This window comes from Gordonia sp. JH63 (assembly GCF_009856645.1).
GTDB lineage: Bacteria > Actinomycetota > Actinomycetes > Mycobacteriales > Mycobacteriaceae > Gordonia > Gordonia hongkongensis.
Window position 1 is genome coordinate 2,296,353 of sequence record NZ_CP047235.1, and the last position, 115,343, is coordinate 2,411,695.

Genomic DNA, 115,343 nt, shown 5'->3' on the forward strand with positions numbered 1-115,343 from the left:
GTACCGGCCGTCCCGGGGACTACCGCCGATCGGGTCCGGGCTCGAACCGGGTCGCGGCGTCGGGGGTCGGCTGCGCGACACGCTGATGCGCGCCGCCACCGCGTCGTCGATCCGCCAGGGCGTGCGGCAGCGGGACGCTGCCCGGCGGACGATCGGGCTGGGTGACGTCGACGCGGAACCGGCGGCGCGACTCATCGCCACCCTTCCCGGCCTCGAGGTCCCGCGCCCCGACTGGCCGACCGACGCGCATCTCGTCGGACCCCTGGTGTGGGAGCCCACCGACGATCACTTCACCGTGCCTCCCGGCGATCACCCCCTCGTCGTCGTCGCCCCGTCGACCGCGCAGACCGGCGCCGCCGACATGCTCGGCGAGGCTCTCGAAGCGCTGTCGCCCGACACACTGGGCCGGACCGTGCGGGTGGTGGTCTCGGGGCTCCGAGACCCCGACGGGGCTGATCTCGCCCGCTTCCGCGGGGAACTGATCACGGCGGGGCCGGGCCGGCAGGACGAGGTGCTCGCGCACGCCGACCTGCTGATCTGTGGCTCCGGGCACGGGATCCTCGCGAAGGCGATGCTCGCGACGGTGCCGGTCGTCGCGGTACCCGGTGGGGGTGACCAGTGGGAGCTCGCCGCCCGGATCCGACGAGCCGGCGCGGGGCAGGCGGTGCGTCCGGTCACCGCGGACGCGGTTGCCGACGCCGTGCGGGCCGTCCTGGACGATCCGGCACATGCACGCGCGGCGGGTGCGATCGGGGAGTCGGTGACCGACGTCGTCGACCCGGTGGCGGTCGCGCATCGCGTTCTGGCGGCGTCACCTAGGCTGGACCCGTGCGTCTGACCGAGTTCACCGAGTTGATGACCACCGAATTCGGTGTGCCGTCGGCGGATTCGATCCTGTCCGATCACATCCTGATCGAGGTCGGCGGACGCACGGGTGCCCAGGCGATCGACGACGGGGTCGACCCGCGCGACGTCTGGATCGCGATCTGTCGCGACTTCGACGTACCGCGCCATCGCTGGTGACACGCCACCGCGTGTCACACTTGCCATCGAACAGGTGTTCGTCCATCCTGGTGCCCAGAGGTGAAATCAGACGGAACCACACGGGCCGAGTCTGCGTCTGAAGAGTTGTCGGACCCACCGGCTACTTTCATCACATGAACGCCCGGACCGCACAGACCGCCCGCCGGAAATCCGGCTCACAACCGAGGAGAACTCCCATGGCACCTGCGCCCCAAGACCGCGAGAAGGCTCTCGACCTCGCCCTCGCGCAGATCGACAAGAACTTCGGCAAGGGTTCGGTGATGCGGCTCGGCGAGGAGACCCGTCAGCCGATCGAGATCATCCCCACCGGGTCCATCGCGCTCGACGTCGCCCTCGGTATCGGCGGACTGCCCCGCGGCCGCGTCGTGGAGATCTACGGTCCGGAGTCCTCGGGTAAGACGACCGTCGCCCTGCACGCCGTCGCCAACGCCCAGGCGCAGGGCGGCATCGCCGCGTTCATCGACGCCGAGCACGCACTCGATCCCGACTACGCCGCCAAACTCGGCGTCGACACCGACGCGCTGCTGGTGTCCCAGCCCGACACCGGTGAGCAGGCGCTCGAGATCGCGGACATGCTGATCCGATCGGGCGCGCTCGACATCCTGGTCATCGACTCGGTGGCCGCGCTGGTCCCCAAGGCCGAGATCGAGGGCGAGATGGGCGACAGCCACGTCGGTCTGCAGGCCCGCCTGATGAGCCAGGCCCTGCGGAAGATGACCTCCGCGCTGAACCAGTCGAAGACCACCGCGATCTTCATCAACCAGCTACGCGAGAAGATCGGCGTCATGTTCGGTTCGCCCGAGACCACCACGGGCGGAAAGGCGCTGAAGTTCTACTCGTCGGTGCGCCTCGACGTCCGCCGGATCGAGACCCTCAAGGACGGGACCGACGCGGTCGGTAACCGCACACGCGTCAAGGTCGTCAAGAACAAGGTCGCACCGCCGTTCAAGCAGGCCGAGTTCGACATCCTCTACGGCCAGGGCATCAGCAAGGAGGGCTCGCTGATCGACATGGGTGTCGCGGAGGGCTTCATCCGCAAGTCCGGTTCGTGGTTCACCTACGAGGGCGATCAACTCGGCCAGGGCAAGGAGAACGCGCGCAAGTTCCTGCTCGAGAACGTCGACATCCGCGACGAGATCGAGAAGAAGATCAAAGAGAAGCTGGGCATCGGCGCAACCGTCGACGCCGACGACATCGCCCCCGCCCCAGTCGAATTCTGACATCGAAGGCGAGTTCAGGTAGACCGTGAGCGAGGCAACGGACCCCGGGCAGACGCGCACACGGCGGGACAACGACCCCGACCGTAAGGGACCCAGCGCATGGGACTCGGCGCTCCGACTGCTCGGGGTCCGTGCGCGTTCACGCCAGGAGATGCGAGAGCGATTGACGCGCAAGGGTTTCGAACCCGAGGCGGTCGACGACGTGATGGCGCGCCTGGAGCAACACAACCTCCTCGACGACGAGGAGTTCGCCTCCGATTGGGTACGATCCCGCCACCTCAACTCCGGTAAGGGGCGCGTCGCGTTACGACACGAGCTCCGCACCAAGGGGATCGACGAGTCGATCATCGCCGAGGCCCTCGCCGACATCGACCCCGACGACGAACGTGAGATCGCGTCGGGTCTGGTCGTGCGCAAACTCACGCCCTCGGTCGTCGACCGGATAGCCGAGGATCGCGCCGAACGCGACAAGGCGATGCGACGTCTCGTCGGAATGCTGGTGCGGCGCGGCTATTCCCAATCCCTGGCGTTCGACGTCGTGGGGGAGGCGCTCAGCGAGCTGCGTAGCGGCTGAGCGCCCCCACACGACGATCGTGCGGGTGTCACCTGCCGGTCGGCAGGTTCTCCGACGCAGCGAGTTCGGTCTCTTCCGGATCCGCGGGCGGTGCGGACGACCGGCGCCCCTGCCGGAGCCGGCGTTCGAGGCTGGTGGCGAAGGTCGAGAGCCCGAAGTTGATCAGGATCATGATGATGGCCACGACGATCAGTGCCGGGATGTAGTTGCCGTAGCGCGACGCCGAGAGCAGGCCGCTGCGGACCACCTCGGAGTAACCGATGATGTAGCCCAGCGCACTGTCCTTCAGCGCCACGACCATCTGCGAGATCAGTGCGGGCATCATCGCCGTGATCGCCTGTGGCAGAAGGATGATGCGCATCATCTGGCTCTTGCGCAGACCCAGGGCCATCGACGCCTCGGTTTGTCCCTTGGGCAGTGAGTTGATACCGGATCGCAGGATCTCGGCCATGACCGACCCGTTGTACAGGGTGAGTCCGGTGACCACCGCCGCGAACGCCAGGAAGGACGACGGGAAGACCCCGTAGATCGCGAACAGGAACCAGGTGAACACCATCAGGATCAGCACCGGGATGGCGCGGAACACCTCGACGAACAGGCCCGCGATGGTGCGTACCCACAGGTGATCGGAGAGTCGGCCGATACCGAGGACCGCACCGAGCAACAACGACAGCACGATCGAGACCGCCGCGGCCGCGAGGGTCCGCCACAGGCCCGGCAGGATGTAGCCGGTCCAAGTGCTCCACGTGACGAACGGCGACCACTTCTCGGCGGTGAACTGTTCGTTGGCGGCGAGGACGGCGATCACGTAGATCGCGATCGCGGCCAGGACCGCGATGAACGCGATCGCCAGCAAGCGGTTCCGGGTGCGGGCGCGTGGTCCCGGGGCGTCGTAGAGGACGGTCGAGTCAGCGCTCATCGTTTCACCGCCAGTCGCTTGGCGAGGTAGCCGAAGACGGCACCCTCGCTGAGTGTGATGATCATGAATCCCGCCGCGATGACGCCGAAGATGACGAACAGCTGGTCGGAGTAGGTCTCGATCTCGGTCTTCATCAGAGCCGCCGCCTCGGCGACGCCGATCACCGAGGCGACCGTCGTGTTCTTGGTGAGCGCGATCAGGACGCTGCCCAGCGGACCGATCACCGACCGGATCGCCTGTGGCAGCACGATGACCCCGAAGACCTGCGTGAACGAGAGGCCGAGGGAGCGAGCGGCTTCGGCCTGCCCGAGCGGGACCGTGTTGAAGCCGGAGCGCAGCGTCTCACAGACGAACGTCGAGGTGTACAGCACGAAGGCGAGGACGGCGAGCCAGAAGTTGTTCGACTCGATCGTCGGCGCGAAGGTCAGGCCCAGGTTCTGGTACAGGCCGATCGCACAGAACAGCACCACGAGTGTCAGCGGCGTGTTGCGGACGATGTTCACGTAGACCTCGGCGAAGCCGCGCATCACCGGCACGGGGGAGACCCGCATGGCCGCGAGGATCGTGCCCCACACCAGCGAGCCGATCGCCGAGTAGAAGGTCAGCTGGATGGTCACCCAGAAGGCGGGCCACAGCTCTGGACCCATGCTCTCCCACAGAGAGACGTCATTCATCGGTAGCTCCGTCGCTCACTGCAGCCCGGGCGGGCACGGTGTGGAGGGCGAGTCGAGGAAGTCGAGGTCGCCGGGATCGGGCAGGTAGGGGAACTTCGAGTCCGGACGGTCGGCGCGGGCGATGATCTCGTCCACGTAGGGATTGCCGAGTGCCTCGCGCAGCGCGGCGTTCCAGGCCGACTCGCCGTCGACGGAAGGCGCGAGCATCGCGTCGAGTGCCGTGTTGACGGCGTTCTGCGACGCCGTGTCGTCCAGAGCCAGCCCCACGCCGTAGCGCTCGGTGGAGAACGGACTGCCCGCGGTCTTCAGGGCATCCTTCACGCAGGCGTCCTTGAGGTAGGTCATCTCGACGAGCTTGAACTCGCCCTCCCAGAAGTTGGAGTAGCCGGCGAGGATCGCCTCGTCGGTGGTCACCGCGTCGACCTTGTCGCGACGCAGCGCCTCGACACAGGCCGAGTAGGAGTCGTACTCCTGCAACTGGACCGCGGGCAGCTGTGCCTTGACGTTCTGCGCCGGTGTCGAGCCGGTCACCGAGCAGAGCTTCTTGCCCTTGTCGAGGTCGGCGAGTTCGTCGATCGTGTTGTCGTCGGCGCGCACCATCAGACCCTGGTACGTGACGAGATAGGGACCGCCGAAGGACACCTTCTTCGAGCGCGCCGCGTTGATCGAGTACGTGGCCGCGATCAGGTCGACCTCACCGTTGTCGATCATCGCCTCGCGGCGCGCCGAGGGGGTCTCGCGCCAGGTGACCTCGGGATGGGGGACACCGAGGTCGTCGGCGATGTGGTTGACGACATAGCGCGACACCGAGGCGTCGAATCCCTCGACGTTGCCGTCCGGCTCGTAGAGGCCGAGACCGGGCTGGTCGAACTTGACGCCCAGCACGACCGATCCCTCGCGGATGGAGTCGAGCAGGTTGCGCGGTTCGGTGCTGCCGCAGGCGGACAACACGGTGGCGAGCAGGGCGCCGACCGCGAGGACCAGGCCCGCGGTCCGCATCGGGCGGGTGGTTCGCTGTGTCATGTCAGTGCCCCAGGATCTTGCCGAGGAAGTCCCGGGCGCGATCGGTCGACGGGTTGCTGAAGAACGTCTCCGGATCGGAGTCCTCGATGATCGCCCCGTCGGACATGAAGATGATGCGGTCGGCGGCCTTGCGCGCGAAGCCCATCTCGTGGGTGACGACCACCATCGTCATGCCCTCTTTCGCGAGGGACACCATCACGTCGAGCACCTCGTTGACCATCTCCGGGTCGAGGGCCGAGGTCGGTTCGTCGAACAACATGATCTTCGGGTTCATCGCCAGCGACCGGGCGATGGCCACGCGCTGCTGCTGGCCGCCGGAGAGTTGGGCGGGGTACTTGTCCTTCTGGCTGGCGATGCCGACGCGCTCGAGCAGTTCGAGGGCGCGCTTGCCGGCCTCGTCCTTGCTCTTCTTGCGCACCTTGATCGGCGCGAGCGTGACATTCTCGAGGATCGTCTTGTGCGAGAACAGGTTGAAGGACTGGAAGACCATTCCGACGTCGGCGCGGAGCCGGGCGAGGTCCTTGCCCTCGGCGGGCAGCACCTGACCCTCGACCAGGATCTCGCCGCCGTCGATCGGCTCGAGGCGATTGATCGTGCGGCAGAGGGTGGACTTGCCCGAGCCCGACGGTCCGAGGACCACCACGACCTGACCGGCGGGGACCTCGAGATCGATGTCCTTGAGGACGTGCAACGACCCGAAGTGTTTCTGCACCCCGCGCATCGCGATCATCGGCTGGGACCCTGGGTCCGCGGACTTACTCGGCGAAACGGTCATTGGGGCACCCTATCGGCCGACGTGGAACAGGGTGTCCTGTGGGAGTCGATTTGCGTGCGCCCCGTACCCTCGTAGGGGTGAGTATCGAGTTGTCGGATCGGCCTGAGCAGGCAGCACCCGCCGCGCGCAGTTATCAGGTCCGTACCTACGGCTGCCAGATGAACGTCCACGATTCCGAGCGCATCGCCGGTCTGCTCGAGGACGCCGGGTACGTGCGCGCGGGTGAGGACGACCCCGCCGATCTCGTCGTCTTCAACACCTGCGCGATCCGGGAGAACGCCGACAACAAGCTGTACGGCAACCTGTCGCACCTCGCCCCGGTCAAATCCGACCGGCCCGGCATGCAGATCGCCGTCGGCGGCTGCCTCGCGCAGAAGGACAAGGACACGGTGCTGTCCCGGGCCCCGTGGGTCGACGTCGTCTTCGGCACACACAACATCGGGTCGCTGCCCGCGTTGCTCGATCGAGCCCGCCACAACGACGCCGCCCAGGTGGAGATCCTCGACGCGCTCGAGCGGTTCCCGTCGACCCTGCCGGCCAAGCGCGACTCCGCCTACTCGGGCTGGGTGTCGGTGTCGGTGGGGTGCAACAACACCTGCACGTTCTGCATCGTGCCGTCGCTGCGCGGCAAGGAGGTCGACCGCCGGCCGGGCGAGGTGCTCGCCGAGGTACAGGCCCTCGTCGACCAGGGTGTCGTCGAGGTGACGCTGCTGGGCCAGAACGTGAACGCCTACGGGATGTCCTTCGCCGATCCCGATCAGCCCCGCAACCGGGGCGCCTTCGCCGAACTGCTGCGCGCCTGCGGTGACATCGAGGGGCTCGAACGCGTCCGGTTCACCTCACCGCACCCCGCCGAGTTCACCGACGACGTGATCGAGGCGATGGCCCAGACGCCGAATGTGTGTCCGCAACTGCACATGCCGCTGCAGTCGGGGTCCGATCGCATCCTGCGCGCGATGCGCCGCAGCTACCGGCAGACCAAGTTCCTGGGCATCCTCGACAAGGTCCGCGAGGCCATGCCGCATGCGGCGATCACCACCGACATCATCGTCGGCTTCCCCGGCGAGACCGAGGAGGACTTCCAGGCCACCCTGGACGTCGTCGAGCGCGCCCGCTTCTCGAGCGCGTTCACCTTCCAGTACTCGCCCCGCCCCGGCACGCCCGCCGCGACGATGGCCGATCAGGTGCCGCCCGAGGTCGTGGCCGATCGCTACCGGCGTCTCATCGCGCTGCAGGAGCGGATCTGCCTGGCCGAGAACGAGGCGCTGGTCGGGACCGAGGTGGAGTTGCTCGTGGTCGCCGACGAGGGGCGCAAGTCGGCGAAGACCCAGCGCATGACCGGCCGCGCCCGGGACGGCCGCCTGGTGCACTTCGCGCCCGGAACGGCGTCGGGGATCCGCCCGGGTGACGTCGTGCACACGCAGCTCACCGCAGCGGCACCACACCATCTGATCGCCGATTCCGGCGTTCTCGCGCACCGCCGCACCCGCGCCGGCGACGCACACGAACAGAGCCGTACCCCCACCACCGCGCCCGTCGGCGTCGGGCTCGGGCTGCCGGGGTTCGGTGCCCCCGCCGCCGTCCCGGCCGACGCCGGCTGCGGCAGTGGCTGCGGCAGCTGACCACCATCACGAAGTGAGGCGATGACCATGTCCGAGAATTCGGCGTCCGACAACGAGGCGTCCGGCAGCTCTGGGTCCGAGAAGGCCGCGTTCGAGCAGTACGAGAACGACCTGCGCAAGGCGGAACGGCGGGTGGCCGGCGAGATCGACCCGGGTGCGCGCGCGGTCGTCGTCGCCGTGGCAGTCGTCCTCGCCATGGTGTCGATGGTGTTGCCGCACACGGGATCCGTCACCGGGCTCGAGGTCCTCACCTTCACGCCCGAGGCGGCCGCCGAGCGCGTCACGATCGTGTCGAGGATCTTCGTCTACCTGGTGACGATCTTCGGCATCGTCGTCTCCATGCTCGCGCTGCTCACCCGCCGGTGGTTCCTGGCGTGGATCGCGCTGTGCGGGTGCGCCATCGCGTGCGTCGCCGGGATGCTGGCGTGGTGGTCGCGGAACACGCCGGGCGTCGGTGGCGTCGAGCCGCCGTCGGGCGTCGGCATCGGCCTCGTGCTGGGCTGGATCGCGGTCTTCGTGCTCACGTTCCACTGGTCCCGCGTCGTGTGGGCGCGGAGCTCTTACCAGCTCGCGCTCGAGGACGAGCGGCGCCGGCAGGCCGCCGAGCAGGAGGCCTACGCCGCAGCGCTGTACCGCAAGAACCCGCACGAGGACTGATCCGGCCGGCCCCGACCGGACTCAGCGGTCGGTGACGGCACTCTCCGCGGCGGCGGCCCACTCGCGCCACTGCGCAGCCTGATCGCGCAACTTCGCGGCGTCGCGGTCCTTTCCGCGTTCGGCCGCCTTGCGTGCCTGGTCCTCGAGTTGCGCTGCGCGATCGGCGAATTGCGCCGCCCGCGCCAGTGCCTCGGGATCGGTCCGTTGCCACTGAGCGTCCTCGGCGTCGCGGATGCGCTTCTCCAGGGCCCGCGCGCGGGCCTCCAGGCTGTGCATCTGATCGCGCGGGACCTTGCCCAGTTCGTCCCACTGATCGCGGAACGACCGGAACTCGCGGCGGGCCGCGTCGAGATCGGCGGCCGGGTCGATGGCCTTCTCGGCGGCATCGAGCAGGGCGACCTTGGCGGTCGCGTTCGCGGAGAATTCCGCGTCGCGTTCCGACGACGCCGCGTTGCGGGCGCCGAAGAAGACGTCCTGTGCGGCCTTGAACCGCTGCCAGAGGGCCTCGTCGGTGTCCCGCGGGGCGCGGCCGGCCGCCTTCCACTCACCGAGCAGTTCCCGGAACTTGGCCGACGTCGGACCCCAGTCGGTGGAGCCGGACAGCTCCTCGGCGCGGGCGATGAGTGCTTCCTTGCGTTCCTTCGCACCGGCGCGCTCGCGGTCGAGTTCGGCGAAGTGCGCACCTCGCCGGCGATTGAAGGCGTCGCGCGCTTTGGCGTACCGCTTCCACAGCGCGTCGTCGGTCTTGCGGTCGACGCCCTTGATGGACTTCCACTCGTCCAGGATCTCGCGCAGCCGGTCGCCCGCGCTCTTCCAGTTGGTCGCGTCGGCGCCGATCTGCTCGGCCTCGGCGGCGAGGACCTCCTTGCGCGCGATGGCCTCCGACCGGGTCTTCTCGCGCTCGGCGCGGATGGTCTCGGCGACCTCGTCGGCGCTGCCGACGATGGCCTCGAGGCGGCGCTGCAGCGCGGCGACGTCACCGATCACATGCGCGTTGGGCAACTCGTCGAGCAGGTGCTTGGCGGCTTGCTGGGCCTTACGCGGGTCTCCCGAGCGGGCGGTGAGCCGTTCCTCGAGGATCTCGACCTCGGTGGCGAGGTCGTCGAACCGGCGTCCGAAGTGCGCAAGCCCCTCCTCGACCGTGCCGGCCTGCCACGAACCGATCTCGCGTTCGCCCTCGTCGGTCTTGAGCCACACGACACCCGACTCGTCGATACGACCGAAGCGGTGCGGATCGCCGGTGACGAGATGCGTGACGACCGGTTCGGACGCGATGCCGGGGCGGGGTCCGGGCTTGGGTCGGGGTCCCGGCTTGGGTCCCGGCTTCGGTGTGTCCTGCCCGGCAGGTGCCTGCTGGGGTTCGGAAGCCGATTCGGTCGGGTTGCTCATGTGCACGTGTCCTGCCGCTCAGTGGTGCCGCGCGTCACGGCTGCCGGTCGCTGGAGTCGGTTCTCGCCGGGCATCCTACGCCCGCGATCGCCGACAAGTACCGTTCCATTCAAGCAGTTCAGGCCCGTCGATGTGGCGTCCATGCCGAGTTGGTGGGTCGCGGCGCGGGGTAACCGGCGCCGGGAGCGGAGCGAGCGGGCCGAATGTCACCGGCGCCGGGAGCGGAGCGAGCGGGCCGAATGTCACCGGCGCCGGGAGCGGAGCGAGCGGGCCTCGTGTTGTCGACTAGCGTCGTGGTGTGCTTGCGGCCGTCGTCTTCGTTCCGAGTGCCCCGCTGCTCGTCCCTGAGTTGGCCGGACCGGCCGCCTTCGACACCGAGCCGGTGCGGCGGGCAGCTCTCGACGCGGTCGCGGGCGCGCTCGGCGTCGACCGCTGGGTGGCGGTCGGAACCGCCGACGGGTCGACCGCTGGCCTCGTGGGCGAGCCCCTGCGCGGCACCTTCGCGCGCTTCGGCGTGGACGTCCCGGTCACGATCGACTCCGCGATCACCGATGTCGTGACCACCGATGTCGCCGCCACCGATGTCGCGGTCACCGACCCGCTGCCCCGGATGAGTCTGTCGGCGCTGATCGCCGGGTGGATCGCCGAGCGGATGTCGCTGGGTCCGCTGAGCGTGTGCAGCGTCGGTTCCGCCACGCCGCCCGCGGAGTGCGTCGCGGTGGGTACCCGGCTGGCCGCCCGTCTCGACGAGGGCTCGGACGCCGTCGGGGTCCTGGTGGTGGGCGACGGGTCGACGGCGCTGACCGACAAGGCCCCCGGCGGGGGGCGTCGGGAATCGGCGGTGGCGCTGAACGACGCGATCGTGGCTGCGCTCGGATCGGCGGACACGGACACGCTGATGGCACTCGACCCTGCGAAGTGCGATGCCGAGGGCGTCGGCGGCCGGGTCGCGTGGCAGGTGGCGGCCGGTCTCGTCGGCGACCGGTCGGTCCGGGCGGTACCCGACTTCGCCGACGCGCCCTTCGGCGTGGGTTACGTGGTCGCGACCTGGACCGTCGACGACGGTGAGCACGTCCGATGACCGCGCCGCCCACCCCGATCGCTGTTGTCGGACCCACTGCCGGCGGCAAGTCCGATCTGGCCCTCGACCTCGCCGAACGGCTCGGCGGCGAGATCGTCAACATCGACGCCATGCAGCAGTACCGCGGCATGGACGTCGGGACGGCCAAGCTCCCGCCCGACAAACGCCGCGGCATCCCGCACCATCAGCTCGACGTGCTCGACGTGACCGAGGTGGCGACGGTCGCGCGCTATCAGCAGGCCGCGCGGGCCGACGTCGACCGGTTGCGCGCCGCGGGTCGGGTCCCGGTGATCGTCGGGGGATCGATGATGTACGTCCAGGGACTCCTCGACGACTGGCAGTTCCCGGCCACCGACCCGCAGGTACGCCGGCGTTACGAGGATCTGCTCGACGAGCGCGGAGTGGACGAGATGCACCGGCTGCTCGCGGAGGTCGACCCGGCCGCGGCGTCGACCATCCTGGCCACCGACGGTCGCCGTATCGTGCGGGCGCTGGAGGTGGTCGAGCTGACCGGTGCGCCCTTCGCCGCGTCGCAGCCCACCATCGGCGAACCGCGCTGGGGCACGATCATCCTCGCCCTCGACCGGGACACCGAGGAACTCGACGATCGGATCCGCCGTCGGACGAGAGCGATGTTCGGGCAGGGCCTCGTCGAGGAGGTGGAGGACCTCTGTTCCCGCGGCCTGCGAGAGGGACGCACCGCGTCGCAGGCGATCGGTTACAAACAGGTCCTCGCGGCGCTCGACGGCGAGCACGACCTCGCGCAGGCCGAGGAGCTGACCTTCATCGGCACCCGGCGTTATGTCCGTCGGCAGCGCTCGTGGTTCCGTCGCGATCACCGGGCGCAGTGGCTCGACGCCGCCGCACCCGATCTGCTCGACCGAGCGCTGCGCATCGTCGACGCGCCTTCCCCGTAGGCTGTGATCCGTGACTTCCGCCCCGCAGAGCAGTGCGAGCGACGGCCTGCACTTCGTCAAGGGTCATGGCACCCAGAACGACTTCGTGGTCCTCGCCGACCCCGACGCCGAGATCGCGCTCGACGCCGCGACGGTCGCGGCGCTGTGCGACCGGCAACGGGGGATCGGCGCCGACGGATTGCTGCGCGTCGCCCGCTCGGGCGCCCTCGTCGCGACCGGTGTCCTCGACGCCCTGCCGGACGGGGTGTCGGCCGACGACTGGTTCATGGACTACCGCAACGGCGACGGTTCGGTCGCGGAGATGTGCGGCAACGGGGTACGCGTCTTCGCCCACTACGTCCGGGCGTCGGGACTCGTCGACACCGACACGTTCTCCGTCGGTTCCCGTGCGGGTGCCCGCGGCGTCACCATCCACTCCTTCGACGCCGTGCACGCCGAGGTCACGGTGGAGATGGGTCCGGCGCGGCTCGACGGGTCGTCGGTGGTCCGCATCGGTGACGACATCTACCCCGGCGCGATGGTCGACGTGGGCAACCCCCACCTGGCGTGCGTCGTCGCGGACATGACCGCGGCCGACCTCGACGCGGTCGACTTCTCCGCCGGCGTGATCATCGAGGCCGCCGACTTCCCGCACGGCGCGAACGTCGAGCTGCTGACCCCACCCGCGGAAGGGCCCGACGGCAGCCTGACCGCGCGGATGCGGGTGTTCGAACGGGGCGTCGGGGAGACGCGCAGCTGCGGAACCGGCCTGGTCGCGGCAACGCGCGCCGCTCTCGACGCCCGCGGCGCGGACACCGGCGAGCTGCGCATCGGCATCCCCGGCGGTGAGGTCACCGTGACGATCCGTCCCGATGGCTCGACCCTGCGCGGGCCGTCGATGCTGGTCGCCGACGGGGTGCTGCGGCCCGGCTGGGAGCGCTGAGCTCGATATTCGCGTGCTCGGTCCTGGACGGTCGTGAGACCATGGTTCCCGTATGACCGAATCAGAAGCACAGATCATGTCCGCGGCCGATCTCGGGATCCGCGACACCGCGGATCCCACCACCGGCGAACTCCAACTGTCCGAGCGCGCCTCGCTACAGCGCATCGCGGGACTCTCCACCGAACTCACCGACGTCACCGAGGTCGAGTACCGGCAGCTACGACTCGAACGCGTGGTCCTGGTCGGCGTGTGGACCGAGGGCAGCGCGGCTGCCGCGAAGGCCAACATGACCGAGCTGGCTGCCCTCGCCGAGACGGCCGGTTCACAGATCCTGGACGCGGTGATCCAGCGTCGCTCCAAACCCGATCCCGCCACCTACATTGGCAGTGGCAAAGCCGAGGAATTGCGCGAGATCGTCCTCGCGACCGGCGCCGACACCGTCGTCTGCGACGGTGAGCTCACCCCCGCCCAGCTCAATGCGCTGGAGAAGGTGGTGAAGGTGAAGGTCATCGACCGCACCGCGCTGATCCTCGACATCTTCGCCCAGCACGCGACCTCTCGCGAGGGCAAGGCGCAGGTCTCCCTCGCGCAGATGGAGTACATGCTCCCGCGTCTGCGCGGCTGGGGTGAATCGATGTCCCGGCAGGCCGGTGGCCGGGCGGGCAGCAACGGCGGTGTGGGCCTGCGCGGTCCCGGTGAGACCAAGATCGAGACCGACCGTCGCCGCATTCGGGAGCGGATGGCCAAGCTGCGGCGCGAGATCCGTGGCATGAAGAAGGCGCGGAACACCAAACGTGCTGCGCGCAAGAGCGGTTCGATCCCGACGATCACCGTCGCCGGCTACACCAACGCGGGCAAGTCCAGCCTGGTCAACGCGATGACCGGCGCCGGTGTCCTCGTGCAGGACGCGTTGTTCGCGACCCTGGATCCCACCACCAGGCGGGCGACGCTCGACGACGGCCGCGCGGTCGTCTTCACCGATACGGTCGGGTTCGTCCGGCATCTGCCGACCCAGCTCGTCGAGGCGTTCCGCTCGACGCTCGAGGAGGTCGTCGACGCCGATCTGCTGCTGCACGTCGTGGACGGTGCGGACGCCTTCCCGATGGAACAGATCTCGGCCGTCCGTCAGGTCATCAACGAGATCGTCACCGAAGAGGGCGTCACCGCGCCGCCGGAGTTGTTGGTCATCAACAAGATCGACGCCATCGACGGCAACCGCCTCACCGAGTTGCGTGGCGCGCTCGGTCCGGATGCGGTGTTCATCTCCGCCCGAACCGGTGAGGGACTGCCCGAACTCTTCGGGCGGGTGCGCGAGTTCGTCGGTCGCGAGGACGTCGAGATGACCATCGAGGTGCCGTTCGACCGGGGTGATGTCGTGTCTCGCGTCCACAGCGAGGGCGAGGTCATCTCGTCGGAGCACACCGAGACCGGTACCACGATGAAGGTCCGCGTCCCGGCCGCTTTCGCGGGCGAGATCGCGGACCTCCGGATCTGAGCGCTTCGCCGGCGGTACGGACCCAGTCGGCTGGACCGACCTAGTCGGCGTCGAGATCCTTCTCGACGAGACCGACGATGGTGTCGAGCGCGGCCTGGTCGTCGGCCGTCACGACCACGCGGGTGCCCTTCTCGGCCCCGAGCGTCATGATCATCAGCGCCGATCCCGCGTCCACCGGGTCACCGCCCTCGAGGCCCAGCGTCACCGGGCTGCCGGTCTCGGCGACCGCCTCGGCGATGATCGTGGCGGGGCGGGCGTGCAGTCCGACTGCGGAGCCGACGGTGGCGGTGGTGCTGGGCATGGGAACTCCTTCGAGTGTTGTCGTGTGTTCTGCGGTGGTTATCGGGCGATTCGGTGCCGGGGAGCGCCCCGGATGTCAGGTGGTCGTGTGATCGGGTGTCAGACGGCGACCGCCTCGAGTTCGTCGAAGGCGACGGCGTCGCGACTGCGGTGCACCTGCTTGGCCGCGACCACCAGGACGGCGGACAGCACCGTACCGGCGACCAGCGCGACGAGGAACAGGACCCAGTTGTTCATGGCGAAGAAGACGAAGATGCCGCCGTGCGGGGCGCGCAGTTCGACACCGAAGGCCATGATCAGCGCACCGCTCAGGGCACCACCGGCCATCATCGACGGGATGACCCGGAAGGGGTCGACCGCGGCGAACGGGATGGCACCTTCGGAGATGAACGACGCGCCGAGGAGCCATGCGGCCTTGCCGTTCTCGCGCTCCGGTTCGGTGAACAGGCCCGGTCGGACGACAGTGGCGAGAGCCAGGGCGAGCGGGGGCACCATGCCGGCACACATGACCGCCGCCATGATCTGGAACTGCGCGGGTCCGGCAGTCGCCGCGTCGGCGATCCCGGCGGTGGCGAACAGGTACGCGCTCTTGTTGACCGGTCCGCCGAGGTCGAAGCACATCATCAGGCCGAGCACGATGCCGAGGGCGATGGCCGATCCGCCGGACATGCTCTCGAGGCCGCTGTTCATCTGCTCGGTCAGCCAGGCGAGCGGTTTGCCGAGGACCATGTAGAGCAGTCCGCCGACGATCATGCTGCCGAACAGCGGGATGACCACGACCGGCATGAGACCACGAGCCCACTGGGGCACCGGGGTCCGCGCGATCCACAGGCACACCACGCCGGCGATGAGACCGCCGATCAGTGCGCCGATGAAGCTGGCGCCCACGGCGAGCGAGACGATGCCGGCGACGAAACCGGGTGCGATACCGGGGCGGTCGGCGATCGCGAAGGAGATGTAGCCCGCGAGGACCGGTACCGCCAGGCCCATCACGCCCGAGCCGATCGCGAAGCTCACCGCGCCCAGGTACTGCAACAACCCGCCCGCCGGCAGATCCCAGAGGCTGTTGTTCAGGGCGATGAACGCGCCGTCGCTGAGGGTGCCGCCGTCGTCGAGGTTCGTGTTGGCGACCTCGTAGCCGGCGAGCAGGAAGCCGAGCGCGATGAGCAGTCCGCCCGCCGCGACGAACGGGATCATGTAGCTCACACCGGTCATGAGTGCCTGGCGTGTACGGCCGGCGAGACCGATGCCCGACTTCGACGAGTCGGCCGCGTCCGCGTCCGCGCCGTCGCCGGTGACGCGCGCCGCGTTCGGGTCGCGCCCCGCCGCGACCGCCTCGGCGATCATGGCGTCGGGCTCGTTGATGGCGCGCTTCACCCCGGATGCGATGACGGGTTTGCCGCGGAACCGGTTGCGGTCCTTGACCCCGACGTCGGTGGCGAAGATGACGGCGTCGGCCGACGCGATCACATCCGGATCGAAGGCCGTGGTCGCCGAGGACCCCTGGGTCTCCACCGCGAACTCGACGCCGGCCCGCTCGGCGGCGTACTTCAGGGCGTCGGCCGCCATGTAGGTGTGGGCGATGCCGGTCGGGCATGCGGTGATCGCGACGATGCGCGGCGTGGCCGGTCCCGGGTCCGGGGTCCGGTCCGAGTCCGGGCGGGCCGGCGCACCTTCGGGTTCCGTGGTCGACGTCGCTGGTGCTGCCGCGGCGGCCGGGGCAGTGGTCGACGGGGCAGGGGTCGACGGGGTGGCGGTCGGCGCGGTGGCGGGGGCCGGGGGTGCGGGGTCGATGGCCTCGTTGACCAATTCGATGACCCGCTCCTCGTTCTCGGCCGCGCGGAGCGAGGCCACGAAGTCGGGCCGGACGAGTGAGCGGGCCAGCGAGCTGAGGAGCTTCATGTGCGCACTGGCACCCCCCTCGGGCGCGGCGATGAGGAAGACCAGGTCGGCCGGCCCGTCCGGTGCGCCGAAGTCGACCTTGCGGGACAGCCGCGCCATGGCGAGACTGGCCGCGGTCACCGACGCGGTACGGGCGTGCGGGATGGCGATGCCGCCGGGAAGTCCGGTGGCGGACTTGGCTTCTCGGTCCAGTGCGGCCCGCGCGAGGTCGGCGGGATCGGTGGTCCGGCCGGCCGCGGCGAGGGCGTCGGCGAGCGTGGTGATGACGGCGGCGGGATCGCCGCCGGCGTCGACGTCGAGACTCACCGTCTGCGCGGTGATGATCTGCTCGGTCATGGGATGTCCTTCGGTGGAAAGAGTGGGGTCGGTGCTGGGTGGGTCGATGGTGGATGGAGTCGGTGCTGGATGGGTGCGGTGTTGGATGGATGTGGAGACTCGCCGGGACGGTGCCGTCAGGTCATGCGCGCGGCTCCCGACAGTTCGGTCACCCGCACGCCGGGGAGGTCGAGGTGGTCGGGCGTGGGGGCCTGGGTGCCGGCGAGCGATGCGGCCGCCGCGCCGTACGCCACGGCCGACCGGAGGCAGTCGGCGGGCGCGGCCCCGGTGCTCTGCGCGATGAGGTAGCCGGCCAGTGACGAGTCGCCGGCGCCGACGGTGCTGCGCGGGACGATCGGCGGCGGGGTCGCCGACCACACGCCGGATGCGGTGACCAACACGGCCCCGACGGCGCCGAGGGTGGCGAGGACGTTGCCCCCGATCTGTTCGGCGATGGTCGCAGCGGCGTCGATGACCGGTCCGAGATCGTTGCGCGCGAGTGCTTCTCGGAGCTGTCCGGGGTCGGCGCCGGTCAGTTCGGCGAGCTCGTCCTCGTTGGGCTTGATCAGGTCGACGCGACCGGTGACGCTGGCACGGAGGGGAGCGCCCGAGGTGTCCACCGCGACCCGGCAGCCGGCGAGGACGAGGTCGTCGGCGATCGAGCGGTACCAGTCGTCGGGGACGCCGGGAGGCAGCGACCCGCAGAGGGTGACCCACTGCGCGGAGCCGGCGTGCTCACGGATCAGCCCGACGAGCGCCTCGCGGTCCGGGCCCGTCAAGGTGACGCCCGGTGCGTTGATCTTGGTGGTCGTCCCGTCGGATTCGGCGATGGTGATGTTGGACCGGACCTCGCCGTCGACCGGCACGGCGTCGTAGGGGAGTGCGAGGTCGTCGAGTGCGGCCCGCAGCGGGTCGCCCGGCCGCGCCGGGAGCAGTGCGCGGGTGGCCAGGCCCGCGGCCGCGACGACCCGGGCCACGTTGACGCCCTTGCCGCCCGGCTCGGTGCGGACCACGCCGGCGCGCTGCACCTCGCCGCGGGCGAGCGGTGCGCCGAGTTCGAGGGTGCGGTCGAGACTCGGGTTGGCGGTGACGGTGACGATCATGCGATCACGACCTCGACGCCACGCGCGGACAGGGCCGCCGAATAGGCCGGGTCGATCCCGGAGTCGGTGATGAGGACGTCGACGTCGTCGAGTCCGGCGAAGGAGGTGAGGTCCTCGCGGTCCATCTTCGAGCTGTCGGCAAGGACCACGACCCGTTGCGCGGCTGCGACCATCGCCGCCTTGACCGCGGCCTCGTCGGGGTCGGGTGTCGACAACCCGTGGGCCTCGCTCAGGCCGTTCGTCCCGATGAAGGCGGTGGTCACGCGCAGTCGGCGAAGCGCGTCCACGGTGTCGACGCCCACGGTCGCCTGGGTGAGACCGCGTACGCGTCCGCCGAGGGCATGGAGACCGTCGGGATGGGTTCCCGCGAGCAGGCCGGCGATGGGCAGGCTGTTGGTGAACAGGGTGAGCCTCCGATCGGGAGCGGTCGCCTCGGCCGCGCGGTAGGTGGTGGTGCCGGCGTCGAAGAGCACCGAGCCGCCGTCGGGCGGCAGGAACCGGATGGCCGCCCGGCCGATCGCGGTCTTCTGCTCGATCTGGCTCGACTCCCGTTCGTCGATCCCGAGCTCGCCGAGGGTGCGCATGATCTCGGCGCGCACGGCGCCGCCGTGGACCCGCTGGAGATGTCCGGCGCGTTCCAGTACCGCGAGATCGCGTCGGACGGTCTCGCTGGTGACGTCGAATTTCTCGGCGAGCGCGGCCACGGATGCCCGCCCCGCGAGTCGCACCTCGTCGACGATCGCCTGTTGTCTCTCCTCGGCGTACACACCGCTCCGATCTCCGGTTTCGACCAACCCGCTTGTTGAGGCGTGTGGGATTGGATGTTGTAGTAATTGTGTTTACGCCTGTTTGTGTTGACAAGTCAAGCACTTTTTGTAACGGTGGTCACATCGGTAGTCGAGTGAGAGGCAAGACGATGGCGCAGATCCTGACGGGAACCCCGGTGGTCGGCGGGTTGGCCCACGGTCCCGCGCTGTGGCCGGGCGAGCGACCCGACCACTCGCCGGAGAAGCTCGGCGTCGGTGTGGAGATCGCCGAGGAACGGCGCGCCGACGAGGTCACGCGCTTCGCCACCGCGGCCGGCGCCGTCGCCGCGCGGCTGCGCACGCGCGCGTCGCAGAACACCGGGGTGACGGCCGAGGTGCTCGCCGCGACGGCGGGCCTGGCCGAGGACCGCGGCTGGATCGGTGCCGCGACCGCGCTCATCGGCAAGGGCGCCCCCGCCGAGGCCGCTGCCGTCGCGGCCACCGAACAGTTCGCGGCGGTGTTCACCAAGCTCGGCGGACTGATGGCCGAGCGGGTCACCGATCTCAACGACGTGCGCGACCGGGTCCTCGCCGAACTGCTCGGCCTACCCGAACCTGGTGTGCCCACTCCGGAGGTGCCGTCGGTCCTGCTCGCCGACGACCTCGCGCCCGCCGACACCGCGGGCCTCGACCCCACGAGCACCATCGCCCTCGTCACCCGCCTCGGCGGACCGACCAGCCACACCGCGATCATCGCGCGCCAGCTGGGGATCCCGTGCGTGGTGGCGGTGGCCGACCTGGACGAGATCGAGCCCGGCACAACCGTTCTCGTCGACGGCAGCACCGGGCGGATCGAGGTGGAGCCCGATGCGGAGGCGGCCCGGGCTCGCGTCGACGAGGATCGGCGGCATGCCGCACTCGTCGCCGGCTGGACCGGTCCGGGGCAGACCGCCGACGGGGTGGCCGTGGCGGTGCTCGCCAACGTCGCCGACGGATCGTCGGCACGCGCCGCGGCCGGGTACCCCGTCGAGGGCGTCGGGCTCTTCCGCACCGAACTCGCGTTCCTCGAGCGTGCCGACGAACCGTCGGTGGACGAGCAGGCCGCGATCTACCGGGAGGTGCTCGATGCGTTCGACGGGCAGAAGGTGGTCATCCGCACCCTCGACGCCGGGTCCGACAAACCGCTCCGGTTCGTGACCCATCCCGACGAATCGAACCCAGCGCTCGGCGTGCGGGGCGATCGGATCGCGCTGGCGCACCCCGAGATCCGCGCGCATCAGCTCGACGCGATCGCGCAGGCCGCGTCGGGGTCGGCCGTCGCGCCGTGGGTCATGGCGCCGATGATCGCCTCGCCGGCGGAGGCGCGCACCTTCGCCGCCGAGGTCCGCGGCCGTGGTCTGGTCGCCGGGGTGATGATCGAGGTGCCCGCGGCGGCGATCCTGGCCGAAGCCGTCCTCGCCGAGGTGGACTTCGTATCCATCGGCACCAACGATCTGACCCAGTACACGATGGCGGCCGACCGGATGTCGGCCGATCTCGCCGGACTGACCGACCCGTGGCAACCGGCCGTGTTGAGCCTCATCGCGGGTGTCGCGGCAGCGGGTGCACGTCAGGGAAAGCCGGTCGGGGTGTGCGGCGAGGCCGCCGCCGATCCGAACCTCGCCTGCGTGCTCGTCGGTCTCGGGGTCACCTCGCTGTCCAGCGCGCCGGCTGCTGCCGCGGCCGTGGGGGCCCGGCTCGGCGAGGTGTCCGCACCGGACTGCCGGGCCGCCGCCGAGGCTGCCCTGGCCACCTCGGACCCCGCCGCGGCGCGCGAGGCTGCCGCGGCGGTGCTCGACGGTTCGGTCGGTGGAGAGGTCAGACTCGCCGCATCACGGTGACGACCTTGCCGAGGATGACGGCATCGTTGCCCGGGATCGGATCGAACAGTTCGTTGTGCGGCATGAGCCAGACGTTGGGGCCCTGACGCTTGAAGGTCTTCACGGTGGCCTCGCCGTCGATCATGGCCGCGACGATGTCGCCGTTGTCGGCGACGTTCTGCTGCCGGACCACGACCCAGTCGCCGTCGCAGATCGCGGCGTCGATCATCGACTCGCCGACGACGCGCAACAGGAAGAGAGATCCCTCGCCGACCAGCTCACGGGGCAGCGGGAAGACGTCCTCGACGGCCTCCTCGGCCAGGATCGGACCGCCGGCCGCGATTCGGCCGAGAACCGGCACGAAGGTCGGCTCGGGCAGCTGACCGGCCGACGGGGTGTCCGGCGACGGGGTGTCACTCGGGGCGATGTTGACCGCACGGGGACGGTTCGCGTCGCGCTTGAGCAGCCCCTTGCGTTCCAGCGTCCGCAACTGATGGGCCACCGACGACGTCGAGGCCAGGCCGACCTCGTCGCCGATCTCCCGGATGCTCGGCGGATAACCGCGCTCGCGCACCGAGCGGCGGATCACCTCCAGGACCCCGGCCTGTCGCGGGGTGAGTGAGGCCTCGGCGGCGGCGGCGTCGAACGGGGCCTCGTCGTCGGCGCCCCGCGCTCGGCCGCGCCTATCGCCGGTGTCACTCATGTTCGGTTCCTCTCGTCTTCGGAACGTGCTGGTAGATGGCTTGCGCCGGGTCCGAGCCTAGCGGAGTGCGACCGGCACCTCAAACATTTGTTCGATGTGTCGCGAGACTTTGTCGGGACGTCGTGCTACAAATTCGAACATCAGTGCATCGAACATCTGATCGATGTTCGAACACCGACCGCCACACCCCGCACGATCCAGACACCAGAACACCGGAGGGCACCATGCGCACCGCCACTCTCGTCGCTCCCGTCCGCACCGACCGTCCCGACGCTGTCCGGCCCCCCACCGACCGCGCCGATCGGGTCCGGACGCGCGCCCCGCTGTCCGACGGCGGCCGCCCGATAGACAACCGGCCGGCCGGCACCCGACCGCGGGGTGCGTCGCCGGTGACCCCGCGGGTGGGCGGTACCCACTGTGGTTCTTCGGTCGGGGTGCGCGGGCGTGGCCCGGTCGGACCCGACGCGGCGGTGTTCCGTCGCCGCCGCCGCACCGCGGTCGCGCTCCTCGCCGGCGTCGGGCTGGCGTTCGTCGTGTGGGTGTTCGGTGTCGTGGGCCAGAACTACTCGGACTCGCTGACCCCGTCCGCCGTGAGTGCCGAGGTCGTCCACGTGCGCTCGGGGGACTCGCTCAGCTCGATCGCCGGCCGGGTGGCACCCGAGATGCCGCGCGAGGTCGTGATCGACGAGATCGTCGCGATGAACGATCTGGGGTCGAGCGCGCTGCAGGTGGGCCAGCCCCTGCTCACCCCCCGGTACCGCTGAGGCCGGGCGGTATCCTCGATGTCACAGGGGCCGGCCGACAAGCGGCGGGGCGCACGCTTCGGGTGCGTTCCAGCGTCCCGCGACCTGCGTGAGGACACGATGCGCTGCCCCTTCTGCAAGAACGACGACACCAAGGTCATCGACTCGCGTGTCGCAGATGAAGGGCAGGCCATCCGCCGCCGTCGCTCCTGTGTGGAGTGCGGTCGCCGGTTCTCGACCGTGGAGAGCGCCGTGCTCGCGGTGGTCAAACGCAACGGCGTGACCGAACCATTCAGCCGGGAGAAGGTCATGCGCGGCGTGCGGCGAGCCTGTCAGGGCCGCCACGTCGCCGAGGACGCGCTCGCGCAACTCGCCCAGCAGGTCGAGGACACGGTGCGCGCCAGTGGATCGGCCGAGATCCCCAGCAACGAGGTCGGACTCGCCATCCTGGGTCCGCTCCGCGATCTCGACGAGGTGGCGTATCTGCGCTTCGCCTCGGTGTACCGGTCGTTCGACTCGGTGGAGGACTTCCAGCGCGAGATCGACGACCTGAAGGCGGCATCGGGATCCGGGAGCGCGCTCGCCGAACCCGTGTCAGCCGAGTCGGTCCAGAGCTCGTAGGACCCGTTTCTCCGACACCGGGAACGCGGTGCCGAGACGCTGGGCGAACAGCCCCACGCGCAACTCCTCGACGAGCCACTGCGCTTCGTCGTCGACCACCGCCCGCCGGTGCTCGGGTACCTGTTCGATGCGCTGGGCCCACCGTTCGACGACGCGATCGACGGCGGCCACCCCGGCCTGGTCGCGTGCTGCGGACGCGGGTAGTGCCTCCAGACGTGCTTGCGCGCCGTCGAGATAGCGCGGCAGATTCTCCAGGTGGCGTCGCGCGGTGGCCGCCACGAATCCGTCGAACACGAGGTGGGCGACCTGTTCGGCGACGTCGTCGGCAGCCAGCGAACCGGCGTGCCGGTCGATCGCCGCCCGCAGCGGGGACATCCGTTCGAGGGCTGCGACGGCCAGCGAGAAGTAGTCCGGTGCGGCCGCGGCGACCCGTGGCCGGATCCGTTCGAGCAGCGCCGAGAAGGACTGTGGTGAGCGAACCGCGGCGAGCTCTGCGTCGTCGATGTCGGCGACCGTGTCCCGAATGGCCCGTCGGGTGCAGTCGGCGAGCAGTGCCTCGGTGGTCGAGTACGGGCTCTGGCTCAGGGCGAGTCGTTCGACCGGACTCAGCGAGCCGGCGATCCGCTTGTGCAGCGGAGGTATCGCGAGGTCGAGGAGGGCGACGATCCCGCGTCGCAGGAGGCGGTCTCGTGTCTCCGGGCTAGCCGCATCGACGACGACGACGCCCCGCGCGTGGCCCTTCGCGTCGGAGACCACGTCGATCGTCGGGTACCGGGTCAGCCGCTGCCCCGCGACATCGACCGTGGTCTGCTCGGCGAGCGAACCGATCCCGTCGGCGGTCCAGGTCCGATACAGGGTGCGCGACACCGTCTTCGGCGCCGCGGGCGTTCCGGTCTGCTGAAGTTCGGGCAACGAGTCGGCGCGGGAGACGATCCGTCCGGAGTCGTCGGCCACCGCGAAATGCATGCGCAGGTGCGGCGGTACCCGGTCGGTGTCGAAATCGGCTGCGGTCACCCGCATCCCGGTGATCGCCGAGAGCTCGCGCGCCAGCCCGGTGGCCAGCGGCTCTTTGCGCGGGGTGAGCCGGCCGAGCGCGAGTTCGGCGAACCGCTGCGCGGGTGACATGCTCTTGCGCAACTGTTTCGGTAGCGACTTGACCAGTGCGGTGGCCAGTTCGGCGCGCATGCCCGGGACCGACCAGTCGAAGCCGGCCGGTCGGACGTGGGGGAGCAGTGCCTGCGGGATCACGACGGTGACGCCGTCGTCGGGTGCGCCCGGTTCGAACCGGTAGCGCAGTTCGAGTCGGGTGTCGCCCTGCTGCCAGGCGCCGGGATAGTCCGTCGGCGCGACGTCGGTGCCTCCCGTGACGTCCTCGGGGCGCAGATCCAGCAGATCCGGTTCGACCCGGCGGGTCTTCTTCCACCAGGTGTCGAAGTGCCGGGCGGAGGTGACCTCGGCCGGTAGCCGCTGGTCGTAGAACTCGAAGAGCTGGTCCTCGGTGATCACCAGACCCCGGGTGCGCGTGCGGTTCTCGACGTCCGAGGCGGCCTCGAGAAGCTTGCGATTGCGGTCGAAGAAGGCGTGCTGCGTCCGCCAATCGCCCTCGACGAGAGCGTGCCGGATGAACAGCTCCCGCGAGACCACCGGGTCGATGGGGCCGTAGTCGACGCGCCGGCGGGCGACGAGCGGGACCCCGTACAGGGTCACGCGTTCGTAGGCCATCGCCGCTCCGCGTTTCGCCGACCAGTGCGGCTCGCTGTGGGTGCGCTTCACCAGATCCCCGGCGAGTTTCTCGGCCCACAGCGGATCGATCCCGGCGACGGTGTGGGCGAACAGGCGCGACGTCTCGAGGACCTCGGCCGCCATGATGAAGGCGGGCGGCTTCTTGGCGAGCGGAGAGGCGGGGAAGATCATCAGCGTGGTGTTGCGCGCACCGGTGAACTCGCGGCCCTCGGTGTTGCGGGCGGCGATGTTGCTGAGCAACCCGGACAGGATGGATCGGTGGACGGCGTCGGCGTCGAGTTCGGTGGGCGCGACCGACCAGTCGAGGTCCTTGACGATCTCGGTCAGCTGTCGATGGAGGTCCTGCCACTCCCGGATGCGCAGGAAGTGGAGGTACTCGCGCTCACACATGCGCCGAAAGCGGCTGCCGGACAACTCCTTGCGCTGTTCGCCAAGGTATCGCCACAGCTCCACGTAGGACAGGAAGTCCGACTGCGGGACGACGAAGCGCCGGTGCTGGGCGTCGGCGGCCTCACGGTGCTCGGCCGGCCGTTCCCGTGGATCGGGGAGCGACATCGCGGCGGCGATCACGAGAAGGTGGTCGAGACAACCCAGTTCGTGTCCGGCGATGAGCATCCGGGCGACCCGGGGATCGACCGGGATCCGCGACATCGACCGGCCGATCGGGGTCAGTCGCGGGGGCCCGCCCTCGCGCGGGACGGTGATGGCGCCGAGTTCGGTGAGAACACCCATACCGTCGCGGATCGCGCGGTCGTCGGGCGGCTGGACGAACGGGAACTCGGCGATCTCACCCAGTTTCAGCGAGGTCATCTGGAGGATGACCGCCGCGAGGTTGGTGCGCAGGATCTCCGGGTCGGTGAAGGCCGGCCGGGAGTCGAAGTCGTTCTCGCTGTAGAGACGGATGCAGACGCCCGGGGCGACACGACCGCATCGACCGGCCCGCTGCCGGGCACTGGCCTGTGAGACCGGTTCGATGGGAAGACGATTGACCTTGGTCCTGGTCGAGTACCGACTGATACGGGCGGTGCCGGTGTCGATGACGTAGCGGATGCCGGGCACGGTCACCGACGTTTCGGCGACGTTGGTCGCCAGCACGATCCGGCGTCCGTCGGAGGGGGAGAACACCTTCTGCTGCTCGGCGATCGACAGTCGCGCATAGAGCGGCACGATCTCGGCACCGGGACCCTTGCTGCCGCCGGTTCGTCGACGGAGCGCCTCGGCGGTCTCTCGGATGTCCCGTTCGGTGGGCAGGAACACGAGGATGTCGCCGCGGCCACCGGCCCACAGTTCGTCGACGGCGGCGTCGATGCCCTGGATCTGGTCGAGGTCGGCATGTTCGCCGCCGCCGGCGTCGTCCCCGTCGTCGGGTCGTTCCTGCAGGCTCAGCGGTCGGTACCGGATCTCGACCGGATAGGTGCGTCCGGATACCTCGATGACCGGGACCGAGGTCTTCGGCGTGCTGAAATGCCGTGCGAAGCGCGCCGGTTCGATCGTCGCCGAGGTGATGATCACCTTCAGATCGGGGCGTCGGGGCAGCAGGCGGCGCAGATAGCCGAGGATGAAATCGATGTTGAGGCTGCGCTCGTGGGCCTCGTCGATGATGAGGGTGTCGTAGCGGCGCAGCATGGGGTCGGTGGCGATCTCGCGGAGCAGGATGCCGTCGGTCATGACCCGGACGAGGGTGTCGGCGCCCGACCGGTCGTTGAACCGGACGGAGTAGCCCACCGCGTCGCCGAGTTCGGTGTCGGTCTCGTCGGCGATGCGCTTGGCGACCGAGCTCGCGGCGATGCGCCGGGGCTGGGTGTGCCCGATCGACCCGCGGATGCCACGCCCGAGTTCGAGGCAGATCTTGGGGAGCTGGGTGGTCTTGCCCGAGCCGGTCTCGCCCGCGACGACCACGACCTGGTGGTTGCGGATCGCCTCGGCGATCTCGTCGCGTGCGGCGGAGACCGGTAGTTCGTCGGGGAAGCGCAAAATCGGCACGGTCGCGCGCCGCCGGTCGAGACGGGCGCGTGCCTTGTCGACATCGGCGACCAACTGTCGCCGCTTCGCGGCATCCGGGCGCGCGGCGAGCCGATCGATGCGACGACGCAACCGGTCGGCGTCGACGAGGCCCACGTCGTCGAGTGCGCGGAGCAGATCCGAGCGGGGGATGTCCGATGCAGCGGTGTCCGGTGGAGACGGGAACGGGTCAGGTGACGAGGACGGGGCCGACATGATCACTCCAGGATATGGGGAAGCGCCGAGGCCGGTTCACCCCAGTGGCCGCGTGGGCCGCGTGGACCGGCATCATGGGGCCATGGCTGATGGTTCGAGCACTGGTACTGGATCGTTGTGGCACGGTTTCGCCGACATGGGTGCGGTGACCGCGAGCGGGCCGTTCGTCGTGACCAGGGGAGAGGGTGCGCGGATCTTCGACCGCGACGGCAACTCCTACCTGGATGCGACCGCCGGACTGTGGTTCACCAACGTCGGGCACGGCCGCACCGAGATCGCCGACGCCGTCGCGCGTCAGCTCGGCACCCTCGCGCACTACTCCAACTTCGGTGACTTCGCGAGCGACGTCACCCTGCAGCTCGCCGAGGAGCTCGGCGCCATCGCGCCGGTACCCGGATCGAAGATCTTCTTCACCTCCGGCGGCAGCGACTCGATCGACACCGCGGTCAAACTCGCCCGCCGCTACTGGGTGGAGCAGGGCCGCGAATCCAAGCGGGTCGTCGTCAGCCGCACCAAGGCCTATCACGGGATGCATGCCGCGGGTACCTCGCTGGCGGGCATCCCGCTCAACCACGACGGCTACGGCGAACTCATGCACGACGTCCAGAACGTCGAATGGGACGACGCGAAGAGCCTGCTCGGTCTCATCGAGCGCGTGGGCGCCGACAACATCGCCGCGTTCTTCTGCGAGCCCATCATCGGGGCGGGCGGCATCTATCTCCCGCCGGAGGGCTACCTCGCCGAGGTGCGGGACATCTGCCGCGACCACGACATCCTCTTCGTCGTCGACGAGGTCGTCACCGGCTTCGGCCGCATCGGCGGCGAATCCTGGTTCGCCTCCGCACGATTCGGCCTCGAACCGGACATGATCACCACTGCCAAGGGGCTCACCTCGGGGTATGTCCCGATGGGCGCGGTGTTCATCGCACCGCGGATCGCCGAGCCGTTCTTCGCCGGTGGCGTCTGGTGGCGGCACGGGTACACCTACGGCGGCCACGCGGGCGCGGCGGCGGCGGCGCTGACCAACCTCGAGATCATCCGCCGCGAGAACCTCCTCGCCGACGCGACACGGCTCGAGGGCGACCTCGCCGCCGCGCTGTCGCCGCTCGCCGACCTCGACACGGTCGCCGAGGTCCGGACCGGACTCGGCGCGGTCACCGCGGTACAGCTGGCCGACCCAGCGACGGCGCCGGCCGCGGTGGTCAAGCTGCGCGAACACGGGGTGAGCACCCGGGCCGCAGGTCAAGGGGCGCTGCAGATCTCGCCCGCGTTCGTGATGACGACCGCCGAGGTCGGCGAACTCGCCGACCGGATGCGCGCGGCGCTGAGCTGACCCTGGGGCGCCCGTTCGTGCTGCTCCCTGAGGAGCGCCTGGAGCTTGCGGAGGGCGCGTCTCGTTCTGCTCCCTGAGGAGCGCATGGAGCTTGCGGAGGGCGCGTCACGAAGGGGCCCGGCTGCGTAGCGCAGCCGGGCCCCGTCGTCGTCTCACATGCGACGGATCAGGCGTTGGCGAGCACCTCGGTGGTCGCGATCGCCTGGGCGACACCGCTGACGATCGACGCGACCTTGAGCGCCTCGAGGATCGCCTCACGGTCGACGCCGGCCTCGCGCAGGGTGTTCTCGTGCGCGGCGACGCAATGACCGCAGCCGTTGATCGAGGACACCGCGAACGACCACAGCTCGAAGACGGCCTTGTCGACGCCGGGGTTGCCGATGATGTTCATCCGCAGGCCCGGACGCAGGTCGTCGTACTTGCCGTCGAGGAAGCCGCGACCCCGGTAGAACACGTTGTTCATCCCCATGATCGACGCGGCCCCGAGCGCGGCGTTGTAGGCCTCGGCGGACAGCGTGTCGGCGGCCTCGTCGGCGATCTCGCTGAGCACCTTGGCGTTTCGCGTGGCGGCAGCGGTCGACAGCAGGGTTCCCCAGAGCTGCTCCTCGGTCAGCGCGGTGGTGCGGCTGATCGAACCGAGGTTGAGCTTGAGGTCCTTGGCGTACTCGGGAAGTGCTTCCTTCAGGTTGTCGATGCTCATCTGTTCTCCTCTCAGACGCCGGCCGTCATGAGCTCGCCGGCGTCGATCGTCGGGTCACCCTTCTTCCAGTTGCAGGCGCACAGTTCGTCGGACTGCAGAGCGTCGAGGACGCGCAGGACCTCGTCGACATTGCGGCCCACGGAGCCCGCGGTGACCGACACGAACTGGATCTCGTTGTTCGGGTCGATGATGAAGGTGGCGCGGTCGGCGACGCCGTCGGCATTGAGAACGCCTGCGGCGGTGGCGAGTTCGCGCTTGAGGTCGCTCAGCATCGGGAACGGGAGGGTCTTGAGGTCCTCGTGCTGTGCGCGCCACTGGAAGTGGACGAACTCGTTGTCCACCGAGGCGCCGAGCACCTGGGTGTCGCGGTCGGCGAACTCGTCGTTCAGCTTGCCGAACGCGGCGATCTCGGTCGGGCACACGAAGGTGAAGTCCTTCGGCCAGAAGAACACGACGCGCCACTGACCGGGGTGATCGTCGGACGACACGGTGGTGAAGTAGTCGTCGGGCTGCTGGGCATTGACCTTGCTGAGATCGCCACCGATGACGGCGGTGAGGTTGTAGGCAGGGAACTGGTCACCGATGGTGAGCAGGGCCATGTATCGCTCCTTCAGCTGGTGAATGTACGGAATCTGCGCGCGAATGAGTTTCGCGACGTACGAGTACCATCGTGCCGGATTCCGGTCGAAAACGAAACGTGATGACTAGCACTATACTGATAAGCATGTCCGATAGAACTTATCAGCCGACCGTGGCCGGGTTGCGTGCCTTCGTCGCACTCGCGCATAGACGCCACTTCGGCACTGCGGCAGCCGATCTCGGTGTCAGTCAGCCATCGCTGTCGCAGGCGTTGTCGGCGTTGGAGTCCGGTCTCGGTGTGACCCTCGTCGAACGCACCACGCGGCGTGTCCTGTTGACCGCCGAGGGTGACGAACTCCTCCCGCGAGCGATCGCGGTGACCGAGGCCATGGACGAGTTCACCTCGGCGGCCGCCGGAACGGGCCGACCGCTCAGCGGGCCGCTGCGGCTGGGGGTCATCCCGACGGTGGCGCCCTACGTCCTGCCGACGCTGCTGCGCGGACTCGGGCAACGGCTCCCGGACCTCGTACCCCGGGTGGTGGAGGAACAGACCGCCCGCCTCATCGAACAACTGCGCACCGGCACGCTCGACGTCGCGCTGCTCGCTCTCCCCGTCGACATGCCCGGCATCGTCGAAGTTCCCATCTACCGTGAGGATTTCGTTCTCGCACTCCCGTCCGGTCATGCGCTGGCCGGACGCCGCCGCGTCGATCCCACCGCGCTCGCCGACCTGCCGCTCCTCCTCCTCGACGAGGGGCACTGTCTGCGCGATCAGGCGCTCGAGGTGTGCCGGCTCGCGGGCGTGCGGCCCGATCTGGGTCAGACCCGGGCCGCCTCGCTGACCACCGCGGTGCACTGTGTCGTCGGCGGACTCGGCGTGACGCTCATCCCGCAGACGGCGGTGGCCTCCGAGACGGCGTCGGGTGATCTGGCCACCGCGACCTTCGCGGCCCCGCGGCCGGGGCGGCGGATCGGCCTGGTCTTCCGGGCGTCCGCGCGCCACGACGAGGCCTACCGCGAACTGGGCTCTCTCATCGGCGATCTCGTCGGCGCGACCGGTGCCGTGACCGCGCTCTAGACCGTGCCGCCGGCCATCTCGGCCGCGGCCGCCTGTGCGGCGAGAGCCTCCCACTCGTCGACGAGACTCGAGTCGACCTCACGGACCATGGTGCCCAGCTCCTCGACGATCCGCTCGATCTCGGGGGTCACGACGCTCGTCGGAACACCCTGCCGGAGAACGCGATAGCAGTCCGACAGATAGCGCAGCAGCACGCCCTCGCTGCGCGCCAGCCCGTACGCGGAGATCAGCTCGGTGAAGGTCATGGCCTTCTCCAGCATCTCGCGGAGCACCGACTTCGGCGCCGGCGGGAACGACGACACCCACGGGTGCCCGCGACGATAGATGTCGAACGCGGCGTAGATCTCCTCGGCCAGCGGCTGCGGCCAGGTGATCTCCTCCAGGCGCGACATCCGCTCCTCGTACTCGATGCCGTCGGCCTTCATCTCCGCGATCGCGGCGTCGCGCGCGACCTTGCGCTGGGCCAGCAGCAGCGGTCGCGGGTTCTCCAGGGTCGATTCGAGGATGGAGACCACATCGAGTGCGTGAGTGGACGACTCGGGGTCGAGGATCTCGAACGTCGCCAGCGCGAAGGCGGACAGCGGGTTGGTCAACGCGAAGTTCTCCGGCATGTCCACGCTCAGGGCGATGTGCCGGCCGGTGTCGTCGGGTTCGGCGAGTTGCACGACGATGCCCGCGTCCCGGAGCCCCCGGTAGAGCTCGATCGTGTGCTTGATGGTGCGCAGCTGGCGGTCGCGCGGTTCGTGATTGTCCTCGAGAAGGTGGCGGACCGCGGCGAAACAGTCGCCCGGTCGGCCGAGTACCTCGAGGAGCATGGCCGTCGTCATCTGGAAGTGGCTGCGCAGGGGCTCGTCGGGCGCATCGACGAGCTGGAGGAAGGTCTTCTCCCCCCACGAGACGAAACCCTCGGGTGGCTTCTTGCGCACCAGCTTTCGGAGCTTCTTGGGATCGTCGCCGGCCTTGGCCACCGCACGGGCGTTCTCCACGTCGTGGTCGGGAGCCTGCGCGACGACATAGCCGATCGTGTCGAAACCGGCCCGCCCGGCCCGGCCGGCGATCTGATGGAACTCGCGGGCCCGCAGCCGCCGGACCCGCCGTCCGTCGTATTTGCTCAGGGCCGCGAACAGGACCGTGCGGATCGGCACGTTGATGCCGACGCCGAGGGTGTCGGTGCCGGCGATCACCTTCAACAGCCCTTGCTGCGCAAGACGTTCGACCAGCCGGCGGTAACGGGGAAGCATCCCGGCGTGGTGGACGCCGATACCGGCGCGCAGCAGTTTGGACAGTGTGTTGCCGAAGCCGGTGGAGAACCGGAAGTCACCGATCGCCTCGGCGATCGCCGCCTTCTCCGCTTTGTCGCAGATCCGGACGCTGAGCAGCGCCTGCGCGCGCTCCACCGCGGCGGCCTGGGTGAAGTGCACCACGTAGATGGGCGCCCGTCCCCGGCCGACGAGCTCCTCGATCGTCTCGTGGATCGGGGTCATCGCGTAGGCGTGGTCCAGGGGGACCGGACGCTCGGCGCCGGTGATCTCGACCGTCTCGCGTCCGGTGCGCCGGGTCAGGTCGTCGACGAAGAACGACACGTCGCCGAGCGTCGCCGACATCAGCAAGAACTGCGTCGACGGCAATTCGATGAGCGGGACCTGCCAGGCCCAGCCGCGGTCGGGTTCGCCGTAGTAGTGGAACTCGTCGGCGACGAGGGTGCCGATGTCGCTCGCACCGCCGGCGGCGAGGGCGAGGTTGGCGACGATCTCGGCGGTCGCACACACGATGGGCGCGTCGGCGTTGACCGCGGCGTCGCCGGTCAGCAGTCCGACCTGGTCGGCGCCGAACATGGCGCACAGCTCGAAGAACTTCTCGCTGACGAGCGCCTTGATGGGTGCGGTGTAGAACGCACGCTCGCCGCGGCAGCGCGCGAAGTACAGCGCGCCCGCCGCGACGAGTGATTTGCCCGAGCCGGTCGGCGTCGCCAGGATCACGTGGCTGCCGGCGAGGAGCTCGAGAAGCGACTCCTCCTGATGCGGGTAGAGGTCGAGGCCGCGTCCCGTCCACCACTCGGTGTACCGCTCGAGTGCGGTGTCCTCGTCGTCGGTGGGGACCAGGACGTGCGGCGCGGGTATCGGTGCGGTGTCCGGGATCAGATCGGTGATCGCGGACCCTCGTCCCCGGGGCCGGCCTCACCGTCGCCGGTCTGCTCGGCCAGGAACCGTTCGAGTTCGGCGCCGAGTTCGTCACCGCTGGGCAGCGATTCCTCGGCGGCGAGCAGCGACGAGCGTTCCTGCGCGGCCTGGGTGAACGTGTCGTACTGGGTCTCCAGCGCCGCCACCACGGACTCGATCTCCGAGTTGCCCTCGACCTCGTTGTCCACCTGTGCGCGTACCTTCTCGGCGGCGCTGTCGAGAGCGGCGAGGGGGAGGTCGAGACCGGCGAGCTCGGCGACCGCCGCCAGCAGGCGTGCGGACGCCGCCGGGTAGTTGGTCTGCGCGAGATAGTGCGGGACATGTACCGACAGGCCCGACGCCCGGTAGTCGTGTTCCCCCATCCGCAACTCGAGGAGCATCGACGCGCTGGCGGGCAGCTTCATCGCCGAGCCCCACCGGGGCAGGTCACCGAGGGCGTCGGGATCACTGCCGTGCGCCGTGATCGACGGCGGTCGGGTGTGCGGCACGGCCATCGGGATCGCGTTGAGGCCGATGACATCGGTGACGCCGAGTCCGTCGCTCAGGCGTCGGACCGCGTCGACGAACTGCTCCCACCGGAGGTCGGGTTCGGAACCGGCGAGCAGGAGAAAACCCTTGCCCGAGTTGTCGCGGATCGCGTGCAGCGCCAGCGTCGGCATCTCGACGTCGGTGAAGGTCTCGCCGCTGAACGAGATGGTCGGCCGGCGTGACCGGTAATCCATCAGCTCGTCGGAGGAGAAGGTCGCGACCAACTCGGACTCGAGGCTGTCGCGGAGGTGCGTCGCGGCCAGCGCGACCGCGTGCCCGGCGTCGGCGAAGCCCTCGAGCGCGTGGATCAGTACCGGACCCGTGCCGTCGGGCCGGGTCACCTGCGGAGCGGGAAAGGCGAGTTCATACAGCGCGTCGTTGCGCGCGGGCTGCTCGTCCACGTCGTCCCTCCTTCTGCTGGCAGCTGTCCCGGAAGAGACAGCTGAACGTCCATTGTCTCGCACCGCACCCGGCGATGGCCACTCGCCTCGGTGCAACCACCGCGACACACCGGTGATTCCCCCCGTTGGTGTTCCTGTTTTGTTGTTCCCCAGGGGTGTGTCCTCGACACCTGGCGAAGACGCCGGTGGCACAGTAGACCGTTGTGATCGAGCCGCATGCGCCCCGACTGCGCCTGTCCCTGCCCGGCCGCCTCGTTCCCGGCACGGTGGCCGGTCTCGTCGCCGCGGCGCTCGTGCTGTCCGCCTGCTCCGTCGGCGGTCAGCCGGAGCCGTCGAGTCCGGACCTGTCCGCGCGATCGGTCGAGGCCGCGGACTTCCCGGACGGCGCCGCGAGTCCCATCCCGACGTCGGCGGTCGCGAACGCCCTGGCCGACGTGACCGGGGCGCCGATGCCCGGACAGGCGGGCACCGAGGTGTCGCCGCCGGAGTGTGCACCCGCGTCCGTCCCCGCGGACGGAGCGGTCGCGTTCCTGGGTCCCGGCCCGGGGGAGCGGGCCACCCTCACCTCGGTCGTGGCCGGTGTCGAGACGCCGCTCGACGACGTGGTCGAGTTGGCCGAGCGCTGCCCCGAGACCACCACGACCACGTTCGGGGCGTCCTCGACGATCACCACCGAGGTGCTGCCCCCGCCGCCGGCGCCGGACGGGGTCGACACCGCGACGCTCCGCCGCACGATCGTGACCGGCGGCGGTGTCCCGTCCACCACGAGCGCTCTCACGCTGCTCGGCGAGCGGGACGGCGTCCGGGTGTACACCGAATACCGTTGGCCCGCAGCAGGTCCCGTACCTCCCGAAGCGTCCGCCGCGCTCGACACGCTGTTCGGAAAGGCGCTCGCGGCCGCGTTCGGCTGACCAGTACCGCCCTGTGGATGACCTCTCCTGGTTGTCCACAGCGTGTGTCGACCGCCGTTCGAGCGGCTCGGCCACGGGTGACGCTGTCGCCATGCAGATCCTCGAACCGCCACCGCATGGCCCCCACGACCCGACGACGCTGCTCACCTCGATCCCCGCTCGACTGGGGTTCGTCCCCGAGCGGTCGATCATCGCGATCGCCGTCGCCGGCGACCGCACGGTGAACGCGACCATGCGGCACGACCTCGCCCTCGCGCCCGACGGCAGCCCCACGCGCGAACTGGTCGTCGTCCTCGCCGGACTTGGTGAGATCACGTCCACCTACGGCATCGAGGAGATCCTGGTCGTGATCGCCGATGACCGCTACCCGGCGGACGACCGTCGTTATCGGCGGATCCTCGCAATGAGCGACCGGTACTTCGGCGATGTCGGTGGTGTGGCCGCCGGGTTCGTGGTGCCGGGCTTCGATGCCGGCGTGCACTGGTCGACCATCTGGTGTCCGGAGGACCGAGCCTGGTCGGTCGACGTGTCCGCGGGGTCGGCCGGACAACTCGACGATCCGCACACGAGTCCGACCGCGGTCGCGGAGGCGGTGCGTTCGGGACGGCGGATTCTCGCCCGGCGCTCGGAGATGCGGACGATGCTCGAACCGCTCGACGGCGAATGCGGTCCGGGACGTCCGCTGCCGGACTGTCGGGCATGCCGGGGCATCGACCTGGATCAGAGCGATCTCGACTTGTTCGATCCCGACGAGGAGGACGTCGAGGCCTCGACGCGCGCACTCGACCTGGTCATCAGCGCGATGATCGAAACGGAACAACCACTGGATTGTGGCGAATTGGACCGACTGGAACAGGCGATCCTGCGCCCCGACGTCCGCGACGCCGCGCTCGCCCTGTCGGTCACCGAACTCCGGGGAGCCGCCGAACACCTCTGGCGAGAACTCACCCGGCGGCTGACCGGACGCGGACGGTCCACCGCCGCAACACTTCTCGCGCATCTGCACTACATCGGCGGGGATGGCGCCTACACCGGTGTCGCCCTCGACGTCGCGCTTGCGGGCACGGACACCGACCACCTGGCCACGCTGCTCGACACCGCCCTGCGGGCCGGTGTCCGCCCGGCCAGGCTGTGGGGCACCATCGAGAAGTCCTACGACGCCGCGAAACGCCTCGGCGTCGTCATCCCGGCGGCGACACTGCGTACCGCCGGGTGACCACTGCAGACCTTGCTGTGTCAGACCTTTGCTGTGTCAGACCTTTTCGACGACCTTCTCGACGAACAGCGAGTGCGCCATGTCGGACGAAAGTTCGAGGCCGTCGTGACCGGGTGTGTCGATCGTGATCGTGCCGGCCGTGTTCGACACCGTCACACGGGCGTTGGGAACCACGCCCGCCTCGCGCAGCGCGCCGATCAGTTCGGTGTCGGACTGGGCGTGTTCGGACAGGCGACGCACGATGACCGGCACCGTCTCACCCGGCGGGAGGTCGGCGAGGCGGGTGGCGCCGTCGTCGGAGCTCGGCACCTCCACGCCCAGCAACTCCAGTCCCGGGATGGGGTTTCCGTAGGGCGAGGTCGTCGGGTATTCGAGGACCGCGAGCAGGCGGCGTTCGACGTTCTCACTCATCACGTGCTCCCAGCGGCAGGCCTCCTCGTGGACCTGATCCCAGGGCATTCCGATGACGTCGACCAGAAGGCGTTCGGCGAGGCGATGCTTGCGCATCACCGCGACGGCGAGCGTGCGTCCGCGGTCGGTCAGTTCGAGGTGTCGGTCCCCGGCGACCCGGAGGAGGCCGTCGCGCTCCATGCGGGCAACGGTCTGCGACACGGTGGGACCGGACTGGTCCAGACGCTCGGCGATCCGCGCCCGCAGCGGCACGATGCCCTCTTCTTCGAGATCGTAGATCGTTCGCAAGTACATCTCGGTGGTGTCAACCAGGTCGTTCACTGTGCGCAATCCCTTTCGTCCCCGCCAAGATTACCCTCTTCGGGAGTGGTGACCGCGATCTCACCGCGACCGGGGAGTCCCGGGGCGGCGGTACGTGGCGCGCACTCGTGTCCGACGCGACATCCGTGGCCGCTGCGCGATGTGTACCACTAGCCTGAGGTCGTGATCAACACTACGAGCGCCCGATGACGACGGCCGTCATCTGGAGCGAGGACTTCCTGTCCTACCGATGGGCCCACACGCACCCGATGAACCCGGTCCGACTCGCCCTCACGATGAAGCTCGCGCAGAGCCTCGGAGTCCTCGACGACGTCGAGACGATCCCGCCGCAGGCCATCGACGACGACGCCCTGACCGTCGTCCACAGCCGCGACTACATCGACGCGGTCCGTGCGGTCGGTTCGGGGACGGCGTCGCTGTCGGGGCCGTTGCTCGAGCGGTTGTTCGGCCTCGGCGACGCCGACAACCCGGTCTTCACCGGGATGCACGAGGCCGCGCGCCTGCTCGTCGGCGGCACGCTGGCCGCGGCGCAGACGGTCGTCTCCGGGGCGGCGACGAGAGCGGTCAACATCGGCGGCGGCATGCATCATGCGATGCGCTCGCGCGCCGCCGGATTCTGCATCTACAACGACTGCGCCATCGCGATCAGATATCTGCTCGACCACGGTTTCGACCGCATCGCCTACATCGACGTCGACGCCCACCACGGCGACGGCGTCCAGGTCGAGTTCTCCGCCGACCCGCGGGTGATGACGGTCTCGCTGCACCAGCACCCGGCGACCCTGTGGCCCGGCACCGGATGGCCGACCGAGGTCGGGGACGGCGACGCGGCGGGAAGCGCGGTCAACCTGGCCCTCATGCCCAACACCGAGGACCGGTTGTGGCTGCGCGCCTTCCACGCCGTGGTGCCGTCGCTGATCGCCGAGTTCCGGCCGCAGATCATCGTCAGCCAGTGCGGTGCCGACAGCCACCGCGCCGATCCGCTGACCGACCTCTCGCTGACCGTCGACGGACAGCGGGCGGCGATGATCGCCATGCGCGACCTCGCCGACAAGTACTGCGAGGGCCGCTGGATCGCGGTCGGCGGCGGTGGCTACGGCGTCGTCAACGTGGTGCCGCGCAGCTGGACGCATCTGCTGGGCGTCGCCCTCGGTCGCGAGGTCGATGTATCGTCGGTCATCGACGAATCCTGGTGTGCCACAGCCGAACAGATCTCCGAGCAGGTGCACTCCGACTATGCCGCCCCGCCCGTTCGGGTCATGGGCGACGGGGGCATCGTCGACTACCAGCCGTGGGCCGGCGACGCCGGCCAGGAACCACCCGACGGTGTCGCGGCCAACGCCCAACGCCAGACCGACCGCGCGATCCTCGCCACCCGACGCGCGGTCTACCCGCTTCACGGTCTCGACCCGGAGGACCCCCGTGACTGACGACACCTCGACCGCCGACGCCACCGCGCCCGCAGGCACTCCCGCCATGGCCGATCAGCCGGAACCGCGTAGCCCGTGGGATTATCCGCGGCACTGGATCGCAGATGTGCTGGCCTCCGATGGCGGCGTCGTGCACCTGCGACCGATCGTGCCCGACGACGCCGACCGCATCGTGGCCTTCCACTCCAAGCTCTCCGAGCGCACCCGGTACATGCGGTACTTCGGTCCGACTCCGACCCTGCCGCCGCGCGAGGTGGCCCGGATGACGACCGTCGACCACCAGCAGCGTGTCGCGATCGTCGCCGAACTCGGGGGCGAGATCATCGCGGTCGGCATCTACGAGGGTCTCGGCTTCGACGGCAAACCCGAATCGGCCGAGGTGGCGTTCGTCGTCGCCGATGAACACCAGGGCCGCGGCCTCGGACCCATCCTGCTCGAACACCTGGCCGGTGCGGCGGCGGAGAACGGTTTCACCCGTTTCGAGGCCGAGGTCCTCAGCGAGAACCCGAACATGGTCGCGGTGTTCCGCGACGCGGGGTATCAACTCGCACGGAGCTTCGACGGCTCGACCGTGCACGTTGAGTTCCTCATCGACCCCACCGAGGCGCTGCTGTCGGTGCGCAACGCCCGTGAACGCGCGTCGGAGGCCCGCAGCGTCGCCAATCTGCTGCGACCCGCCTCGGTCGCGGTGATCGGCGCCTCGACCGACCCGAACAAGGTCGGAAACGCCCTGTTGGCCAACATCATCGCCGGGGGATTCACCGGGCCGGTGTTCCCGGTCAACGGCCCCGCCCGGGTCGAGGAGGAGCCCGAGCCGGGACGGCCCGGTGTCGGCCGCGAACCGACGCCGGCGCGTCGTCGCACCCGGGAACGACCGCCGTCGGTGCGGGGGATCCGGGCCTACGAGACCGTCCGCGACATCCCCGACCCCGTCGACCTCGCGGTGGTCGCGGTGCCGGCCGCGCGCGTCGACGACGTGCTCGACGACTGCCTGGTCAAGGGTGTGCGCACGCTCGTCGTGGTGTCGTCGGGCTTCGGCGAGTCCGGCGAGGAGGAGGGCCTCGAGAACGAGCGCCGCCTGGTCGCCCAGGTCCGCGAGCACGGGATGCGACTGGTCGGGCCGAACGCGCTGGGCGTGGCGAACAACGACCCCGCGGTCGCGCTCAACGCGACCCTGGCGCCCCGCATCCCGGCCGCCGGCCGGGTCGGGTTCTTCTGTCAGTCGGGCGCGCTGGGCATCGCGATCCTCGACACCGCGGCCCGTCGCCAGATCGGCCTGTCGACGTTCGCCTCTGCCGGCAACCGCGCGGACGTGTCCGGCAACGACCTCCTGCAGTACTGGGACACCGACGCCACCACCGACGTCATCCTGCTCTACCTGGAGAGCTTCGGTAACCCGCGCAAGTTCTCCCGGATCTCGCGGCGGGTCTCACGCTCGAAGCCGATCATCGCGGTAAAATCCGGCCGGGGTGCGATGACGCCGGTCCGGGCGGCGCGCTCGGCGGCCACCCTCGACGACCAGATCGCCCGCATGATGCTCGAACAGGCCGGCGTCATCCAGGTGGACACGATCCCCGAGTTGTTCGACTGCGCGGCCGTGTTCGCCTATCAGCCGCTGCCGCGCGGCCCGCGCGTCCGCATCATCGGCAATTCGTCGGTGCTGGGCAGCCTGGCGGCGGACACCGCGCGCAACGGCGGCCTCGAGGTCGTCGACACCGTCGATCTCGGTGCCGGCGCCTCGGAGGAGGAGTTCGAGTCGACGGTCTCGGCGGCCATGGCCGACCCGGGCGTGGACGGGATCATCGTCGTGTTCGTGCCGCCGGTCGCGGTCGGCGCCGACTGGCACGCCCGGGCGCTCATGGCGGCGGCCAACACCCCCGACGCCGACGCCGACAAGCCGATCGTCACGACCTTCCTAGCCGTCGACGGCATCCCGCCGGGGTTGACTCGGCCCGGCCCGAACGGCATGCCGACCAAGGGGTCGATTCCGTCGTACGGCTCGCCCGAGCGCGCGGCCGCCTCACTGGCGAGGGCGTGGCAGTACGCCCGGTGGCGCCTGCGGCCGGAATCGGTGGTCCACCGTCCCGACGGCACCGATCCCGAGGCCGCGCGGATGTTCGTGCGCGAGGCGATGGTCGGCGACGGTGCGACCGGTCGTCCCGCCGAGCGGTTGCTGGGGCATGTGGAGTCGGCGAAGCTGTTGCGCTGGTACGGGATCGACGTGGTCCCGTTCCGCGAGGTGGCCACGATGCACGAGGCATCCGCGGCGGCCCGTGAACTCGGGCTGCCGGTGGCGGTGAAGGCGACGTCGGACAAGTGGCGCGGTCGTCTCGACCGCGAGGGCGCGCGCCTGGACCTACCCGACGCGACGACGGTGGTGACGGCGTTCGCCGAACTGACCGAACTCACCGGCGACCGCGTGCTGCACGTGCAGAAGATGGCGCCGAAGGGCGTCGGTACGGTCATCCGGGTGCGCGACGATCCGTCGTTCGGTTCGGTGATGTCGTTCGGTCTGTCCGGGCGGACCTTTGACCTGCTGGGCGACCACGGTTACCGCGCCGTCCCGCTGTCCGAACTCGATGCACGGGAACTGATCGAGGAGCCGCGTTCGGCACCGCTGCTGTCGGGCTACCGCGGGGAGGAGCCCGCCGACAAGGAGGCGCTCGCCGATCTGCTGCTGCGCATCTCGACGCTCACCGACGACATCCCGGAGGTCCGCGAGGTGGTCTGCGATCCGATCCTGGCCTCGGTCGACGGCGCGGCCGTTCTCAATGCCCGGATACGCGTGGGCCCGGTGCCCGACAGGCGGGACACCGGACCCAGGCGACTCGGGTGACCGAGTGGACTCAGTGAAGGAGGCGGCGGAGCGTGCGGGGACGCTCAGCTGGCGTAGGCGCGCAGGCGCTCGGCACGGTCGCCGTGGCGGAGCTTGCCCATGACCTCGCGCTCGATCTGGCGCACGCGCTCGCGCGACAGCCCGAACATGCGGCCGATCTGATCCAGGGTGCGCGGCTGGCCGTCGTCGAGGCCGTAGCGCATCCGGATGACCTGCTGCTCACGCTCGTCCAGCGTCGCCAGGACGGCGCGGATGTCGGAGTGCAACAGGCCGGCGATGACGGCGTTCTCGGCGGAGGTGGCCTCGGCGTCCTCGATGAAATCGCCCAGGGGAGCTTCCTCGTCGCTGCCCACCGGCATGTCGAGGCTCACCGGATCGCGGCTGTGGTCGAGCAGGTCGGCGATCTTCTCCGCGGGGATGCCCGATTCGTTGGCCAGCTCGTCGTCGGTCGCTTCGCGGCCGAGCTGCTGGTGCAGCTCGCGCTTGATGCGGGCCAGTTTGTTGACCTGCTCCACGAGATGGACGGGGAGCCGGATCGTGCGGCTCTGGTCCGCCATTCCGCGGGTGATCGCCTGACGAATCCACCAGGTGGCGTAGGTCGAGAACTTGAAGCCCTTGGCGTAGTCGAACTTCTCCATCGCCCGGATCAGACCGAGGTTGCCCTCCTGGATCAGGTCGAGGAGAGGCATGCCGCGGCCGGTGTAGCGCTTGGCCAGCGACACGACCAGGCGGAGGTTCGCCTCGAGCAGGTGGGCCCGGGCGGCCTCGCCTTCACGGACGATGACCGCGAGGTCACGCTTCTTGGCCGCGGACAGCCGCTTCTTGGTGGCCAGAACGTGTTTGGCGTAGAGCCCGGCCTCGATCTGCTTGGCGAGTTCGACCTCCTGCTCCGCGTTGAGAAGGGCGGTGCGACCGATTCCGTTCAGATAGACACGGACCAGATCCGCCGCTGGAGACTGGGCGTCGAGATCCTGTTCGGTCATCGCCGGCCGGGTACCCGGAGGGGTGACTTCGGCGAAACCTTTGGTCGGGGTCGAACGTGCAACTGTCGAGCGTGACATGCGGCCTCCTGACTTGAGTGCGTTCACTGGGTCCAACGCCCTTGTGTGGGCGATAGTTCCCGAGAGTGGTTCGGAGCAAACCTCGCCGAGGCTTGGTGACCTGCGCATTCTTTTTCGCGACTCGACAACCGGCTGAGAAGTTGCTGAGATGTCGCGCGCGGGGGAACCCGAGGGAACGCGGGAACGCACGGGGCCGCGGTGCCGACCCGTCTGGTCCGGAGGTGTCAGGCGCGGGGGTCGTCGGGATCGACGACCTGCCCGTCGATGGTGCGCGACAGCTGGTGGTCGGTGCCGGTGTCGGTCAGTGCCGGGGGTCCGACGACGTGATGGTCGGCGCCGTACTTGTACTGGGGGACCTCGCCGCGCTTGCGCGGCGGACGGTCGTTGGCGATCAGGACCGCCGCCCATGGCAGCGGGATGGAGATCGCGACGATGGCCAGCGCCAGTAGTCCGGACCCGGTGATGCCGTAGGCGATACCGGCGATGACGAGCGCCGGCACGCGGAAAGCCATGAGGAACAGATACTTACGCACACGCGCTCGGTGCTGGGCCTCGAGCGAGTCCGGTGCGTCGGTGATCAGGTACGCCTCGGCGCCCGGACGTTTCGACGCGGGATGTCCGTGCTCGTCGACGTGCGGCGACGTGCTGTTGCGGCCGTGCTGTCCGCGAGCGGACTCACCCATGGATTCCCTTTGTTCGAACACCCTCTCCACTGTCCTCCTTTTGGCGGTCTATTGCACCCGCCGCCGGGAGCGTAGTGAGCGGGGCGAATCGGGTCCCGCCGCCGGGAGCGTAGCGAGCGGGGCGAATCGGGTCCCGCCGCCGGGAGCGTAGCGAGCGGGGCGAATGAGCACTCGGGTGTTCCGTCGGCCCGGTTGTGACGCACAATGGACGAATGGGAACCGAAACCATCGAACGCCCGGACCTCGACGAATGGTCCGACACCAAGACCGACGAGCGTCCCGATGCCGACGCGACCGACCGGGGTGACGACGACCGCCCCAAGTTCTTCCACTACGTGAAGAAGAACAAGATCGCCGAGAGTGCGGTCATGGGTAATCATGTCGTCGCCCTCTGCGGCGAGACCTTCCCGGTCACGCGGTCGGCCAAGCCCGGGTCGCCGGTCTGCCCGAAGTGCAAGAAGATCTACAACAAGATGCGCAAGTGACGCGAGGCGGCTGATCGGCGGGCGTCGCCGGTCAGCCGCGGTCGCGGTGCCGCGCCTGCCGGCGGATCGGGCCGGAGGACAGCCGGTCGGGCAGGGTCCGGAGTTGGCCGGTGAAGTCGGAGGTCTGGGAGTTCACCCAGTGCCGGACCTGCGTGGTGGTCGACGCCTTCGCGGGCCAGAATTGTTGCACGGCCGCGTTGAACTCGGCGCCGATCACGATGCCGAAGCCCAGCGAAAACGTGAAGAGCAGGAACGCGATCGGTGTGGCCAGCGCCCCGTAGGAGACCCCGGCCTCGGTGATCTTGGTCAGATAAATGCGCAGCACGTAGCTCGCGACCCAGAAGAACACGCCGGCCACGATCGCCCCGCCGATGAGCCGATGCCACGGCAGGGGATTGGGCAGCGCGAGGTGGTAGAGCGTCGTCAGGACGAACAGCAGGAGGACGGCGACGAACGGGAAGTAGCCGTAGTCGATGAGGGTGGTGACGAACGATCCCCACGACTCCGGCACGATCGCGCGCAGGTAGTTCGGTCCGAGCGCGACGAGGGGCAGCAGGAACACCGCGACGCTCAGGAAGCCGACGTAGAGGAACAGCGCGAAGAACCGCTGCCACACCGGGTGTCGGACCTCGTGCTGGTCGTGTGCGTGCGCGATCGAGGCGATGAAGCACGAGACGGCCGACGATCCCGCCCACAATGAGATGACGAACCCGACCGACATGAGGCCGATCCGGCCGCGCCCGAGCACGCTGTCGACCGTCGGGGTGATCAGGTCGTCGACGACCGTGGGGGTGAAGGTCCGGCCGGCGAGGTCGATGATGCGGGCGTAGACGACGTCGACGGTGTCGGGGCCGAACCAGCCGGCGACGTAACCGACCGAGCCGAGCAGACCCAGCAGCAGCGGCGGCAGCGACAGCGCCTGCCAGAACGCGGCCTGTGCGGCCCAGCCGATGATCCCGTCGTCCCAGGACTTGACGATCGTGCGCCAGACCACGCGATGAATGTTCGGCAGGACCGGCAGGCCCGGTCCGGACGCCGCCTCGGTTCGTTCCGGATCGTCGTTCCCGGTCTTCTCCGACCCAGCGTCCGGTTCGGTCGACCCCTTCGCGCCGCGGAGGACTTCGACGTCCCCGGAGGCCGGGGCGGACCGCAGCGGCGCGCGCAGGGGTTCGGTCGCGGCCCCGACATCGGCGAGTGGGTCGCCGATCGGCGCGGTGACCGCAGTCGACACGGGACCCGGCGGGACGGCGGGCGGGCTCGCGGCAACCACCGACGACGGGTCGTCGGCCAGTGGGACCGGATTCCTCTTGCGCGTTGTGATGTGTTCAATATCCCCGATCGGGAGGCCGATTGGGTACCCGGGTCACCAGGCGAGTCGTTCGGATCGCCCACGGGCGCCCGTCGCGGCGGACGCCGCGGCCCGGTGTCGGGATGCGGGAGCTGTCGCGCTTCGGCGGTACCATTGGCGGGTCCCCTCGGGCGCGGGCCCCGCACGCGAGGGGTCGTTTCATGTCCGGCCGGAAACCCGCACGCGTGGAGGAGCAGCCCAGAAGGTGACGTCAGCCGAACCCTCCGGATCCACCGCCGGCCCGAAACTCCAGCTCCGCGCTTGGCAGCGTCGTGCGCTGACCAAGTACCTGACGCAGAAGCCGAAGGACTTCCTCGCCGTGGCGACGCCGGGCGCCGGCAAGACGACGTTCGGCCTGCGTATCGCCCGCGAACTCCTCGATGACCGCACCGTCGACAAGATCACCGTGGTCGCCCCGACCGAACACCTGAAGCACCAGTGGGCCGAGGCCGCCGCGCGGGTCGGGATCGCGCTCGACTCGCGGTTCACCAACGCCGCCGGACAGACCAGCTCGGACTTCCACGGCGTCGTCGTCACCTATGCACAGGTGGCCGCCCATCCGGCCCGGCACCGGGTGCGCACCGAGAACTATCGCACCCTGGTCATCCTCGACGAGATCCACCACGGTGGCGATGCCAAGTCGTGGGGCGAGGCGATCCGGGAGGCCTTCGACGACGCCGAGCGCCGGCTCCTGCTGACCGGTACACCCTTCCGCTCCGACGACTCGCCGATCCCGTTCGTCACCTACGAACCGGAGGCCGGCGGGCATCAGCGCTCCAAGGCCGACCACACCTACGGCTACGCCGACGCACTGAAGGACGGCGTCGTCCGTCCGGTCGTGTTCCTCGCCTACTCCGGTGAGGCCAGCTGGCGCGACAGCGCGGGCGAGGAGTACACCGCCCGGCTGGGTGAACCGCTCTCCGCGGAGCACACCACCCGCGCCTGGCGTACCGCGCTGGACGCCCACGGCGACTGGATTCCGGCGGTCCTCACCGCCGCACACACGCGGCTGGGACAGCTCCGTGCGACCGGCACACCGGATGCGGGCGGGCTGGTCATCGCCACCGATCAGACCGCGGCCCGCGACTACGCCGAACTCCTCACCGCCATCACCGGCAAGCCGCCGACGCTGGTGCTCTCCGACGACCCGAAGTCGTCGTCGAGGATCGGCCAGTTCGCCGCGTCCACCGACGAGTGGATGGTGGCGGTCCGCATGGTGTCCGAGGGTGTCGACGTCCCCCGCCTGGCCGTGGGTGTGTACGCCACCAGCTCGTCGACGCCGCTGTTCTTCGCCCAGGCCATCGGACGATTCGTGCGATCGCGTCGTCCGGGTGAGACCGCGAGCGTCTTCCTGCCGTCGGTCCCGGTGCTGCTCGACCTCGCCAGCCAGATGGAGGTCGAGCGCGATCACGTGCTCGGCAAGCCGCACCGCGAGAGCGACGGCCTCGACGACCAATTGCTGATCGACGCCAACAAGCAGGAGGACGAGCCGGGGGAGGACGAGCCGAAGTTCCAGTCGCTACATGCCGACGCCGAACTCGATCAGGTCATCTTCGACGGCACCTCGTTCGGCACGGCCACGTTCGCCGGTAGCGACGAGGAGTCGGACTATCTGGGGTTGCCCGGGCTGCTCGATGCCGACCAGGTGCGTGCCCTCCTGCGCAAACGCCAGGAGGAACAGGTCACGGCGCGGACGGTCGCGTCGTCCTCGGAGTCGTCGGCTGCCGAGCCGCCCACCCCCGGCCGGCCGGCGGGAACCACCGGCGAGAATTTGCACGCCCTGCGCAAGGAACTGAATACGCTCGTCGCGATGCATCATCACCGCACGGGCAAACCACACGGCATGGTGCACAACGAGTTGCGGACTCGGCTGGGCGGGCCCCCGACCGCCATGGCGAGCGCCGATCAGCTGAAGGAACGGATCGCCGCACTGCGCGAGTGGCGCTGATAGACACTGCGCGAGTGGCGCTGATTGACGCTGCGCGAGTGGCGCTGGTCGGGCGGCCCGGAACAGGCCCGGACACGACAGAGCCCGGCCGGATTGCTCCGGCCGGGCTCTGTGCGCGTAGGGAAAGCCCGCGTTCGATCGTCGGAGGTGTCAGACCAGCTCGCCGGCGGATTCGACGACGGTGGCGCTCAACTCGACAAGGCGGGCCTCGTGCTCGTTGAAGTGGTGGCGGCAGAAGAGAAGTTCGCCGCCCTTGGGCAGGACGGCCCGTACCTTGGCTGCGGCGCCGCAGCGATCGCAGCGATCGGCGGCAGTGAGCGGCAGGTAGATCGGGGCTGTGGTGGCGATGTCAGTCATGGTTCGTTCCTCCGTCCCGGTCCGGCGCCGGGTGTCCGGTCGCCTTCCCTTCGAGCCGACACATCCGGGCGATGCGTCAACCTCACTCTGTCAGACGCTCGGGGCGTTCGTATTGTTCCGAGGGTGCTCTCGGTGTGTCGTCACTCACCGTTTACACCAGGCAACAACTCGACAACGATCGCCCGAACGCAATGCGACCCGGCCATGGGGCCGGGTCGCACCACTCTACGCGTTGTGCGCGGGACGAGTCGTTCGGTCAGCTCGTCCGCGTGGGGGTGTGTGTTCCGCTCGCACCCGCATCGGGTTCGGGTGCGGACTCGGCGGCCGGGATGTCCGACGTCGACGTTCCCTCGGAGCCGGGGCGTTCCGCGCCGTCGGCGCCCACGAGCGCCTCTTCCTGCTCCTCGCGGAAATGGGTGACCGCGTCGGAGGACTCGTTCTCCCGGTCGCGCAGGTACTCGCGGAGCGAGTAGGCGAACGCCGCGGCCCAGGCGATGGCGATCACGATGTAGAAGACGTTGCGCACCGAGCCGGGGGCGTCGATGAAGTCGCTCTTCAACAGACTGCGGGTGTTCGTGAGGACGATCAGGCCGCCGACCGAGGCGCCCAGCAGACGCGGCGGGATGTGACGCACGAGCCAGGCCGCGATCGGTGCGGCGATCACGCCGCCGACGAGGATGGCGGCGACCCATGCGAAGTTGATTCCCTGCGAGCCGAGACTGAACAGGAAGCCGAGGCTCGCTGCGACGGCGATGATGAACTCGCTCGTGTCGATCGAACCGATCACCTTGCGGGGCTCGAGACGGCCGCTGGCCAGGATGGCCGGGGTGCCGACCGGACCCCAACCGCCGCCACCGGTGGCGTCGACGAATCCGGCGACGAATCCGAGCGGGCTGAGGAATCGCTTGCGCAGCGGCTTGCCGAGGTTGTGGCGGGGGATGCCCTGGAAGGTGAACCGCACCAGGATGTAGAGCCCGAGCAGCAGCAGGATCACGGCCATGACCGGCGCGGCGGTCTCGGTGGAGAGACTCGACAGGATCGTGGCGCCGAGGAAGGCGCCGATGGCTCCCGGAATCGCGATACGGCGCACGACGCGCCAGTCGACGTTCCCGAACTTCCAGTGCGAGACGCCGGAGACCAGCGTCGTGCCGATCTCGGCCAGGTGCACGGTGGCCGAGGCGGCAGCCGGGTTGGTACCGATGGCGAGGAGGAGGGTCGTGGTGGTGACGCCATAAGCCATGCCGAGACTGCCGTCGACGAGCTGAGCAGCGAAGCCGACGAGGCCGATCAGGACGATCGTTCTCATAGTGGGTCTTTCCGGGAAGTCACGCCGTCAGGGACGTGACGAGGCTGGGGCAGGCACTCAGTGCCCGCGACGAAGTGGAACGCGGAGGAGGGGATCGCAGGTGGCGTTCTCGCCCTCGGGTGGGGTCTGTCGCGTCACAGACACAGCATCGATGCTGTGCGCAGCAGATCGACGGTGGCACGACGCACCAGCATGGCGCCGCGTCTGCTCCCGGTCACTGCGTAAGTCACCGCGCCATCCTATGTAGTGCGTCCCCGAAAGCCCGAGAATCCGGTCGTGTCCAAATCGGAGCGCGCAGAACTATTGACAGATCGAAGTCGATGTGGATGGCAGAACGACATCGCCCCCGGAACCGCGAGGTTCCGGGGGCGATGAGGGTGCTGTCGTCACCGACTAGTCGAGATAGTCACGCAGGACCTGCGAGCGCGACGGGTGGCGCAGCTTGGACATCGTCTTCGACTCGATCTGACGGATGCGCTCGCGGGTCACCCCGTACACCTGTCCGATCTCGTCGAGGGTGCGGGGCTGGCCGTCGGTCAGTCCGAAGCGGAGGCGGACCACGCCGGCCTCACGTTCGGACAAGGTCTCGAGCACCGACTGCAGTTGATCCTGCAACAGCGTGAAGCTGACCGCGTCGACCGCGACGACGGCTTCAGAGTCCTCGATGAAGTCGCCGAGCTGGCTGTCGCCCTCATCGCCGATGGTCTGGTCCAGCGAGATGGGTTCCCGGGCGTACTGCTGGATCTCCAGCACCTTCTCCGGGGTGATGTCCATCTCCTTGGCGAGTTCTTCCGGCGTCGGCTCGCGGCCTAGGTCCTGGAGGAGTTCACGCTGGATGCGACCGAGCTTGTTGATGACCTCGACCATGTGCACCGGGATACGGATGGTGCGGGCCTGGTCGGCCATGGCGCGGGTGATCGCCTGACGGATCCACCAGGTGGCATACGTCGAGAACTTGTAGCCCTTGGTGTAGTCGAACTTCTCGACCGCGCGGATCAGACCGAGGTTGCCCTCCTGGATGAGATCCAGGAACGCCATGCCGCGGCCCGTGTAGCGCTTGGCCAGCGACACGACGAGGCGCAGGTTCGCCTCGAGCAGGTGGTTCTTGGCGCGGTTGCCGTCGCGGGAGATCCAGTTCAGGTCACGCTTCTGGGCGGTGCTGAGCTTCTCGCCGGCATCCATGATGCGCCGGAGACGTTCGGTGGCGAACAGTCCGGCCTCGATGCGCTTGGCGAGTTCGACCTCTTCCTCGGCGTTGAGGAGGGCGACCTTGCCGATCTGCTTCAGGTACGCGCGGACACTGTCGGCGGAGGCGGTGAGCTCGGCGTCCTTGCGGGCCTGACGCAGCGCCTCGGACTCCTCTTCGTCCCAGACGAAGTCGCCGGACTTCGCGGCGGCGGCCTCGTCCTTGGACGCGGCCTTCGCGGCGGCCGGGGTTGCGCCGCCGGCGGCGGGCGCGGTCGCCTCCTCGGACTCGTCGTCGTCCTCCGACTCGTCCTCGGAGTCGTCGTCGTCGACCTCCAAGTCGTCGTCGATCTCGACGTCCTCGAGTTCGGCGTCGGGACCGTCGATGTCGTCGATCGAGTCCGGGTCGTCGGGCTCGGCGTTCGGATCGTCGCCGGAACCCTCCGCGGACGCGGCCTTCTTGGCGGCCTTCTTCGGTGCCGCCTTCTTGGTGGCCTTCTTCGCCGGGGCCTTCTTGGCGGGGGCCTTGCGGGCGGCGGTCTTCTTCGCAGCCTTCTTGGCGGTTCGCTTCGCCGGGGCGTCGGTCGCGGCTGGGGTCGACTCCGTCGACTCGGCCTCTGCATCACCCTGGTGGGTCGTGATGGCTGCCACGTACAACCTTTCGAACTGTCTTCTGTGGTGTCTTCTGTCGTCTGTCACCAGACGCGACACGGCAGCATGAGCCGCCGTGGACGAGGTCTTGGTTTCTCGGTTGGAATGACCGGTGACGACCATTGTAACGACATCGCCGTCCCCGGTGTGTCAAAGCCCTGGTCACGCCCTGCGCGGCGTCACGTCTTCAGTCCCTGGGACACTGCCATGGCCGCACCGACGATGCCGGCGGTGTTCAACAGCGTCGCCGGTACCACGGGCGTCTTGTTGGTCAGCAGCGGAATCCACTTGTCGGACTTGCGGCTGATACCGCCGCCGGCGATGAAGAGATTCGGCCAGAACAGCGCCTCGTAGGTCTCGAGGACCTCGGAGACCTTCTCGGTCCACTTCTCGTACGACCAGCCCTTCTCCTCGCGGACACGCGAAGACGCCTGGTGCTCGGCTTCCTTCTTGCCGACCTGTAGGTGACCGAGCTCGGTGTTGGGCACGAGGGTGCCGTTGATCAGGATCGCCGACCCGATACCGGTTCCGAACGTCAGCAGCATCACGACCCCCGCGACGCCCTTGCCCGCGCCGTACGCGTCCTCGGCCATACCCGCGGCATCGGCGTCGTTGAGGACCGACACCTGCCTACCGCCGAGGTATCCGCTGAAGAGGTCGTAGACGTCGGTGCCGATCCAGGCCTTGTCGATGTTCGCCGCCGTGCGCATGATCCCGTCGGTCACGACCCCGGGGAGGGTGACACCCACCGGGCCGGTCCAGTCGAAATGCGCGACCACCTCGGCGACGCCCCGGGCCACGGCCTCGGGTGTCGCGGGCTGCGGGGTGAGCACCTTGAACCGTTCGCCGACGAGTTCACCGGTGTCGAGATCGACGATGCCGCCCTTGATCCCGGAACCGCCGACGTCGACCCCGAAACCGAGGTTCGTCGGAGGTGTTGGATCATCGGGGCCGGCGACATCGGAGTCGGACGATCCGGGGACGGACGTGTCGGTCATGGCGGGGCTCCCTGTCCGGGTCGGTGTCTGAGGGTGGGGGCAATCCGAGACCAGCCTATTCACGCGACCGGCGCAACGCCCGTCATCGCAACGCATGTCGACACGATTCGACCACCCGGGAGGAGAGATCGGTCACCGCGATCGGTGGTGCGCTCCGGCCATGTGCTCACATGGAGGGCGTGGATCAGACAATTCCGGTGGACGAGCTCGCCGCGGTCGCCGGCGCCGTGGCCCGGGAGGCCGCCGCGCACGTACGTCGCCGCCGGCCCGAATTGTTCGGTGCGACACCGGGACACGGCGAGCCGCCGCAGCCCGCCGCGGTGGATTCCACCGTCCGGCCCGTCTCGACGAAGTCGACGGTGCAGCCTGTGTCGACGAAGTCGACAGTGCAGCCTGTGTCGACGAAGTCGACGGAAACCGATCCGGTCACCCTCGCCGACACCGAGACCGAACGCCTGATCCGCTCGCTGCTGCGTGAGGCGCGCCCCGACGACGAGGTGCTGGGCGAGGAGGACGGCGGGAGCCGGGCGGTGCCATCCGGTGTCCGATGGGTGGTCGATCCGATCGATGGGACCGTCAACTTCATGTACGGCGTGCCGGCCTATGCGGTGTCCATCGCGGCCCAGGTCGACGGACAGTCGGTCGCCGGGGTCGTCGTCGACGTCGCCCGCGACGTCACGTACGGCGCGACCCTCGGCGGGGGAGCGTGGGCGGCGGACTCCGCCGGGGTACGCCGGCCGCTCCGCTGCAATCCGGTCGACAGGGCCGAACTGGCGCTCGTCGCAACGGGTTTCGGGTACGACGCGGCGCGCCGCCGGAAGCAGGGACGCATCGTCGCCGAACTGCTCCCTCGTGTCCGCGACGTCCGACGCATCGGCGCCGCGGCGCTCGACCTCTGCATGGTCGCGACCGGCGCGGTCGACGCCCACTACGAACACGGTCTGAGCCCGTGGGACTGGGCCGCCGGCGGGCTGATCGCCGCCGAGGCCGGCGCCGTCGTCCAGACTCCGCCACCGGATTCACGGGCCGACGAGGGTCACATCACCGTCGCTGTCGCGCCCGGGGTGGCCGACGAATTCCTCGCGCTGCTCGACGAATTCGACGCCCGCAGCCCGCTCACCTGACGGCCCTCCCGCGTCTCGCCATGGGGTCGGCGGCCGCCGCACGGCGTGCGGAGGTCAGCAGGGGGCGGAGTGCACGGCCTCGACGAGGACCGGGTCGACACCACTCGCCGGATTCTTCGGATCCGCCGACCGCAGCGCCTCGAGGGCAGCCTGCGCGTCCTGCGACATCTCGCCACCCGAGTGGTGGACCCCGAGTGCGACGTCGACGGCCGTGCCGCGCCGGCCGTCGTCGACCAACTGGGCGCACGGGAACGCCAGCCATGTGGCCGCCGCCGCCGCGCGACCGGCCGGCCCGAACCGGATCTGTGCGACACAGTTGAGATCCCGGTTGGGATAGACCGGGTCATCGGCGTACGGCGTGTCCGGCACCGGGCTGAACCCCTGCGCGGTCAGGTCGTCGGACACCGTGCGGGCCGCGCCTCGTTCGTCGGAGGCGTTGAGGACGCGGACGCCGAAGGTCGACAGCGGGGCCGGAGCGACTCCGAGCATCTCGTCCCGTCCGACGACGGTGAGGGTCGGCGGGGCCGGCGGAGGTGGCGCGCCCGCTTCCACCGACGTCGGCGGAGTCGGTTGATTGCACGCTGTCGGAACGGATTCGGACTCGCCGCCGCCCAGCGCAACCGCCCACACCACCACGCCGACGACCATCAGGACGACGACCGTGACGATCGCCGGTGCGTAGCGCCGCCGACGGTAGGGTCGGCCCTGCTCGTCGGTCGGATAGCCGACCGTAATCTTCGACACCACCGTGGACTGACTCCTCACTGGGCGTTGCGTGATCTCGGATCACTGTAGAGGGTGACCCCGCAGTCCCCCGCGAGCCTCGCCGGGAGCGGTACGACTGGGGTGTACCGGGGCATGGATCGGGCGCCGAACCGAAACTTACCGACGAGTTGGGTCCCGGGTATTGACCTTCGATAGCGTGTCGACTATACTTCGGGCGCCCGCGCTTCCAGACCCGGGGTGCGCCCGATATGAAACCGTGATCGAAATCACGCAATACGTCTGATCCTCTGGTACGAATCTCGCCCGAGACGACGTTGCAGTGACCCCATCGGTAAGACAATCCCGGCGGAGTCGTGCGCAATAACACCGGGTGGCGACGCCAGCGCCGTCACCGTGAGCGCCCCTCACACTCTCGACAAGTTAGGCAAGGAATGGCTACAGATTACGACGCGCCACGACGGACGGAGACCGAGGACCTCAACGAGGACTCGCTCGAAGAACTGAAGGCTCGACGCAGCGAGGCGCAGTCCTCGGCAGTGGATGTCGACGAGAGTGATACCGCGGAGTCCTTCGAACTCCCGGGCGCCGATCTCTCGGGCGAGGAACTGTCCGTGCGTGTCATCCCCAAGCAGGCCGACGAGTTCACCTGTACCAGCTGCTTTCTCGTCTACCACCGCAGCCGGTTGGCCGAGGAGAACGGAAGCTCGCTCATCTGCGTCGACTGCGCGTGAGATGAACTGAGTCCAGCTGTCACAGCTGATGAAGGGGGCCGACGCCGAATACGGCGCGGCCCCTTCGTCGTGTCTCGGGTAGAGAGTCGTGCCCGGGTCAGGCGGTGGGTGCGGGACGGTCGGCCGCGGCGTCGTCGACGCCCAGCGCCGCAAGGAGTTCGGCGGGCCGACGTGTCGAGACCAGCCAATACGGTGTCGGGTCGTCGGGGTCGTCGAGCACGATGAGGACCATCGTCTTCACCCAGGAGCGGTGCACGAGATAGGCCGCCGGGTCGAGCTGCCGCCCGAGTGCGGCGCTCTTCGCGGTCGCCGGGACCGTCGCCGCCCGCGCGACGACGGCGCGCGGCAGGACCGCACGGTGGGCATGCAGCTCCCGATCCGCGGTCACCCGGATGCGGGTACGGCTCATCGACCACAGCATCACGACGCACAGCACGCCGGTGGCCACGTATCCGATGATGCTCCAGGCGCTCCCGCGCGCCGACAGCTGGATCTCGTAGCCCACCACGCCGGTGAGGACCACGGCTGCCAACCACCACCACCACGGCACGTACAGGCGCTCGTCGAACAGATCGGCGGTCGAGTCGGTGACGCCGGCGTTCCGCCCGGTGGGTGCGGGGGAGGCGTCCGAGGGTCCTCCGGGGCGCTCGGGCGAATGATCTGCGGTCACGTGACCAGCGTAGTCTGCCTGCGTGGCCTCAGATCTCCCCCCTGCGCACCCCGCTGACCCGGCGCCGATCGCGCTCCGACGCCTCGATCCCGACCTACCGCTGCCGACCAGGGCGCACCCCGGGGACGCGGGGGTCGATCTCTATTCGACGATCGATCTCGAACTGCCCGCCGGACGCCGTCAACTCGTCGGGACCGGGATCGCCGTGGCGTTGCCGATCGGCACCGTGGGGCTGATCCACCCGAGGTCGGGACTGGCCGCCCGGGCCGGCCTGTCGGTCGTGAACACCCCCGGCACCATCGACGCGGGCTATCGCGGGGAGATCAAGGTCTGTCTGATCAACCACGATCCGGAGCAGACGATCTCCATCTCGCGGGGAGACCGCATAGCCCAGCTGATCGTGCAGCGCGTCGAGCTGCCCGACTTCGTCGAGGTCGACGAACTCGACGACACCGCACGCGGCGACGGCGGGTACGGATCGAGCGGGGGATCGGCGATTCTCGCCTGACCGCTGCGGTGAACCGTCGCCCGGGGCTCTCCCCGACGGGAGTCGATTAGTGTTTCCCGTGTGTCCGGCGGATCGCTGTCGCCGGCGGTGACGAACGAGGAGTGACGCGATGGCACAGGACGGATCAGAGGAGCTGCGGGTCGGTCAGGCGCGCGGCCCCTACGACATCGACGCACTGGCGACCCGGCCGCAGGAGCTCGAGAACTCCCATCTGGACCTCGGATCGGTGCTGGTCCCGGTGGTCGAGGGCGGACAGGTCACCGTCGAGATGTCCGAGGCCCACCAGCCGCAGAACGTGTACCTGGTGACCCCCATCGGCCGGATCTCGGTGAGCGCCTTCGCCGCACCCAAGTCCCCCGGGATGTGGCGTGAGGTGGTCCGTGAGCTGGCCGCTTCCCTCCGCGACGACGGCGCGGCCATGAGTGTCGAAGACGGGCACTGGGGGCGTGAGGTGGTCGCCGAGACGGACGGTGCGACCCACCGGTTCATCGGGGTCGACGGCCCGCGCTGGCTCGTCCGGTGCGTGGGCAGCGGACCCACCGAGCATGCGGACGACCTCGCACGGTTGAGCCGCGCCGTACTGGCCGAGACGGTGGTCCGACGCGGGTCCGAGCCGTTCCCCCCGCGGGATCCGCTGCCCGTCGTGTTGCCGCCGGTGCTCGCCGAGCAGGTCGCGGCCGCCCAGCAGCAGATGTTCGCCGGCCCCCCGGCCGGACAAGAATCCCCGGACCCCTCCGCCCAGAACCCCACCGCCCCGAACCCCACCGCACAGGACGCGGGCCCGGGTGCCGCGACCACCGAGGACGCGACCGACGATTCGGTACCCGTTGCCGGGGGTGCGCTCGATCAGGTAGCCCACGCCACCGTCTATGGGGAGAACGCCTACCGCGACGAGCCGGAGGCGGCCGCCGCCCCGGAAGTGGAGTCCGCGGCTCCCGCCGATCCCGAGGTCGACGAGGAGCCGTTGCCGCCGTCGTCGGGCTCGGCGATGCAGCGCTTCCGCCGCCGCCGCTGAAGCTCCGGCCACACCGGGCTCCGATCACCCCGGCGGGTCGGTGAGTGCGACAAGCCCGGCCCGGAGCTCGTCTCCCAGCACACCCGGATCGTGGCCCCAGTCGTCGAGCGTGATCTCGACGAGGGTCGATTGCGGTGCGGCAGCATGCCATTCGCGGGCGACGGCGATGGGGTGGACCGGATCGTCGGCGGCCGCGACGATGGCCAGCGGCACCGTGAGCCCGGCGATCTCGGCCGGCGTCGGCGCCCGATGACGAGCCGCCTCGCGCAACATGCCGGCGAGGCCCGGGTACAGACCCCGCCACGACCGGGTCAGTTCCGCGGCCAGCCAGGCCGGGCTGCTGCTCGCCATCGCCGCGATGGTCGCCTCGAGTCCGTCGCGTTCGAGCGCCTCGGCGGTGGCGCCGGCACTCGCGGCCGCGGGTGCCGAGTGGGCGTCGCCGCTCCATGCCGGCAGTGCGGCGAGCACCCCGGCGCAGCGTCGGTCGGTGTCCTGCAGGGCCCACTCGAGCGCGATCGCGGCCCCGATCGACACCCCGCCCACGAGGATCGAGCGGTGGGCTCCGGCGGCCCGCTCCAGCCCGCGGAGGTGGCCGTCGATCAACGGCGTTGTCGGGTCCAGCGCGATGAGCTCTACCTCCAGGTCAGCTGCGGCGCGCTGAAAGGAACGGGTGACGTGATCGGCGTCGGAACCCGTTCCGGGTATGCCGACCAGAGCCGTCGGGCGAGGGCGGTGCGGACCGTCGGTGCCAGGCATCAGGGCATCATCCCCTAGTGGTGTGTCTCGAAAAGAGGTGGCCGGTATCCGGTGGGGCGCCGGGGACCATTCGCTTGTTTCCGAGACACACCACTAGGGTGTCCGGAGGTCCCCGCGCAGACCTGGACAGCGGGGGTCCGGCGACCACGGAATGGCCCCGCGGTCGCCGACGTTGTCACTGGCCGAGGCCGAGGTCTACGCTGGCGGGCAGGTCACCGATCACTCGTTCGGCGACCCACGGACACCGCTCTGTACAGCCCTGCGGTGCCGGCCGAAATCCATTGGGAGGGTCGAGATGCCCACTGCCGGCTATCTCAAACGACTGACCCGTCGGCTGACCGAAGATCTCGGTGACGCCGACGCAGAGAAGATCGCCGAGGAATCCAAGGCGACAGGCGCTCAGCGCGCGTCCGAGTGCTGCCGCGGTGACGAGGTCACCATGCACGGCGAACTGCGTGCCGTCGAGACCTGTTCGCGGTCGGCCAAGGCGGGGGTGAAGGCCGAGTTCTTTGACGGCTCCGACATCGTGATGCTGAAGTGGCTGGGCCGTAACCGCATCACCGGCATCGAGCCCGGCCGCAAGGTCACCGTCCGGGGCCGGCTCGCCGAGCAGGACGGCCACAAGGTGATCTACAACCCTTATTACGAGTTGCACGGCGTCGACGAGTGACCGGTCCGGTCCCCGAGCATCCGGCCTCGAGACAGCCGGACGCCGAACCGTCGGCACCCGGACAGTCAGCACCCGAGCAGGCGGCGCCCACGGTGCTCGAACAGATCGGTGGCGTCTCCGGCCTGGTCAATTCGACGGTGCCCGTCGTGGTGTTCGTCCCCGTCAACTCCTTCTTCGACCTCCGGACCGCCATCTACGCGGCGCTCGGCGTGGCGGCGCTGCTCTTCGTCGTACGGCTCGTGCGCCGCGAACCCCTGACCCCCGCGATCTCGGGTCTGCTCGGCGTCGCCATCTGCGTCTTCATCGCCGACCGGGTGGGGGATGCCAAGGGCTACTTCCTCTTCGGGATCTGGAGCACCCTCGTCTATGCGATCGTGTTCGCCGTCTCGATCCTGGTGCGGTGGCCCCTCATCGGGGTGGCCTGGCATCTGATCAACGGCGAGGGTTCCGGCTGGCGCAAGCAGCGTTCCATCCTCCGCGCCTACGACATCGCCACCGCACTGTGGGCAGTGCTCTTCGCGGCGCGCTACCTGACGCAGTCGGAACTGTACGACGACGGGGCCACCGGGTGGCTGGCGTTCGCGCGCATCGCGATGGGGTGGCCGCTGACCGCGCTCGTGGTGCTCGCGACGATCCTCCTGGTCCGCCGGGCACAGCGAGCCGAGGCGGCGCGCGCCGGCACCCCGCCGGACGCGGACGTCACCGCGCGATCTGCATAGCCTCGTAGAGGGCGGGCTCGGCCTCGGTGGGCGCGATGAAGACCAGTTCGTCGCCGCCCTCGATGGGGTCGTCGCGCTGCGGGACGATGACGCGGCCGCCGCGCAGGATCGCGACGAGCGCGGCGTCGCGCGGCAGTTCCAGCTTCCGGACGGGCTTGCCGGCGAGGGGGGTGTTCGACGGCAGGGTGAGTTCGACGAGGTTGGCCTGCCCCTGACGGAACGTCATCAACCGGACCAGATCGCCGACGGACACCGCCTCCTCGACCAGGGAGGCGAGCAGGCGCGGGGTCGAGACTGCGACGTCGACCCCCCAGTCCTCGCCGAACAGCCACTCGTTACGCGGGTCGTTGACGCGGGCGACGACCCGATTGACGGCGAACTCGGTCTTCGCGAGCAGGCTCACGACGAGGTTGGCCTTGTCGTCGCCGGTCGCGGCGATCATGACGTCGTAGGTCTGTAGTTGCGCCTCTTCGAGATTGGCGAGTTCACACGCGTCGGCGAGCACCCACCCCGCGCCGACGACGGAGTCGGTGTCGATGTGGCCGGCGTTGCGCTCGAAGAGCGTGACCTCGTGGGCGTTCACCAGCAGTTCGCGGGCGATCGAGCGCCCGACCGCGCCGGCTCCGGCGATGGCGACCTTCACTTCGGGACTCCTTCGGCCCGGGTCATCCGGACTCGTTCTGGGTGAACGGCCGCGCGGCGACGCCGCGGGCGTTCTTGAGGTTGTCGAGCATGACCGCCCCGTAGACCACATCGTCTTGTTGCAGAACGGTTTTCGCCTCGGGGAGAACCGGACGTCCGACACGGCTGAGGAAGGCCACCCGCGCGCCGGTCTGCTCCTGGAACTTGCCGACCGAGATCCCGATCCACGAGTCGTCGACGTCGATCTGGGCGATCGCCAGCGAACCCGACGGGTCACGCCACTCCATCGTCGTCGTCTCGCCGAGCGCCGAGACGAATCGCTCGGTCGTCCAGGGGACGGTCGCCACCGTGGGGATGCCGAGTCGCTCGTACACCTCGGCGCGCTTGGCGTCGTAGATCCGGGCGACGACGCGCTCGACGTCGAAGGTCTCGCGGGCCACCCGCGCCGAGATGATGTTCGAGTTGTCCCCGGAGGACACCGCGGCGAACGCGTCGGCGTGCTCGATGCCCGCCTTGACGAGGATCTCGCGGTCGAACCCGACCCCGGTGATCGTGCGGCCCGCGAAGTCGGGACTCAGCCGCACGAACGCGCTCGGATCCCGATCGATGATCGCGACGTCGTGTCCGCGCTTCTGCATCGACATCGCGAGCGCGGATCCGACCCGCCCGCAACCCATGATGACCACCTGCACGGCATTCCTCTCCACACGCGGCTCGTCTGCCGCGAGTCGAACCTACCCGCCTCGGCGCCAACGCTCTAGGGTTGCCTGGTGTCCACCGTCTCCAAGGTGTCCGTTGCGACGAAACGCCTCCTGCTCGGCAGGCCTTTCCGCAGCGACACGCTCGGTCACACCCTGCTGCCCAAGCGGATAGCCCTGCCGGTGTTCGCCTCCGACGCGATGAGCTCGGTGGCGTACGCGCCGCAGGAGATCTTCCTGGTCCTGTCCGTCGCCGGCATCAGCGCGCTGGCGTTCACGCCCTGGGTGGCGATCGCCGTCGCCGTCGTCATGGCCGTGGTCGTCGCGAGCTACCGCCAGAACGTGCACGCCTACCCCTCGGGTGGCGGCGACTACGAGGTCGCGACCGTCAATCTCGGTCCCAACGCGGGCCTGACCGTCGGCAGCGCCCTGCTGGTGGACTACGTGCTCACGGTGGCGGTGTCGGTCACGTCGGCGGCGGAGAACATCGGTTCGGCGATCCCGTTCGTCGAAGAGCACAAGGTGTGGTTCTGCGTCGGCGCGATCATGCTGCTCGCCGCGGTCAACCTGCGTGGCATCAAGGAGTCCGGGGCCGTGCTCGCGATCCCGACCTACGGGTTCATCATCGGTGTCCTGGGCATGCTCATCTGGGGGTTCACCGAGATCTACGTGCTCGGTCAGGACATCCATTCCGAGACCGCCGACTTCGGCATCGTGCCCGAACAGGACAACCTCACCGGGCTGGCGCTGATGTTCCTCGTCGCCCGGTCGTTCTCCTCGGGCTGTGCGGCGCTCACCGGGGTGGAGGCCATCAGCAACGGGGTGCCGGCCTTCCGGAAACCGAAGTCGCGCAACGCCGCGACGACACTGCTGCTGCTGGGCGCGTTCTCCATCACCCTGCTGATGGGCATCGTGCTGCTGGCGGAGAAGATCGGCGCGAAGTACGTGATGAACCCGGAGCAGGACCTCATCGGGGCGCCGGAGGGTTACCAGCAGAAGGCCATGATCGCCCAGCTGGCCCACGCCGTCTTCGACTCCTTCCCGCCGGCCTTCTTCTTCGTCGCCACCGTCACCGCGCTGATCCTGCTACTGGCCGCGAACACCGCCTTCAACGGTTTCCCGGTGCTGGGCTCGGTGCTCGCGCAGGACCGCTACCTGCCGCGCCAGTTGCACACCCGAGGCGACCGCCTGGCGTTCAGCAACGGCATCCTCTTCCTCGCGATCGCCGCGATCATCTTCGTCGTCGCGTTCGGCGCGCAGGTGACGTCCCTGATCCAGCTCTACATCGTGGGCGTCTTCGTGTCGTTCACCTTGAGCCAGACGGGCATGGTGCGGCATTGGACCCGCCTGCTGCGTACCGAGACCGACCCGAGCGCGCGGCGTCGGATGATGCAGTCCCGGGTGGTCAACACGGTCGGCCTGGTGATGACCGCGACGGTCCTGGTCGTCGTCCTGATCACCAAGTTCACCGAGGGTGCCTACATCGCCGTGATCGCGATGGTCTCGCTGTTCGTGATCATGAAACTCATCCATCACCACTACGCGTCGGTGCAGCGCGAACTCGACCGCGCCGAGGACGACGACGAGGCCGTCCTGCCCAGCCGCACGCATTCGATCGTGCTCGTGTCCAGCCTGCACATGGCGTCCAAGCGGGCCCTGCGGTACGCGCGGGCCACCCGTCCGGACGTCCTGGAGGCGATCACGGTCAACGTCGACGACCGCGACACCCGCAAGCTCGTCTCGGAGTGGGAGGCCAGTGACATCACCGTCCCGCTGAAGGTCATCGCCTCGCCCTATCGCGAGATCACCCGGCCCGTCATCGAATACGTGCGCCGGGTGCGGCGCGAGTCGCCGCGCGACGTCGTGACCGTGTTCATCCCGGAGTATGTCGTCGGGCACTGGTGGGAGCAGATCCTGCACAACCAGTCGGCGCTGCGCCTCAAGGGCCGGCTGCTGTTCGAGCCCGGCGTGATGGTGACCTCGGTGCCGTGGCAGCTCACCTCGTCGGACCGGCGCAAGGAAGACCGCGCGTACTGGGCGCCGGGGGAGACCCGCCGTGCGCTCGGCGAACCCGAACGGCGACCGTGAGCGGCCCGGCAACACCGCGACGGGTCGAGGTGACCGTCGACCGTCCGGCCAACGGCGGTGAGTCCGTGGGCCGCGCCGACGGCCGCGTCGTGTTCGTCCGCGGGGCGATCCCCGGCGAACGGGTGGTCGCCGACATCACCGACGACCGGCACGACTCGTACTGGCGGGCTGAGGTGACGGAAGTGCTCGACGCCTCGCCGCATCGGGTGGCGACGCGGTGTCCGGCGGCCGCGGCCGGGGCCGGGTGCTGTGATCTCGCGCACGTGGCACCCGATCACGCGCGGGACCTGAAACAGGCTGTGCTGCTCGATGTCCTGGATCGCGTGGGCCGTCTACCGGGCGCGATCGTCGCCGGCACCGAGCTGGCGACCGACGGCGTGCGGCGTCTCGTTGACGCCGACACGGGGTGGCGAATCCGGACCCGCCTGGCCGTGGACGGCCGGGGGCGCCCGGGGCAGTCGGCGTTCCGCGGCCGCGGCGTCGTCACCGAGGCCTGCGTCCAACCCGCCCCGGGAATGCTCGACGGACTCGCCGACCGCGGTTTCACCTCGCACTCCGAACTCGCCGTCATGCTCGACGCCGACGGCGCGCGCCACGTCACCGAACTCGCGCCCGTGGCGGAGCCGCGGCGGGGCCGCGCCGACAGCCGGCGCCGGGCGCAGCAGAACCGCGCCCGGCACGCACGGCCCCGTGCCCAGCGGGTCGTCGAAGGCGAGGCGACGGCCGTCCAACGGGTCGGCGGGCGGTCGTGGGACATTCCCGTCGCGGGATTCTGGCAGGCGCACCGCGACGCGCCGCGGACCTATGCGGAGGCCGTCGTCGACTTCGTCGGTGCGCATCTCGGAAGACCGACGCGGGTGGCGTGGGATCTGTACGGCGGGGCAGGGGTGTTCGCAGGTGCACTGCTCGACGGCCCGGCCGGTGCGCCGGACACGGTGCACATCGTCGATTCGGACCCGGCCGCACTCGACGCCGCCGAACAGGCCTTCGCCGGCGACGGCGATCGGGTTCACACCCACCGCGGGGAGGTCGCGGCCCGGATCGCGGACCTCACCGCGCGGCCGGACGTCGTCGTCCTCGATCCCCCGCGTACCGGAGCCGGAGAACGGGTGATCGGGGCGATCGCCGACGCCCGGCCCGGCATCGTGGTCCACGTGGGCTGTGACGCCGCCCGATTCGCACGTGATCTCGGATACTTCGCCGCGCGCGGATTCCGTGTCGTCGACATACGCGGTTTCGACGCTTTCCCGCTGACGCACCACGTGGAGGCGGTGGCCTGCCTCGTTCCGGCCGCCGACGGGTGAGCGGGCGCGCTCGCGAGGTCCGGGATCCCGACGTGTCGGCCATCCGTCGATCGGGCTCGCGACGAATGCTTCCGTAGACTGACCAGACATGTGCCGGACGCTCTCCGGCTCGACAGCCGACCTGGCGTCACGCCGGTGATGGAGGAAACGATGGGTGTGCTCGACCGGATCAGCTCGCCGGCCGATCTCCGGCCGCTGTCGGACGAGGAGATGAAGGTCCTCTCGGCCGAGATCCGGACGTTCCTGATCGAGAAGGTCGCCGCCACGGGCGGACATCTCGGACCGAACCTCGGAGTCGTCGAGTTGACCCTCGGTATCCACCGCGTCTTCGACTCGCCGTCGGATCCGATCCTGTTCGACACCGGCCACCAGTCCTACGTCCACAAGATCGTCACCGGACGCAAAGACGGCTTCGATCAGCTGCGCCAGCGCGGCGGGCTCACCGGCTACCAGGAGCGCGCGGAGTCCGAACACGACTGGGTGGAGTCCTCGCACGCGTCGGCGGCGCTGTCGTATGCGGACGGGCTCGCGAAGTCCTTCGAACTGACCGGTCAGCCGGATCGCACGGTGGTCGCGGTGGTCGGCGACGGCGCCCTGACCGGCGGCATGTGCTGGGAGGCGATCAACAACATCGCCGCCTGCAACCGCCGGGTCGTCATCGTGGTCAACGACAACGGTCGGTCCTATGCGCCGACGATCGGCGGACTCGCGAGTCACCTGTCGGGGCTGCGCCTGCAGCCCGGGTACGAGAAATTCCTCGACGAGGGTCGCCGCGTCGTCAAGCAGGTGCCGGTCGTCGGGGAGCCGGCGTACGCCGTGCTGCACGGGATGAAGAGCGGGCTCAAGGACCTCCTGGCCCCGCAGGCGATGTTCACCGATCTCGGCCTGAAGTACGTCGGGCCCGTCGATGGTCACGACATCGACGCGGTCGAGTCGGCGCTGCGGCAGGCCCGCGACTTCGGCGGCCCGGTGATCGTGCACACCGTGACCCGCAAGGGCATGGGCTACGCCCACGCCGAGAACCACGTCGCCGACCTCATGCACGCGACCGGCATCATCGACCCGGTCACCGGCCGGCCCACGAGCGTCTCACCCCAGGACTGGACCGCCGTGTTCTCCGCCGCACTGCTCGACGCCGGCGCCAACCGTCCCGACGTCGTGGCGATCACCGCGGCGATGCCCGGGCCGACGGGGCTCACCCCCTTCGGCGAACGCTACCCGGACCGCATGTTCGACGTCGGCATCGCCGAACAGCATGCGATGACCTCGGCGGCCGGACTCGCGCTCGGCGGACTGCATCCGGTTGTCGCGATCTACTCGACGTTCCTCAACCGCGCGTTCGATCAGCTGCTGATGGACGTCGCGCTGCTGAAGCAGCCGGTGACGCTCGTCCTCGACCGTTCCGGCATCACCGGACCCGATGGCCCCAGCCACCACGGCATGTGGGATCTCTCGCTGATGGCGATGGTGCCCGGCCTGCGGGTCGCCGCACCCCGTGACGCCGTCCGACTGCGCGAGGAGTTCGACGAGGCTCTCGGCGTCGCCGACGGCCCCACAGCCCTCCGATTCTCCAAAGGTGCTGTCCCCGAAGACATCCGGGCGGTCGAGCGGCTCGACGACGGTGTCGACGTTCTGCACCGGACGGACCGGGACCTCGGTCCGGCGGGCGGCGATGTGCTCATCGTCGCGGTCGGTGCCTTCTGCGGGCTGGCCGTCGACACCGCCGAACGCCTGGCCCGTCAGGGAATCGATGCGACGGTCGTGGATCCGCGCTGGGTACTGCCGGTGCCCACCTCGGTGGTCGAGGTCGCGCGCCGCCACCGGCTCGTCGTGACGCTCGAGGACGGGTGCACCAGCGGCGGCGTCGGTTCCGCGGTCGCCGCCGCGCTGTCGGCGGCGGAGGTGCTCGTACCGGTCCAGATCAAGGGCATCCCGCAGGAGTTCATCGCACACGCCTCGCGCAACGAGATCCTGGGCGATCTCGGGTTGACCGCGCAGGACCTCGCCCGGTCGATCACCGCGACGGTCTCGGGCATGCAGGCCGGTCCCGGCCTGGACCGGGCGATCGAGAACACGCCCGATCCGGCGGAGAGCCGCGCCGAGGACTGACGTCCCGTTTGACCGATGCCGCCGCTGGGCATTTTCTCCGTGTGGACGACGAGTACGGTTCCGCGGGCGGGGATTTCCGGGGCATTCCGGCGCCGACCCTCGGGGTCGAGGAGGAGTTCGTCCTCGTCGACCGGGAGACCGGACGGCCGGTCGGGAGTAACCGCGAGGTCGCGGCCGCGGCATCCGCGCGCGGCCTCGACCTCGAGTTGGAACTCACCTCGTCGCAGGTGGAGATCGCCACGCCGACCGCGGCGACGAGTCAGGAGATCGGCGACCACCTGCACCGGCTGCGGGGCATCCTGGCGGCGGCCGCCGACGACGTGGGCGTGGACGTGGTGGCCTGCGGGGTGCCGCCACGCGTGCCCGAGTCGTTTCCGGTGACCGACACCGGCCGCTACCGGGCGATCGCCGCGCGGTACGGCATGCTGGCCCACGAACAGGGCATCAGCGGCTGTCACGTCCACGTGGGTGTCCCGGACACCGACACCGCCGTCGCGGTGTGCAATCGCCTGCGCCCGTGGCTACCGATAATGCTTGCGCTGTCGGCGAACTCGGCGATCTATCGCGACGCCGACTCCGGCCACGCCAGTTGGCGCTCGGTGCTATGGTCGCGATGGCCGGCGGCGGGACCGCCGCCCCATCTCCGGTCGGCGGAGCACTTCGCCGAGACGGTCGAACTCCTCGTGGCCACGGGCACGATCCTGGACCCGCACATGCTGTACTGGGACGCCCGGCCGTCGGATCACCTGCCAACGGTCGAGGTGCGGGTCGGGGACGTGCAGATGCGGGTGGAGGAGACACAGACCTTCGCCACCCTCGTCCGTGCGGCGGTGATGACCGCCCTCGACGACCTGCGCGCGGGGGACCGGCGGTTCCCGGCCGCGGACCTCGATCCGGCGCTGCTGTCGGCCGCGTACTGGATCGCCGCCCACGACGGCGTCGACGGGCGCGCGCTCGACCCGACGACCGGCGCGTTGCTGCCGGTCTGGACCCGGGTCGAACAGCTCCTCACCGTGCTCGCGCCGGCGCTGCACCGACTCGGTGAGCGGGACGGCGTCATGCAGGCGCTGGACCGGCTGCGTCTGGATGGCAACGGGGCCTCTCGCCAGCGGCGCCTCTTCGAGGAGTCCGGATCGGCTCTCGCCGTGGTCCGGGCCGCGACGCTGCACCCGCCCGTCTGACGACGGACGCCTGCCCTTCGTGGGGCTCGTCGCTAGGCGCTCCTCGCACCTCAGTACCAGCGGCCTGACGGCCGTCCTGGACTACGAAAGAAACCTGTGTGCTCGCGGCGAGCCTTACTACTGCTCCCTGAGGAGGCCGGAGCTTGCGGAGGCCGTCACGAAGGGTCCTGGTGAGATGCGTCGCGAACCCTTCGTGGCTCGTCGCTGGCGCTCCTCGCACCTCAGGGAGCGGAGGGAGGGTGTCGCTTGCACCCCACAGACCAGCGGTTTGGTGGTTCCTCGGATTAGGGTGCAGAGGGGTCAGGTCGGCCCCGATCGACTCAGCGCAGTGTCGCCAGGTTCGAGATCGACTTGTGCACATCGGACTCCAGGATCTTGGCGACGAGCCTGCCGACCGAGCCGTTGAGCAGACCGCCGGACAACTCGGCCGACAGATCGAAGTGCGAACCGTCGGCGATCTCGTCGACCTTCATCGCCAGATCGATGTTCACCCCGCCGCGGCCGGTTCCCGAGAGCGCGATGAGCCGCGGCTCGTCGTAGTCGGTGACGGTCCAGTGGATGACGTTGCGGAAGCCCTTGACCTTGATGAGGGAGGAGATGGTGGTGCCCTCGGCGATCGTGTCGGGGACCGGCGAGCGCCACCCGCCGAAGATGGTCATCCACTCGTCGAAGCGCGAGAGGTTGCTGGCGAGCGCCCATGCTGCGCTCGGTTCGAGGTCGGAGTCGATGCCGACGGAGACTGTGGCCACGGATCTGCTCCCATCGCGGAAGGTGGTGTGCTCACCGGAGGTGACTTCCCGGTGGCTCGCGTACTCGGGTGATGGCATTCGGGTCGTGACCCCCGAATGTACGCGAAGGTCGGCGCCACAGCGCGATGGCCGGGGGTCTCGTCGGGCTTGGCGATCTACTCGGCGGCCGCCGTCGGCCCAGGTCGGGCGGCGTCGAGGAGGGCCTCGGTCAGGGCCTCCACACAGAGCGCCCGCTGCCATGTGCGGGCGCCGGCGGCGGCCAGATGTGCATCGAGCGCCTCGGTCGTGATCGGTTCCGGCAACCCGTCCCAGCACAGCTGTCGCACCACATCGGGTGCGAGGAGGTTCTCCACCGGCAGGGTGTGGTCTTCGGCGATCTGTTTGAGCACCGGCCGGACCGCCTGCAGCCGCGCCGCGGCCTCCGGATTGCGCTGATCCCACCGGCTGACCGGGGGCAGACCCGGCCCGGTCGACTTCCGCGAGGGCAGCTTGCTGTCAGGGATCTCGCGAGCCCGCTGCAGCGCGGACATCCAGATCCCGGCCTGACGGCGCTGACGCGGGCCGCCGAAGACCGGCAGCTTGGTGAGTTCGGCGATGGACTGGGGGTTCACGGTAGCGGCGTTGACGATGGCGGTGTCGGGCAGGACACGTCCGGGCGCGACATCCCGACGCTGCGCCAGTTCCTCACGCGCGGTCCACAATTCGCGGACCGCGGCGAGGGCGCGGGTGGACTTCACGGTGTGCACGTTCGACGTCTTGCGCCACCGGTCGGTGCGCGGCGGTGCCGGTGGCCGACCCAGGACGTACGCGAATTCCTCTCGCGCCCAGCCGTCCTTGCCCGCCTCTGCGAGTGCGGCGTCCATGGCGTCGCGCAATTCGACGAGGACCTCGACGTCGAGCGCGGCGTAGTTCAGCCATTCGTCGGGCAGCGGGCGGCGCGACCAGTCGGCGGCGCCGTGTCCCTTGAGGAGTCCCAGCCCGAGGAACTCCGCCACCATCGCGGCGAGGTTGACCTTCGCCAGGCCCAGGAGGCGTCCGGCCAGCTCGGTGTCGTACAGCTCGACGCACTCGAAACCGAGTTCGCGGAGGCACGGGAGGTCCTGATCGGCCGCGTGCAGCACCCATTCTGGTCCGCGCATCGCGTCGATGACGGGCGCCAGCGCGCCGGGATCACCGATCGGGTCCAGCAGGAAGCTCCCTGATCCGCGTCGTTTGATCTGGATCAGATAGGCGCGTTGCGAGTACCGGTAGCCCGACGCGCGTTCGGTGTCGACGGCGATCGGCCCGTCGCCGGCGGCCAGAGCGGCTGCCGCGTCGGCGAATTCGCTGGCGGTCGCCAGTACCGGGGGCACGCCGTCGGCCGGCCGGAGCAGCGGGGTGACCTCCGGCGCGGGGTCCGGCTCGATCGGGTTCTCGGCCGCATCCCCGGGGGCGGAGTCGTTCACGTCGCGCCGAGTTCGGTGACCCCGACCGGCGGGAGGCCGGCGGCGGAGGCGAGGACGTCGCAGAACGCCTCGAGGTGGTTGTTCAGGCCGTCCGAACTCAGGGCGGTCCACGAGGCGCGCACCTCGAGCTGATGTGCGCGCGGAGGTCCGGCGATGTCGCCGTACCGGACCGACGTCGTGGAGGTGACGGTGCCGCCGAGCGCGGTCACCTCGACGCGGTGGGCGGAACCGTCGGGCGTGGCGGTCGCGCCCACCGGGACGCCGAGGGCGTCGCTGAGCCAGCTCCAGGCCACCTCGGGCAGCAGCGGATCCATGGCCAGGGCGGCCTCCACCTCCGCCTGGAGGAACGCGACGAGGCGCATGGTGCCGTTCCACGCGTCCTGTCCGGCGGGATCGAACAGCAGGATGAGGCGCCCGAAGGCGCTGCCCTGCGAATCCGTGGGCACCACGTCGAGGTCCTCGGGCGGGCGCACCTCGGCACCGACGGCGTAGCTGTACGGCGCCAGGCGCTGCGGCGGCCGGATCGGTCCGACCTCGATCTCGCGGCGCACCCGGGCAGCATGCAGCGACTCCACCGCCGCGCGGAAATCAGCAGGCTCGTCCGGAGCTCCCGAAGAGGTCACCGTTCGACCGTAGGGCTGGGGTGCCCGGCCACGGCGGAGGCGCGCCGAGGACCACCCGTGCGCAGATCGAGGGGCATGGCAGAGTAAGCGGTGATGTCGAACGCAACTGGTACCCGGGTCCATAGGTCGAACCTGCCGCTCGTCGCCGCGGCCACCGGCGCGACCCCGTCACGCCGTCCGGTGTGGTTCATGCGGCAAGCCGGTCGCTCGCTGCCCGAATACCGGGCCATCCGCGCCGATCACGGCATGCTGGAGTCCTGCTTCGACGCCGAACTGGTCTGCGAGATCACCATGCAGCCCGTCCGCCGGCACGACGTCGACGCGGCGATCCTGTTCTCCGACATCGTGGTGCCGCTCAAGGCCGCCGGCATCGACCTCGACATCGTCGCGGGCACCGGGCCGGTGATCGCCGAGCCGGTGCGCTCGCCCGACGCGGTGTCGCGCATCCCGCGGCTGGAACCGGCAGCGGTCGGCTCGATCGCGCGGGCCATCGAACTGCTGCTCGACGAGCTGGGGGACCAGGCGGCGCTGATCGGCTTCGCCGGAGCGCCGTTCACCTTGGCCTCGTACCTCATCGAGGGCGGCCCGAGCCGCAACTACGAGCGGACCAAGGCGATGATGCACGGCGACCCGGAGACGTGGGCCGAGCTGATGGCGCGCCTCGCGGACATCACCATCGCGTTCCTGCGTGTCCAGCTGGAGGCCGGAGTCGACGCGATCCAGCTCTTCGACTCGTGGGCGGGCATGCTGTCGGCCGCCGACTACCAGCGTTTCGTCGCACCGCACAGCGCCCGTGTCCTGGCCGAGGTCGCCGGGTACGGCGTCCCGCGCATCCACTTCGGCGTCGGCACCGGTGAGCTGCTCGCCCCGATGGCGCATGTCGGTGCCGATGTCATCGGCGTCGACTGGCGTGTGCCGCTCGAGGAGGCCGTGCGCCGGGTGGGTCCGGGTAAGGCAGTGCAGGGCAACCTCGATCCGACACTGCTGTTCGCCGGCCCCGACGTCGTCGACGCCGAGGTCCGCCGGGTGGTCGCCGACGGCGACCGGGCGATCGCCGCCGGGGCGGTCGGGCACATCTTCAACCTCGGACACGGCGTGCTGCCCGGCACCGACCCGGACGTGCTGACCCGGGCCGTCGAAGTGATCCACAGCCTCTGATGTCCCCGCGGGTCCGGATCGCGATCGTCGGCGGCGGGATCTCCGGTCTGACCGCCGCCTACCGCCTTCGTCGTGCGCTCGGGCCCGACGCGCACCTCGACCTGCTCGAGGCCTCCGGACGGGTGGGCGGGGTCCTGCACACCACGACGGTCGGCGGTCGGGCCGTCGACGTCGGGGCCGAGGCGTTCATCGTCCGGCGACCCGAGGCGCTCGAACTCGTCACCGAACTGGGCCTCGCCGACCGGATCGTCTCGCCGACGCCGCGCCGTCCCGCGGTGTGGTCGGGTAAGCGGTTGCATCCGTTGCCCAGTCCGGCGCTGATGGGCATCCCGGCCGGACCGGCCGTCGTCGACGGTCTCGCCGACCCCGAGGACGTCGACCGCATGTCCGGTGAATCCGACCGTTCGATGCGGTGGGAAGCCGGGACCGATACGTCGGTCGGGCAGCTGGTCGCCGACCGGTTCGGGCCCTCGGTGGTGGCGCGCAGCGTCGACCCGATGCTCGGGGGTGTGTACTCCAGTCTCGCCGGCGACATCGGGGTCCGCGAGGCGCTACCGGCGCTGGCCACGCGCCTCGACGCGGGCGCGCCGTCGCTCACCGCTGCCGTCGGCGACCTCATCGCCGCGGGGGCCGGGGCCTCGGGGCCGGTCTTCGGCGCCCTCGTGGGCGGATACCAAGTCCTCCTCGACGCCCTGCGGGCCGCGGCCGGCGTCGAACCCGAGATCTCGTGTCCGGTCACCGATGTCACTCCGTCGGGGGCCGGGTGGGTGCTCGACTTCGGTACGGCTCGCGACCCGCGACCGTACGACACCGTGCTCCTGGCCGTGCCGGCCTGGGCGGCGGGGGAGCTCCTGGGTCGGTCCGCGCCGGACCTGTCCGCGCCGTTACGCGCGGTCCGGGGCGCCTCGTCGGTGGTGGTGTCGATCGCGCTCGCGCCGGGGACCGAGCTGCCCGATCACTCCGGTGTGCTGGTGGGGACCGGAGAAGCATTGCGCGCCAAGGCTTTCACGTTCAGCTCGCAGAAGTGGGCGCATCTGTCGGATGCGGACCGGCCGGTCTCGGTGCGGGCGTCGTTCGGGAGGTTCGGTGCGGTGGTACCGGATGAGACGACCGAACCCGGCGTCGACGACCGGCTGCGTCGTGAGGCACTCGAAGACCTCGACGAGGTGTGCCGCGCCGCCGGTGTCGCACCGGTGTCGTCGCGGGTCGTCGACGCATACGTCCAGCGTTGGGACGACGGACTGCCGGTGTATGCGCCCGGGCACCTCGCCGCGATGTCGCAGGTGCTGGCCGCGCGGCCGTCGCGTCTGGCCTTGGCCGGGTCGTCGTATGCCGGGGTCGGGGTGCCGGCCTGTATCGGTCGGGCCGGTCGCGCGGCGGCCGAACTGCTGGCAGATCTGACGTGACCCGACTCCGCTGACCTGCCTGGTCGCCGGGTGGGCGCCGGTGGCACGATGGCATCCATGAGCCGCTTGGATTACGCAGAACTCAACTCGACGATCCGCTACCTGATGTTCTCGGTGTTCGCGGTCCGCCCAGGTGAACTGGGTGCTGATCGCGATCAGGCCAAATCCGACGCCGCGGACTTCTTCAAGTCCCTCGAGGACACCGGCGTCGTCGTCCGCGGTGTCTACGACGTGTCGGGTCTGCGCGCCGACGCCGACTTCATGATCTGGTGGCACGCCGAGGACGTCGAGCCGATCCAGGCCGCCTACGCGAAGTTCCGCCGCGAGACCGTTCTGGGACGGGCGTGCAACGCGGTGTGGAGCAACGTCGCGCTGCACCGGCCCGCCGAGTTCAACAAGAGCCACATCCCGGCGTTCCTCGCGGGCGAGGACCCCGGCAACTACATCTGCGTGTACCCGTTCGTGCGGTCCTATGAGTGGTACCTGCTGCCCGACGAGGAGCGGCGCAAGATGCTCGCCGACCACGGGAAGGCAGCGCGTGCGTACAAGGACGTCCGCGCCAACACGGTGTCGTCGTTCGCGCTGGGCGACTACGAGTGGCTGCTGGCCTTCGAGGCGCCGGAGCTGCACCGCATCGTCGATCTCATGCGTGATCTGCGCGCCACGGAGGCGCGGATGCACGTGCGCGAGGAGACCCCGTTCTTCACCGGACCGCGGGTCGAGGTGCCGGCGCTGATCGACGCCCTGCCCTGAGCCGCGCCGAGGGACCGGCCGCTACTCGGCCGGTTCCAGCGTCAGGCTGATGGAGTTGATGCAGTAGCGCAGGTCGGTGGGGGTGTCGTAGCCCTCACCGGCGAAGACGTGGCCGAGGTGGCTCTTGCAGTTCGCGCAGAGCACCTCGACGCGCCGCATGCCCAACGAGTTGTCCTCGACCTCGATGATCTTGTCGCCGGCGAGCGGGGAGAAGAACGACGGCCAGCCGCAGTGCGATTCGAACTTCTGCTCGCTACGGAACAGTTCGGTGTTGCAGGCGCGGCACCGGTAGATGCCGACTGTCTTGGTGTCGGTGTATTCACCGGTGAACGGCGCCTCGGTGCCGGCCTGGCGGAGGACACGGTATTCGGCGGGAGTCAGGCGCTGCCGCCACTGCTCGTCGGTGAGTTCGGCGAGATTCTCGGCGTCGGTCGACGGGGTGCTGTCGGTCATGTCCTCCACGGTAGCGCGCTGCCGGACCGGCTTTGGCAGCACTATTTCGACAGGCCCACGGTCTCGCTCGTGGAAGTCGTGGTCTCGGTGGCGGGGATGCTCGGCGCGTCGGTCTCCGAGCGGACCGGCGGCACCATGCCGGCCACCCCGTCGGACCGCATGTCGAGATAGCGGAACAGCAGCGAGCAGAACACCGCGATCATCAGGAGTGACCAACCCCAGGTGACCTTGTTGTACTCGACCATCCAGCCGAACGCCGTCCAGCGGTCGGAGTAGAAACCGTCGAAGGTCATGCACCCGTAGACACCGAGCCAGGCGGGCCAGTTGCGCATCGGCGATCCGGGCAGCAGCACCGTCATCAGGAGCGGGAACAGGAGCATCGAGTAGTAGCCCTGGCCGAGCGAACCGACGAGGAAGGTCGTGCACAGCAGCACCCCAGACGATGCCGTGATCCACAGCAGTTCGTTGGTCTTGCGGTAGTAGCGGTACAGGAACCACAGCGAGAACGCGGCCATCGCGACGAAGGCGACGCGGAGCAGTAGTACCAGCCAGGGTGCGACGCCGAAGTATGCGCCGTTGCCGGCGATCGAGCTGTTGTAGTAGTCGCGCGCCTCGCCGAGGTACGGGACGGTTCGGCTGATGAAGTCGTTCGCGTCGACCGACAGGGGCCAGGCGACGATCGTCAGGACGACCGGAACCACGATGGCGAGCGCGAACACCCGCCACTGCCGGTTGAGCAGCGGGAGCAGCATGAGCGGCGCCAGCACCGGTTTCACCGCGAGGGTGAGGCCCATCGGCACGCCCGCCCACCAGTCGTGCCGGTTGAGCATCAGCATCAGGAAGGCGAGGAGGCCGAGGAGCACGAACGAGTTGAAGTTCGTGAAGATCAGTGTGTGCGAGACGGTCTCGGTGCTGAAGAAGAAGAACAGGACCGTCGGCATGACCCACGAGTCGAGGGCGTAGCCGAACATCCGGGTGAGCAGGTAGGAGCAGATGAGAAGCGCGATGACGCTGACGGCGATGAAGGCCCAGCGGGCGCGCTCGTAGTCGATGATCGCCACGGGCGCCATCAGCAGGGTGCCCGACGGCGGGTAGAGGTAGTGCGGGTCGACGGTGGCGTAGTTCTCGCCGTAGACCGGCAGGTTGTTCAGGAAGTTGTAGGCGGCGGCGTACACCGGCTTGAAGTCGTCGGTGCGGTCACCGTTGACACCCAGGAACACCGAGCGGTGCACGACCATGAGCAGGCTGATCGGCCACAGGACCATCGGGATGATCCGTTGAGCACTCATCGGGGGATAGAGATACCTGTCGAGATTGGCCACCCGCGAACCGTACTACGCGCGCCGCCGAGCTCAGAACCGTGCGGCGTGGTCCGGGGACTCAGGTGGGGCAGCCCCGCTGGGTCGGACCCTGCAGCGGCGCCCGATCGACGTACTCCGCGACGACCCCGGCGGCGCACGCACTGCGTCCCAGGACCGAATAGCCCAGGCCGTCCCAGGTGACGGTCACCGGTTCGGCCTCGGCGTTCATGAACAGCGGCACGAGAGCATTGGCTCCCTCGCCACCGTTGATCGGGTCGCGCGTCCCGTTGAGGATCAACGGGTCGGCGGGCAGCGACGTGGGTGGCCGGACCGGATTGCCCGACGCCCAGCCGTTGCACCGAACGAGTGACAGCGCACTGTTCGCGCCGGTGAGGGGGTTCTGCTTGGACCACGCGTCCACCAGACCCGGCACCTCGTTCTGTCCGACCGGGCCGGTCACATCGTTGCAGCGGGACACCAGGGCGCCGTCGGGGAGCCGCAGGGTCGCGGCGCGATCGGCGAGCCGGACCAGCGCCGCGGTCTGGCCGCGGTCGGCAGCTGCGATGGCATCTGCGAGGTCGAGCAACGATTGCGGGCGGTCCGGCGCCAGGGCCAGGGTCGTGGTGATCGCCTCGAGCGCGGCCGTGTCGGAGAGCGACTCGAGGTCGCCCGCCCGTGCCTTGCCCAGCATGCGGGTCATCGTCGCGACCCCGTTGGACCCGAGCGCGCAGCCCGGTAACGCCGAGCACCGCTGTGCGAAGCCCTGGAGCGCCACCTGGACGCCCCGCGCCTGGGACTGTGCGCGATCCCGGGCGTTCGCGCCGAACGGGGTCGGGGTGTCGAGGATGATCCGCCCGGCACGTCCGCCGTACAGGGACGCGTAGGTGAGCACGACGTCGGAACCCTCACCGGTGCCGATGAGCCCGAGATGTTCGACGCCCCAGCGCTGCCGCAGGGACTCGAGGTCCGCGGCGGCGTTCGCGGCCCCGAAACTCAGTTGGTAGGGGGTGAGCGTCTCCGTGCACCCGTCCGAGGCCGATGACGCGGCCGTGGACAGGCGCGAGATCCGCGCGTCCGTCGTCGTGGCGCGGTTGACGAGGCCGTTGTTGGCGATCGTCGTGCGTTCCAGTCGGGTCATGCAGTCGATGTCGCTGCTGAGCGGGATGCCGCGGTGGTCGACCGCGACCACGGGGTGCGAGGAGAGGAACGCCCGGCCCGGGCCGGCGGTCATCACCATCAGCGTCCGCGACGACGGCAGATCGGAACCGGAGGTGAGGACGAGCGGCGCGGCGTCGGGTGGCGTGTCCGCGGTGCGGGCGCGAGTCACCGCGATCGACACGACCTCGCCGTCGGGTTGGTCGCGGTCGATGGGCGAGTCGTATTCGGCGCATTCGATCGTCACGCCGTCCGGACGGGGCACCCCGTATCGTTCGCTCGTCTCGGCGGCGCACTCGCTCCACTCGAGATCGGTCTTCGGCACCGCGAGCGCGGGGGCGGGGGGAGCGGTCGACGACGACGGTGCCGGTCCCTCCTGACCGCCGCCGCCCGGGATCAGGTCGGGGCCACGGTCGGGACCGACGGCACAAGAGGACAGGACGATCGCCGCGATCACGCCGGCGACCACACCCGCGAGAGCCCTCGGGCGGGAGTTCGGTGCTGCGCCGACGGCCGGGGTGTGCGCTCTTGGCATGTCCGCGAGCGTAGTCAACGAATCCGCGAGGACGCTCGAGCCGGGTGTCGGTTGAGTCCCGGACCGGGAGCGGACAGCTCACCGGGTGGACGGGCGGCCGTCGCGGACCCAGCGGGTGAACACGAACCCGTCGTCATCGGTCATGATCGACGCCGGGTGCAGTGCGCGCAGGACCGCCGCCCCCTCGTCGGTGACCGCGATGCGGCCGGCGATCCCGCCGACGAGGTGCGGGCTCGTGGTCAGACACAGCTCGTCCACGGCATCGGCTGCCACGAGCGAACCGAGCAGACTCGGACCGCCCTCGCAGAGCACCCGGGACCATCCGCGAACACCGCAGTGCTCCAGGATGGCTGCGGTCGACACGGCGTCGTCGCCGCAGTCCACCAGCGTCGCGCCGGCATCGAGCAGAGCCCGCCGGCGATCGGCGGGCGCGCTCGAACAGGTGAGGACGACGGTGTTCTCGTGGGACACGGGCTCGAAGTCGGGCGGTATCGACAGCGACCGGGACACGAGCGCGAGTGCCGGGGCGGGCGCCTGCCCCAGCGATCGCCGGACTGCGGCGAGGGCGTCGTCGGGTGCGGGTTGCCCATATCCCTCGGTGGTCGCCGTGCCCGCACCCACGAGGACGACGTCGGCGAGCCCTCGCAGCACGCGGAACACGGCTTTGTCGCCGGGACCGCCGAGACCGCCGGACTTGCCGTCGACGGTGACCGCACCGTCGATCGACGACACCATGTTCGCCCGCACGAACGGCGCGCCGTCGTCCGGATCCGTGGACGATCGAGGGGGGTACGAGTAGAGCTCGGCCAGCCGGACCAGCTCGTCCTCGGATGTGACCTGGGTCGCTTTCTGCAGGTGGAACATGCGTTCATCATTCCGCGCCTGGCTACTCTCCACACATGGTGGCCCGACTCTGCGATCGCAACCCTGCGACCTCGCCCGACGCACTCATCGACGAGATGGTGCCCCCGTCGACCTTCGACGACGTGAGCTTCGACTCCTACATCCCCGACCCCAACGAGCCGTCGCAGGCCGAGGCGGTGGCCAAGGCGCGCGACTTCGTGGCGCGGGCGTCGAAGGCGCGCTCGGGCAAGAAGGGCCTGTTCTCCCGGAAGGCGCCGTCCCAGGGCGTCGGTCTGTATCTCGACGGCGGCTTCGGCGTCGGCAAGACCCACCTGCTGGCGTCGATCTACCACTCGATGCCCGCACCGAAGTCGTTCGCCACGTTCGTCGAGGTCACACACGTGGTCGGCGCGCTGGGCTTCGTGAATGCCGTCGAGCGGCTCTCACAGCACACGGTGCTGTGTATCGACGAGTTCGAACTCGACGACCCGGGCGACACGATGCTCGTCTCCCGGCTGCTGACCGAACTCACCGCCAAGGGCGTGTCGATCGTCGCCACCTCCAACACGCTCCCCGGCCAGCTGGGGGAGGGCCGGTTCGCCGCCCAGGACTTCCTACGGGAGATCCGCAAGCTGTCCTCGGTGTTCGAGACGATCCGCGTCGACGGTCCCGATTATCGTCACCGCGATCTGCCGCCGGCGCCGGAGCCGCGCAGCGAGTCCGAACTGACCGAGATCGCCGAGTCCACCGACGGCGCGACCCTCGACGACTTCGACGCACTGTGCGACCACCTCAGCACCCTGCACCCGTCGAAGTACAAGGATCTCGTCGACGGCGTCTCCCTGGTCTGCATCTCTGGGGTGCACCCGGCCGAGGACCAGTCGGTCGCCCTGCGCCTGGTGGTGCTCGCCGACCGTCTTTACGACGCCCACATCCCGGTGACCGTCTCGGGCGCGAAGCTCGACGAGATCTTCACCGAGGAGATGCTCGCCGGCGGTTACCGCAAGAAGTACCTACGCGCCACGTCGCGCCTGCTGGCTCTCTCGCGGTTCGCGGAGTCGGCGGCCTGACATCTGGGCCGACGCGTCAGTCGGCCCGCACGCTGTGGAATTGTCAATGTCCCCGCACGGTAACGGATTTCGGCGCCGCGGCGACAAACTGCCGGATGCGTGTTGCAGAGGTTGTCGCAGGGTTCGGTGAATCAGGCTGCGTCGCGCGTGGTGCGCCGGTTGTAGGCGAATGGAGGTCTACGCATGGGGTAAGCCTGGTCGAGGATTAGGCCGAGCACGTCGGCGCGTCGCTGGGTGGGGGAGCACCACTGAAGCCAGCGGAGAGTTACACCGCTGGGCTACGCTTGTGCACAATCAATGGAACCTGTTGAAGGGCCAACTCTCCATTGACGTCAACGATGTCCTGGTAGGTCTGTACCTCCCCACTCAGGACGGCACCGCCAGCGATCACCACCGACTTGAGAACCACTCCGCCGGGGGTAGCCGCCGTCATGGCCTGACTTGCGTACGTGACCCCTTGATCGAAAGCGGCGAGGTTGCGTTGCAGCTCGGCTTGCATTTCCTGCACATTCTCCAGGTCCTCGACCTCGAAGTCCCGCTGAGTCTTTTCCAGTGGCGGTGAACCGTTGGTGAAACCTCCGCTGGAGGGTCCAGCTCCGGGCCCAAAGAATTCGGTGGGGAACTCACCTGGACGCACGAATGCCAATGTGTAGGAGGTGAACCCGTCGTAGCTGGGGTAGTCTACGCGGAAGTCAGCTGATGAGCCGATCTTCTGGTAGCCGACGACGTAGCCATTGGTGAATGTCCCGGGCGGGTTGTACAGATACAAGGCGTAGACATCGGGAATGACCGGAAGATCGGTTTCGGGGTCAATGACAAAGCTAGACACAGCGGGGTTCCGGGTAAGCCGCTGCATCGCGTAGTCCCATCCACAATCTGTCTCACACGGCTCATACGCCGGATAAGGGTCGCCTATGACGTCTCGACCGTTGTCGAGAACTGCCGCCACAGTTTCGACGTGGTAATAGCCCGGCACACTGCCCAGCCAGCCCGCAGGCAAGGCTCTGAAGTCCATATACGGCATGTAGACAGCGACCTGGTTTCCCGGAGTGCCTGGCTCGCCGCCACCCGGTTCGCCACCACCGGGCTCTCCCGCTGGGTACTCGGCCAGGCTTTCAAGTGTCGGCACGATCGGAACGACCACTGGAACGGAGACAGTCCCACCCTTTTTGTCGTCCACGAGAACTGTGAACCAGGCAGCTGGTGCGTCTTCCGAAGCTTCGGTTGCGTAGTCTCGCGCGATGTCGGACGGTGTGAATTGGAACCGGCCGGTGGGACCAACATTAAACTGGCCAAGCGCGGTCGATGACGAGCCACGGAAGCGGAGGTCGTCCCCATTGGCGTCGGCGACGTTGATGCGGCCAGTTACGACTCCGCTGACGACGTCCACAGAATCGATGGTTACTCCGTTCAGCACCGGCGCCGTGTTGTGGTCATCGACAACCGGAGTGATCGGGACCAGGACTCTTCCTGTGGCCCTGCCGCCACGATTGTCGGTCACAATAACCGTGAAGACACCAAGATCCTCCCCATAAGTTGAAGCAGCCGAATACCGAGCCTCTGCAGAGGGCAGGAATCGGAAGGTGCCATCCGGATCGAGTTCGAACGAGTCGGCGTCGAACACCGAACCCCACAGGCGATACTTCAGGGGGTCACCGTCGGGATCGACGGCGCCCACGCTTCCAGTGACCAACCCAGTTTGCGGGTCGATGCTGATGATTGTCGGAGCTATTGTTGGAGAACGGTTTTCTTGAACAGCCGGAACGATCAGATTCACTACTGCGCTCGCCGTGGGGCCATCGCCCGGCCGATGAATGTGTTGCGTTGTCCCTGCCTCGGTCGCGACGAGCGTGAATGTATCCAAGCCTGAATGGCCTTCAAATGGTGTATATAGCCACTGGCCCGTCGATGGATCGATGCTGACAACCCCACGCGACGGTGCTCCCGTTCCGGATGTGGGGACCGAATAGACGAGCGGGTCGCCGTCGGGATCGTTGCCGCCTGCAGTGCCGGCAATCCTGCCGCTCGAGTCGGCCGGCCCGACGACGGGTGCCAATGTCGGCGACGAATTGGCAAACAGGCGTTGCACATTGTTGTTGACAGCAGAGGCGAAGGCCCACAGGAAATCGTTCTGGAACAGCCCACCCGGGCCGATGATCGGGGCGAGTGCGTTGGTGATCGTGTTAAGGAATCTAACCGGGATTGCCACCAGGTTCTGCACGAGCGCCTGAGCCTGCTGTTGTCCGGGTGTGGTGGGTTGGTCCGGAACCACATTTGTGTACACCACCTGCGTCACCTCGGTGACACCGCCCAAACCGTCGTCCGCAACGAGGGTGAAGCCATCCGCCAGGATGTCCTCCTCAGCGTGCTCGGCACTCGGTGTGTAAGTGAATGTTCCGTCGGCGTTTGCCGTCAGGATGCCGAATTCTGGTGACGTGTCGACACTGACTGTCACCGTGTCGCCATCCGGGTCGATTGTGGTCACCGTGTAGTTGGTGGAACCCGAGACCTCGTCAGTGGACACCGGCACGATCAGGATTGTTGGTGCCTCATTCTGTTGTGCCACCGCCACATCAGTCGTAATCGGAACGTGTCCGCCATGCCCATCATTCACGATCACCACGAACGTGTCCGAGTAGTCGTGGAGGTGACGATATCCTGCGTCAGGCGTGTAGGTGATGGTCTGGCTGGCGGAGTCCATCACAACCACGCCGTGGGCAGGAAGTTGATCGACGGACATCGTCACCTGGTCGTTGTCGGCATCGCTCGACAAGAGCCGATAGGTGATCGCACCCGTTTCGGGATTCGTCTGGCCAGCAACAAGATTCGCGGTAGGAAACGTGTTCTCAGGGGTGATTGAAACTTGGACGGTCTGGCGTGCTGTGCCCCCTCGCGGGTCTCGGACGATGACCGTGAAGCTGTCTTCAATCGAGTTGGCTGCTGCATGATGGGCGATTCCGGGCAGCGGCGTGTAGGTGTACACACCTTCAGTGGTGCGGGTGACTGTGCCATACAGTCCGTCGACGGCGGAATATGCCAGCACCTCACCGTCTGCGTCGGTTGCATGAACAGTCCAGGTATACGGCGGCGAACCCGCGACGACCGAGGTGATCACAGGTGCGGTGTTCTCCGGATCGCCGGGAGGAATGTAATACGGGATCGAGCTCAGATCGGCATTCAGCTCGCCGTTCTCGAAGAGAAGTGATCCGTATGTGGTCGGACCACCAGGCGCACGCGGCCCTTGGATATCGAATGTCACCTGAGCATCGTCGTCGGCGGGTATCGCAAACGATTCAGTCTCACCAGCAGATACTATGACGAACCCAGTGATCAGCGGGCCATTTTCGTCGACCTCATATACGGTAACCGCGATCGGATCGTCACCGTCGTTGTGCAGCACCAGCCGTTGTCCGCCCGGGTCGGCGGACGGGAAGTATTCATAGCCCAAACCGTTTTGCGTGCCATCGAGACTCTCGACGACCAGCGTCTGCTGCTCGGTGGTGGTGCGTGGCCAATCGCTGTCGTGTGGATCGAAGAAGGTGTCGTCAGGATCCGCGGTCGTCCAATCGACACGACTTCTGTCTGACACATTGACGAAGCGTTGGGTGAAGCGGGTGATGACGTCGCTGTCGTCGTCGACGAACTCATACCGGTCAGTCACAGCAACGGATCCTAAGGCGACGATCCGGCCAGTCCCCTCCTCACGAGGCCCTTGAAAATACAGTCCACTGTATCCGTAGTCGTCGATCGGGTAGTAGCCCGCGCCGTTCGGCAGTGGCCGATCCGCGTCCGGGCCGACCATTCCGGTCGTCGGCATCGCGAATGTCTGTGACTCGCCGGGCGCGAGTACTACTCCCTCAACCCAATATCCGTTGATCCCGTGCAGCACATAGATCGGCTTGCCTCCAGTGTTGGTGACAGTGGCAGTGTCCGATGCCCCGTCCGAGCTCTCGGCCAGACTGACGTCCACACCGTCGAACAGCGTCACGTACTCGTAGCTCGGTACGAACTGCGGATCGAACTCGTCATCGGAGTCAGCTGGGATCGGGAAGGGCCCCGAGCCCGGTGGTATGAGGACTTCGTCATCCATCGGGTCCCAGAAGTCCTCCTCCATTCCAACGAAATCCGGTCGCTTGACCTCAATACCCTGGCCGACAGCGACGCCGTACCTGATCTCCACCGATCCGAGCGCGACAGGCTGGCCGGTGACGGCGCGAGGCGCTTGGACCATATAAGTCCAATCGCCGTCCTCCGGTGTCACGAATATCCGCGATCCTGATGGCCCAACGACCACGAAATCATAAGGCGCCGTTGAGTAATTGTCGGCAGTGTTCACGACCCCGATCGGTTGGTCACTGTCGTTGTGGATGGTGAGTACCCCACCAACCCAGCTGTAGGTGACTCCCGAAGCATCACCGCTCATCCACCCGTCGTCGGAGACAACTTCGGGCGGATTCCAGAATTGGTCACCCGCGTCGAGACCTGCCCAGTCGGTTCGAGCGCCCGTACGCGGCAGAGTGCTGATGAAGTTTCCCTGCCCGTCCGACGAGATCACGCCCGCACTCACCCCGGTGTGGGATTCATCGGCAAGCCTGGGTAACTGCACTTGCAACGATGTCGGCTCGTTCACGCCAAAAGACTCGGACTGCCCGGCGCCGACGATGTAGAGCGTCTGTGTTGCCGGGTCCGACGCCCGCACGACCAAGATCCCGATTGGCGTCGATTCACCATTGGTGATGACGATCGATTCCTCGGAATGCAACGCAGTGACCGCGTGGGCGGATGTGGTGATGCGGTCTGCGGTTTCCCAGTCCGCGTCTCCGGGATCGAGAAACATACCGGGATCGCCATCGGACGCCGCAGCCAGAACCAAACTCACTGGAGCGAGAAGGAAGCTTGTCTCCGCTGTCTCCTCCGCGAGCGTCGCCTGCGGTTGAGCGGGCGTTTCGACCGGCGCGAACAATCCGTAATAGTCGCTGCCATCGGCTCGGCTGCGGCGATTGAGAACAGCGACTGCCATCGCACTCTGATTGAGCAGAAAGAGCGCCTCGGCACCCAGGTTGCGCAGCAGGCGCTCGAGCCCGGCTACCCCGGCGAGTGGTGAAGCCTCGTTCGGCGCGGCGCGTACGAGGGTATCCCCGTCGACACCTGAGCGAACGTTGTCAATCCACTCTGAGACCGCCTCCCGGCGCTCATGGATTGCAGTTCGGCGTTCCTCAGCGGCTGCCCGAAGCTGCGCCTGCACACGGGCCGCGTGCCGCTCAACTGCCGCAACCTGCCCTGTTGGCAACTGCCTGACCTTCTCTGCCGAGAAGGGCGCGTCCGGGTTCTTGTCAGGAGGGACCGAGATGGCAGCAGAAGAGCCAACTGGCGATGAGGCTTCTGGCAGCAACGAGGTTTCCAGCGGCGACGAGATTACCGGTGGTTCCGTGGCAGTGGTGGATTGGCTATCCGGTTCAGGAAGGCTTGTTGGTGCATCTGAAGCTTGGGGCCCTGCTGTTCCAGCTTCGACCTCGACCGTCGGTGGGTCCGCTTCATGCTGAGGCACAGTAGTCTGTGGCTCCGGCAGTCTCTCAGCCTCACCGACGATAGGCGACTCGCCCTCGGCGCTCGGTGTGTGGTCCGCCGCCCCACTGTCACCGATCTGTTCGACAGACGATGTTTCCTGAGGCGTGGATTCTGGAGCCTCGCCATCGTCGGCTGATGCGACACACACCGGTGCCGCAAACCAGAGAGCGACTGCGATTCCGGACGCAGCCGCAACGCGGCGAGTCCGATTCAACTGACGAATTGAAGATTTTGACATCAGCGCGTCTCAGTTTCGTGAGTAGACGGAGTAAAGGAAAACAGAAGTGCCCTGTGGCCGCTGAACCGAGATCGTTAATCGGGATCGAACTTTAGCACGACAGCGGGGTCGTCGTCGGCGATTGTGGACTTTGGTGAAAGAATTTTGGTTCCCTACACAAGCTTATAGTCCGTTTCGTAATGCTAACGAAAGATGCTGTCGCCGAATGCTTCTCGGAAGTGCGCATTCGGCTGCTTGCGCACGGTGTGACACCGGGGTGCTGCCTACGTTCCGCCGTGCCCTCCATCGTTCTTTCTCGGCCCACATCAGGTGGATCAGGGCTCGAGCCTCGATCTTTCGTGAGCGGGGTGGCGGTCTCGTTCAGGATCCGGAGTGGTGGTCTGCGGGTCGGATCTCAGTTCGTAACCATGTGAGCCGAGCGTCGGTGGGTGTCGGGTTCGGCCTCTGAGGTGCAGATGTTCTTTCTGGGTTGCAGGTCTGTTTGGACTGATAGTCAGTGTGTAGCAGGAAGTGTTGCGAGCCTTGCTATCTCGTTGAAAAGCAGATCGATGTGCGACCCACCCCGGAACGGGTCCCTTCGACGAGAGGTTATCGCTGCCGGCCGTCGGCGGTCCTGCATTCTCAGGCGTTCTGGGGAAGGATGCCGTCGCTGGTAGTAGGTCGTGCTGCGCGATCGCCTACCGAGCCGCCGGTTCACAGCCTCTGCGTGAACACGTAATCGTGCTCGACGCTCTCCCCGAGGGTGAACGTCTTCACTCCGGCGCGGGTGAAACCCATCTTCGAGTAGAACCGCTGGGCGCGGGCGTTGAGCTGGTTGACACCCAGCCAGATCAGCGAGCTGCCGTGCGACCGTGCGCGATCGAGCGCGGCACCCATGAGCAGGTGAGACGGAGTCGCGCCCTGCCGCGAATGATGGTCGCGCAGCACGTACATCTTCGAGATCTCGCTGACCGGACGCTCGGTCACGACCGCACGCACGTCGGGGTGCGTCGGGTCGCGATGGATCACCAGCGCGTAGCCGAGGATCGGTCCGCCGACACCGTCGCGCGCGACCAGGACATCTGCAGTCGGATCGGCGATGTGATCACGAAAGTTGTTCTCCCGCAGGTTGTCGGCGACGAAATTCTCGATGTCGGCCGGTGCGGCGTGCGGCGGGCACGCGAGCGGGAACGTGATGGCGGCGACCTCGGCGACCCCCGCCGCCGCTGCGGGGTCGGTCACGACCTCGACGGTGACATCGGCGAGGTCGGCGACACCGGGATCGCTCACGACAGCGGGCGAGCCGGATCGGCGGTCCAGGCGTTCATCGATCCGTCGTACACTGCGACGTCGTCGCGTCCGAGGCTGTGCAGCGCGAAAGCCGCTGCGGTGGCCGCGATCCCGCCGCCGCAGTACGTGACAGGGCGTACCGACGGGTCGAGGGCGCCGACGTCTGCGAACAGTTCGCGCAGCTCCTCGAGCGGCCGGAGGCGCCCCGCGTCGTCGACCAGTTCGGCGAACGGCACGTTGACACTGCCGGGAATGTGGCCGCCCGCGAACGATTCCCGGTCGAGCGCGTTGACCAGCAGGACGGAGGACTCGCCGGTGGCGGCCGCGACCTCGTCGGTGGAAACGATCCGCTGGGGCCGGCGGCGCGGGGTGAACGATGCCGGGGTGGTCGTGACCTCGCCGGTCTCGACCGGGAGGCCGGCCGCGGTCCAGGCGCCGTACCCGCCGTCGAGGACGAGCACGTCGTCGAAGCCCTCGAGTCCGAACTGCCACCACAGGCGCGTGGCCCAGATGCCGTTGGCGGTGTCGTACACGACGACGGTGGAGTCGTCGCCGATGCCGAGGCGGCCGACCGCGTCGGCGAAACGCGCGGAGTCTGCTGCGGCGAACGGTGCTTCGCCGTCGGGGTCGCTGAGGTCGGTGATCTGATCGGCGAACACCGCGCCGGGCAGGTGCCCGGTCAGATAGGTCTCCCGACCGGAGGCGACGTGTGCGCCGTCGGCATCGAAGGTCAGATGGACGGTGGCGTCGACGATGCGGAGATTCTCCTCGCCGAGGCGGGCGGCGAGATCGGTGGCGGAGATGAGGGGCGTCATGACAGCCACGGTAGTCCCGTCAGTCGCCGAGGGGTTCGGCGACGAAATCGTCGAGGTCGACACTGCGCGTCCGCGCCCAGTAGTCGACGATCCGCCACGGCAGGACGGCGACGACGCGTCCGTCGGGGTTGCGATACCAATTGGTCATCGCCGGATGCGTCCACACCATCTGCGCGTGGGCGCGGTCGACGGCGTCGTTGTACTCCTCGGTGACGTCCCGCCGGACTTCCAGTGCGCCCAGCCGGTTCTCGATCATCGCGCGCAGGGCGTCGCAGACATAGCGCACCTGGTACTCGAGGATGCTGATGAAGCTGCCGCCGTGTCCCAGTGCGGTGTTCGGTCCGGTGAGGATGAACAGGTTGGGGAAGTCGGGCGCCGTGATCCCGAGGTAGGCGTACGCGTCGTGATCACCCCACGCCTCGACGGTGTTCTGCCCGCTGCGTCCGACGATGTCCATGGGGTAGAGGTAGCGGTCGCTGTGGAATCCGGTCGCGAACACGATGACGTCGAAGTCGTGGGCGGTGCCGGTGCCGTCGACGAGTCCATCGGAGGTGACCCGTTCGACGCCGTGCGGTACCAGCTCGACGTTCGGCCTGCGCAGCATGTGAAACCAGCCGTTGTCCAACAGCATCCGTTTGCCGAAGGGCGGGTAGTCGGGAGTCGACAGGTCGATGAGGTCGTCGCGGTCGCCCAGTTCGGTGCGCAGGTAGCGCAGGTAGAACTCGCGGTGACCGTGATTGACGGCGTTGATCGACGCGGTCGGCTCGGGCCACTCCGGGTCGATGCGCAGGGTCGAGTGGACCTTGTCGTTGAAGATCCACGACAGCCGTGCGCGGTACCACTCCCGGTACCCGGGGAGGTTGTCCATCAGCCAGTGCACGTCGTCGCCGACCGGCGCGAAATAGTCGTCGTTCGGCGCGATCCACTGCGGTGAGCGCTGGAAGATCGTCAGCGATCCGACCCGATCGGCGATGGCCGGCCCGATCTGCATCGCGCTGGCACCGGACCCGACGATGGCGACCCGTTTGCCGGTGAGCGCACCGGGCTCGTCGAGTTCGTCGGGCCACTGTGCGGAATGGAAGATCGGACCGGCGAAGTCGCCCATCCCCGGGAGCTCGGGAAGCTTGGGGCGGTTGAGGAGACCGACCGCGCTGATCAGGATCCGGGCGGTCAGGGTGTCCTGGTGGCCCTCGCGGTCACGGACGTGGACCGTCCAGCGCTGGGTCTCGGCGTCGTAGGCAGCCGAGAGGACCTCGGTGCCGAAGCGGACGCGGTCGCGCACCGCGTGCCGGTCGGCGAAGGCCTGCAGGTAGCCCTGCACCTCGTCGCGCTTGCCGAAGTGCGTGGACCACGGGTGGTCGAAGGACGAGATCGAGTACAGGTAGCTCGGCGTGTCCACGCCGGCGCCGGGGTAGCGGTTCTCGTACCACGAGCCGCCGACCTCGTCGTTCTTCTCCAGCACGGTGTGCTCGACGCCGGCTTCGGCGAGTTGCGTGGAGATCAGCATGCCGGCCACACCGGCGCCGATGACCAATGCGTCCATCGACGTGGCGAGATCGTCGGGCAACGCCGGCAGATGTGTGTCCCGGAGGTCGCCGCGGACGATCTCGGTCATCATCGGCGCGAATTCCGGGGCCACCTGCTCGCCCGCGGTGAACGACATCAACGATGCGACGAGTGCCTCGTCGGCCGGCTTCCGCGCGGGCCGGCCGTGGTCGTACCAGTCCTCGAGGGCGTCGACGACCGCCGCGCGGATCTCCTGCTGGACGTCCTCTCCGAGCCCGCCCGAGGAGTTGTCGTCCATGCCTCGGCTCCGCGTCGGGCGGTATCGATCGGCCATCCACCGGTGGTCACCCGTCATCTCCACGAGGACCGCGAGCAGGGTCGGGATGTTGCCCGCCGCCACGAATGCCCGGATCTCCGCTGTGGTCGGGCGCGTCTCCGGACGCAGCGAAACAGATGTCATAACTAAAACTAACCATTGTTAGTAGTGCGACGTCAATACCGCCTTCAACTCCGTCTGACGGCTCTTGACGACCAAAGCCGGCTGTGTCACCGTGTCCTCAGTCATACTAACAACGGTTAGTCAGCACGGAGGATTGACATGGATCTCAGCGAGGCAATGCGCACGACGGGCACCTGCCGCTACTTCAGCGACCGTCCGGTGGAGGACGAGGTGCTGTACCGGGCGTTCGACGACGCGCGATTCGGCCCGCAGGGCGGCAACCGCCAACCCGTCCGTTGGGTTGTCGTCCGCGACGAGGTGACCAAGAAGGCCCTCGCCGACCTCTACCTTCCGTTCTGGGAGGGCTACTACGCCGCGGTTGTGGAGGGCTCGAAGAAGGTCGGCGCCATCCCCAAGACAGTGGAGAGCGCCAACTATTTCGCGCACCACCTCGCCGAGGTGCCCGCCCTGATCGTGGTGTGCGCCGAGATGGACGGACTGCACCCGACCGACCATGAGCTCGGCAGGCTGAGCGTCGTCGGCGGTGCGTCGATCTACCCGAGCGTCCAGAACCTCACCCTCGCGCTTCGGCAGCAAGGCGTGGCCACTGCGCTGACGACCCTGCTGTGCGCTGCCGAGAACCAGGTGAAGGACCTCCTCGGCATCCCCGAGGGTTATCTCACCGCCGCCCACATCGCCGTCGGTTATCCGCGTGACGACTTCCCGCGCAAGCTGTCCCGGACTCCGGTCGAGGAGATCGCCTTCCTCGACCGCTTCGACAACCGGATGTTCGCGTGAGCGCCCCCGCCGTGAACCCCTCGACGCGCACTCTCTCTCCCGCACAGACCTCGATGCTGGGCCGGGCCACGATCGGTGACCAGCTGCGTCGCCTGGCCCGGTCCCAGGGTTCGACACCGGCGATCGTGGCCTACGACGCGCAGGGCGGCCGCACATCGACGTCGTACGCGGAGCTGAACACGATGGCCAACCGGGTCGCCCATGTGCTGCTCGACCTCGGCGTCGGGCGCGGGGATCGCGTTGCGGTGATGAGTCGTAACCGGGTCGAGACGGTCGCCACCTACTACGGCGCCCTCAAGGTCGGTGCCGCGTATTCCGGCGTCAGTCCCATGTTCCGGGAGGGCGAGGTCGCCCAGCAGCTCCGGCACCTGGAACCGGCGGTGCTCGTCGTCGAGCAGCCGCTGTCCGCGTTGGCCGGCCCCATCGCGGACGGTCTGGGTATCTCGGTTCTCGTCGTCGGCGACGACGAGGCGAACTCGTGGAACTCGTTCGACGAGTCCGTCGCGGCGGCTGACGATTCCGAACCCGACTGCGAGGTCGACGAACACGACCTCGCGATGATCGTCTACACCAGTGGCACCGAGTCGACGCCGAAGGGCGTCGAGATCGCCCATCGGAACTACCTCATCTCCACCTCGCCGGCGTACACGTGGGGGCTGCGCTGCCGCAACGACGACGTGTGGCTCTACGTGATGCCGTTCCACACGATCGCCGGGATCGGCTCGCTGACCTCGTTGACGCTGCTGGGCGCCACCCTGGTGCTGCCCGCCGCGGTCGACCCGGCGACGGCGTTGCGGATGATCCGCGACGAGAAGATCTCGGTGCTGGCCCAGACGCCGACCTTCTTCATCGCGCTCGCCAACCACCCCGACTTCGGGGCCGACACCGTCGGTTCGGTGCGCCGCTGCCTGACCTACGGCGGTCAGGTGTCGCCGCACGCGGTCGACGCGTGGGCCGCGGCGACCCCGGAATCGGTCTGGGGTACCTACTGGGGACAGTCCGAACTCACCCAGCTCGGCTCCGTCGGCTGGTTCCGGCGGCTCGAGGACGTGCCGGACCAGGACCCGACCTGGATCGGCAAACCGGTCGGGCACCTGGAGGTCCGGGTCGTCGACGCCGACGGCAACGACGCCGAAGAGGGCGAACTCCTCTGCCGCACACCGTCGGTCATGCTCGGCTACCACAAGGACCCCGAGCGCACCGCGCAGGTCTTCGAGGGTGGCTGGGTGCACACCGGTGACATCGTCCGCATCGATGCGGAGGGCAACCTGTTCTTCCGCGACCGGCGCAAGGACATGATCAAGACCGGCGGGTTCAACGTCGCATCGCAAGAGGTCGAGCGTGTCCTGCAGGCGCACCCCGACGTCGAGCGCGCCGCCGTCGTGGGGCTTCCGGACCCTTATTGGTCGGAGGCCGTCACCGGCTTCGTGGTCCTGCGCGCGGGTGCGGAGGTGAACGGCGACGACATCCGTGAGTACTGCCGCACCGACCTGGCAAAGTACAAGGTGCCCAAAGAGGTCCACGTCGTCGACGCACTGCCGACCGACGCCCAGGGCAAACTGCTCAAGCGCGAGTTGAGGAAGGCCTATGGAACCGGTCAGGGCTGAGGACGACGCCGTTTCGGCAGCCGACGATCAGCGGCAGCGAACAGATCGACGGCCACGCCGGCGCCGCGACGAGATCGTCGAGGCCGCCGCGGGATACTTCGCCGAACACGGATACTCCAACGCCGGGATGCGTGACATCGCGCAGGCGGTCGGCATGCGGGGCGCGAGCCTCTACAACCACTTCCAGTCCAAGGAGGAGATCCTCTACGCGATCGCCCTGCGGATGACCGAGGATCCGCAGCAGGACCTGTTGCTGCTCGACGGCGAAGGCGGTCCCGTCGAGCGGTTGACCAACCTGATCGAGGCGCATGTCCGGCGGTTGGCGCGACACCGGGTGGAACACCTTGTCGCCCTTCGGGAATTGTCGGCGCTGACACCCGAGCACCGACGGGTGGTCACCGACTATCGGAAGTACTACCAGCGTCGAATTCGCGATGTGATCGCCGCCGGCGCCCGACTGGGGCTGTTCGAGGTCCGCGACCCACACCAGTCGGCGATCGCGGTGCTGGACCTGATGAACGGGATCAGCTGGTGGCTGAACGACTCTCACGATGTCGACCAGTTGGTCCGCGACTACGTCGACTTCACTATCGGTGGCGTTCTCCACCATAGTCCGACGTCGTGAGCGGACCACTCGCCGGCGTGCGGGTGGTCGAGATGCCCGGACTCGGGCCGACCCCGCACGCCTGCATGCTGCTCGCCGACCTCGGCGCCGACGTCATCCGGATCCGGCGGCCCGGCCCCGATCTGCCCGGGCCCGACGGTATCCCGGATGCCGACGCCGGTCTGTACCGGTCGCGACGCACGGTCGACGCCGACGTCAAGGACCCCGACGACGTGGCCCGCATCCGAGAGCTGATCCGGCGCGCCGACATCGTCGTGGAGGGCTTCCGTCCGGGCGTGATGGAACGCCTCGGCCTGGGTCCCGAGATCTGCTCCGACGCACCGCAACTCATCTACGCGCGCATGACCGGGTGGGGTCAGGACGGGGATCGTGCCGCGAGCGCCGGACATGACATCAACTACCTGGCGGTCACCGGCGTGCTCGAGGCGATGGGTCCGGCCGGCGCCCCGCCGGTGCCACCGCTCTCGCTCGTCGGCGACTTCGGCGGGGGATCGATGCTGCTCGTCGTCGGCGTGCTGGCCGCTCTGCACGACCGCGCGCGGACCGGCCGGGGCCAGGTCATCGATGCCGCCATGGTCGACGGTGCCGGACTGCTCGGCGCGCTGCAGTGGTCGTGGAAGGCCGCCGGACGCTGGGGTTCTCGGGACCAGGGCAATCTGCTCGACGGCTCGGCGCCGTTCTACGCGACGTACCGGTGCGCCGACGACAAGTTCGTCGCCGTTGGCGCGCTCGAGGAGAAGTTCTGGCGGAACCTGATCGACACCCTCGGCATCGGCGACCTGCCCGACCGGTGGGACCGTGCCGCGTGGCCGGTGATCAGCGCGGCACTGCAAGCCCGCTTCGGGTCGCGTACGCGCGACGAGTGGGGGAGTGTGTTCGACGGTGTGGACGCCTGCGTGACACCAGTTCTCGACTTCGACGAGGCCGCCGCAGACCCGGTCGCGGTGCAACGCGGTTCTTTCGTGCGCGTCGACGACGCAATCGCCCCCGCACCGGCACCGCGGTTCTCGCGGACCGTGTTGCCGGCTCCCTCCGCGCCGTCGGCGGCGTCTTTGGGGGAAATCGTCGGCGAGTGGTCGGCGGGCAACTGAAAGGCCGATGAGCCAACGAAAAACCCCCGGAGCGATCCGGGGGTTTTGTCGTGGTGCGCGATACAAGGATTGAACTTGTGACCTCTTCCGTGTCAGGGAAGCGCTCTCCCACTGAGCTAATCGCGCGGGTATAAAATTGTGCAGCGGTGGAGGTGGCGACGGGAATCGAACCCGTGTACACGGCTTTGCAGGCCGTTGCCTCACCACTCGGCCACACCACCAGATGCGAGTCGACTCGCGCCGAGCGGATGACGGGATTCGAACCCGCGACCCTCACCTTGGCAAGGTGATGCGCTACCAGCTGCGCTACATCCGCATGCCCACGAGCGATCTTGTGGATCGTGCTGCTCGCGGTGCGAAGAGAAACTTACGCGATGGTTTCCGAACTATCCAAATCGCCTGGTCAGGGGCGTGGCCGCGAGTGAATCCCCAGCGTGTGATTCGCTCCCGTGCCGTGTAGGGGCGCTTGTGACGTGGCCCACCGCGGTGATTTGGGACTTCTGCGCAACCCGTGTAATCTTCTGCCTCGTGCACAGGCGCCCCCGGCACTGACCGAAGGCGCCCGACACGGTCCCGTGGCTCAGTGGAAGAGCGTCCCGTTCACACCGGGAAGGTCGCTGGTTCGATCCCAGCCGGGACCACCACAGTCCCACAAGCCCCGCCGACATCGGCGGGGCCTTTTTTCGTTCGACCTCACCCGCTCGTCTCGCCGGAACCCGGGGTTCGGTCGATCGGATGAACAACGCATCTACCTCCGGTTTTGCCGTCATGCAATGTATACGATGCGGCGGCAGATGTGGCGATGAGTGCTCACAGCTGCAGTCGGACGCTTGGAGAGTGACATGACCAGACGCTGTGACTGGCTCGGCGGACTTGCAGTGCTCGCGTCGGCCGCCGTCATCGCGCTCGGTGCCGGTGACGCCTCGGCAGCGCCCGGCGACTACCTCGCTGTTCTGGAGTCGCGCGGGATCTACACGACAACTCCTGGAGCGACGTCGTGCTTCGACTATCGCGACGACGACACCAGCGGTTGCAGCAGACGATTCACCACAGCCGACGATGCTCTTCATACCGGCTATTGGGTGTGCGATCAGTTGGACATCGGCCGTTCACCGTCTTCCATCGCCCACCAGATGTACACAGCGGATGGGCTGTTCCTCAGCAAGAAGAACTCCGCCATCGTCGTCGACGCCGCGCACAAGGAGCTTTGCGAATGAAGCGACTCATCATCGGAATCCTGGCCACGTTCGCTCTGGTCGCGGGACTGCTCGTGGGTGTCGGGCAGGCATCAGCCATCACGGTTGCCGAACAGGCCTTCGTCAACAAGGCGCGGACGCTGCCCACTGCTGCCTGGCCGAACAGTCGGTACACCACTGACGCGGAGATGGTGGCGGGAGGCTACCGAGCCTGCGGCGTCATGGACCGATACCGCGACACTCAGGTTGCCGAGCGGATTTTCTACAACCCTGACGGCAGCTACCAGCCCGCGCACACGCAGCGACTGTTCCTGGTCTACGCAGCCCAAGACCTATGCCCACGTCACGCCCATCGCTACGAGGAATCCACTTCGGCCCAACGCGAAGGCGGACCTTGCTTCGTGCACGAGTACGGCCTGGACTCCGCCGATGGCAAGCTCTACTGCTCTCCAGAAGGCGACGGCATCTGGCGCAGCCATGCGGTCTCGCGCGCACCCAAGGTTCGACTCGGCACACCCTGCCCGAAGCTCGGTGCTCGCGCGATGGTGTACCAGACCGACGGCATCGCCACCTGCCGCCAGTCGAACAGCGCTGGTTTGCGGTGGCAGTGGTAATCGCCGCACCAGCGTTTCGTCCGTTCGGCATCACCGACCTGCGTCAGTACGGGTTGCATCCCTGAACGAACACGGGCCGGTATGGCTGTCCCGCAACCGCATCGACGTCGGCGAGAGTCCGGGCCAGCACGACGACCGCGGCGTCCGCGGACCGCTGCAACGGCGCGGCGAGGAGCGCGTAACCGTGTCGCATCGTCACCGTGGCGACGATGCGCGCCTGCCAGGCCGGCGCGTCGGCCGGCGGTGACTGGATGCCGTCGAGAACGCGGCAGGTCGAACGCTGCGCGAGCTCCTCACCGTCGTTCCCGGTCGAGAGATCGATGAGTACGTCGACCTCTCGCCGCTGGTCGGGTCGTAGCGCAGAGTCGTCGGGGAGTGGCCAGGGGTTGAGCCGCGGGCGCACGACCTCGGACGGGGTCTCGAGTGCGATGTGGATCGGTGGAACCGGACCGTCGGCGGTGCTCGACGAGGTGTCGCGCGTCATCGCGACCGGCTCGATGCCTTCCCCGACGCATGCGACGGTCAGCGTTGATGATGCCGCGATGACCAGTACGACTCCGAGGGTTGCTCGTAGTGATGACATGGTGTCGTCCCCCAGGTGATCTCGTCACCCACCGAGGTCAACGGTAGTCCGGCACGGACCGTCGCGATCCAGCTGTCCACCGAACAACCGACCAGGCGCCACGGCGTTGCGCGTGATGCAGCTCACATACAGGGCGTACGCTCGCCGCGTGGCCGCGAAGACTGCCGTCGATCTGCCGGAGTCGTCTCGTCCTGTGCCCGCACGGATCCCGACGGCGGCGATCGTCGTGGCGGCCGTCGTCGCGGTCGGGGTGATCGCCTGGCACGTCGCGGCGTTCCCCATCGCCAACCCGTTCTACGGACTCTTCGAGAACGCCACCGATGCCCGCGTCTACCGCGCGGGCGCGGCCACCGTGCTCGACGCGGGTCCGCTGTACGACGCACCCGTCCTGTGGCGTCTGCACTTCACCTATCCGCCGTTCGCCGCGGTCGTGTTCGTCCCGCTGGCTCTGCTCACCGAGGCCGTCGCCAACATCGTCTGGTGGACAATCGGTTTCGCCGCGCTCATCGGCGTGATCGGGATGTGCCTTCGGAGCCTGCGCTACCGGCCGGACGGTCGCCTGATCACGTTCGCCGCCTTGCTCGCGATCTCGTCGACCGCCCTCGAACCCATCCGAACCACCATCTGGCTCGGACAGGTCAACCTCCTGGTGATGACCCTGATCCTCGTCGACCTGGTGTTCCTCTCGACGACATCGCGGTGGCGCGGAGTCGCCATCGGCATCGCCGCCGGGATCAAACTGACACCGCTGTTCGCCGTCGTCTACCTGTTGGTGACCCGCCAGTGGCGCGCGGCAGCCACGGCGCTGGCGACGTTCGCGGCGACCGTGATGATCGGATTCCTCGCCGTCCCCGCCGACTCGTGGGCCTACTGGACCCGCCACCTCACGGACACCGAACGCATCGGCCGGGCCGACTCGCCGGCCAACCAGTCGGTGCGCGGATTCGTGTCACAGATGCTGTCCCACTTCGACATCGGGCGGTTCGCCGAGCCCGCACCCGGCGGGCCCGTCTTCGTCGCGCCGACGTGGCTGTGGCTCCCGCTCGCGCTGGTCGTCGCCGCGCTCGGACTGCTCGCCGCGGTGGTCGCCCACCGCGATGCGCGCAACGTCCTCGCGGCGACGATCGTCGGGATGACGATGTGTGCGGTCTCGCCCTTCGCGTGGGGACACCACTGGGTCTGGTGCGTGCCGCTGTTCGTCGTCGCGCTGGATCTGGCGATGCGGCGGGGGAGTACGGCTCGTACGTGGTGGTACTGGCTCGCGCCGGCCGGCGTGGCGACGCTGACGTTCACCTGGTGGCGGCACTGGTGGGACAGCGGGCCGTACCTGACCTCCGACCACGCCATCGCGTTGGGGCTTTTAATGATGCCGCGAAATGGTGACGACTCTGTCGTGGGCGATCTGCTCGTCGTGCTGTATTCGGGCTGCTATCCGCTGCTTCTCGCGGTCACCGTGTCCGCGACTCTGATCGACGGCGCGCGGCGGAGGCGACGGCGCCGCTCGACCACCCTGCCGACGCCGGAGGCCCACACCTGCATCGCGTAGCCTGGACGTCACTTTCCAGGCCGAGACGAACACCGGGCCGAAGTGCGCAGCGGGCCGAATGAACGAGGTGGGAGACGATGCCGACACCGGGGGCGAGCGAATCCGGAGTGAACGAGACGTCCACACCGAGCGGCGCGCGGACGTCGGCCGACGCGGACCGCGGGTCTCTCCGGCATCGCCTGCGCATCCGCGCACGCCATCGTCGCTACGTCGTGCGAAGCAACCCGAAGTGGCACGGCATGTACCGCATCGCGGTCGGGACCATCGGCACGATCGTCCTGCTGTGCGGAATCGTCGCGGTCCCGTACCCGGGCCCGGGCTGGCTCATCGTGTTCCTCGGACTGGGCATCCTGGCGTCCGAGTTCGACTGGGCGCACCGGTTGCTGAAGTTCGCGCGGGCGAAATACGACGCCTGGATGGACTGGATCGGTCGGCAACACTGGTCGGTACAGGCCGTCTTCTGGCTCGCAACCTGTGCCATCGTCATCGCCACCCTCTGGGTTCTCGGCGCGCTCAACACCGTCGCCGGGTGGGTCGGCCTCGACTACGGCTGGCTGGCGAGTCCGATCTTCGGCTGATCTCCGACGCCGCAAGGTAGGGGTGCACTCCACGACGACCCGTCGCGGATACCATCAGAGTCGCAAACGTCCGACCCGGACGCGTCTTCGCGTGTCCGCCCCAACCCGAGGAGCGCCCCCGTGCCCGACGACGTCCAGGTGACCAGCCCCGCCACGATCCGTGTGCCGGCTGGGACGACCGCGGGCACCGCACTGCGCGAGGCCGAGCTGCCCAACAAGGGCCCGGAGGCCATCGTCGTCGTCCGTGACGCGGGCGGGGACCTCCGCGACCTGTCGTGGGCACCCGACGCCGACACCGATGTCGAACCGGTCGCCGCGAACACCGAGGCCGGCCGCAGCGTGATCCGGCATTCCACCGCACACGTTCTCGCGCAGGCGGTCCAGGAGCTGTTCCCCGAGGCCAAGCTCGGCATCGGCCCGCCGATCAAGGACGGCTTCTACTACGACTTCGACGTCGCCGAACCCTTCACCCCCGAGGACATCACCGCCCTCGAGAAGAAGATGAAGCAGATCATCAAGTCGGGTCAGCGGTTCTCGCGGCGGGTGTACGAGTCGAAGGACGAGGCCCGCGCCGAACTGGCCGGGGAGCCGTTCAAACTCGAACTCATCGACGACAAGGGCGCGGCCGACGACGCCGAGGTGATGGAGGTCGGCGGCGGGGAACTGTCGGTCTACGACAACCTCAATCCGCGCACCGGAGAACGCATCTGGTGCGACCTGTGCCGCGGGCCGCACGTCCCGACGACCAAGTACATCGCGGCCTTCAAGCTGACCCGCAGCTCGGCGGCGTACTGGCGCGGCGATCAGGCCAACGCCGGTCTGCAGCGCGTCTACGGCACCGCGTGGGAATCGTCGGAGGCGCTGGACGCACACCTGGAGATGCTCGCGGAGGCCGAGAAGCGCGATCACCGCAAGCTCGGCGCCGAACTCGACCTGTTCAGCTTCCCCGACGAGCTCGGCTCGGGACTCCCGGTCTTCCACCCGAAGGGCGGCATCATCAAGCGCGAGATGGAGGACTACGTCCGCGCGAAGCACATCGAGAACGGCTTCCAGTACGTCGGCACCCCGCACATCTCGAAGGAACATCTGTTCCACCTGTCGGGCCATCTGCCGTACTACGCCGACGGCATGTTCCCGCCGATCCACGTCGACGAGGAACGCAACGAGGCAGGGGAGATCACCCGCCAGGGGCAGGACTACTACCTCAAGGCAATGAACTGCCCGATGCACAATCTGATCTTCCGGTCGCGCGGACGGTCGTACCGTGAACTGCCGCTGCGGCTCTTCGAGTTCGGTCACGTCTACCGCTACGAGAAGTCGGGCGTCGTGCACGGTCTGACCCGCGTCCGCGGGTTCGCCCAGGACGATTCGCACAGCTATGTGACGCCGGAACAGGCCAAGGACGAGATCAAGCATCTGCTCGACTTCATCCTCGGGTTGCTGCGCGACTTCGGCCTCGACGAGTTCTACCTCGAGCTGTCCACCCGTGACGACTCGCCGAAGTTCATCGGTTCCGCGGAGCAGTGGGCCGCCGCGACCGCCATCCTCGAAGAGGTGTGCGTCGAATCAGGTCTCGACCTCGTGCCCGACCCGGGTGGTGCCGCCTACTACGGACCGAAGGTCTCGGTTCAGGCGAAGGACGCGATCGGGCGTACCTGGCAGATGTCGACCATCCAGTACGACTTCAACCAGCCGGCCGGATTCGACCTCGAGTACACCGCCGCCGACGGCACCAAGCAGCAGCCGGTGATGATCCACTCGGCGAAGTTCGGCTCCATCGAGCGGTTCTTCGGCGTGCTCACCGAGCACTACGCGGGCGCGTTCCCGGCGTGGCTCGCACCGGTCCAGGTGGTCGGCATCCCGGTCGCGGAGGCGTTCGAGGAGCATCTGTACGACGTGGCAGCCGACCTTCTCGCCGCCGGTGTCCGCGCCGAGGTCGACGCCTCCGACGACCGCATGCAGAAGAAGATCCGCAACCACACCACCGGCAAGGTGCCGTTCATGCTGCTCGCCGGCGAACGCGACGTCGAGGCCGGGGCGGTGAGCTTCCGGTTCCGCGACGGCACGCAGGTCAACGGCGTGCCGGTCGCCGATGCGGTGTCGGTGATCGTCGGGTGGGTCCGGAGCAGGCGCAACGAGTCGCCCACCAAGGAGTTGGTCGAGGCCGCGCTCGGCGAGGTGGAGACGGTCGTGGTGGCGGGAGCGCTCGATGAGTGACGCCGCGTTCGGTGAGGCGCCCGGCGAGATCCGGGACGAGGGTGTCGGTGTGGCGGATCGCCTGCAACGGCTGTGGAGTCCCCACCGGATGACCTACATCGCCGACCCGCAACCGGCCGAGAAGACGGGGCACCCGTTCCTCGACATCCCGACCATGAGCGATGAGGACGGTCTCATCGTGGCGCGTGGTGACACCGTCTACGCGGTGCTGAACCTGTACCCCTACAACCCGGGGCACACCATGGTGGTGCCGTACCGGCAGGTCGCCGACCTCGAGGATCTGACCGCCGCGGAGTCCGCGGAACTGATGACGTTCACGCAGCGGATGATCCGCACGATCAAGGCGGTGTCGAACCCCAACGCGTTCAACGTGGGTCTGAATCTCGGCTACGCGGCGGGCGGTTCCTTGTCCGAGCACCTCCACCAGCACATCGTGCCGCGATGGATGGGCGACGCGAACTTCATCACCATCGTCGGCGAGACGAAGGTCATGCCGCAGTTGCTCCGGGACACTCGCGGACTGCTGGCCACCGCCTGGCAACGGCTGGACGACTGACCCCGCTGTGAGCGATCGGGTGCCGGTGCGATCAGGTGAGGCGATGTCAGACGAGAGCGATCGGGAAGCGCTGAGCCACGACGCGGCGCGAGATGGGGGAGGAACTCGGCGATGCTGAGCATTCTGGGTCGGGCATCGGTCTCGAAGGTGACCCTCCCGATGGGTCGGGCGCTCCTGCGGACCGGGCTGACGCCGGACTCGGTGACGGTGATCGGCACGCTGGCCGGCGTCGCAGCCGCCCTCACGCTGTTCCCGATGGGGGAGCTGTTCTGGGGCACGCTGGTCATCTGGCTGTTCGTGATGTTCGACATGCTCGACGGCGCGATGGCCCGGGCCCGCGGCGGCGGAACCCGATTCGGCGCGGTTCTCGACGCGACCTGTGATCGCGTTGCCGACGGTGCCATCTTCGCCGGCCTGGCGTGGTGGTGCGCGGTCACCGAACCCCACGACCTGCTGCTCGTCGCGACCCTGATCTGTCTGGTGACCTCGCAGGTCATCTCCTATGCCAAGGCGCGCGCGGAGGCGAGCGGCCTCTACGGCGACGGCGGTCTCATCGAACGACCGGACCGGCTCATCATCGTGTTGGTCGGCGCCGGTCTCACGGGTCTCGGCCTGTGGTGGGCCATCCACGTCGCGATGTGGTTCCTCGCGGTCGCCAGTGTCATCACCGTCGGGCAGCGGATGTGGTCGATCGCGCAGTCGCCGGGTGCGCGGGACCTCATCCCCATCGCCTCGGAACCCGCAGACACCGAGCCCGCAGAAGCCGAGAACGGCGATGCCGAACCCTCGTCCGGCTCGGACGGTCAGACCCCGCCCGCGGGACAGCGATGACCGATCTCGGCGCGATGGCCGCTGATCTCGGGTACCGGGCCGGCTGGGCCGCCGTCCGCTGGGCTCCGGAACGGGCGGCGCGGGGTCTGTTCGACCGTGCCGGCAGCTACGCGGGTCGTCGTGGCGGTGGCCCGGACCAGTTGCGCCGCAACCTGGCCCGTGTCCTGGGCGTGGAACCCGCGCAGGTGCCCGACGACCTCGTCGCCGACGCCATGCGCTCCTACGCCCGGTACTGGTGCGAGGCGTTCCGCCTGCCGACGCAGGATCGTGCGACCGTCACGTCCACCGTTGCGCTCCCCGACGAGGACCGGGCCCGACTGGACGCCGCGCTGGCCCGGGGCAAGGGAGTCATCCTGGCGCTGCCGCACACCGGCAACTGGGACATGGCCGGTGTCTGGCTGGTCCACCACTACGGCAGGTTCGCGACCGTAGCCGAACGCCTGAAGCCGGAGTCACTGTTCAACCGGTTCGTCGCCTACCGGGAATCGCTGGGGTTCGAGATCTTCCCCCTCAGCGGCGGAGAACAGCCTCCGTTCGGACTGCTGGCCGACCGGCTCCGCGCCGGCGGCATTGTGTGCCTGCTCGGCGAACGCGACATCGCCCGGCACGGGGTGCCGGTGACCTTCTTCGGCGAACGGACCCGCATGCCCGCGGGCTCGGCGCGCCTGGCCATCGAAACCGGTGCGACACTGCTGCCGGTTCATCACTGGTTCGAGGAGGCGCCGTACTCCCGGATGTGTTGCGGTGAGTCGATCGACGTCTCCGGCGGGATCGAAGCAGCCACCCAGGCCCTCGCCGACGCCTTCGCGGTCAATATCGCCGCGCATCCCGCGGACTGGCACATGCTGCAGCCGCTCTGGGAGAGCGACTGGACCGACCGTCAACGCGGTCGCGTCGAGCAGGACGGGACGCCGACATGACGACGACCAGGGGAGTGCTATGCGAATCGGAATGATCTGCCCCTACTCCTTCGACGTGCCCGGGGGTGTACAGGCCCACGTCACCGAACTCGCCGACGTCTTCCTCGACCGTGGGCACGAGGTCAGCGTGCTCGCCCCGGCCGGCCGCGACACCGACCTGCCGGAGTACGTCGTCCGGGCGGGACCCGCGCTGGCGATCCCGTACAACGGCTCGGTCTCCCGGGTGAATTTCAGTCCCAAGGGCTACCTGCGATTGCGTCGCTGGGTCGCCGAGAACGGCTTCGACGTCCTGCACGTCCACGAACCGAATTCGCCGAGCATCTCGATGCTGTCGTTGATGGTGGCCTCCGGCCCCATCGTCACCACTTTCCACACCGCCACCTCGAAATCGTTGTGGCTGAGCGTTTTCCAGGGAATCCTGCGGCCGTACCACGAACGGATCGCGGGCAAGATCGCCGTCTCCGAGCTCGCACGTCGCTGGCAGATGGAGTCACTCGGCTCCGATGCCGTCGAGATCCCGAACGGCATCAACGTCGCGTCCTTCGCCGACGCCGAGCCCCTCGAGGGGTATCCGCACCCGGGCGGCACGATCTTGTTCCTCGGTCGTTTCGACGAACCGCGCAAGGGCATCGACGTGCTCATGCGTGCACTGCCCGCGGTCGTGGAGAGGTTCCCGTACGTGCGGGTCCTGGTCGTCGGCGGCGGCAACCAGGCGGCGCTGCGGCGGCGGGCGGGTCCACTCGCCGAACACCTGGTGTTCCTGGGGCAGGTCGACGACGCGACCAAGGCGCGGGCGCTGGCCTCCGCCGACGTCTACTGCGCCCCCAACCTCGGCGGCGAGAGCTTCGGCATCGTCCTGGTCGAGGCGATGGCGGCCGGGGCGGCGGTGATCGCCAGCTCCCTGAACGCCTTCCGGCGGGTGCTCGACGACGGCCGGGCCGGGCGACTCGTCGAGACGGGGTCCCCCGATCAACTCGCCGCCGGCCTCGTCGAACTCCTCGCCGACCCGGAGGCGCGCGCCGATCTCGTCGCCGCCGGACGGATTCGGGCCGACAAGTACGACTGGTCGCGGGTGGCCGACCAGATTCTCCGGGTCTACGACACCGTCACGGTGGGAGCCGGTCCGGTCGTGGTGTCGGACTGATGGCCACCTGGATCATCCTCGGCGTGGTGGCCGTGCTGCTCGTGGCGGGATGGGCCTACCACACGGCCAACCGCCTCGACCGGCTCAACGTCCGTGTCGATCTCGCCCGCCAGGCGCTCGAATCGAACCTCGACCGGCGCGCGGTGGTCGTGCGTGCGGTGTCAGCGGAGATGATCGCCGGCGACGGCGCCGCGAACTCCCGCACGTCCGTCGACGACGGCGTCGCCGCTCAGGCGCGCGAGCTCGCCACGCTGGCCGATCGCGCCGAGCGGGCCGCACCGGCGGCACGTGAGGACGCCGAGAACGCGCTGTCGGCCGCACTGGCGCGCACCGACCCGAATCGTCGGTCCGCGGCCCTCGTCGTCGAACTCGCCGACGCCGAGACGCGGGTGATGATGGCGCGTCGGTTCTACAACGACGCCGTGCGTGACACCAGGGCTCTCGCGCAACGACGGCCCGTTCGATGGCTGCGGCTCGGCGGCCACGCGGCACCCCCGGAGTACTTCGAGATCATCGAGCGCGTCACCCCAGGCCAGGCGGACTGATCCCTCGTCAGGGGCCCTCGGCCCCTCACCTAGACTGGTGGGCATACCGCCGCCGCGAACGCGGCAGGTCGGGACTGCGACACGAGGAGATCTTCAGTGAGTCACAACGGCGCGACCGTTCCCGAGGTCGGCCAGGGCACGGCCCGGGTCAAGCGCGGCATGGCGGAGATGCTCAAGGGCGGCGTGATCATGGACGTCGTGACCCCCGAGCAGGCGAAGATCGCCGAGGATGCCGGCGCGGTGGCCGTCATGGCTCTGGAGCGGGTGCCTGCCGACATCCGTGCCCAGGGCGGGGTGTCGCGGATGAGCGATCCCGACATGATCGACGGCATCATCGCCGCCGTCTCGATCCCGGTGATGGCCAAGGCCCGCATCGGTCATTTCGTAGAGGCGCAGATCCTGCAGAGCCTCGGCGTGGACTACGTCGACGAATCCGAGGTCCTGACCCCGGCCGACTACAGCAACCACATCGACAAGTGGGCCTTCACGGTGCCGTTCGTGTGCGGTGCGACCAATCTCGGTGAGGCGCTGCGCCGGATCACCGAGGGCGCGGCCATGATCCGCTCGAAGGGCGAGGCCGGCACCGGCGACGTGTCGAACGCGACGACCCACATGCGCAAGATCCGCGACGAGATCCGGCGTCTGACCTCGTTGCCGAAGGACGAACTGTACGTCGCGGCAAAGGAATTGCAGGCTCCCTACGAGCTGGTGGTCGAGGTGGCCGAGGCCGGCAAGCTGCCGGTCACCCTGTTCACCGCCGGCGGGATCGCCACCCCGGCCGACGCCGCGATGATGATGCAGCTCGGCGCCGAGGGCGTGTTCGTCGGATCTGGGATCTTCAAGTCGGGCAACCCGGCACAGCGGGCCGCGGCGATCGTGCAGGCGACCACGTTCCACGACGATCCCGACGTGCTGGCGAAGGTCTCGCGCGGCCTTGGTGAGGCGATGGTCGGCATCAACGTCGACGACATCCCGCAGCCGCACCGCCTCGCCGAGCGCGGCTGGTGACCGCTTTGTCCGGATCGTAGGTGGTCAGACCGACCGCCTCCCGCCGCGGGGCCCCTTCTCAACACGCCGGAGACCGAACAGTCGACATGCGTGGCGGGTCAGGGGCTTCGCGGCGGTAGTATCTGCTGATCATGGATGCGGCGACCATCGTTCGAGACGCTTCGGTCTCGGGCACACACATCGTGGGTGAATTGCGGCTCGAGTGGTCCGCGGCGTGCAATGTGGGACGAGTCCGGGAGACGAACGAGGACGCGGCACTCGCGCTGCCGGGGATGTACCTGCTCGCCGACGGCATGGGCGGGCACGACAGCGGCGAACTGGCCAGCGAGGCCGCACTGCTCACCTTGTCGGAGGCCACCAGCGCGGGTGAACTCAAGGCGACCCAACTGCAACTCGACGATCTGTTGCTCGCCGCCCAGCGGCGCATCGGCGAGATCGACACCGAGACCGAGCGACGCGCGGGTACCACCGCCACCGGCATCGTGCTCGTCACCCACGAGCAGAGTCCGCACTGGCTGGTGCTCAACATCGGCGACTCGCGGACCTATCGCTTCCAGAACGGGTCGCTCAACCAGCTCACCACCGACCACTCGCAGGTCCAGGAATTCATCGACGCCGGATTCCTCACGCCCGAGCAGGCCCGAACCGACCCGCGCCGCAACGTGATCACGCGTGCGCTCGGCGCGGGCATGGTCGACCCGGTCGCCGACTACTCGAGTACGCCGGCATTCCCGGGGGATGTGCTGCTGCTGTGTACCGACGGACTCACCGGGGAGCTGCCCGACGAGGAGATCGGTGACATCCTGCGCAATGCGGAGGACTCCCGGCAGGCAGCCGAGCGGCTCGTCGACGCCGCGCTGGCACTCGGCGCGCACGACAACGTCACCGTCATCGTCGTGAGTGTCCACGAATCGGTGCCGACCCTCACGATGCCCGCGCTCGACGACTCGGCGCAGGGAGAGGCCGCCGGAGCTGCTCCGGCCCCCGACCCGAGCTGATCGGAGGACTGATGACCACGGGTCAGGACCGGGCCGAGACATCCCCCGCAGAGTCCGGCGACGCCGCGCTGGACGCCGGGGCGACCTACGTCGAATACTGCGGCGAGCGCATCGCGCTCGACGCCGACCGACGGTTCTTCATCGGCCGCGAAGCGGATCTGTCCATCGACGACAACCCCTATCTTCATCGCCGATTCCTGGTGATACACAACGAGAACGGGCTCTGGTGGCTCACCAATCTCGGCACGCACCTGTCGGCGAGCGTCTCGGCGGGCGACGTCGGGTTCTCGGCGACCCTAGGCCCCGGTGCGCGGATGCCGCTCGTCTTCGGTGAGACGACCATCGTGTTCACCGCCGGCCCGACGACCTACGAGCTGAGCCTCTTCGCCCGCGCACCGCAGGTGAAATCGGTGACGCGTCCGGAATACAGCGGCGGGCACACGACGCAAGGCGTGCCCACGCTCACGGAGAGTCAGAAGCTGCTGATCATCGTGCTGGCCGAGGAGATCCTGCGGCGTGAGGGGACCGGCTCGAGTGCCATCCCGTCGTCGGCGCAGGCGGCGCGCCGGCTGGGCTGGCCGCTGACCAAGTTCAATCGCAAACTCGACAACGTCTGCGACAAACTCGATCAACTCGGGGTGAGCGGAATGCGCGGTGGGGGCGGAAAACTCGCGAGCAACCGCCGGACCAAACTGGTGGAGTACGCGGTGTCGTCACGCATCGTCACGCGAGAAGATCTCCCCCTCATCGACGCCGAGGCGGCCCGAAACGCGGCCGACTGAGTCAGCCGCCGCATCTGCACGTCGCTGACCTGCGGTTTCACCGTGGGTAGTTCTCCCCACGGGTAGGGGAGTTCTCCCCATCGACCACCCGGGCCGCAGCCCATAATCTTCATCTCATCGCCGGGAGAACCCGGAAGACCACCGGTTGAATGAGTGAAGAGGAAGCACACATGACTGCGATCGCCCATCAGGCCCCCCAGCACCTGCGCTCGGTCAGCGCTCGTCGTGACGCGGAGGCCATCGCCCGCCGGAAGGAAGCCCTGGCGCGTCTGGCGGCTCGCCGGATGCCGTTGCCCGGCCACCAGATCCAGACGCCGCGCGCGGGTCAGCCGCTCGGCCTGGGCCATCGTCCGGGACACCCCCACCTGCACCGTGCGGTCGCCGTTCCCGCGCTCACCGAGGTCCCCGAGGTCGCGGAGGCCACGGCCGACCGCGCCAAGCCGAATCTCACCTCGCGCGAGGTCGAGGTCCTGCGCACCTGGATGCTCGTCGACTCCAAACCCGCTGTGGCCCAGCAGCTCTACATCTCGCTCGGTACGGTGAACACCCACCTCACCCGGATCCGGGCCAAGTACGCCGAGATCGGCCGTCCGGCCCCGACGAAGGCATCGCTGGTCGCCCGGGCCATCCAGGACGGGATCATGACCCTCGACGAACTCTGATCGCCGGCCGCGCTTCGGCGGGCAGGGGAGTGCCCACCGGCGCCGTGCGCGATACTGGTCTGCGTGGCAGCCATCGAGGACATACTCCAGGTCGAACAGATCGAGACCGACATCTACCGCGGCGGTGCGTTCCCGAGTCACCTTCAGCGCACCTTCGGCGGCCAGGTCGCCGGCCAGGCCCTGATGTCGGCGACCCGCACGGTGTCCGACGAGTTCGACGTTCATTCCCTCCACGGTTATTTCCTGCGTCCCGGTGACCCGGATCGTCCGGCGGTGTTCCTCGTCGACCGCATCCGCGACGGACGGTCGTTCGTCACCCGGCGGGTGACCGGCATCCAGAACGGCGAGGCGATCTTCACCATGTCGGCGTCGTTCCATGTACGGACCGACCAGGGCTACGAGCACCAGGACCGGATGCCGCCGGCGCCGCAACCGGACGAGCTCACCGACCGCCTCGACGAGCTGGCCGAGGAAGAGCGCGCGGTGTTCAAGGAGTGGCGCAACTTCGATCTGCGCATCGTGCCCCCGGAGATGATGGTCACCTCGTCGTATTTCGCTGCGCAACAACGAGTCTGGTTCCGCTACCGCCATCGGCTGCCCGACGACACCGTCTTCCATGTCGGCACCCTCGCCTACATGAGCGACATGACCTTGCTCGGCTCCTCGCGCGTGCCCCATCCGGAGTCCAACCCGCAGGTCGCCTCCCTCGACCACGCGATGTGGTTCATGCGCCCCTTCCGGGCCGACGACTGGCTCCTCTACGACCAGACGTCGCCGTCGGCGGGCGGTGGTCGCGCGCTGACCCAGGGACGGATCTTCGATCGACAGGGCCGCCTGGTGGCGGCGGTCACCCAGGAGGGGCTGGCGCGCACCGGTCGTGTGATGCCCGACGACCAGCACGCCCGGACCGATCGGTGAGCGAAGGCAACCGGCCGCGGATCGGGGTTCTGGCACTGCAGGGCGATGTGCGCGAGCACGTCTTCGCGCTCGAGGCGGCCGGCGCCGACGCCGTGGCGGTGCGACGCCCGGCCGAACTCGACGAGATCGACGGAATCGTCATCCCCGGCGGTGAATCGACGACGATGAGCAAACTGCTCGGCATCTTCGACCTGTTCGACCCGCTGGTCGACAAGCTGTCCGACGGCCTCCCGGCGTACGGGTCGTGCGCGGGCATGATCATGCTCGCCTCCACGATCCTCGACACCCGGCCCGACGCACGGCATCTGGACGCCCTCGATGTCACGGTGCGGCGCAATGCATTCGGGCGTCAGGTGGAGAGTTTCGAAACCGACCTGGAGTTCACCGGGATCACCGACACCGAGGGTGCCGCGCCGATGCGTGCGGTGTTCATCCGGGCGCCGTGGGTCGAGTCCGTCGCCCCGGAGGTCGAGGTCCTGGCGCGTGTTCCCGACGGCCCGGCGGCCGGGCGGATCGTCGCGGTCCGCCAGGGGAACGTGCTCGCGACGTCGTTCCACCCGGAGGTGACCGGCGACCGGCGCGTACATGAATACTTCGTGGAGATGGTGCGTCGGTAAGATCGTGCCGAACCAGCGGTAGACCACGAGCCCGGCACGCCGGGAACAACCCAACAGGGCGCACCACCAACAGGGCGACCGGATACAGGTAGGAGTGCGCCGGATGCGGGCCACGGCCCGCCGCACGTGCCGGCGCCGGGAAAGGAATCGACGGACATGAGCGGCCACTCCAAATGGGCCACCACCAAGCACAAGAAGGCGGCCATCGACGCCAAGCGCGGCAAGATGTTCGCCAAGCTCATCAAGAACATCGAGGTGGCGGCGCGGACCGGCGGCGGTGACCCGGCGGGTAACCCCACGCTGTTCGACGCGATCCAGAAGGCGAAGAAGTCCTCGGTCCCCAACGACAACATCGAACGCGCACGCAAGCGCGGCGGTGGTGAAGAGGCCGGCGGCGCGGACTGGCAGACCATCATGTACGAGGGCTACGGGCCCAACGGCGTCGCCGTGCTCATCGAATGCCTCACCGACAACCGCAACCGTGCGGCCGGCGAGGTCCGGACCGCGATGACGCGCAACGGCGGCAACATGGCCGACCCGGGTTCGGTCTCCTACCTGTTCACCCGCAAGGGCGTGGTGACGCTGGAGAAGAACGGCCAGACCGAGGACGACGTCCTGATGGCCGTGCTCGACGCGGGCGCCGAAGAGGTCACCGATCTCGGCGAGTCCTTCGAGATCGTCAGCGAGCCAAGCGATCTCATCGCCGTCCGCAGCGCGCTGCAGGAGGCCGGGATCGACTACGACTCCGCCGAGGCCAGCTTCCGCGCGTCGGTCGAGGTCGCGGTGGACGCCGACGGCGCACGCAAGGTGTTCAAGCTGATCGACGCCCTCGAGGACTCCGACGACGTCCAGAACGTCTACAGCAACGTCGACATCAGCGACGAGGTCCTCGCCGAACTCGAGAACGACTGACAGCCGCCGCCCGCCCGGTGTGTTGATCACCGGACTTGTCCGTCCTCCCCGATAAGATCTCGAACAACTGTTCGCAGATCACGATGCCTGGGAGGGTACGAGTGCGCGTCATGGGCGTCGATCCGGGTCTGACCCGGTGCGGTATCGCGCTGGTCGAGTCGGGTCGGGGACGGACGGTGACCGCCCTCGACGTGGACGTCGTGCGCACCCCCAGCGACATGGAACTCGCCGAGCGGTTGCTCGCGATCTACACCTCCGCGTGTCACTGGCTCGATGTGCACCAGCCCGACGTGGTGGCCATCGAGCGGGTCTTCGCGCAGAACCAGGTGTCCACGGCCATGGGGACCGCGCAGGCCGGCGGCGTCATCGCGCTCGCGGCGTCCCAGCGCGACGTACCGGTGCGCTTCCACACCCCGTCGGAGGTGAAGGCGGCGGTGACCGGGAGCGGACGGGCCGACAAGTCTCAGGTCACCGCGATGGTGACCCGGATTCTCGGCATGCAGACCAAACCACGTCCCGCCGACGCCGCGGATGCGCTCGCGCTCGCGATCTGTCATTGCTGGCGCGGACCCATGATGGAGCGGATGGCAGCCGCACAGAAGCAGGCCGACGCGGCCGCGGCGCGGCACCGCGCGCGGGTGGCCCAGGCACGAGAAGGGAGTCGCGCATGATCGCGTCAGTCCGCGGACCGGTGCTCGAGATCGCGCTCGACCACGCCGTGATCGACTGCGGGGGAGTGGGATACCGCGTGCTGGCGACGCCCGCGACGCTGTCCCGGCTGCGCCGCGGCGACGAGGCGACGCTGCTGACCTCGATGATCGTCCGCGAGGACTCCATGACGCTCTACGGCTTCACCGAACCCGACGCCCGTGCGCTGTTCGCGCTGCTGCAGACGGTCACCGGCGTCGGCCCGCGACTCGCGATGGCGACCCTCGCAGTCCTCGAGCCGGATGCGTTGCGACGCGCGCTCGCCGAATCGGACACCAAGTCACTGACCTCGGTACCCGGCATCGGCAAACGCGTGGCCGAACGGCTGTGCGTCGAACTGCGGGACAAGGTGGACCGGCCCACGGGCGAGGCGTCGACCGGTGTGACCGTCGTCGGCGGTATTCGCGAGCAGGTCGCCGAGGCGCTCGTCGGGCTCGGGTTCACCGCCGGTCCGGCGGAGAAGGCGGTCACGGCGGTACTGGCCGAGAATCCCGACGCCGATGCGTCCACCGCGCTGCGTCACTCGCTGTCACTGCTCGGCAAGGCGTCGTAGATGGGCGGCGATCCGGACGACGTCGACGACCGGGACGTGAGCGCGATGCCGGTGCGCTCCGACGGCGACCTCGACGCCGGTCTCCGTCCCCGGTCACTCGCTGATTTCATCGGCCAGCCGCGGGTCTGCGAACAGCTCGAACTGGTCCTGCACGGGGCCAAGGGCCGCGGTGGCACCCCCGACCACATCCTGCTGTCGGGACCGCCCGGGCTCGGCAAGACGTCGCTGGCCATGATCATCGCCTCGGAGATGGGCGCCGCCATCCGGGTGACCTCTGGTCCGGCACTCGAGCGCGCCGGCGACCTCGCGGCCATGCTGTCGAACCTCGTCGAGGGCGACGTGCTGTTCATCGACGAGATCCATCGCATCGCGCGCCCGGCCGAGGAGATGCTGTACCTCGCGATGGAGGACTTCCGCGTCGACGTCGTGGTCGGCAAGGGCCCGGGAGCGACTTCGATTCCGCTCGACGTCGCGCCGTTCACGCTGGTCGGGGCGACAACACGGTCGGGGTCGCTGACCGGCCCGCTGCGCGACCGGTTCGGGTTCACCGCGCACATGGAGTTCTACGAGCCCGACGAACTCGTCCGGGTGCTGCACCGCTCGGCCGGGATTCTGGGCATGGAACTCCGCGGCGACGCCTCGGGCGAGATCGCGCGCCGGTCGCGGGGCACGCCCCGCATCGCGAACCGGCTGCTCCGCCGGGTCCGCGACTACGCCGAGGTAAGGGGAGACGGGTCGATCACCGTGGACGTCGCCCGCGCGGCGCTCGCGGTCTACGACGTCGACGAACTCGGCTTCGACCGTCTGGACCGAGCCGTCCTCGACGCCCTGATCCGCGCCTTCGGCGGGGGGCCGGTCGGGGTGTCCACGCTGGCCGTGGCCGTCGGCGAGGAGCCGGCGACCGTGGAGGAGGTCTGCGAGCCGTTCTTGGTGCGCGCGGGCATGATCGCGCGGACGCCGCGCGGGCGGGTGGCCACTGCCGCCGCCTGGCATCATCTCGGACTCACCCCGCCCGCCGGTGCGATGAACGCCACCTTCGGGGTGCGTCCCCGTGACGTGGCGGCCGACACGCTGTTCGACGACCTCTAGCCGGATCTTCGACGACCGTCGAGGACACCGGCACCACCTGCGGGGATGAGCTCCGCGCAAGACGTGGCACACTGTGTGGAGCACAGCTGAGCTGATGCTGCCCGGATTCGTCCGGACAGGCCGCTCGCTCACGCCGTACCCACTGATACCCAAAGGACTGACTCGCACTCATGGACGCTCTGCTCTTCCCGCTTCTGCTCGCCCTGCTGGCCGGCTTCATGTTCTTGTCGATGCGGAAGCAGAAGAAGCGTGTGGCCGAGATGCAGGAGATGCAGAACTCGGTGTCCACCGGTACCCGCGTCCAGCTGACCTCGGGTCTCTTCGGCACCGTGATCGACGCGAGCTCGCCCGACGTCGTCGATGTCGAGATCGCCACCGGCGTGGTCACCCGCTGGAACCGGCTGGCCGTCATGCGCGTCGTCCCGACGGATGAGGCCGCGGCCACCTACGCCGGCCACGTCGCCCCGGAGATCGAGTCCGACGACTACGACGACGCCGACTCGGTCAGCCTGGACAAGCCCGCCACCGACGACGCGCGCGACAACGACAAGTAAGCCGCATCCGCGCCGCGTCGATCCACGACGCGGCGCGCCCATCCGTCTGCACCGCCTCCGACGCGTTTCCGGCGTGTCCCGGCCAGGAGTGGACGATGGGTCATGCCGGTCGGGCTGCTCGTCGGCCGGTTGACGCTCTCAAGGAGACCTGAACAGCTGTGACAACTCCCTCTCGGACTTCGGGGAAGGGCCGGACTGCAGGGAAGCGGTCGCGACCGGCTCGAGAGATCCCGCCGTGGCGTCCGCTCGTGGCCTTCATCGGCCTGCTCGCGGTCGTCTACGGACTGATCTTCTTCACCGGACCCCAGACCATCGAACCGAAGCTCGGTATCGACCTCCAGGGCGGTACGCGCGTCACGCTGACCGCGCGGACCGAGGACGGTCAGGCGGCGACCCGAGAGCAGCTCGATCAGGCCAAGCAGATCATCGAGCAGCGCGTGAACGGGCTCGGCGTCTCCGGTTCCGAGGTCGTCGTCAGCGGTGACAACCTGATCATCACGGTCCCCGGCCAGGACGGCGCGCAGGCCAAGTCACTCGGCCAGACGGCGCGCCTGTACGTCCGACCGGTCGTCGGGCAGCCGGCCATGGCGACTCCGCAACCGCCGAAGCCCGAGAGTGCCGACGATCAGGCCGACGCCCTGCCCACCGAGGCCGCGGCAGCCGCCATCGACGAGCAGCGCAAGCTCCGTCAGGCGCCGGGGAACGCGACCCCGCAGCAGCTCGAGGCACTCCAGCAGCAGATGGCGAAGATGGACTGCTCGCCGACGGCCAACGACCCGCTGCTGGGCAACGACCGCCCCGATCAGTACCTCGTGGCCTGCTCGACGGACGGCTCGGAGGTCTACCTCCTCGGCCCGGAGATCATCGACGGTCGCGACATCAAGAACGCGAACGCCGGTACCGATCCGCAGACCGGCGAATGGGTGGTGACCCTCGAATTCGAGGGTGAGGCCGCCAGCTTCTGGCCCAGGTACACCGCCGAGCAGGCCCCCAACCGGACCCAGACCGCCTTCACGCTCGACTCGCGCGTCGTCTCGGCGCCGGCGATCAACGAGCCCATCCCGGGCGGTCAGACCCGAATCAGCGGCGGTAGCGCCAGTCCGTTCACCGAGTCGTCGTCGAACGAACTCGCCAACGTGCTGAAGTACGGCTCGCTGCCGTTGTCCTTCACCGCCTCCGACGCCGAGACGATCTCGGCGACACTGGGTCTCGCGTCGTTGCAGGCCGGTCTGATCGCCGGTCTCGTCGGCCTGATCGCGGTCTTCATCTACGCTCTGGCCTACTACCGAATGCTCGGCATCCTGACGGTGCTGTCGCTCGTCCTCGCCGGGGCGATGGTCTACGGCATCATCGTGCTGCTCGGTCGCTGGATCGGGTTCACCCTCGACCTCGCCGGCATCGCGGGTCTGATCATCGGGATCGGTATGACCGCCGACTCGTTCGTCGTCTACTTCGAACGAATCAAGGACGAGATGCGCGAGGGGCGCAGCTTCCGGTCCGCGGTGCCCCGCGGTTGGGCGAGCGCGCGCCGCACGATCTGGTCCGGCAATGCGGTGAGCTTCATCGCCGCCGCGGTCATCTACATCCTGGCGATCGGTGAGGTCCGCGGCTTCGCGTTCACACTGGGTCTCACCACGATCCTCGACGTCATGGTCGTGTTCCTGGTCACCCACCCGCTGGTCGTCTACGCGAGCCGTTCGACGTTCCTGTCGAAGCCGAGCGTCAACGGACTCGGGGCGATCAGCGAGGTCGCCCGCCAGCGTCGTGTCGCCGCGCACCGGCAAGCGGGTGCGGCCACCGCCGACACGTCTGCGTCGCCGACGGACGCCGACGACACCACCGACGCCACTCGGGAGAAGGGGACCGTGCGATGACCGGGCCGGACAACAAGGCAACCGGCGACTCGGCCGTCCTCGACGCCGACAAGGCGCAGCCCGGCGCGGACGCCGACTTCGTCGCCGATCGCAACCGCTCGTTCCTGTCCCGGCTCTACACCGGTACCGGTGCCTTCGAGATCGTGGGACGCCGCCGCATGTGGTACGGCGTGACCGCGGCGATCCTGCTGATCTGCCTGGCCTCGATCGGAATCCGCGGGTTCACCCTCGGTATCGACTTCGAGGGCGGTACCCAGATGTCGGTGCCGGTCGTCTCCTCGGAGATCACCGCGGAGTCCGTCGAAGAAGTTGTCACCGCGACCCTCGGCGAGGCGCCCGAATCGGTACAGACCGCGGGCGCCGGTGGCAGCCAGACGGTCCAGGTGCGCACCGAGACCCTCGATCTCGCCCAGGCGGAGTCGGTGACGCGCGCGCTCGCCGACGAGTTCGGTCCCGAACTCGCGCCCGCCGAGGTGAGCATCTCGGATGTGAGCTCGACGTGGGGCAGCGAGATCACCGAGCGCATGCTGATCGCGCTGGCCGTGTTCCTGGTCATCGTGTTCGTCTACATCGCGGTGCGATTCGACCGGGAGATGTCCATCGCGGCGATGGGGTCGCTGTTCTTCGACCTGATCGTGACCGCCGGTATCTACTCGCTCGTCGGGTGGGAGGTCACCCCGGCGACCGTCATCGGCCTGCTCACCATCCTCGGCTTCTCGATCTACGACACGGTGGTCGTGTTCGACAAGATCTCCGAGAACACCCGCTCGGTACTCCAGACCACCCGGCGTACCTACGCCGAGCAGGCCAACCTGGGTGTGAACCAGACCCTCATGCGATCGATCAACACCACCGTCATCTCGGTGCTGCCGATCATCGCCCTTATGGTCATCGCGGTCTGGCTGCTCGGCGTCGGAACGCTCAAGGATCTCGGGCTGATCCAGCTCGTCGGTGTCCTCGTCGGTACGTTCTCGTCGGTCTTCCTCGCCGCGCCGCTCCTGGCGACACTGAAGGAACGTCGCCCCGACATCGGCCGGCACACCGAGAAGGTCCTCCGACGTCGCGCCGGGCTCCCGTCCGACGAGCCGCGGCCGGTCCGGACGCGCCGAGGGGCGTCCGCCGGGGCAGCAGTCGACACCGATGACGCGGACCGCGCGGTCCCGACCGGCAAACGCCGCCGCAACCGCTAGTCTCTGCGACGTGAGCGTTGGACGCCGGGAGTTCGTCAGGGTCCTGAGCCTCCTCGTCGGGCTCGTCACGGTCGCCGGGCTGGTGACGGCCTGCGGCGACGACGGGCCGCCGACGATCGACTACGTGGTCGACGCGCGGATCACGACCTACAACGCGAACACGGTGAGCGGCAACGCCGATGGCGTCCTCATGGCGACCACCCGGCTGCTGCCCGGCTTCAGTCTGCTGGGCCCGGCCGGCCAGGTCATCCCGGATCGCGACGTCGGCACGGTCACCCAGGTGCCCGGCCGCGTGCCGACCCTGCGGTATGACTTCAACCCCGAGGCGGTCTTCTCCGACGGGGTGGCCCTCGACTGCGACGATCTCGTGCTCGCCTGGGCGGCGATGAGCGGACGGCTGCCCGGCTTCACCCCGGCGACCACCGCCGGCTATCGCGACATCGACTCGGTGAACTGCGCGGCCGGCGACAAGAGCGTGACCGTCACCTTCGCCCCCGGACGGGAGTACCGGAACTGGCTCTCGCTCTTCGGCGCCGGCGCGATGATGCCGGCGCATGTGGTGGCCCGCGTGGCCGGCCTCTCCGACGTCATCGATCCGATCCGGGCGATGGACCGGGCCGCCGTCGGACGCATCGCGGACGCATGGAACACCGGCTTCGACCTGACGTTCGGACCGGTCGATCACGCGCACTATCCCGCGTCGGGTCCGTATCGCATCGACCGGTACTCGCGCTCGGGCGGACTCGTCCTGGTGCCCAACGACGAGTGGTGGGGCGACAAGCCGGAGACCTCGCGCATCGTCGTCTGGGGGCGCGGGACCGACGCGACCCGCCGGCTCCCCGACGGGCGGTTCGACGTCGTCGACGTGACGGCCGGCCTTGTCGACGGTGACATCGCCGGTTCGGCGGGGGCCGCCGGGCCGTCCTCGCCGGCGCGCGCGCTGGGCGTCGAGGAACTCGTCCTGGCCGGCCGCGGCTTGTTCGGCGATGTCCGGATGCGCCGGGCGTTCGCCTCCTGCGTCCCGCGAGCCGACCTCGCGCGCGACTTCGGCGCCGGCGCGCAGGTCTGGAATCTCCGGGTGCTCTCCCCGGCAGACAATCTGGCCGCACAGATGAACACCGAATTCGGCCAGGCCTATCAGCGGCCGGACATCGAACGAGCGCGCGGACTTGTCCGGGCGGCTACCGGGCAGGGCGCGGTAGAGGACCCGGCCGGCGGCGAGGCGGCCGGGTCGGAGGTCGCGCTGCGGCCGCGGACGGTACGCATCGGCTACGTCGCGTCGACTCCGCGGTGGCAGCAGATGACCGCGGCGATCGCGGCGTCGTGCCGCGCAGCGGGGATCGTCGTCGAGGACGCGTCCTCACCCGACCTGCGGCCCGACGCTCTGGGCCGCGACGTCGACGCTCTCATCGTCGCCGGGGGCGCGTCATTCGCCGCGGCCGGTGCCGCCGACCCGAGCCGGGACGCCTACGCGTTGCGCGGCGGAGACCCGTTGAACCTGTCCGGCATCCGGGAGCCGATGGTGAGCCGGGGAGTGGATCAGCTCGCGACGACCGCCTCGGTGCCCGATCGACTCCGTCTGGCCCGGTCCATCGAGAACGCGACCTGGGCGACGATGCCGTCGGTGCCCCTCTTCGCGGCGCCGCGGATACGGCAGTGGAAGGATCGGGTGGGCAACGTGGTGGCCGGCCTCGGCCGCGACGGCACCGGATGGAACATGGATCGGTGGACGATCCGTGGCTGAGCAGGGGAGTGAAGCGATGGGTGGTGTCGTGCCCGACCGTACGGCGGAGGCGGTCTCGCGAGCGCAGGCGGCGATCGCCGAACACGCTCGCCTCGTCGACGACTTC

General features: G+C 68.8%; 104 protein-coding genes and 4 tRNA genes (2 of these 108 cut by a window edge). 65 read left to right on the plus strand and 43 right to left on the minus strand.

The annotated features are described in order from the left end of the window. The 4 genes from GR168_RS10390 to GR168_RS10405 form a co-directional block, all read left to right on the plus strand. Nucleotides 1–838, plus strand: the 3' portion of a protein-coding gene (locus GR168_RS10390) for a glycosyl transferase (protein WP_159371894.1). It extends 365 nt beyond the left edge of the window; the window shows 838 of its 1,203 coding nt (coding positions 366–1,203); the start codon falls outside the window, past its left edge; it ends in the stop codon at nt 836–838. Then, a complete protein-coding gene (locus tag GR168_RS10395) occupies nt 829–1,023 on the plus strand; it encodes a DUF3046 domain-containing protein (protein WP_058250181.1) in 195 nt (64 codons plus the stop codon). Before GR168_RS10390 ends, GR168_RS10395 begins: the two co-directional genes overlap by 10 nt. Before the next feature lie 197 nt (nt 1,024–1,220). Then, nucleotides 1,221–2,264, plus strand: a complete 1,044-nt coding sequence (recA, locus tag GR168_RS10400; protein ID WP_006866461.1) for a recombinase RecA — start codon at nt 1,221–1,223, stop codon at nt 2,262–2,264. A gap of 25 nt (nt 2,265–2,289) precedes the next feature. Then, nucleotides 2,290–2,838 (plus strand): regulatory protein RecX, encoded by a 549-nt coding sequence (locus tag GR168_RS10405; protein ID WP_159370671.1) that lies wholly within the window; start codon nt 2,290–2,292, stop codon nt 2,836–2,838. Between the two features lie 28 nt (nt 2,839–2,866). Here GR168_RS10405 and GR168_RS10410 read toward each other — a convergent pair whose 3' ends face one another. The 4 genes from GR168_RS10410 to GR168_RS10425 are packed head-to-tail and all read right to left on the minus strand — an operon-like array spanning nt 2,867 to nt 6,184. After that, a complete protein-coding gene (locus GR168_RS10410) occupies nt 2,867–3,757 on the minus strand; it encodes an amino acid ABC transporter permease (RefSeq protein ID WP_068969884.1) in 891 nt (296 codons plus the stop codon). Next, complete coding sequence (locus tag GR168_RS10415; RefSeq protein ID WP_058250184.1) at nt 3,754–4,431, minus strand: amino acid ABC transporter permease; 678 nt, start codon at nt 4,429–4,431, stop codon at nt 3,754–3,756. The genes GR168_RS10410 and GR168_RS10415 overlap by 4 nt, the downstream gene beginning before the upstream one ends. A gap of 15 nt (nt 4,432–4,446) precedes the next feature. Beyond that, nucleotides 4,447–5,454, minus strand: coding sequence for a glutamate ABC transporter substrate-binding protein (locus GR168_RS10420; protein ID WP_065628923.1), 1,008 nt, complete (start codon nt 5,452–5,454; stop codon nt 4,447–4,449). A gap of 1 nt (nt 5,455) precedes the next feature. Further along, the gene (locus tag GR168_RS10425) at nt 5,456–6,184 is read right to left on the minus strand and encodes an amino acid ABC transporter ATP-binding protein (protein WP_165630857.1); all 729 of its coding nucleotides are present in this window, start codon (nt 6,182–6,184) and stop codon (nt 5,456–5,458) included. 134 nt (nt 6,185–6,318) lie between these two features. On the opposite strand from GR168_RS10425, the gene miaB reads away from it, so the two are divergent. Then, entirely contained in the window at nt 6,319–7,851 is a 1,533-nt protein-coding gene (gene miaB, locus GR168_RS10430; RefSeq protein WP_068969901.1) for a tRNA (N6-isopentenyl adenosine(37)-C2)-methylthiotransferase MiaB, read from the plus strand. Between the two features lie 27 nt (nt 7,852–7,878). Continuing rightward, a complete protein-coding gene (locus GR168_RS10435; RefSeq protein WP_068969902.1) occupies nt 7,879–8,508 on the plus strand; it encodes a hypothetical protein in 630 nt (209 codons plus the stop codon). Nucleotides 8,509–8,529: 21 nt separating this feature from the next. Here the strand turns inward: GR168_RS10435 and GR168_RS10440 are convergent, their stop codons facing one another. Beyond that, nucleotides 8,530–9,897, minus strand: coding sequence for a DUF349 domain-containing protein (locus tag GR168_RS10440; protein ID WP_175404257.1), 1,368 nt, complete (start codon nt 9,895–9,897; stop codon nt 8,530–8,532). A 298-nt stretch (nt 9,898–10,195) separates the two neighbouring features. Here GR168_RS10440 and GR168_RS10445 point away from each other — a divergent pair, with 298 nt between their 5' ends. From GR168_RS10445 to hflX, 4 genes are read left to right on the plus strand one after another with little or no spacing between them, the layout of a single operon-like run. Then, nucleotides 10,196–10,978 (plus strand): hypothetical protein, encoded by a 783-nt coding sequence (locus GR168_RS10445; protein ID WP_159370672.1) that lies wholly within the window; start codon nt 10,196–10,198, stop codon nt 10,976–10,978. Beyond that, complete coding sequence (gene miaA, locus GR168_RS10450) at nt 10,975–11,895, plus strand: tRNA (adenosine(37)-N6)-dimethylallyltransferase MiaA (protein WP_159370673.1); 921 nt, start codon at nt 10,975–10,977, stop codon at nt 11,893–11,895. Before GR168_RS10445 ends, miaA begins: the two co-directional genes overlap by 4 nt. 10 nt (nt 11,896–11,905) lie before the next feature. Then, entirely contained in the window at nt 11,906–12,817 is a 912-nt protein-coding gene (gene dapF / locus GR168_RS10455) for a diaminopimelate epimerase (protein WP_159370674.1), read from the plus strand. A 52-nt stretch (nt 12,818–12,869) separates the two neighbouring features. Then, nucleotides 12,870–14,312: a GTPase HflX gene (gene hflX, locus GR168_RS10460; RefSeq protein ID WP_159370675.1), complete on the plus strand. Its 1,443-nt coding sequence runs from the start codon at nt 12,870–12,872 to the stop codon at nt 14,310–14,312. Nucleotides 14,313–14,352: 40 nt separating this feature from the next. Here hflX and GR168_RS10465 read toward each other — a convergent pair whose 3' ends face one another. The 4 genes from GR168_RS10465 to GR168_RS10480 all read right to left on the minus strand — a co-directional run bounded on the left by GR168_RS10465 (nt 14,353) and on the right by GR168_RS10480 (nt 18,699). Beyond that, nucleotides 14,353–14,613 (minus strand): HPr family phosphocarrier protein, encoded by a 261-nt coding sequence (locus GR168_RS10465; RefSeq protein WP_058250193.1) that lies wholly within the window; start codon nt 14,611–14,613, stop codon nt 14,353–14,355. Nucleotides 14,614–14,711: 98 nt separating this feature from the next. Further along, the gene (locus tag GR168_RS10470; RefSeq protein WP_159370676.1) at nt 14,712–16,850 is read right to left on the minus strand and encodes a fructose-specific PTS transporter subunit EIIC; all 2,139 of its coding nucleotides are present in this window, start codon (nt 16,848–16,850) and stop codon (nt 14,712–14,714) included. 116 nt (nt 16,851–16,966) lie between these two features. Beyond that, nucleotides 16,967–17,932: a 1-phosphofructokinase family hexose kinase gene (locus GR168_RS10475; RefSeq protein WP_065628914.1), complete on the minus strand. Its 966-nt coding sequence runs from the start codon at nt 17,930–17,932 to the stop codon at nt 16,967–16,969. After that, nucleotides 17,929–18,699: a DeoR/GlpR family DNA-binding transcription regulator gene (locus tag GR168_RS10480; protein WP_058250196.1), complete on the minus strand. Its 771-nt coding sequence runs from the start codon at nt 18,697–18,699 to the stop codon at nt 17,929–17,931. Before GR168_RS10480 ends, GR168_RS10475 begins: the two co-directional genes overlap by 4 nt. A 149-nt stretch (nt 18,700–18,848) precedes the next feature. Here GR168_RS10480 and GR168_RS10485 point away from each other — a divergent pair, with 149 nt between their 5' ends. Beyond that, nucleotides 18,849–20,558, plus strand: coding sequence for a putative PEP-binding protein (locus GR168_RS10485; RefSeq protein ID WP_137808721.1), 1,710 nt, complete (start codon nt 18,849–18,851; stop codon nt 20,556–20,558). On the opposite strand, the gene lexA is transcribed toward GR168_RS10485, so the two are convergent. Beyond that, nucleotides 20,536–21,240, minus strand: a complete 705-nt coding sequence (gene lexA / locus GR168_RS10490; RefSeq protein ID WP_137808722.1) for a transcriptional repressor LexA — start codon at nt 21,238–21,240, stop codon at nt 20,536–20,538. The genes GR168_RS10485 and lexA overlap by 23 nt on opposite strands. 224 nt (nt 21,241–21,464) lie before the next feature. Between lexA and GR168_RS10495 the strand changes: the two genes are divergently transcribed. Both GR168_RS10495 and nrdR read left to right on the plus strand, forming a co-directional pair. After that, nucleotides 21,465–22,004, plus strand: coding sequence for a LysM peptidoglycan-binding domain-containing protein (locus tag GR168_RS10495; RefSeq protein WP_159370677.1), 540 nt, complete (start codon nt 21,465–21,467; stop codon nt 22,002–22,004). A gap of 99 nt (nt 22,005–22,103) precedes the next feature. Next, complete coding sequence (nrdR, locus tag GR168_RS10500) at nt 22,104–22,604, plus strand: transcriptional regulator NrdR (protein WP_058250310.1); 501 nt, start codon at nt 22,104–22,106, stop codon at nt 22,602–22,604. On the opposite strand, the gene hrpA is transcribed toward nrdR, so the two are convergent. After that, on the minus strand, nt 22,578–26,564 hold the full coding sequence (gene hrpA, locus GR168_RS10505) for an ATP-dependent RNA helicase HrpA (RefSeq protein WP_159370678.1): 3,987 nt from the start codon (nt 26,562–26,564) through the stop codon (nt 22,578–22,580). The genes nrdR and hrpA overlap by 27 nt on opposite strands. Nucleotides 26,565–26,646: 82 nt before the next feature. Here hrpA and GR168_RS10510 point away from each other — a divergent pair, with 82 nt between their 5' ends. After that, entirely contained in the window at nt 26,647–27,897 is a 1,251-nt protein-coding gene (locus tag GR168_RS10510; RefSeq protein WP_159370679.1) for an aminotransferase class III-fold pyridoxal phosphate-dependent enzyme, read from the plus strand. Between the two features lie 166 nt (nt 27,898–28,063). On the opposite strand, the gene GR168_RS10515 is transcribed toward GR168_RS10510, so the two are convergent. Together GR168_RS10515 and GR168_RS10520 are read right to left on the minus strand one after the other, a co-directional pair. Next, nucleotides 28,064–28,597, minus strand: coding sequence for an alkyl hydroperoxide reductase (locus GR168_RS10515; RefSeq protein WP_058250203.1), 534 nt, complete (start codon nt 28,595–28,597; stop codon nt 28,064–28,066). 11 nt (nt 28,598–28,608) lie between these two features. Next, on the minus strand, nt 28,609–29,196 hold the full coding sequence (locus GR168_RS10520; RefSeq protein ID WP_058250204.1) for a peroxiredoxin: 588 nt from the start codon (nt 29,194–29,196) through the stop codon (nt 28,609–28,611). A gap of 125 nt (nt 29,197–29,321) precedes the next feature. On the opposite strand from GR168_RS10520, the gene GR168_RS10525 reads away from it, so the two are divergent. Then, entirely contained in the window at nt 29,322–30,254 is a 933-nt protein-coding gene (locus GR168_RS10525) for a hydrogen peroxide-inducible genes activator (RefSeq protein WP_175404260.1), read from the plus strand. Here the strand turns inward: GR168_RS10525 and GR168_RS10530 are convergent. Next, the gene (locus tag GR168_RS10530; RefSeq protein ID WP_203235944.1) at nt 30,251–32,374 is read right to left on the minus strand and encodes a DUF3516 domain-containing protein; all 2,124 of its coding nucleotides are present in this window, start codon (nt 32,372–32,374) and stop codon (nt 30,251–30,253) included. The genes GR168_RS10525 and GR168_RS10530 overlap by 4 nt on opposite strands. A gap of 17 nt (nt 32,375–32,391) precedes the next feature. Further along, complete coding sequence (locus GR168_RS10535; protein WP_065628907.1) at nt 32,392–33,363, minus strand: PAC2 family protein; 972 nt, start codon at nt 33,361–33,363, stop codon at nt 32,392–32,394. A gap of 239 nt (nt 33,364–33,602) precedes the next feature. Between GR168_RS10535 and GR168_RS10540 the strand changes: the two genes are divergently transcribed. Together GR168_RS10540 and GR168_RS10545 are read left to right on the plus strand one after the other, a co-directional pair. After that, the gene (locus GR168_RS10540) at nt 33,603–34,274 is read left to right on the plus strand and encodes a hypothetical protein (protein WP_159371896.1); all 672 of its coding nucleotides are present in this window, start codon (nt 33,603–33,605) and stop codon (nt 34,272–34,274) included. A gap of 91 nt (nt 34,275–34,365) precedes the next feature. Beyond that, entirely contained in the window at nt 34,366–35,490 is a 1,125-nt protein-coding gene (locus GR168_RS10545) for a DUF4192 domain-containing protein (RefSeq protein WP_159370680.1), read from the plus strand. A 36-nt stretch (nt 35,491–35,526) separates the two neighbouring features. Here the strand turns inward: GR168_RS10545 and GR168_RS10550 are convergent, their stop codons facing one another. Then, nucleotides 35,527–36,222, minus strand: a complete 696-nt coding sequence (locus GR168_RS10550; protein WP_065628906.1) for a metal-dependent transcriptional regulator — start codon at nt 36,220–36,222, stop codon at nt 35,527–35,529. A 185-nt stretch (nt 36,223–36,407) separates the two neighbouring features. Here GR168_RS10550 and GR168_RS10555 point away from each other — a divergent pair, with 185 nt between their 5' ends. Together GR168_RS10555 and GR168_RS10560 are read left to right on the plus strand one after the other, a co-directional pair. Further along, complete coding sequence (locus tag GR168_RS10555) at nt 36,408–37,652, plus strand: acetoin utilization protein AcuC (RefSeq protein ID WP_159370681.1); 1,245 nt, start codon at nt 36,408–36,410, stop codon at nt 37,650–37,652. Nucleotides 37,653–37,698: 46 nt separating this feature from the next. After that, nucleotides 37,699–40,488 carry a bifunctional GNAT family N-acetyltransferase/acetate--CoA ligase family protein gene (locus GR168_RS10560; protein WP_238995086.1) on the plus strand — a complete coding sequence of 930 codons (2,790 nt, stop codon included), beginning with the start codon at nt 37,699–37,701 and terminating at the stop codon, nt 40,486–40,488. A 44-nt stretch (nt 40,489–40,532) separates the two neighbouring features. Here GR168_RS10560 and GR168_RS10565 read toward each other — a convergent pair whose 3' ends face one another. Both GR168_RS10565 and GR168_RS10570 read right to left on the minus strand, forming a co-directional pair. Further along, nucleotides 40,533–41,471 carry a sigma-70 family RNA polymerase sigma factor gene (locus GR168_RS10565; protein WP_175401036.1) on the minus strand — a complete coding sequence of 313 codons (939 nt, stop codon included), beginning with the start codon at nt 41,469–41,471 and terminating at the stop codon, nt 40,533–40,535. A 302-nt stretch (nt 41,472–41,773) separates the two neighbouring features. Then, nucleotides 41,774–42,232 (minus strand): DUF3099 domain-containing protein, encoded by a 459-nt coding sequence (locus GR168_RS10570; protein ID WP_065628902.1) that lies wholly within the window; start codon nt 42,230–42,232, stop codon nt 41,774–41,776. A 212-nt stretch (nt 42,233–42,444) separates the two neighbouring features. On the opposite strand from GR168_RS10570, the gene GR168_RS10575 reads away from it, so the two are divergent. Continuing rightward, nucleotides 42,445–42,717 (plus strand): DUF3039 domain-containing protein, encoded by a 273-nt coding sequence (locus GR168_RS10575; protein ID WP_058250213.1) that lies wholly within the window; start codon nt 42,445–42,447, stop codon nt 42,715–42,717. A gap of 31 nt (nt 42,718–42,748) precedes the next feature. On the opposite strand, the gene GR168_RS10580 is transcribed toward GR168_RS10575, so the two are convergent. Next, a complete protein-coding gene (locus tag GR168_RS10580; RefSeq protein WP_065628901.1) occupies nt 42,749–43,987 on the minus strand; it encodes a YihY/virulence factor BrkB family protein in 1,239 nt (412 codons plus the stop codon). Nucleotides 43,988–44,270: 283 nt separating this feature from the next. On the opposite strand from GR168_RS10580, the gene GR168_RS10585 reads away from it, so the two are divergent. Further along, nucleotides 44,271–46,013 (plus strand): DEAD/DEAH box helicase, encoded by a 1,743-nt coding sequence (locus GR168_RS10585; RefSeq protein ID WP_159370683.1) that lies wholly within the window; start codon nt 44,271–44,273, stop codon nt 46,011–46,013. A 150-nt stretch (nt 46,014–46,163) separates the two neighbouring features. On the opposite strand, the gene GR168_RS10590 is transcribed toward GR168_RS10585, so the two are convergent. From GR168_RS10590 to GR168_RS10605, 4 genes are all read right to left on the minus strand, one after another. Continuing rightward, nucleotides 46,164–46,370 carry a hypothetical protein gene (locus GR168_RS10590; protein ID WP_004018852.1) on the minus strand — a complete coding sequence of 69 codons (207 nt, stop codon included), beginning with the start codon at nt 46,368–46,370 and terminating at the stop codon, nt 46,164–46,166. A gap of 256 nt (nt 46,371–46,626) precedes the next feature. Further along, nucleotides 46,627–47,676, minus strand: coding sequence for a sulfite exporter TauE/SafE family protein (locus GR168_RS10595; RefSeq protein WP_159370684.1), 1,050 nt, complete (start codon nt 47,674–47,676; stop codon nt 46,627–46,629). A gap of 393 nt (nt 47,677–48,069) precedes the next feature. Further along, the gene (locus tag GR168_RS10600; RefSeq protein ID WP_137808735.1) at nt 48,070–49,635 is read right to left on the minus strand and encodes an RNA polymerase sigma factor; all 1,566 of its coding nucleotides are present in this window, start codon (nt 49,633–49,635) and stop codon (nt 48,070–48,072) included. A gap of 56 nt (nt 49,636–49,691) precedes the next feature. After that, nucleotides 49,692–50,510, minus strand: a complete 819-nt coding sequence (locus GR168_RS10605) for an ROK family protein (protein ID WP_065628897.1) — start codon at nt 50,508–50,510, stop codon at nt 49,692–49,694. 170 nt (nt 50,511–50,680) lie between these two features. On the opposite strand from GR168_RS10605, the gene GR168_RS10610 reads away from it, so the two are divergent. Then, a complete protein-coding gene (locus tag GR168_RS10610) occupies nt 50,681–51,634 on the plus strand; it encodes an inositol monophosphatase family protein (RefSeq protein WP_159370685.1) in 954 nt (317 codons plus the stop codon). A gap of 54 nt (nt 51,635–51,688) precedes the next feature. Here the strand turns inward: GR168_RS10610 and cei are convergent, their stop codons facing one another. Next, a complete protein-coding gene (cei, locus tag GR168_RS10615) occupies nt 51,689–52,381 on the minus strand; it encodes an envelope integrity protein Cei (protein WP_065628895.1) in 693 nt (230 codons plus the stop codon). 410 nt (nt 52,382–52,791) lie between these two features. Here cei and GR168_RS10620 point away from each other — a divergent pair, with 410 nt between their 5' ends. Next, entirely contained in the window at nt 52,792–53,091 is a 300-nt protein-coding gene (locus tag GR168_RS10620) for a DUF4193 domain-containing protein (RefSeq protein WP_004018846.1), read from the plus strand. Nucleotides 53,092–53,188: 97 nt separating this feature from the next. Here GR168_RS10620 and GR168_RS10625 read toward each other — a convergent pair whose 3' ends face one another. Beyond that, nucleotides 53,189–53,761 (minus strand): DUF3093 domain-containing protein, encoded by a 573-nt coding sequence (locus tag GR168_RS10625; protein WP_065628894.1) that lies wholly within the window; start codon nt 53,759–53,761, stop codon nt 53,189–53,191. Nucleotides 53,762–53,783: 22 nt separating this feature from the next. Between GR168_RS10625 and dut the strand changes: the two genes are divergently transcribed. Continuing rightward, entirely contained in the window at nt 53,784–54,269 is a 486-nt protein-coding gene (gene dut, locus GR168_RS10630; RefSeq protein ID WP_065628893.1) for a dUTP diphosphatase, read from the plus strand. Nucleotides 54,270–54,378: 109 nt separating this feature from the next. Next, the gene (locus tag GR168_RS10635) at nt 54,379–55,284 is read left to right on the plus strand and encodes a DUF3710 domain-containing protein (RefSeq protein WP_159370686.1); all 906 of its coding nucleotides are present in this window, start codon (nt 54,379–54,381) and stop codon (nt 55,282–55,284) included. Nucleotides 55,285–55,308: 24 nt separating this feature from the next. Here the strand turns inward: GR168_RS10635 and GR168_RS10640 are convergent, their stop codons facing one another. Then, nucleotides 55,309–56,040, minus strand: a complete 732-nt coding sequence (locus tag GR168_RS10640) for an alpha/beta hydrolase (protein WP_159370687.1) — start codon at nt 56,038–56,040, stop codon at nt 55,309–55,311. A gap of 295 nt (nt 56,041–56,335) precedes the next feature. On the opposite strand from GR168_RS10640, the gene GR168_RS10645 reads away from it, so the two are divergent. Both GR168_RS10645 and GR168_RS10650 read left to right on the plus strand, forming a co-directional pair. Next, nucleotides 56,336–56,710, plus strand: coding sequence for an OB-fold nucleic acid binding domain-containing protein (locus tag GR168_RS10645; protein ID WP_004018839.1), 375 nt, complete (start codon nt 56,336–56,338; stop codon nt 56,708–56,710). A gap of 92 nt (nt 56,711–56,802) precedes the next feature. Then, nucleotides 56,803–57,429 carry a DUF3159 domain-containing protein gene (locus GR168_RS10650; protein WP_238995087.1) on the plus strand — a complete coding sequence of 209 codons (627 nt, stop codon included), beginning with the start codon at nt 56,803–56,805 and terminating at the stop codon, nt 57,427–57,429. Here the strand turns inward: GR168_RS10650 and GR168_RS10655 are convergent. Both GR168_RS10655 and GR168_RS10660 read right to left on the minus strand, forming a co-directional pair. Further along, nucleotides 57,410–58,072 carry a TrkA family potassium uptake protein gene (locus GR168_RS10655; protein WP_058250226.1) on the minus strand — a complete coding sequence of 221 codons (663 nt, stop codon included), beginning with the start codon at nt 58,070–58,072 and terminating at the stop codon, nt 57,410–57,412. The two genes, GR168_RS10650 and GR168_RS10655, sit on opposite strands and share 20 nt — an antisense overlap. 22 nt (nt 58,073–58,094) lie before the next feature. Further along, nucleotides 58,095–58,763, minus strand: coding sequence for a TrkA family potassium uptake protein (locus tag GR168_RS10660; protein ID WP_058250313.1), 669 nt, complete (start codon nt 58,761–58,763; stop codon nt 58,095–58,097). Between the two features lie 78 nt (nt 58,764–58,841). On the opposite strand from GR168_RS10660, the gene GR168_RS10665 reads away from it, so the two are divergent. The 4 genes from GR168_RS10665 to GR168_RS10680 all read left to right on the plus strand — a co-directional run bounded on the left by GR168_RS10665 (nt 58,842) and on the right by GR168_RS10680 (nt 65,451). After that, nucleotides 58,842–60,857 carry an APC family permease gene (locus GR168_RS10665; RefSeq protein ID WP_159370689.1) on the plus strand — a complete coding sequence of 672 codons (2,016 nt, stop codon included), beginning with the start codon at nt 58,842–58,844 and terminating at the stop codon, nt 60,855–60,857. Next, entirely contained in the window at nt 60,854–62,161 is a 1,308-nt protein-coding gene (locus GR168_RS10670; protein WP_159370690.1) for a TRAM domain-containing protein, read from the plus strand. Before GR168_RS10665 ends, GR168_RS10670 begins: the two co-directional genes overlap by 4 nt. Before the next feature lie 150 nt (nt 62,162–62,311). Then, nucleotides 62,312–64,270, plus strand: coding sequence for a 1-deoxy-D-xylulose-5-phosphate synthase (dxs, locus tag GR168_RS10675; RefSeq protein ID WP_068970461.1), 1,959 nt, complete (start codon nt 62,312–62,314; stop codon nt 64,268–64,270). A gap of 41 nt (nt 64,271–64,311) precedes the next feature. Next, a complete protein-coding gene (locus GR168_RS10680) occupies nt 64,312–65,451 on the plus strand; it encodes a glutamate--cysteine ligase (RefSeq protein WP_238995069.1) in 1,140 nt (379 codons plus the stop codon). 320 nt (nt 65,452–65,771) lie between these two features. Here the strand turns inward: GR168_RS10680 and GR168_RS10685 are convergent, their stop codons facing one another. The 3 genes from GR168_RS10685 to GR168_RS10695 form a co-directional block, all read right to left on the minus strand. Next, entirely contained in the window at nt 65,772–66,200 is a 429-nt protein-coding gene (locus GR168_RS10685; protein WP_068969826.1) for an SRPBCC family protein, read from the minus strand. 155 nt (nt 66,201–66,355) lie between these two features. After that, nucleotides 66,356–67,645: an HRDC domain-containing protein gene (locus GR168_RS10690; protein ID WP_159370692.1), complete on the minus strand. Its 1,290-nt coding sequence runs from the start codon at nt 67,643–67,645 to the stop codon at nt 66,356–66,358. Next, nucleotides 67,642–68,268: a DUF3000 domain-containing protein gene (locus GR168_RS10695; RefSeq protein WP_058250234.1), complete on the minus strand. Its 627-nt coding sequence runs from the start codon at nt 68,266–68,268 to the stop codon at nt 67,642–67,644. Before GR168_RS10695 ends, GR168_RS10690 begins: the two co-directional genes overlap by 4 nt. A 93-nt stretch (nt 68,269–68,361) precedes the next feature. Between GR168_RS10695 and hemE the strand changes: the two genes are divergently transcribed. From hemE to hemQ, 3 genes are read left to right on the plus strand one after another with little or no spacing between them, the layout of a single operon-like run. Then, nucleotides 68,362–69,426: a uroporphyrinogen decarboxylase gene (gene hemE, locus GR168_RS10700; protein WP_159370693.1), complete on the plus strand. Its 1,065-nt coding sequence runs from the start codon at nt 68,362–68,364 to the stop codon at nt 69,424–69,426. Beyond that, on the plus strand, nt 69,426–70,832 hold the full coding sequence (locus tag GR168_RS10705) for an FAD-dependent oxidoreductase (protein WP_159370694.1): 1,407 nt from the start codon (nt 69,426–69,428) through the stop codon (nt 70,830–70,832). Before hemE ends, GR168_RS10705 begins: the two co-directional genes overlap by 1 nt. 57 nt (nt 70,833–70,889) lie before the next feature. Then, the gene (gene hemQ, locus GR168_RS10710) at nt 70,890–71,585 is read left to right on the plus strand and encodes a hydrogen peroxide-dependent heme synthase (RefSeq protein ID WP_058250316.1); all 696 of its coding nucleotides are present in this window, start codon (nt 70,890–70,892) and stop codon (nt 71,583–71,585) included. A 21-nt stretch (nt 71,586–71,606) separates the two neighbouring features. Here hemQ and msrB read toward each other — a convergent pair whose 3' ends face one another. From msrB to GR168_RS10730, 4 genes are all read right to left on the minus strand, one after another. Continuing rightward, nucleotides 71,607–72,038, minus strand: a complete 432-nt coding sequence (msrB, locus tag GR168_RS10715; protein WP_058250317.1) for a peptide-methionine (R)-S-oxide reductase MsrB — start codon at nt 72,036–72,038, stop codon at nt 71,607–71,609. 41 nt (nt 72,039–72,079) lie between these two features. After that, a complete protein-coding gene (locus tag GR168_RS10720) occupies nt 72,080–73,360 on the minus strand; it encodes a glycosyltransferase family 87 protein (RefSeq protein ID WP_159370695.1) in 1,281 nt (426 codons plus the stop codon). 58 nt (nt 73,361–73,418) lie between these two features. Beyond that, the gene (locus tag GR168_RS10725) at nt 73,419–75,029 is read right to left on the minus strand and encodes an alpha/beta hydrolase (protein ID WP_159370696.1); all 1,611 of its coding nucleotides are present in this window, start codon (nt 75,027–75,029) and stop codon (nt 73,419–73,421) included. Between the two features lie 78 nt (nt 75,030–75,107). Then, nucleotides 75,108–75,893, minus strand: a complete 786-nt coding sequence (locus tag GR168_RS10730) for a pyrimidine reductase family protein (protein ID WP_159370697.1) — start codon at nt 75,891–75,893, stop codon at nt 75,108–75,110. A gap of 35 nt (nt 75,894–75,928) precedes the next feature. On the opposite strand from GR168_RS10730, the gene zapE reads away from it, so the two are divergent. Continuing rightward, nucleotides 75,929–76,942, plus strand: coding sequence for a cell division protein ZapE (zapE, locus tag GR168_RS10735; protein WP_159370698.1), 1,014 nt, complete (start codon nt 75,929–75,931; stop codon nt 76,940–76,942). A gap of 265 nt (nt 76,943–77,207) precedes the next feature. Here zapE and GR168_RS10740 read toward each other — a convergent pair whose 3' ends face one another. The 4 genes from GR168_RS10740 to GR168_RS10755 all read right to left on the minus strand — a co-directional run bounded on the left by GR168_RS10740 (nt 77,208) and on the right by GR168_RS10755 (nt 86,798). Beyond that, the gene (locus tag GR168_RS10740) at nt 77,208–82,490 is read right to left on the minus strand and encodes an Ig-like domain-containing protein (protein WP_159370699.1); all 5,283 of its coding nucleotides are present in this window, start codon (nt 82,488–82,490) and stop codon (nt 77,208–77,210) included. Nucleotides 82,491–83,441: 951 nt separating this feature from the next. After that, nucleotides 83,442–84,017 (minus strand): GNAT family N-acetyltransferase, encoded by a 576-nt coding sequence (locus GR168_RS10745; RefSeq protein WP_159370700.1) that lies wholly within the window; start codon nt 84,015–84,017, stop codon nt 83,442–83,444. Beyond that, complete coding sequence (locus GR168_RS10750; protein WP_159370701.1) at nt 84,014–84,832, minus strand: sulfurtransferase; 819 nt, start codon at nt 84,830–84,832, stop codon at nt 84,014–84,016. The genes GR168_RS10745 and GR168_RS10750 overlap by 4 nt, the downstream gene beginning before the upstream one ends. A 19-nt stretch (nt 84,833–84,851) precedes the next feature. Then, on the minus strand, nt 84,852–86,798 hold the full coding sequence (locus GR168_RS10755; protein ID WP_159370702.1) for an NAD(P)/FAD-dependent oxidoreductase: 1,947 nt from the start codon (nt 86,796–86,798) through the stop codon (nt 84,852–84,854). A 138-nt stretch (nt 86,799–86,936) separates the two neighbouring features. Here GR168_RS10755 and GR168_RS10760 point away from each other — a divergent pair, with 138 nt between their 5' ends. The 4 genes from GR168_RS10760 to GR168_RS10775 are packed head-to-tail and all read left to right on the plus strand — an operon-like array spanning nt 86,937 to nt 90,898. After that, a complete protein-coding gene (locus GR168_RS10760; protein WP_159370703.1) occupies nt 86,937–87,575 on the plus strand; it encodes a nitroreductase family protein in 639 nt (212 codons plus the stop codon). Next, nucleotides 87,572–89,182, plus strand: a complete 1,611-nt coding sequence (locus tag GR168_RS10765) for a class I adenylate-forming enzyme family protein (protein WP_159370704.1) — start codon at nt 87,572–87,574, stop codon at nt 89,180–89,182. The genes GR168_RS10760 and GR168_RS10765 overlap by 4 nt, the downstream gene beginning before the upstream one ends. Next, nucleotides 89,163–89,807: a TetR/AcrR family transcriptional regulator gene (locus tag GR168_RS10770; RefSeq protein ID WP_159370705.1), complete on the plus strand. Its 645-nt coding sequence runs from the start codon at nt 89,163–89,165 to the stop codon at nt 89,805–89,807. The genes GR168_RS10765 and GR168_RS10770 overlap by 20 nt, the downstream gene beginning before the upstream one ends. Next, nucleotides 89,804–90,898, plus strand: coding sequence for a CaiB/BaiF CoA-transferase family protein (locus GR168_RS10775; protein WP_159370706.1), 1,095 nt, complete (start codon nt 89,804–89,806; stop codon nt 90,896–90,898). Before GR168_RS10770 ends, GR168_RS10775 begins: the two co-directional genes overlap by 4 nt. Nucleotides 90,899–90,949: 51 nt before the next feature. Here GR168_RS10775 and GR168_RS10780 read toward each other — a convergent pair. From GR168_RS10780 to GR168_RS10790, 3 genes are all read right to left on the minus strand, one after another. Continuing rightward, nucleotides 90,950–91,024: transfer RNA gene (locus tag GR168_RS10780), tRNA-Val, on the minus strand. Between the two features lie 21 nt (nt 91,025–91,045). Next, a tRNA-Cys gene (locus GR168_RS10785) sits at nt 91,046–91,119 on the minus strand. 22 nt (nt 91,120–91,141) lie between these two features. Continuing rightward, nucleotides 91,142–91,214 (minus strand) — tRNA-Gly (locus GR168_RS10790). A 253-nt stretch (nt 91,215–91,467) separates the two neighbouring features. Between GR168_RS10790 and GR168_RS10795 the strand changes: the two genes are divergently transcribed. The 3 genes from GR168_RS10795 (at nt 91,468) to GR168_RS23915 (ending at nt 92,708) form a co-directional block, all read left to right on the plus strand. Next, nucleotides 91,468–91,542 (plus strand) — tRNA-Val (locus GR168_RS10795). A 198-nt stretch (nt 91,543–91,740) separates the two neighbouring features. Continuing rightward, nucleotides 91,741–92,115, plus strand: coding sequence for a DUF732 domain-containing protein (locus GR168_RS10800; RefSeq protein WP_159370707.1), 375 nt, complete (start codon nt 91,741–91,743; stop codon nt 92,113–92,115). Beyond that, complete coding sequence (locus GR168_RS23915; protein ID WP_238995070.1) at nt 92,112–92,708, plus strand: hypothetical protein; 597 nt, start codon at nt 92,112–92,114, stop codon at nt 92,706–92,708. The genes GR168_RS10800 and GR168_RS23915 overlap by 4 nt, the downstream gene beginning before the upstream one ends. Nucleotides 92,709–92,751: 43 nt before the next feature. Here the strand turns inward: GR168_RS23915 and GR168_RS10810 are convergent, their stop codons facing one another. Further along, nucleotides 92,752–93,291 (minus strand): hypothetical protein, encoded by a 540-nt coding sequence (locus GR168_RS10810; protein ID WP_159370708.1) that lies wholly within the window; start codon nt 93,289–93,291, stop codon nt 92,752–92,754. 148 nt (nt 93,292–93,439) lie between these two features. On the opposite strand from GR168_RS10810, the gene GR168_RS10815 reads away from it, so the two are divergent. From GR168_RS10815 to GR168_RS10925, 23 genes are all read left to right on the plus strand, one after another. Continuing rightward, complete coding sequence (locus tag GR168_RS10815; RefSeq protein ID WP_238995071.1) at nt 93,440–94,837, plus strand: glycosyltransferase 87 family protein; 1,398 nt, start codon at nt 93,440–93,442, stop codon at nt 94,835–94,837. Nucleotides 94,838–94,914: 77 nt separating this feature from the next. Beyond that, the gene (locus tag GR168_RS10820) at nt 94,915–95,415 is read left to right on the plus strand and encodes a TIGR02611 family protein (RefSeq protein WP_083229441.1); all 501 of its coding nucleotides are present in this window, start codon (nt 94,915–94,917) and stop codon (nt 95,413–95,415) included. A gap of 120 nt (nt 95,416–95,535) precedes the next feature. After that, a complete protein-coding gene (gene thrS, locus GR168_RS10825; protein ID WP_159370709.1) occupies nt 95,536–97,632 on the plus strand; it encodes a threonine--tRNA ligase in 2,097 nt (698 codons plus the stop codon). After that, nucleotides 97,625–98,188, plus strand: coding sequence for an HIT domain-containing protein (locus GR168_RS10830; RefSeq protein ID WP_068971773.1), 564 nt, complete (start codon nt 97,625–97,627; stop codon nt 98,186–98,188). Before thrS ends, GR168_RS10830 begins: the two co-directional genes overlap by 8 nt. Before the next feature lie 111 nt (nt 98,189–98,299). Further along, the gene (gene pgsA, locus GR168_RS10835) at nt 98,300–99,019 is read left to right on the plus strand and encodes a phosphatidylinositol phosphate synthase (protein WP_068971774.1); all 720 of its coding nucleotides are present in this window, start codon (nt 98,300–98,302) and stop codon (nt 99,017–99,019) included. Further along, nucleotides 99,016–99,939, plus strand: coding sequence for a phosphatidylinositol mannoside acyltransferase (locus GR168_RS10840; protein ID WP_068971775.1), 924 nt, complete (start codon nt 99,016–99,018; stop codon nt 99,937–99,939). The genes pgsA and GR168_RS10840 overlap by 4 nt, the downstream gene beginning before the upstream one ends. Before the next feature lie 19 nt (nt 99,940–99,958). Then, on the plus strand, nt 99,959–101,083 hold the full coding sequence (locus tag GR168_RS10845; protein ID WP_159370710.1) for a glycosyltransferase family 4 protein: 1,125 nt from the start codon (nt 99,959–99,961) through the stop codon (nt 101,081–101,083). After that, nucleotides 101,083–101,628: an NUDIX hydrolase gene (locus tag GR168_RS10850; protein WP_159370711.1), complete on the plus strand. Its 546-nt coding sequence runs from the start codon at nt 101,083–101,085 to the stop codon at nt 101,626–101,628. Before GR168_RS10845 ends, GR168_RS10850 begins: the two co-directional genes overlap by 1 nt. Nucleotides 101,629–101,724: 96 nt before the next feature. Then, a complete protein-coding gene (pdxS, locus tag GR168_RS10855; RefSeq protein ID WP_058250262.1) occupies nt 101,725–102,636 on the plus strand; it encodes a pyridoxal 5'-phosphate synthase lyase subunit PdxS in 912 nt (303 codons plus the stop codon). A 131-nt stretch (nt 102,637–102,767) separates the two neighbouring features. After that, on the plus strand, nt 102,768–103,634 hold the full coding sequence (locus GR168_RS10860) for a protein phosphatase 2C domain-containing protein (RefSeq protein ID WP_058250263.1): 867 nt from the start codon (nt 102,768–102,770) through the stop codon (nt 103,632–103,634). 11 nt (nt 103,635–103,645) lie between these two features. Next, entirely contained in the window at nt 103,646–104,416 is a 771-nt protein-coding gene (locus GR168_RS10865) for an FHA domain-containing protein (protein ID WP_058250264.1), read from the plus strand. Nucleotides 104,417–104,586: 170 nt separating this feature from the next. Then, the gene (locus tag GR168_RS10870; RefSeq protein ID WP_159370712.1) at nt 104,587–105,078 is read left to right on the plus strand and encodes a LuxR C-terminal-related transcriptional regulator; all 492 of its coding nucleotides are present in this window, start codon (nt 104,587–104,589) and stop codon (nt 105,076–105,078) included. A gap of 63 nt (nt 105,079–105,141) precedes the next feature. Continuing rightward, nucleotides 105,142–105,996 (plus strand): acyl-CoA thioesterase II, encoded by an 855-nt coding sequence (locus GR168_RS10875; RefSeq protein ID WP_065632103.1) that lies wholly within the window; start codon nt 105,142–105,144, stop codon nt 105,994–105,996. After that, complete coding sequence (pdxT, locus tag GR168_RS10880; RefSeq protein ID WP_137808769.1) at nt 105,993–106,613, plus strand: pyridoxal 5'-phosphate synthase glutaminase subunit PdxT; 621 nt, start codon at nt 105,993–105,995, stop codon at nt 106,611–106,613. Before GR168_RS10875 ends, pdxT begins: the two co-directional genes overlap by 4 nt. A gap of 156 nt (nt 106,614–106,769) precedes the next feature. After that, nucleotides 106,770–107,525, plus strand: a complete 756-nt coding sequence (locus GR168_RS10885) for a YebC/PmpR family DNA-binding transcriptional regulator (RefSeq protein ID WP_058250268.1) — start codon at nt 106,770–106,772, stop codon at nt 107,523–107,525. Between the two features lie 101 nt (nt 107,526–107,626). Beyond that, entirely contained in the window at nt 107,627–108,196 is a 570-nt protein-coding gene (gene ruvC, locus GR168_RS10890; RefSeq protein ID WP_058250269.1) for a crossover junction endodeoxyribonuclease RuvC, read from the plus strand. Next, the gene (ruvA, locus tag GR168_RS10895) at nt 108,193–108,786 is read left to right on the plus strand and encodes a Holliday junction branch migration protein RuvA (RefSeq protein ID WP_065632105.1); all 594 of its coding nucleotides are present in this window, start codon (nt 108,193–108,195) and stop codon (nt 108,784–108,786) included. The genes ruvC and ruvA overlap by 4 nt, the downstream gene beginning before the upstream one ends. Then, on the plus strand, nt 108,787–109,875 hold the full coding sequence (ruvB, locus tag GR168_RS10900; protein WP_058250271.1) for a Holliday junction branch migration DNA helicase RuvB: 1,089 nt from the start codon (nt 108,787–108,789) through the stop codon (nt 109,873–109,875). Between the two features lie 170 nt (nt 109,876–110,045). Then, the gene (gene yajC, locus GR168_RS10905) at nt 110,046–110,429 is read left to right on the plus strand and encodes a preprotein translocase subunit YajC (RefSeq protein WP_065632106.1); all 384 of its coding nucleotides are present in this window, start codon (nt 110,046–110,048) and stop codon (nt 110,427–110,429) included. Between the two features lie 248 nt (nt 110,430–110,677). Beyond that, nucleotides 110,678–112,303, plus strand: coding sequence for a protein translocase subunit SecD (secD, locus tag GR168_RS10910; RefSeq protein WP_238995072.1), 1,626 nt, complete (start codon nt 110,678–110,680; stop codon nt 112,301–112,303). Beyond that, a complete protein-coding gene (gene secF, locus GR168_RS10915) occupies nt 112,300–113,493 on the plus strand; it encodes a protein translocase subunit SecF (RefSeq protein WP_058250274.1) in 1,194 nt (397 codons plus the stop codon). Before secD ends, secF begins: the two co-directional genes overlap by 4 nt. Before the next feature lie 10 nt (nt 113,494–113,503). Then, on the plus strand, nt 113,504–115,237 hold the full coding sequence (locus GR168_RS10920; RefSeq protein WP_159370714.1) for an ABC transporter substrate-binding protein: 1,734 nt from the start codon (nt 113,504–113,506) through the stop codon (nt 115,235–115,237). Between the two features lie 16 nt (nt 115,238–115,253). Next, a protein-coding gene (locus GR168_RS10925; protein WP_159371898.1) for an adenine phosphoribosyltransferase crosses the window boundary here: on the plus strand, nt 115,254–115,343 show its 5' end (the start). Its footprint extends 486 nt past the window's final position; the window shows 90 of its 576 coding nt (coding positions 1–90); the start codon lies at nt 115,254–115,256; the stop codon falls past the right edge of the window.

Coding starts and splice junctions, on each gene's coding strand:
- recA (WP_006866461.1), top strand. CDS start 1,221: ATGGCACCTGCGCCCCAAGACCGCGAGAAGGCTCTCGACCTCGCCCTC.
- GR168_RS10410 (WP_068969884.1), bottom strand. CDS start 3,757: ATGAGCGCTGACTCGACCGTCCTCTACGACGCCCCGGGACCACGCGCC.
- GR168_RS10415 (WP_058250184.1), bottom strand. CDS start 4,431: ATGAATGACGTCTCTCTGTGGGAGAGCATGGGTCCAGAGCTGTGGCCC.
- GR168_RS10420 (WP_065628923.1), bottom strand. CDS start 5,454: ATGACACAGCGAACCACCCGCCCGATGCGGACCGCGGGCCTGGTCCTC.
- GR168_RS10425 (WP_165630857.1), bottom strand. CDS start 6,184: ATGATCGCGATGCGCGGGGTGCAGAAACACTTCGGGTCGTTGCACGTC.
- GR168_RS10435 (WP_068969902.1), top strand. CDS start 7,879: ATGTCCGAGAATTCGGCGTCCGACAACGAGGCGTCCGGCAGCTCTGGG.
- GR168_RS10440 (WP_175404257.1), bottom strand. CDS start 9,897: ATGAGCAACCCGACCGAATCGGCTTCCGAACCCCAGCAGGCACCTGCC.
- miaA (WP_159370673.1), top strand. CDS start 10,975: ATGACCGCGCCGCCCACCCCGATCGCTGTTGTCGGACCCACTGCCGGC.
- hflX (WP_159370675.1), top strand. CDS start 12,870: ATGACCGAATCAGAAGCACAGATCATGTCCGCGGCCGATCTCGGGATC.
- GR168_RS10465 (WP_058250193.1), bottom strand. CDS start 14,613: ATGCCCAGCACCACCGCCACCGTCGGCTCCGCAGTCGGACTGCACGCC.
- GR168_RS10470 (WP_159370676.1), bottom strand. CDS start 16,850: ATGACCGAGCAGATCATCACCGCGCAGACGGTGAGTCTCGACGTCGAC.
- GR168_RS10475 (WP_065628914.1), bottom strand. CDS start 17,932: ATGATCGTCACCGTCACCGCCAACCCGAGTCTCGACCGCACCCTCGAA.
- GR168_RS10485 (WP_137808721.1), top strand. CDS start 18,849: ATGGCGCAGATCCTGACGGGAACCCCGGTGGTCGGCGGGTTGGCCCAC.
- lexA (WP_137808722.1), bottom strand. CDS start 21,240: ATGAGTGACACCGGCGATAGGCGCGGCCGAGCGCGGGGCGCCGACGAC.
- GR168_RS10495 (WP_159370677.1), top strand. CDS start 21,465: ATGCGCACCGCCACTCTCGTCGCTCCCGTCCGCACCGACCGTCCCGAC.
- nrdR (WP_058250310.1), top strand. CDS start 22,104: ATGCGCTGCCCCTTCTGCAAGAACGACGACACCAAGGTCATCGACTCG.
- hrpA (WP_159370678.1), bottom strand. CDS start 26,564: ATGTCGGCCCCGTCCTCGTCACCTGACCCGTTCCCGTCTCCACCGGAC.
- GR168_RS10510 (WP_159370679.1), top strand. CDS start 26,647: ATGGCTGATGGTTCGAGCACTGGTACTGGATCGTTGTGGCACGGTTTC.
- GR168_RS10515 (WP_058250203.1), bottom strand. CDS start 28,597: ATGAGCATCGACAACCTGAAGGAAGCACTTCCCGAGTACGCCAAGGAC.
- GR168_RS10520 (WP_058250204.1), bottom strand. CDS start 29,196: ATGGCCCTGCTCACCATCGGTGACCAGTTCCCTGCCTACAACCTCACC.
- GR168_RS10525 (WP_175404260.1), top strand. CDS start 29,322: ATGTCCGATAGAACTTATCAGCCGACCGTGGCCGGGTTGCGTGCCTTC.
- GR168_RS10545 (WP_159370680.1), top strand. CDS start 34,366: ATGCAGATCCTCGAACCGCCACCGCATGGCCCCCACGACCCGACGACG.
- GR168_RS10555 (WP_159370681.1), top strand. CDS start 36,408: ATGACGACGGCCGTCATCTGGAGCGAGGACTTCCTGTCCTACCGATGG.
- GR168_RS10560 (WP_238995086.1), top strand. CDS start 37,699: ATGGCCGATCAGCCGGAACCGCGTAGCCCGTGGGATTATCCGCGGCAC.
- GR168_RS10565 (WP_175401036.1), bottom strand. CDS start 41,471: ATGACCGAACAGGATCTCGACGCCCAGTCTCCAGCGGCGGATCTGGTC.
- GR168_RS10570 (WP_065628902.1), bottom strand. CDS start 42,232: ATGGGTGAGTCCGCTCGCGGACAGCACGGCCGCAACAGCACGTCGCCG.
- GR168_RS10575 (WP_058250213.1), top strand. CDS start 42,445: ATGGGAACCGAAACCATCGAACGCCCGGACCTCGACGAATGGTCCGAC.
- GR168_RS10590 (WP_004018852.1), bottom strand. CDS start 46,370: ATGACTGACATCGCCACCACAGCCCCGATCTACCTGCCGCTCACTGCC.
- GR168_RS10595 (WP_159370684.1), bottom strand. CDS start 47,676: ATGAGAACGATCGTCCTGATCGGCCTCGTCGGCTTCGCTGCTCAGCTC.
- GR168_RS10600 (WP_137808735.1), bottom strand. CDS start 49,635: ATGGTCGTCACCGGTCATTCCAACCGAGAAACCAAGACCTCGTCCACG.
- GR168_RS10605 (WP_065628897.1), bottom strand. CDS start 50,510: ATGACCGACACGTCCGTCCCCGGATCGTCCGACTCCGATGTCGCCGGC.
- GR168_RS10610 (WP_159370685.1), top strand. CDS start 50,681: ATGGAGGGCGTGGATCAGACAATTCCGGTGGACGAGCTCGCCGCGGTC.
- GR168_RS10620 (WP_004018846.1), top strand. CDS start 52,792: ATGGCTACAGATTACGACGCGCCACGACGGACGGAGACCGAGGACCTC.
- GR168_RS10635 (WP_159370686.1), top strand. CDS start 54,379: ATGGCACAGGACGGATCAGAGGAGCTGCGGGTCGGTCAGGCGCGCGGC.
- GR168_RS10640 (WP_159370687.1), bottom strand. CDS start 56,040: ATGCCTGGCACCGACGGTCCGCACCGCCCTCGCCCGACGGCTCTGGTC.
- GR168_RS10645 (WP_004018839.1), top strand. CDS start 56,336: ATGCCCACTGCCGGCTATCTCAAACGACTGACCCGTCGGCTGACCGAA.
- dxs (WP_068970461.1), top strand. CDS start 62,312: ATGGGTGTGCTCGACCGGATCAGCTCGCCGGCCGATCTCCGGCCGCTG.
- hemE (WP_159370693.1), top strand. CDS start 68,362: ATGTCGAACGCAACTGGTACCCGGGTCCATAGGTCGAACCTGCCGCTC.
- GR168_RS10705 (WP_159370694.1), top strand. CDS start 69,426: ATGTCCCCGCGGGTCCGGATCGCGATCGTCGGCGGCGGGATCTCCGGT.
- hemQ (WP_058250316.1), top strand. CDS start 70,890: ATGAGCCGCTTGGATTACGCAGAACTCAACTCGACGATCCGCTACCTG.
- msrB (WP_058250317.1), bottom strand. CDS start 72,038: ATGACCGACAGCACCCCGTCGACCGACGCCGAGAATCTCGCCGAACTC.
- GR168_RS10725 (WP_159370696.1), bottom strand. CDS start 75,029: ATGCCAAGAGCGCACACCCCGGCCGTCGGCGCAGCACCGAACTCCCGC.
- GR168_RS10730 (WP_159370697.1), bottom strand. CDS start 75,893: ATGTTCCACCTGCAGAAAGCGACCCAGGTCACATCCGAGGACGAGCTG.
- zapE (WP_159370698.1), top strand. CDS start 75,929: ATGGTGGCCCGACTCTGCGATCGCAACCCTGCGACCTCGCCCGACGCA.
- GR168_RS10750 (WP_159370701.1), bottom strand. CDS start 84,832: ATGACGCCCCTCATCTCCGCCACCGATCTCGCCGCCCGCCTCGGCGAG.
- GR168_RS10755 (WP_159370702.1), bottom strand. CDS start 86,798: ATGACATCTGTTTCGCTGCGTCCGGAGACGCGCCCGACCACAGCGGAG.
- GR168_RS10760 (WP_159370703.1), top strand. CDS start 86,937: ATGGATCTCAGCGAGGCAATGCGCACGACGGGCACCTGCCGCTACTTC.
- GR168_RS10770 (WP_159370705.1), top strand. CDS start 89,163: ATGGAACCGGTCAGGGCTGAGGACGACGCCGTTTCGGCAGCCGACGAT.
- GR168_RS10800 (WP_159370707.1), top strand. CDS start 91,741: ATGACCAGACGCTGTGACTGGCTCGGCGGACTTGCAGTGCTCGCGTCG.
- GR168_RS23915 (WP_238995070.1), top strand. CDS start 92,112: ATGAAGCGACTCATCATCGGAATCCTGGCCACGTTCGCTCTGGTCGCG.
- GR168_RS10810 (WP_159370708.1), bottom strand. CDS start 93,291: ATGTCATCACTACGAGCAACCCTCGGAGTCGTACTGGTCATCGCGGCA.
- GR168_RS10820 (WP_083229441.1), top strand. CDS start 94,915: ATGCCGACACCGGGGGCGAGCGAATCCGGAGTGAACGAGACGTCCACA.
- GR168_RS10830 (WP_068971773.1), top strand. CDS start 97,625: ATGAGTGACGCCGCGTTCGGTGAGGCGCCCGGCGAGATCCGGGACGAG.
- pgsA (WP_068971774.1), top strand. CDS start 98,300: ATGCTGAGCATTCTGGGTCGGGCATCGGTCTCGAAGGTGACCCTCCCG.
- GR168_RS10840 (WP_068971775.1), top strand. CDS start 99,016: ATGACCGATCTCGGCGCGATGGCCGCTGATCTCGGGTACCGGGCCGGC.
- GR168_RS10845 (WP_159370710.1), top strand. CDS start 99,959: ATGCGAATCGGAATGATCTGCCCCTACTCCTTCGACGTGCCCGGGGGT.
- GR168_RS10850 (WP_159370711.1), top strand. CDS start 101,083: ATGGCCACCTGGATCATCCTCGGCGTGGTGGCCGTGCTGCTCGTGGCG.
- GR168_RS10860 (WP_058250263.1), top strand. CDS start 102,768: ATGGATGCGGCGACCATCGTTCGAGACGCTTCGGTCTCGGGCACACAC.
- GR168_RS10865 (WP_058250264.1), top strand. CDS start 103,646: ATGACCACGGGTCAGGACCGGGCCGAGACATCCCCCGCAGAGTCCGGC.
- GR168_RS10870 (WP_159370712.1), top strand. CDS start 104,587: ATGACTGCGATCGCCCATCAGGCCCCCCAGCACCTGCGCTCGGTCAGC.
- GR168_RS10885 (WP_058250268.1), top strand. CDS start 106,770: ATGAGCGGCCACTCCAAATGGGCCACCACCAAGCACAAGAAGGCGGCC.
- ruvA (WP_065632105.1), top strand. CDS start 108,193: ATGATCGCGTCAGTCCGCGGACCGGTGCTCGAGATCGCGCTCGACCAC.
- ruvB (WP_058250271.1), top strand. CDS start 108,787: ATGGGCGGCGATCCGGACGACGTCGACGACCGGGACGTGAGCGCGATG.
- yajC (WP_065632106.1), top strand. CDS start 110,046: ATGGACGCTCTGCTCTTCCCGCTTCTGCTCGCCCTGCTGGCCGGCTTC.
- secF (WP_058250274.1), top strand. CDS start 112,300: ATGACCGGGCCGGACAACAAGGCAACCGGCGACTCGGCCGTCCTCGAC.